General features: G+C 39.4%; 97 protein-coding genes (2 of these 97 cut by a window edge). 70 read left to right on the top strand and 27 right to left on the bottom strand.

Annotated features, from left to right (window positions below):
* Positions 1-775, bottom strand: partial view of a GumC family protein gene (locus ASU31_RS12605; protein ID WP_057932653.1) — the start only. 1,625 nt of this gene lie to the left of the window's left edge; only the first 775 of its 2,400 coding nucleotides appear in the window; the start codon lies at positions 773-775; the stop codon falls past the left edge of the window.
* Positions 775-1,587, bottom strand: a complete 813-nt coding sequence (locus ASU31_RS12600) for a polysaccharide biosynthesis/export family protein (protein ID WP_057932652.1) — start codon at positions 1,585-1,587, stop codon at positions 775-777. The genes ASU31_RS12605 and ASU31_RS12600 overlap by 1 nt, the downstream gene beginning before the upstream one ends.
* A gap of 1,780 nt (positions 1,588-3,367) precedes the next feature.
* Between ASU31_RS12600 and ASU31_RS12590 the strand changes: the two genes are divergently transcribed.
* The 4 genes from ASU31_RS12590 to gap (ASU31_RS12565) all read left to right on the top strand — a co-directional run bounded on the left by ASU31_RS12590 (position 3,368) and on the right by gap (ASU31_RS12565) (position 8,717).
* The gene (locus tag ASU31_RS12590) at positions 3,368-3,748 is read left to right on the top strand and encodes a hypothetical protein (RefSeq protein ID WP_167346182.1); all 381 of its coding nucleotides are present in this window, start codon (positions 3,368-3,370) and stop codon (positions 3,746-3,748) included.
* Between the two features lie 1,046 nt (positions 3,749-4,794).
* Positions 4,795-5,535: a glycosyltransferase family 2 protein gene (locus tag ASU31_RS12580; protein ID WP_083505354.1), complete on the top strand. Its 741-nt coding sequence runs from the start codon at positions 4,795-4,797 to the stop codon at positions 5,533-5,535.
* Positions 5,536-5,712: 177 nt separating this feature from the next.
* Positions 5,713-6,792, top strand: coding sequence for an MraY family glycosyltransferase (locus ASU31_RS12575; RefSeq protein ID WP_245224536.1), 1,080 nt, complete (start codon positions 5,713-5,715; stop codon positions 6,790-6,792).
* A 929-nt stretch (positions 6,793-7,721) separates the two neighbouring features.
* Positions 7,722-8,717 carry a type I glyceraldehyde-3-phosphate dehydrogenase gene (gene gap / locus ASU31_RS12565; RefSeq protein ID WP_209434987.1) on the top strand — a complete coding sequence of 332 codons (996 nt, stop codon included), beginning with the start codon at positions 7,722-7,724 and terminating at the stop codon, positions 8,715-8,717.
* Here gap (ASU31_RS12565) and ASU31_RS12560 read toward each other — a convergent pair.
* Positions 8,707-9,108, bottom strand: coding sequence for a DoxX family protein (locus ASU31_RS12560; protein WP_057932645.1), 402 nt, complete (start codon positions 9,106-9,108; stop codon positions 8,707-8,709). The genes gap (ASU31_RS12565) and ASU31_RS12560 overlap by 11 nt on opposite strands.
* 321 nt (positions 9,109-9,429) lie before the next feature.
* On the opposite strand from ASU31_RS12560, the gene ASU31_RS12555 reads away from it, so the two are divergent.
* From ASU31_RS12555 to ASU31_RS12525, 7 genes are all read left to right on the top strand, one after another.
* Entirely contained in the window at positions 9,430-10,755 is a 1,326-nt protein-coding gene (locus tag ASU31_RS12555) for a paraquat-inducible protein A (RefSeq protein WP_057932644.1), read from the top strand.
* A gap of 28 nt (positions 10,756-10,783) precedes the next feature.
* A complete protein-coding gene (locus ASU31_RS12550; RefSeq protein WP_057932643.1) occupies positions 10,784-12,121 on the top strand; it encodes a paraquat-inducible protein A in 1,338 nt (445 codons plus the stop codon).
* A 502-nt stretch (positions 12,122-12,623) separates the two neighbouring features.
* Positions 12,624-13,064, top strand: coding sequence for a GNAT family N-acetyltransferase (locus ASU31_RS12545; RefSeq protein WP_057932642.1), 441 nt, complete (start codon positions 12,624-12,626; stop codon positions 13,062-13,064).
* A 2-nt stretch (positions 13,065-13,066) separates the two neighbouring features.
* The gene (locus tag ASU31_RS12540) at positions 13,067-14,260 is read left to right on the top strand and encodes a phosphoglycerate kinase (RefSeq protein WP_057932641.1); all 1,194 of its coding nucleotides are present in this window, start codon (positions 13,067-13,069) and stop codon (positions 14,258-14,260) included.
* A 288-nt stretch (positions 14,261-14,548) separates the two neighbouring features.
* Positions 14,549-15,523 carry a 3-keto-disaccharide hydrolase gene (locus ASU31_RS12535; protein WP_057932640.1) on the top strand — a complete coding sequence of 325 codons (975 nt, stop codon included), beginning with the start codon at positions 14,549-14,551 and terminating at the stop codon, positions 15,521-15,523.
* Between the two features lie 805 nt (positions 15,524-16,328).
* Positions 16,329-18,620 carry a TonB-dependent receptor gene (locus ASU31_RS12530; RefSeq protein WP_057932639.1) on the top strand — a complete coding sequence of 764 codons (2,292 nt, stop codon included), beginning with the start codon at positions 16,329-16,331 and terminating at the stop codon, positions 18,618-18,620.
* A gap of 340 nt (positions 18,621-18,960) precedes the next feature.
* A complete protein-coding gene (locus ASU31_RS12525; RefSeq protein WP_057932638.1) occupies positions 18,961-19,413 on the top strand; it encodes a hypothetical protein in 453 nt (150 codons plus the stop codon).
* A gap of 73 nt (positions 19,414-19,486) precedes the next feature.
* Here ASU31_RS12525 and ASU31_RS12520 read toward each other — a convergent pair whose 3' ends face one another.
* Entirely contained in the window at positions 19,487-21,058 is a 1,572-nt protein-coding gene (locus tag ASU31_RS12520; protein WP_057932637.1) for a PepSY-associated TM helix domain-containing protein, read from the bottom strand.
* Positions 21,059-21,350: 292 nt separating this feature from the next.
* Here ASU31_RS12520 and ASU31_RS12515 point away from each other — a divergent pair, with 292 nt between their 5' ends.
* The 23 genes from ASU31_RS12515 to ASU31_RS12405 all read left to right on the top strand — a co-directional run bounded on the left by ASU31_RS12515 (position 21,351) and on the right by ASU31_RS12405 (position 53,419).
* The gene (locus ASU31_RS12515) at positions 21,351-21,956 is read left to right on the top strand and encodes an RNA polymerase sigma factor (RefSeq protein ID WP_157257988.1); all 606 of its coding nucleotides are present in this window, start codon (positions 21,351-21,353) and stop codon (positions 21,954-21,956) included.
* 115 nt (positions 21,957-22,071) lie between these two features.
* The gene (locus ASU31_RS12510; RefSeq protein ID WP_057932635.1) at positions 22,072-23,229 is read left to right on the top strand and encodes a FecR family protein; all 1,158 of its coding nucleotides are present in this window, start codon (positions 22,072-22,074) and stop codon (positions 23,227-23,229) included.
* A gap of 204 nt (positions 23,230-23,433) precedes the next feature.
* Positions 23,434-26,817 carry a TonB-dependent receptor gene (locus ASU31_RS12505; RefSeq protein ID WP_057932634.1) on the top strand — a complete coding sequence of 1,128 codons (3,384 nt, stop codon included), beginning with the start codon at positions 23,434-23,436 and terminating at the stop codon, positions 26,815-26,817.
* Between the two features lie 10 nt (positions 26,818-26,827).
* Positions 26,828-28,429 (top strand): RagB/SusD family nutrient uptake outer membrane protein, encoded by a 1,602-nt coding sequence (locus tag ASU31_RS12500; RefSeq protein ID WP_057932633.1) that lies wholly within the window; start codon positions 26,828-26,830, stop codon positions 28,427-28,429.
* A gap of 59 nt (positions 28,430-28,488) precedes the next feature.
* Positions 28,489-30,465 carry a golvesin C-terminal-like domain-containing protein gene (locus tag ASU31_RS12495; RefSeq protein ID WP_167346181.1) on the top strand — a complete coding sequence of 659 codons (1,977 nt, stop codon included), beginning with the start codon at positions 28,489-28,491 and terminating at the stop codon, positions 30,463-30,465.
* A gap of 2 nt (positions 30,466-30,467) precedes the next feature.
* Positions 30,468-32,486 carry an FAD-dependent oxidoreductase gene (locus tag ASU31_RS12490; protein ID WP_057932631.1) on the top strand — a complete coding sequence of 673 codons (2,019 nt, stop codon included), beginning with the start codon at positions 30,468-30,470 and terminating at the stop codon, positions 32,484-32,486.
* 408 nt (positions 32,487-32,894) lie between these two features.
* Complete coding sequence (gene mraZ / locus ASU31_RS12485) at positions 32,895-33,362, top strand: division/cell wall cluster transcriptional repressor MraZ (protein ID WP_057932630.1); 468 nt, start codon at positions 32,895-32,897, stop codon at positions 33,360-33,362.
* Positions 33,352-34,257: a 16S rRNA (cytosine(1402)-N(4))-methyltransferase RsmH gene (rsmH, locus tag ASU31_RS12480; RefSeq protein ID WP_057932629.1), complete on the top strand. Its 906-nt coding sequence runs from the start codon at positions 33,352-33,354 to the stop codon at positions 34,255-34,257. Before mraZ ends, rsmH begins: the two co-directional genes overlap by 11 nt.
* Positions 34,254-34,676 carry an FtsL-like putative cell division protein gene (locus tag ASU31_RS12475; RefSeq protein ID WP_057932628.1) on the top strand — a complete coding sequence of 141 codons (423 nt, stop codon included), beginning with the start codon at positions 34,254-34,256 and terminating at the stop codon, positions 34,674-34,676. Before rsmH ends, ASU31_RS12475 begins: the two co-directional genes overlap by 4 nt.
* Entirely contained in the window at positions 34,666-36,768 is a 2,103-nt protein-coding gene (locus ASU31_RS12470) for a penicillin-binding protein (RefSeq protein WP_057932627.1), read from the top strand. Before ASU31_RS12475 ends, ASU31_RS12470 begins: the two co-directional genes overlap by 11 nt.
* Before the next feature lie 69 nt (positions 36,769-36,837).
* Positions 36,838-38,295, top strand: coding sequence for a UDP-N-acetylmuramoyl-L-alanyl-D-glutamate--2,6-diaminopimelate ligase (locus tag ASU31_RS12465; RefSeq protein ID WP_057932626.1), 1,458 nt, complete (start codon positions 36,838-36,840; stop codon positions 38,293-38,295).
* Positions 38,295-39,542, top strand: coding sequence for a phospho-N-acetylmuramoyl-pentapeptide-transferase (gene mraY, locus ASU31_RS12460; RefSeq protein WP_057932625.1), 1,248 nt, complete (start codon positions 38,295-38,297; stop codon positions 39,540-39,542). The genes ASU31_RS12465 and mraY overlap by 1 nt, the downstream gene beginning before the upstream one ends.
* 150 nt (positions 39,543-39,692) lie before the next feature.
* The gene (gene murD, locus ASU31_RS12455; RefSeq protein ID WP_057932624.1) at positions 39,693-41,081 is read left to right on the top strand and encodes a UDP-N-acetylmuramoyl-L-alanine--D-glutamate ligase; all 1,389 of its coding nucleotides are present in this window, start codon (positions 39,693-39,695) and stop codon (positions 41,079-41,081) included.
* 15 nt (positions 41,082-41,096) lie between these two features.
* Positions 41,097-42,284, top strand: a complete 1,188-nt coding sequence (locus ASU31_RS12450) for an FtsW/RodA/SpoVE family cell cycle protein (protein ID WP_057932623.1) — start codon at positions 41,097-41,099, stop codon at positions 42,282-42,284.
* 411 nt (positions 42,285-42,695) lie between these two features.
* Positions 42,696-43,799: an undecaprenyldiphospho-muramoylpentapeptide beta-N-acetylglucosaminyltransferase gene (gene murG / locus ASU31_RS12445; protein ID WP_057932622.1), complete on the top strand. Its 1,104-nt coding sequence runs from the start codon at positions 42,696-42,698 to the stop codon at positions 43,797-43,799.
* Positions 43,800-43,879: 80 nt separating this feature from the next.
* On the top strand, positions 43,880-45,235 hold the full coding sequence (gene murC, locus ASU31_RS12440; RefSeq protein ID WP_057932621.1) for a UDP-N-acetylmuramate--L-alanine ligase: 1,356 nt from the start codon (positions 43,880-43,882) through the stop codon (positions 45,233-45,235).
* Positions 45,228-46,493: a hypothetical protein gene (locus tag ASU31_RS12435; protein ID WP_057932620.1), complete on the top strand. Its 1,266-nt coding sequence runs from the start codon at positions 45,228-45,230 to the stop codon at positions 46,491-46,493. Before murC ends, ASU31_RS12435 begins: the two co-directional genes overlap by 8 nt.
* A 5-nt stretch (positions 46,494-46,498) precedes the next feature.
* Positions 46,499-47,857 carry a cell division protein FtsA gene (gene ftsA, locus ASU31_RS12430; RefSeq protein ID WP_057932619.1) on the top strand — a complete coding sequence of 453 codons (1,359 nt, stop codon included), beginning with the start codon at positions 46,499-46,501 and terminating at the stop codon, positions 47,855-47,857.
* A 130-nt stretch (positions 47,858-47,987) separates the two neighbouring features.
* Positions 47,988-49,619: a cell division protein FtsZ gene (gene ftsZ / locus ASU31_RS12425; protein ID WP_057932732.1), complete on the top strand. Its 1,632-nt coding sequence runs from the start codon at positions 47,988-47,990 to the stop codon at positions 49,617-49,619.
* 165 nt (positions 49,620-49,784) lie between these two features.
* On the top strand, positions 49,785-51,026 hold the full coding sequence (locus ASU31_RS12420; RefSeq protein ID WP_057932618.1) for an aminotransferase class I/II-fold pyridoxal phosphate-dependent enzyme: 1,242 nt from the start codon (positions 49,785-49,787) through the stop codon (positions 51,024-51,026).
* Between the two features lie 262 nt (positions 51,027-51,288).
* On the top strand, positions 51,289-51,465 hold the full coding sequence (locus ASU31_RS12415; RefSeq protein ID WP_029278061.1) for a hypothetical protein: 177 nt from the start codon (positions 51,289-51,291) through the stop codon (positions 51,463-51,465).
* A 304-nt stretch (positions 51,466-51,769) separates the two neighbouring features.
* Positions 51,770-52,750, top strand: coding sequence for a helix-turn-helix domain-containing protein (locus tag ASU31_RS12410; protein ID WP_057932617.1), 981 nt, complete (start codon positions 51,770-51,772; stop codon positions 52,748-52,750).
* 186 nt (positions 52,751-52,936) lie between these two features.
* Positions 52,937-53,419: a GNAT family N-acetyltransferase gene (locus ASU31_RS12405; RefSeq protein WP_057932616.1), complete on the top strand. Its 483-nt coding sequence runs from the start codon at positions 52,937-52,939 to the stop codon at positions 53,417-53,419.
* A 307-nt stretch (positions 53,420-53,726) separates the two neighbouring features.
* Here the strand turns inward: ASU31_RS12405 and dapA are convergent, their stop codons facing one another.
* The 4 genes from dapA to ASU31_RS12385 all read right to left on the bottom strand — a co-directional run bounded on the left by dapA (position 53,727) and on the right by ASU31_RS12385 (position 57,993).
* Positions 53,727-54,614 carry a 4-hydroxy-tetrahydrodipicolinate synthase gene (dapA, locus tag ASU31_RS12400; RefSeq protein ID WP_057932615.1) on the bottom strand — a complete coding sequence of 296 codons (888 nt, stop codon included), beginning with the start codon at positions 54,612-54,614 and terminating at the stop codon, positions 53,727-53,729.
* Positions 54,615-54,679: 65 nt separating this feature from the next.
* Positions 54,680-55,060, bottom strand: a complete 381-nt coding sequence (locus ASU31_RS12395; protein WP_057932614.1) for a GxxExxY protein — start codon at positions 55,058-55,060, stop codon at positions 54,680-54,682.
* Between the two features lie 83 nt (positions 55,061-55,143).
* Positions 55,144-57,159 (bottom strand): NAD-dependent DNA ligase LigA, encoded by a 2,016-nt coding sequence (ligA, locus tag ASU31_RS12390; RefSeq protein ID WP_057932613.1) that lies wholly within the window; start codon positions 57,157-57,159, stop codon positions 55,144-55,146.
* A 156-nt stretch (positions 57,160-57,315) separates the two neighbouring features.
* On the bottom strand, positions 57,316-57,993 hold the full coding sequence (locus ASU31_RS12385; RefSeq protein ID WP_057932612.1) for an ACP phosphodiesterase: 678 nt from the start codon (positions 57,991-57,993) through the stop codon (positions 57,316-57,318).
* Positions 57,994-58,111: 118 nt separating this feature from the next.
* Between ASU31_RS12385 and ASU31_RS12380 the strand changes: the two genes are divergently transcribed.
* Positions 58,112-59,413: a patatin-like phospholipase family protein gene (locus ASU31_RS12380; RefSeq protein ID WP_057932611.1), complete on the top strand. Its 1,302-nt coding sequence runs from the start codon at positions 58,112-58,114 to the stop codon at positions 59,411-59,413.
* A gap of 50 nt (positions 59,414-59,463) precedes the next feature.
* A complete protein-coding gene (tyrS, locus tag ASU31_RS12375) occupies positions 59,464-60,750 on the top strand; it encodes a tyrosine--tRNA ligase (protein ID WP_057932610.1) in 1,287 nt (428 codons plus the stop codon).
* A gap of 222 nt (positions 60,751-60,972) precedes the next feature.
* Here the strand turns inward: tyrS and ASU31_RS12370 are convergent, their stop codons facing one another.
* On the bottom strand, positions 60,973-63,333 hold the full coding sequence (locus tag ASU31_RS12370) for a TonB-dependent receptor (protein ID WP_057932609.1): 2,361 nt from the start codon (positions 63,331-63,333) through the stop codon (positions 60,973-60,975).
* A 175-nt stretch (positions 63,334-63,508) separates the two neighbouring features.
* Between ASU31_RS12370 and ASU31_RS12365 the strand changes: the two genes are divergently transcribed.
* Together ASU31_RS12365 and ASU31_RS12360 are read left to right on the top strand one after the other, a co-directional pair.
* Positions 63,509-64,651 (top strand): sensor histidine kinase, encoded by a 1,143-nt coding sequence (locus tag ASU31_RS12365; protein WP_209434986.1) that lies wholly within the window; start codon positions 63,509-63,511, stop codon positions 64,649-64,651.
* Positions 64,626-65,342: a LytR/AlgR family response regulator transcription factor gene (locus ASU31_RS12360; protein WP_057932608.1), complete on the top strand. Its 717-nt coding sequence runs from the start codon at positions 64,626-64,628 to the stop codon at positions 65,340-65,342. Before ASU31_RS12365 ends, ASU31_RS12360 begins: the two co-directional genes overlap by 26 nt.
* Before the next feature lie 365 nt (positions 65,343-65,707).
* Here the strand turns inward: ASU31_RS12360 and ASU31_RS12355 are convergent, their stop codons facing one another.
* The gene (locus ASU31_RS12355) at positions 65,708-66,910 is read right to left on the bottom strand and encodes a GTP-binding protein (RefSeq protein ID WP_057932607.1); all 1,203 of its coding nucleotides are present in this window, start codon (positions 66,908-66,910) and stop codon (positions 65,708-65,710) included.
* A gap of 86 nt (positions 66,911-66,996) precedes the next feature.
* On the opposite strand from ASU31_RS12355, the gene ASU31_RS12350 reads away from it, so the two are divergent.
* The 8 genes from ASU31_RS12350 to ASU31_RS12320 are packed head-to-tail and all read left to right on the top strand — an operon-like array spanning position 66,997 to position 71,205.
* On the top strand, positions 66,997-67,392 hold the full coding sequence (locus tag ASU31_RS12350) for a MerC domain-containing protein (RefSeq protein ID WP_057932606.1): 396 nt from the start codon (positions 66,997-66,999) through the stop codon (positions 67,390-67,392).
* A gap of 28 nt (positions 67,393-67,420) precedes the next feature.
* Positions 67,421-67,579, top strand: a complete 159-nt coding sequence (locus ASU31_RS27470) for a hypothetical protein (RefSeq protein WP_157257987.1) — start codon at positions 67,421-67,423, stop codon at positions 67,577-67,579.
* Positions 67,572-68,198: an ABC transporter ATP-binding protein gene (locus ASU31_RS12345; protein WP_057932605.1), complete on the top strand. Its 627-nt coding sequence runs from the start codon at positions 67,572-67,574 to the stop codon at positions 68,196-68,198. Before ASU31_RS27470 ends, ASU31_RS12345 begins: the two co-directional genes overlap by 8 nt.
* Positions 68,198-69,412, top strand: a complete 1,215-nt coding sequence (locus ASU31_RS12340) for an ABC transporter permease (RefSeq protein ID WP_057932604.1) — start codon at positions 68,198-68,200, stop codon at positions 69,410-69,412. Before ASU31_RS12345 ends, ASU31_RS12340 begins: the two co-directional genes overlap by 1 nt.
* Positions 69,413-69,429: 17 nt before the next feature.
* Complete coding sequence (locus ASU31_RS12335; RefSeq protein ID WP_057932603.1) at positions 69,430-69,861, top strand: hypothetical protein; 432 nt, start codon at positions 69,430-69,432, stop codon at positions 69,859-69,861.
* Positions 69,862-69,863: 2 nt separating this feature from the next.
* Positions 69,864-70,301, top strand: a complete 438-nt coding sequence (locus tag ASU31_RS12330; RefSeq protein WP_057932602.1) for a hypothetical protein — start codon at positions 69,864-69,866, stop codon at positions 70,299-70,301.
* A complete protein-coding gene (locus ASU31_RS12325) occupies positions 70,298-70,747 on the top strand; it encodes a hypothetical protein (RefSeq protein WP_057932601.1) in 450 nt (149 codons plus the stop codon). Before ASU31_RS12330 ends, ASU31_RS12325 begins: the two co-directional genes overlap by 4 nt.
* Positions 70,748-70,767: 20 nt before the next feature.
* Positions 70,768-71,205 (top strand): Fur family transcriptional regulator, encoded by a 438-nt coding sequence (locus ASU31_RS12320; RefSeq protein WP_057932600.1) that lies wholly within the window; start codon positions 70,768-70,770, stop codon positions 71,203-71,205.
* 3 nt (positions 71,206-71,208) lie between these two features.
* Here the strand turns inward: ASU31_RS12320 and ASU31_RS12315 are convergent, their stop codons facing one another.
* From ASU31_RS12315 to ASU31_RS12305, 3 genes are read right to left on the bottom strand one after another with little or no spacing between them, the layout of a single operon-like run.
* Complete coding sequence (locus ASU31_RS12315; RefSeq protein WP_057932599.1) at positions 71,209-72,192, bottom strand: LuxE/PaaK family acyltransferase; 984 nt, start codon at positions 72,190-72,192, stop codon at positions 71,209-71,211.
* A 19-nt stretch (positions 72,193-72,211) separates the two neighbouring features.
* Entirely contained in the window at positions 72,212-72,571 is a 360-nt protein-coding gene (locus tag ASU31_RS12310; RefSeq protein ID WP_057932598.1) for a hypothetical protein, read from the bottom strand.
* A gap of 6 nt (positions 72,572-72,577) precedes the next feature.
* Positions 72,578-75,007 (bottom strand): penicillin acylase family protein, encoded by a 2,430-nt coding sequence (locus tag ASU31_RS12305; protein ID WP_057932597.1) that lies wholly within the window; start codon positions 75,005-75,007, stop codon positions 72,578-72,580.
* 196 nt (positions 75,008-75,203) lie between these two features.
* On the opposite strand from ASU31_RS12305, the gene ASU31_RS12300 reads away from it, so the two are divergent.
* From ASU31_RS12300 to ASU31_RS12260, 9 genes are all read left to right on the top strand, one after another.
* The gene (locus tag ASU31_RS12300) at positions 75,204-78,095 is read left to right on the top strand and encodes a TonB-dependent receptor (protein ID WP_057932596.1); all 2,892 of its coding nucleotides are present in this window, start codon (positions 75,204-75,206) and stop codon (positions 78,093-78,095) included.
* 275 nt (positions 78,096-78,370) lie between these two features.
* Positions 78,371-80,833 (top strand): glycoside hydrolase family 31 protein, encoded by a 2,463-nt coding sequence (locus tag ASU31_RS12295; protein ID WP_057932595.1) that lies wholly within the window; start codon positions 78,371-78,373, stop codon positions 80,831-80,833.
* 60 nt (positions 80,834-80,893) lie between these two features.
* Complete coding sequence (gene glgB, locus ASU31_RS12290) at positions 80,894-82,858, top strand: 1,4-alpha-glucan branching protein GlgB (protein ID WP_057932594.1); 1,965 nt, start codon at positions 80,894-80,896, stop codon at positions 82,856-82,858.
* A gap of 575 nt (positions 82,859-83,433) precedes the next feature.
* Positions 83,434-85,611: an Ig-like domain-containing protein gene (locus tag ASU31_RS12285; RefSeq protein ID WP_057932593.1), complete on the top strand. Its 2,178-nt coding sequence runs from the start codon at positions 83,434-83,436 to the stop codon at positions 85,609-85,611.
* 39 nt (positions 85,612-85,650) lie between these two features.
* Positions 85,651-86,370 carry a hypothetical protein gene (locus ASU31_RS12280; RefSeq protein ID WP_157257986.1) on the top strand — a complete coding sequence of 240 codons (720 nt, stop codon included), beginning with the start codon at positions 85,651-85,653 and terminating at the stop codon, positions 86,368-86,370.
* A gap of 29 nt (positions 86,371-86,399) precedes the next feature.
* Positions 86,400-87,338 carry a T9SS type B sorting domain-containing protein gene (locus tag ASU31_RS12275; RefSeq protein ID WP_057932591.1) on the top strand — a complete coding sequence of 313 codons (939 nt, stop codon included), beginning with the start codon at positions 86,400-86,402 and terminating at the stop codon, positions 87,336-87,338.
* A gap of 40 nt (positions 87,339-87,378) precedes the next feature.
* The gene (locus ASU31_RS12270; protein WP_057932590.1) at positions 87,379-88,350 is read left to right on the top strand and encodes a PorP/SprF family type IX secretion system membrane protein; all 972 of its coding nucleotides are present in this window, start codon (positions 87,379-87,381) and stop codon (positions 88,348-88,350) included.
* 366 nt (positions 88,351-88,716) lie between these two features.
* Positions 88,717-89,325, top strand: a complete 609-nt coding sequence (locus ASU31_RS12265) for a Crp/Fnr family transcriptional regulator (protein ID WP_057932589.1) — start codon at positions 88,717-88,719, stop codon at positions 89,323-89,325.
* Positions 89,326-89,745: 420 nt separating this feature from the next.
* A complete protein-coding gene (locus ASU31_RS12260; protein WP_057932588.1) occupies positions 89,746-91,101 on the top strand; it encodes a glycine-rich domain-containing protein in 1,356 nt (451 codons plus the stop codon).
* A gap of 187 nt (positions 91,102-91,288) precedes the next feature.
* Here the strand turns inward: ASU31_RS12260 and ASU31_RS12255 are convergent, their stop codons facing one another.
* Positions 91,289-91,840, bottom strand: a complete 552-nt coding sequence (locus tag ASU31_RS12255) for a 5' nucleotidase, NT5C type (protein WP_057932587.1) — start codon at positions 91,838-91,840, stop codon at positions 91,289-91,291.
* 96 nt (positions 91,841-91,936) lie between these two features.
* Between ASU31_RS12255 and ASU31_RS12250 the strand changes: the two genes are divergently transcribed.
* From ASU31_RS12250 to ASU31_RS12235, 4 genes are read left to right on the top strand one after another with little or no spacing between them, the layout of a single operon-like run.
* A complete protein-coding gene (locus tag ASU31_RS12250; RefSeq protein WP_057932586.1) occupies positions 91,937-92,686 on the top strand; it encodes a DeoR/GlpR family DNA-binding transcription regulator in 750 nt (249 codons plus the stop codon).
* A 23-nt stretch (positions 92,687-92,709) separates the two neighbouring features.
* The gene (locus ASU31_RS12245; RefSeq protein ID WP_057932585.1) at positions 92,710-92,952 is read left to right on the top strand and encodes a hypothetical protein; all 243 of its coding nucleotides are present in this window, start codon (positions 92,710-92,712) and stop codon (positions 92,950-92,952) included.
* 2 nt (positions 92,953-92,954) lie between these two features.
* Positions 92,955-93,146, top strand: coding sequence for a hypothetical protein (locus ASU31_RS12240; protein ID WP_057932584.1), 192 nt, complete (start codon positions 92,955-92,957; stop codon positions 93,144-93,146).
* 16 nt (positions 93,147-93,162) lie between these two features.
* Positions 93,163-93,909 carry a metallophosphoesterase gene (locus ASU31_RS12235; protein WP_083505352.1) on the top strand — a complete coding sequence of 249 codons (747 nt, stop codon included), beginning with the start codon at positions 93,163-93,165 and terminating at the stop codon, positions 93,907-93,909.
* Positions 93,910-94,551: 642 nt separating this feature from the next.
* Here ASU31_RS12235 and gap (ASU31_RS12230) read toward each other — a convergent pair.
* Genes gap (ASU31_RS12230) through pfkA form a run of 3 tightly spaced genes read right to left on the bottom strand, consistent with a single transcriptional unit; the run spans position 94,552 to position 97,388 of the window.
* Positions 94,552-95,550: a type I glyceraldehyde-3-phosphate dehydrogenase gene (gap, locus tag ASU31_RS12230; RefSeq protein ID WP_029280245.1), complete on the bottom strand. Its 999-nt coding sequence runs from the start codon at positions 95,548-95,550 to the stop codon at positions 94,552-94,554.
* 7 nt (positions 95,551-95,557) lie between these two features.
* A complete protein-coding gene (locus tag ASU31_RS12225; RefSeq protein WP_057932583.1) occupies positions 95,558-96,400 on the bottom strand; it encodes a hypothetical protein in 843 nt (280 codons plus the stop codon).
* 1 nt (position 96,401) lies between these two features.
* Positions 96,402-97,388, bottom strand: coding sequence for a 6-phosphofructokinase (pfkA, locus tag ASU31_RS12220; RefSeq protein ID WP_057932582.1), 987 nt, complete (start codon positions 97,386-97,388; stop codon positions 96,402-96,404).
* 111 nt (positions 97,389-97,499) lie between these two features.
* Between pfkA and ASU31_RS12215 the strand changes: the two genes are divergently transcribed.
* Positions 97,500-98,189, top strand: coding sequence for an NUDIX hydrolase (locus ASU31_RS12215; protein WP_051692040.1), 690 nt, complete (start codon positions 97,500-97,502; stop codon positions 98,187-98,189).
* A 153-nt stretch (positions 98,190-98,342) separates the two neighbouring features.
* Here ASU31_RS12215 and ASU31_RS12210 read toward each other — a convergent pair whose 3' ends face one another.
* Positions 98,343-99,203: a hypothetical protein gene (locus tag ASU31_RS12210; RefSeq protein WP_055915110.1), complete on the bottom strand. Its 861-nt coding sequence runs from the start codon at positions 99,201-99,203 to the stop codon at positions 98,343-98,345.
* A 220-nt stretch (positions 99,204-99,423) separates the two neighbouring features.
* Here ASU31_RS12210 and ASU31_RS12205 point away from each other — a divergent pair, with 220 nt between their 5' ends.
* The 5 genes from ASU31_RS12205 (at position 99,424) to ASU31_RS12185 (ending at position 106,208) form a co-directional block, all read left to right on the top strand.
* Complete coding sequence (locus ASU31_RS12205) at positions 99,424-100,446, top strand: threonine aldolase family protein (RefSeq protein ID WP_057932581.1); 1,023 nt, start codon at positions 99,424-99,426, stop codon at positions 100,444-100,446.
* 80 nt (positions 100,447-100,526) lie between these two features.
* Complete coding sequence (gene accC / locus ASU31_RS12200; RefSeq protein WP_057932580.1) at positions 100,527-102,038, top strand: acetyl-CoA carboxylase biotin carboxylase subunit; 1,512 nt, start codon at positions 100,527-100,529, stop codon at positions 102,036-102,038.
* Positions 102,039-102,172: 134 nt separating this feature from the next.
* Positions 102,173-102,757 (top strand): riboflavin synthase, encoded by a 585-nt coding sequence (locus ASU31_RS12195; protein ID WP_057932579.1) that lies wholly within the window; start codon positions 102,173-102,175, stop codon positions 102,755-102,757.
* A 168-nt stretch (positions 102,758-102,925) separates the two neighbouring features.
* Entirely contained in the window at positions 102,926-105,574 is a 2,649-nt protein-coding gene (locus ASU31_RS12190) for a glycoside hydrolase family 78 protein (protein ID WP_057932578.1), read from the top strand.
* 172 nt (positions 105,575-105,746) lie between these two features.
* The gene (locus ASU31_RS12185) at positions 105,747-106,208 is read left to right on the top strand and encodes a DUF4268 domain-containing protein (RefSeq protein ID WP_057932577.1); all 462 of its coding nucleotides are present in this window, start codon (positions 105,747-105,749) and stop codon (positions 106,206-106,208) included.
* On the opposite strand, the gene ASU31_RS12180 is transcribed toward ASU31_RS12185, so the two are convergent.
* Entirely contained in the window at positions 106,205-107,359 is a 1,155-nt protein-coding gene (locus ASU31_RS12180) for a tetratricopeptide repeat protein (RefSeq protein ID WP_057932576.1), read from the bottom strand. The two genes, ASU31_RS12185 and ASU31_RS12180, sit on opposite strands and share 4 nt — an antisense overlap.
* A gap of 133 nt (positions 107,360-107,492) precedes the next feature.
* Between ASU31_RS12180 and ASU31_RS12175 the strand changes: the two genes are divergently transcribed.
* The 4 genes from ASU31_RS12175 (at position 107,493) to ASU31_RS12160 (ending at position 109,551) form a co-directional block, all read left to right on the top strand.
* Complete coding sequence (locus ASU31_RS12175; protein ID WP_029277458.1) at positions 107,493-107,789, top strand: hypothetical protein; 297 nt, start codon at positions 107,493-107,495, stop codon at positions 107,787-107,789.
* A 12-nt stretch (positions 107,790-107,801) separates the two neighbouring features.
* The gene (locus ASU31_RS12170) at positions 107,802-108,392 is read left to right on the top strand and encodes a porin family protein (protein ID WP_057932575.1); all 591 of its coding nucleotides are present in this window, start codon (positions 107,802-107,804) and stop codon (positions 108,390-108,392) included.
* Positions 108,393-108,564: 172 nt separating this feature from the next.
* A complete protein-coding gene (locus tag ASU31_RS12165) occupies positions 108,565-108,984 on the top strand; it encodes an organic hydroperoxide resistance protein (RefSeq protein ID WP_057932574.1) in 420 nt (139 codons plus the stop codon).
* Positions 108,985-109,116: 132 nt separating this feature from the next.
* Positions 109,117-109,551 (top strand): MarR family winged helix-turn-helix transcriptional regulator, encoded by a 435-nt coding sequence (locus tag ASU31_RS12160; RefSeq protein WP_057932573.1) that lies wholly within the window; start codon positions 109,117-109,119, stop codon positions 109,549-109,551.
* Between the two features lie 32 nt (positions 109,552-109,583).
* On the opposite strand, the gene ASU31_RS12155 is transcribed toward ASU31_RS12160, so the two are convergent.
* The 6 genes from ASU31_RS12155 to ASU31_RS12130 all read right to left on the bottom strand — a co-directional run bounded on the left by ASU31_RS12155 (position 109,584) and on the right by ASU31_RS12130 (position 113,200).
* Complete coding sequence (locus tag ASU31_RS12155; protein ID WP_057932572.1) at positions 109,584-110,507, bottom strand: YihY/virulence factor BrkB family protein; 924 nt, start codon at positions 110,505-110,507, stop codon at positions 109,584-109,586.
* Between the two features lie 74 nt (positions 110,508-110,581).
* Positions 110,582-110,980: an META domain-containing protein gene (locus ASU31_RS12150; protein ID WP_057932571.1), complete on the bottom strand. Its 399-nt coding sequence runs from the start codon at positions 110,978-110,980 to the stop codon at positions 110,582-110,584.
* A gap of 76 nt (positions 110,981-111,056) precedes the next feature.
* Entirely contained in the window at positions 111,057-111,581 is a 525-nt protein-coding gene (locus ASU31_RS12145) for a GNAT family N-acetyltransferase (RefSeq protein WP_057932570.1), read from the bottom strand.
* Positions 111,581-111,925 carry a DHCW motif cupin fold protein gene (locus ASU31_RS12140; protein ID WP_057932569.1) on the bottom strand — a complete coding sequence of 115 codons (345 nt, stop codon included), beginning with the start codon at positions 111,923-111,925 and terminating at the stop codon, positions 111,581-111,583. The genes ASU31_RS12145 and ASU31_RS12140 overlap by 1 nt, the downstream gene beginning before the upstream one ends.
* A gap of 53 nt (positions 111,926-111,978) precedes the next feature.
* Entirely contained in the window at positions 111,979-112,521 is a 543-nt protein-coding gene (locus ASU31_RS12135) for a DUF4199 domain-containing protein (RefSeq protein ID WP_057932568.1), read from the bottom strand.
* A 205-nt stretch (positions 112,522-112,726) separates the two neighbouring features.
* On the bottom strand, positions 112,727-113,200 hold the full coding sequence (locus tag ASU31_RS12130; protein WP_057932567.1) for a response regulator transcription factor: 474 nt from the start codon (positions 113,198-113,200) through the stop codon (positions 112,727-112,729).
* A gap of 257 nt (positions 113,201-113,457) precedes the next feature.
* On the opposite strand from ASU31_RS12130, the gene ASU31_RS12125 reads away from it, so the two are divergent.
* Positions 113,458-114,246 (top strand): hypothetical protein, encoded by a 789-nt coding sequence (locus ASU31_RS12125; protein ID WP_057932566.1) that lies wholly within the window; start codon positions 113,458-113,460, stop codon positions 114,244-114,246.
* A gap of 316 nt (positions 114,247-114,562) precedes the next feature.
* On the opposite strand, the gene ASU31_RS12120 is transcribed toward ASU31_RS12125, so the two are convergent.
* Entirely contained in the window at positions 114,563-115,171 is a 609-nt protein-coding gene (locus ASU31_RS12120) for an alpha-ketoglutarate-dependent dioxygenase AlkB family protein (RefSeq protein WP_057932565.1), read from the bottom strand.
* Positions 115,147-115,343 carry the 3' portion of an Ada metal-binding domain-containing protein gene (locus ASU31_RS12115; protein WP_057932564.1) on the bottom strand. 52 nt of this gene lie beyond the right edge of the window, so the window shows 197 of its 249 coding nt (coding positions 53-249); its start codon lies off the right edge, out of view; it ends in the stop codon at positions 115,147-115,149. Before ASU31_RS12115 ends, ASU31_RS12120 begins: the two co-directional genes overlap by 25 nt.

The following is a 115,343-nucleotide window of genomic DNA, read 5'->3' as shown; positions in this document are numbered from 1 at the left end:
CTGAACGTTGCCTCTGGATCAGATCGTAGCGCACATACTCTTTCATAATGGCGTTGAGCATATCTGCAGCAAAAACAGGATTTCCATCCGTTAAACTTAAACTCATTACGTTGGTGAAACGCGCAGCCTCTGCTACACTTAAACCCATGGCCCGCCCGATAAAATCTTCTTTGGTATTAAATTTAAAACTATAATCACCTTTTGGAACAATAGATTTAATGCGGAATTGCATATTACCCATATTGAGTACCTCTCCATAACGGTGTACGGTCTGCTTGGCTTTTTCGTTATTGGGATCGCTAATGCTAAAGCTTTTATTATCTATAGCTTCGATATTATATAAACCCCGACTAAAATTAACTGAATCTTGTTGTATAATTTCGATCTGAAAAGGAATATTTGGATAGAGTTCGGTAGTACGGATACGGCCCTTCAAATAATAAGAGATTTTATAATCAAGATGAGCTATGGCATTGAGTACAACATCATTACTGCGGATCACAAAACTTTCTGCCTGGATTTTATCAGTGTAATTATACACCTGCGTTGGCATTTGGTTATTGGTGCTCACGCTCGGGTTACTATCCTGAAGTTTAAGAGAAGCTCCGGTTTGATAGATAGGTTGCGTATAAAGCACTTTTATCTTGGCAACAACTATTGCAATTGCGATACAGCCAGCTATCCAATACCACCTGCTCCAAAATACCCTGAATATTTTATAAAAATCAATTTGTTGACTAACAGCCTTAACTTCTAAATCTTCTGCTTTTTCCATTAGCGTGTTACGGTAAAAATTAATACGGCAAGGTTAACTACAACAAGTAAAGGCTGTACAATGTTATTAAAACTCTGAAGTTTTTCACTTAATGCAGAGCCTTTGGTGGGTTGCAGTACAATAATATCGTTATTCTGCAGAATTAGTTTTTTGCTCGCCAGACTATTAATGTCAGTTAAGTTTACATAGATAATTTCAGGGTGGCTGCGGTCGCCTCTAATAATTTTTAAAGTTTTAGGGTCTGCAGTTTTGGTGATACCACTTGCCTCACCTATGATTTCGATTAAACTGGTATTGTCTTTTTCCAATAAAAAATTACCCTGTTTGCCAAATTCGCCCAATAAAGTAACCTTTAAGTTAACAATGGTTAACTCAATAATCGGATCCTTGAGTAGCTTTTGTTTATAACTATCCTGAATCTTTATGGTGGCCTCTCTTCTAGTTAAACCCACAACTTCTACTTTTCCAATGGCAGGTAGATTAACCATGCCATCAGGCTCTACCGGATAAGAGAGAATATTTTGCGAAGTTCCTGACGTGGTATTCGATAGGGTACTGGAACTGCCAGATGCAGTAGCGCCAAATTCGGGGTTCTGCACGTTTCTTATTGCTAATTGATCGCTAATCTTGATTTTATAGTAAGCATCGCTTATGCCTTGATCGTTAACAACATAAACCTGTTTAATTGTATCTGTAACGATATCACTGGGTGCATTGAATAAGCTATGTTGCTTGCGGACTGAGCAGCTGAACAGTATGATCGACGTAAATAAAAAAAGATTGAATTTAAAAATGGGGTGTTTTTGAATCATAATTATTAGAAAGATATACTAGCTAAATGGGATGTGTAGGTAAATACAAAAATACTGTTTAAAGATGCTTAAAAAAAATAGTAATTAGAAAAGCATAGCCCTGCCATTAATTAAAAGCATTTACCAAAAACAGTTTTATTGGGTGATTGCAGTATAGATGGTCCTTTTCTTAAGTATTTTATAAGTGTATAATGTGCTGATTATTATGTTTTTATATGCTGTAGTGCTTCTTTTTGCTCAGAATATAGAAATACGATTTAACATGATTAAAGTCAACATAATAAATAATTTTGTATTATTAAGATTACGGATATTAACTATTTTTGTTGAAGTCGTTTTCTTATGAGCAAATTATATACATTTGGATTGATAGTCCTGTTTATGGGTATTTTTAGTAAAAGCTATGCCACTGATGGTTGCTATAGTACTTTTACCAGCCGATTTTATTATATTTCGATAGGAACGAACAACTATAGCGGATCTACATATGCGACCTCGGGTTCGGTGTTATCATGCACAACATTTACTACCGGATCATATAACCCAAACGCGCCATGCAGTATAGAAGGCTTAAATAGTTCATACTATAGGCAAGCAACAACGAATTTAATTTATCCTTGCCCAATTGATTCCTATATCGTTTTCTTCATGTTAATCACATCATGTTTTGGACTTGCAATGTTAAACAAACACATGTAGAGACGCTAAAATTTTAATGTAGATTATCTATAAATTTTGAATGAATTAGTTTCACTCTGCTGATTACTTTATGATGTTAACGGGCTTATATTTAGTGTCTTATGCATGTCTTTGCGATATGGATCCATTTTATGGCAGAGTTTTTTGATACTCATAAGTAGGTGCATAAAAGGTATTTTTTGTATAATTATACATCTTTATTAGTGTCTTTTGTTAGGGATTTGTACTTTTGTATAAGTCCTGTCCCTAGTTTTAATGAAGTATCGCATAATAATTTTTGTCTTGGTATTGCTATCGGCATCATATTCCTATGGTGCAATTGTTACAGGATGCCAAGCGACACTTGGGTCCAATACCATATATTATGTGCGTGATGGTTCAATTTTGTTTAATGGTGTCCCCCAGTATCGCAATGATAATTTTACGAATAGGTATACATTGTCTCAGGTCTATTGTTATGGTGGGCTTGGCAACGGACAGGGGTCATGTTATATCAAAGGGTATAGTGGTCCTGGTGACGATTTTGGTACACTGGTTTCTTTTTCCACCAGCCCTACCGATTGCCCAATAGATGACTATGCTCCCTTTGCATTGCTTGTTTTAGCCGGAATTGGCTCATTTTCTCTGACACGTTTCAAGTTTAAAAACATTAGATTATCCAGGTTTTATTAAAGTTGTTTTAGTTTCGTTCATTTTGTTCATGACAATTGTCAACACTAGTTGAACGCACTTTTCATGTAAAAAGCATCCGCCAAAATTGATTCAATTTATCAAATCTGCTTTTCGAGCCACTTAAGGCATTTTAAATTTTTAAAAGTTTGATTTTAATCAACAAAAATGCCTTTACGATACTCTTCAGCCTAGTCTACACGTTCGTCATAGAAAAAACAGAATCAACGAGCCATCTTAAATAGTACTGTTTATTTTACGATTTTTGCGAAAAATGTAGTTTTTGTACTACGTTTTTAAGTGAAAAAAGTTAAAAATTTAGATGAATGTAAATGTTGCTAGGGTGCTAATCCTATTCTGTTTTTCCTTATTTGTAAATACAGCATTTTGTGCGAATAAAAGAGGGTGTCTATTGAATGATAACATATATAATGTTCAGCTTGCTGATGTTGGAATATATAGAAATGAATATTACACTCAATATTATGAAAATTTTTCATCTAGTGTAGAGCCAGTAAAAGATTCAGAGGTTGCGTATTACCAAGATCCATCGAAATGTTATATGTGGGGCTACAAACAAGATTTAAGGATAACAGATGCACAAAAAAATGGGTGTATAATTAATGGGAATGAGAGTTTAGGCATTGGCCGGCCCCTAGAGTATGAATTAATTAATTATTGTAATCTCCCTTTGGATGACTATAATGGATTGATTATCGTTTTCTCCAGTATTATTGGCGTTTGTTTTCTACGCAAGAATTTATTTAATTCGACTGAATTAACTACTACTTAATTGTTTAAAAAAATCTGTGCCCCATTTAACTTTTAAATGATTAGTCTCTGTTGATATTGTTATGTTTAGTACTATGGGAATGGCTACTTACAATGGTGATGCTAGCCAACTTATAGGAGTTTAGAGATCCGGTTAGCGACTGAAGAATTACGGTAACCTAAGGTATTAAATATGCTATTACAGTTATATCCATATGCTTCTGCATATTTCGGATGCTAATCCAAATTATCCATGTGCAGACGAGCTAAGTAGTGTACCCGTTGAAGATTATATCCTTTTATCATATGTTCTGCTGGGGTTTTTGGTATCATCATAATTCGTAAAAAAACTCAATTCGTATATAGCCTATAAGCAATTACTCTGGTATTTCTTGTAGTGGTAAGTTTGTATCATTAAGGGCTATAGTGTTAATATCGCATTGAACAAAAGGAACAGGCCTTTTAAGGGCTTTCTAGGGTAAATTTGAATAAATCATCCCCGTGGTTTATGAAAATGTTGAAGCTTCTCATTGTTTGTTTGTTTGTTTGCATTCTTTTTGTAGAGAAAGTACGAGCAGCGGACGGCTGTAGGGTTTCAGGTGGTTCATTGATATATACTTCCTCCAATTCTTATTTATTAGGAGTGGACTTAGGGAGCGGACTTAGCCTTGCTTTGGGCGGAAAGATTTATAAATTGAGCCCTACAATAAATTCAACCGTATCATGTACAATTCCATGGGCTAAAATTGTAGACCCTCCAGTTATCAATGGGTGTATTTATGGTAATCCATCTATCAGTGTCCCAGGAGTATCCGCCGTTTGTTTAACATGCCAATATGGTGATTTAGTTAATTATACCTCTACAGTAGAATGCAACCTTGACGACCACACCTGGCTTTTAGGAGCAGTAGCTGGCTTATTTGGTCTGCTCGTCATCAGAAGAAGAAATAAACTATAGATCATCTTTGTCGGCTCGAATAGGAAACTATTCGGCATATGTAAAGCTATTCTTTATCTTTACCACAGTTTTCAGCTTAAAAAAAGCTGAAGAATCGCTGTTTGGTAACAATGAAGATATCCCTCATCACCGTCGTTTACAATGGAGAAACCTTTTTACAAGAGTGTTTTAATTCTGTAATGGCACAAACCTATCCTGATGTAGAGTACCTGGTGATTGACGGGGGATCGACAGACCGGACATTGAATATTATTCAGGAGAACCAATCTGCCATTGATTATTTTATTTCAGAAAAAGATAAAGGTTTATACGATGCCATTAATAAAGGGATCCAGAGGGCAACGGGAAAGGTGATCGGAATCTTAAATGCCGATGATTTATTTGCACACCCTGATGTATTGGCCTCAGTTGCCAAAACCTTTATCGATCAGCCTAAAATAGATGGACTTTATGGTGACCTTAATTACATCCATGCCACAACACATAAAACGATCAGGACCTGGAAATCACAGCAAAACACCTTTCAGGACCTTAAAAAAGGCTGGATGCCCGCACACCCTACACTGTATTTGAAAAGATCTTTGTTTGAAAAAAACGGAGATTATGCCTTAGATCTTGGCACCGCTGCCGATTACGAATTAATACTACGTTACTTTTATACCCATAAAATAGAAGCGGTTTACCTGCCTGTCTTAATGGTAAATATGCGCATGGGAGGGGTAAGTAATCAATCTGTAATGAGCAGGGTCTCTGCCTTTGTTAATGATTATAAAGCCTTAAAAAGGAATAAGATGCCCTTGCCTTTTTGGGTGTTGTTGCAGAAGAAGATAAGCAAACTCAGTCAGTTTTAGTGTTTTTAATCAGTTTTTAGCATCATTTATTGGTTGCTGGGCTTAATATCTGGAATATTTTTTGTCTGTTTAGAATGACGTAAGTCAATTATTTTGATAAATGTCATGTCAAACATTTTACATTACAATTTTGTTTATATTAGTATGATTATATTTGCTTGCAAGTCTCTATAAGTTTTGCTAAAAGATATTCTGAATACCAGCCCTGACTATTTCTGTATAGCCATATTTATTTTGGCTTTTTCAATCGTAATTATTAGTATTCCAAGTATAATCTATACTTCGTTAAAGTATGGGCTTTTTGATAAGAACGACCTGTACCGTAAAAACCATAAACGCAATATTTCACGTTTAGGTGGTTTGGCCATTGTGGGTAGTTTTACCGTATGTATCTTGCTTTTTTCGGCCATTATTAATTTTAAAGAAGCTAATTTTTTAATTGCATCGTGCATCATCCTTGCGGCACTTGGTTTAAAAGATGATGTTTATGGCACCAATACCAGTACAAAATTTGTTCTGCAGATCGTAGTAGCCTTTATCCTGGTTTTTTTTGGTGCCTTTCGCTTAACAAGTTTGTACGGTGTATTGGGTATAGGAGATATGGCGCCTTTATGGGGTAGCCTTTTTTCGATTGCACTGATTATTTTCCTGAACAATGCATTCAATTTAATAGATGGCATTGACGGATTGGCAGGTGGAATCGGCATTTTAACGAGCCTGGTTTTCGGTATTTTGTTTTCTTCGATGGGGCAGGTGCCTTATGCATTTATTGCATTTGCGTTAGCAGGTGCCATAGCGGGTTTTTTAAAATACAATTGGTTTCCTGCAAAAATATTTATGGGCGATACCGGTGCACTGATCATCGGGCTTATTTCTGCTGCACTAGCTATTAAGTTTATAGAGCTCAATAAGTTTACCGGAGGAAGCAGGCCAGCTTTTTATTCTGCACCAGCAATAGCGGTAGCCATACTGATCGTACCCATTTTCGACTCATTAAGGGTTTTTACCATCCGTATTTTAAAAGGAATTTCTCCGTTTAAGGGAGACCGGAACCACATCCACCACCGTTTAGAGCAGTTAGGGTTTAAGCCCAGCTGGATCGTAATTTCTACTGCTGGGTTTAATCTGGCTACAATAGCTGCCACCATTTTCCTTCAGCATTTTGGAAATTTTGTATTGATTTTGCTCATTATTGGTCTCTGCATTGCGTTTAATACCTTGCTTACCTTAGGTCTGCTTAAAAAGAAGAGCAGGTAAAATTAATTTAGCATATTTTCCTGCGCTTCAGAAAATTAATTTTACTATTTCGTAAAGCAGGTGTTTGCCTTTCGGTTACGGCAGTCCTTCTTTCCGCTCCTATCTTTTTGTGGTGGTTAGCAGGATTTTGTTGGTTGGTGCAACAAAAAGGATAGCCGCTACAATAAGGTTTATTTAACCAAGGTTTGTAGTACAAAACTTCGGTCAGCTTTGTATCTTTCCTTGCAGAATAGAAGTGCCTAGCCCCGGTCGCAGCGGCATCCCCGGAGCGCAGCGCAGGGATATAGCGAAGAACGGGAACAAACATTAATAGCTGCACATGCTCTGCGCTCCTAAATTAATTTCACTTTTTTTAGTAAAGCAGGTGTAGTGTCTATCGGTTTGAGCAGCCCTTCTTTGCGCTCCTATCTTTTTGTGAAGGTTAGCAGAATGTTGTTGGTTGCTGCAACAAAAAGGATAGCCGCTACAATAAGGTTTATTTAACCGAGGCTTGAAGGTCATAACTCAGCAAGGTTTTAATCGTAAAAATAATGGGCAGCTTTGTATCGGTTTCCTTGCAGAATAGAAGTGCATAGCCCCGGTCGCAGCGGCATCCCCAGAGCGCAGCGCAGGGATATAGCGAAGAACGGGAACAAACATTAATAGCTGTACAGGCTCTGCGCTCCTAAAAAAGAACCTTATTATATAAAAAAGTAGGAGGCTTTGCACTCTTAAAGTTAATTTTATGTTTTTAGTAAAGCATTGTAGTGCTTACGGTTGCTGCGATCTTTCTTTTCCCCTCTATCTTTGTGGTGCCCAAGTAGAATATTTTTGACCTTATATAAAAAAGTAGCCGTTGAATAAGCTTTCATCATCCCTTTTCCATCTTATATAATGAGGTCTTTGCTTTGATAAATAAATACTAATTTTGCGCTCTAATTTTTATAATAATGAGGCTGGCAATAAATGGTTTTGGTAGAATAGGAAGAACATTTTTACGCTTAGCATTAGCTGAGGGATTTGAAGTAGTAGCGATTAACGACCTGGCAGATGCCAAAACGATGGCTCATTTATTTAAGTACGATACTGTTCATGGTGTTTTCGCAGGTAATGTTTCTGCAAAACCTGATGCATTGGTAATCAATCAGCTCTCTATTCCGGTTTTCGCAATTAAAAATGCCGATGAATTACCTTGGTCGGCACTTAGAGTGGATCTGGTTATCGATTGTACGGGTAAAAATCTAACCAGATCATTGGCAGAAAAACACATTACATCAGGCGCAAAACAAGTGCTCATCTCAGCTCCGGCTGCTGATGATATTCCGATGGTCGTATTAGGTGTAAACGACCATCAGATTGATTTAAGTAGCCCTGTACTATCAAATGCCAGTTGTACAACAAATAATATTGCCCCGATGATTAAGATTTTGAACGATAACTGGGGTGTTGAAGAAGGTTATATTACAACCATCCACTCGATGACAGGCGATCAGAATCTGCACGATGCAAATCATAAAGATCTACGCAGGGCAAGAGCAGCTTCATCCTCCATCATTCCAACTACAACAGGGGCAGCAAAAGCCATTACCCATATTTTTCCTGAACTGGATGGCCGTTTAGGTGGAGCAGGAATCAGGGTTCCGGTTTTAAACGGATCGTTAACCGATTTTACCTGTCTGCTAAAGAAGAAAACAAGCATCGAAGAAATTAATGCAGCTTTTAAATACGCTGCACAAAACGAATTGAAAGGCCTCATTGAGTATACTGAAGATCCAATTGTATCAGTCGATATTATAGACAACCCACATTCCTGTATTTTCGATTCGCTATTAACCTCTATCGTTGGCGATCTGGTTAAAGTAGTGGGCTGGTACGATAACGAATTTGGTTACAGCAGCCGTTTGATCGATGTGGTGAAAAAAATAGACATGCTTGCTAAAGGCTGATTTTAGATTTTTGTGTAGATTTTAATGCCCAATAAACCAATACTGGTTGAAAAAATAAGCGTAAAAAACGTTTACTATCAGTATTAAGGCCAAAGGCGCTGCGTTTATGAGTGTACTGTGAAATATTCCCAGGGAATACGCTAACAAATAATCCTGCGGAAACCTTACCTACTAAATCTTGATATTTTTTGGGCGCTAGCACTAAGGCCGCGCCCAATGCAATTTCAACCAAACCAGAATATACCACGGTATCATCTTTTTTCAAGGGTATCCAATCGGGTACCTGGGCCTGAAAAGGCTTACGCGCAAAAGTTAAATGGCCAATTCCTGCAGTAATTAAACCTGCGCCCAACAATATCCTGGCGGCTTTTTTTATATTTTCCTCTTTCATAACATTGCGGATCAGATCAAAATGAGCTATATCATTCAACAAGCGATCAGTAAATCTGTTTGATTTAATTTAGCGCATGAAATTTACCTAACTGGGCGGATGGTTAAATACAGGTATTCTAATATTGAATGATTTAATACAGCGTTCAGACAACTGCAGGCTATATTTTCACCTTTCAAAAACTTTTTTTGTGTGTTGTTGGTTTTATCTGCCAATATTAGGCCCGATATTCCGATCGGTAAGCGCGTATTAAAGCACTTGCTGTTGGTTTGGGCAAGGGAAACAGATAGAAATTGATATAAACTGCGTAAACCGATAGGCTTGGAAACACATAAAAACAATACAGGGAGCCGGAAGTCCCTGCTTCCCAAATTTCTGCTCATCTTCTCCCTTTCCATGCTCCTGGGCACGGAGGCTTATTTCGGATTTAGGCTGCACGAGCTTTCTGATCAGCAGGAGCGCATTAAGGAAGATTATGCTGATATCAACAACATTACCTATGGGCTGTTTTCGGTGCAGCAATGGAAAGACAATGTATCCAGGATTGTGCATCACCAGGTCCGCAACCTGAAGATGACCAGAAAACAAAAAAAAATATTACAAACAGAGGTAGAGCAGGTGCTGCTTGCGCTTATTAATAAGGCAGAAGCCTTAGTGAATAAGCCAAAAAAGACTTTAAGCGGAAAGATCCAGAAATTTGCGATCCGCAATTTTGTGAACTCTGATAGCATACGGGCGCAGGTGCCTGGTTTTGCCAGGAAAATTATAGCCGAGGTAGATAATCCTAAGAACAAGCGGCAGTTAAGTAAAATGGCCATGGGTGAGTTTAACGAATTGGCCGATGAGGAAAAGTTCGATAGTGCCTTCGTTGCAAACGGCGCTTCTGTAAAGGCGATGTACCGTAAATATCAGGTATCCTCTACCGGGCTGCTCAATAAAAAGCTCAGTGCCTCACTCGCCGATATCCGTACAAAAACTTATGGCTATTCCTTTGGTATGCTCGCCTGCGTAGTGGTTGTTCTTGGTTTTTGGTGGGGGCTCCGCAAACGCAGGGATCTTCACGTTACACTTTTTGTAATGTCGCTGCTGTTTGCGTTCATTCTCCTTTTCGTAGGCCTTACCGCCTCGATGATCGAGGTGGATGCCAGGATCCGTTCGCTCGATTTTGTGCTGCTTGGCGAACATGTGGTGTTTAAAGATCAGGTGCTGTTTTTTCAGAGTAAAAGTATTATGGATGTAGTGAGGGTGCTTATTAGCCAGCCCGGAATTGATTCTATCCTGGTAGGGGTGCTGATATTGGTATTTAGCATCCTTTTTCCGGTAGTTAAACTGAGCTCAACAGGAGTGCATCTTTTGGGCAATAAACGTTTGGCTGAAAATGGGATTATTAAGTATTTCGCTTTCCAATCGGGTAAGTGGAGTATGGCCGATGTGATTGTAATCGCTATCCTAATGGCTTACATCGGACTAAACGGCCTGCTTGAAGGTCAGCTCCAGGCACTCAATATCAAAAATGATTCACTTACCATCTTAACCACTAATAATACAGCCCTGCAGCCGGGATACATCATATTCATCAGTTTTGTACTTTATGGCCTCATTCTTTCTACGATATTGAAGTTCATTACCCCACATGATGCCCACTAACCCGTTTATTAAAGCTGATTGATTTATTATGGCAACTACACCAAATACCCCTAAAAATATCCGCACAAAAAAGAACTGGTTTGCGCCACTTGCACTGATCGTTGGTCTCAGCATCCTTTTGCTGGGGGAGGCCTATTTTGGCTACCGCTTCCATTCACTTTCTTACGAACAGAAACGGATCAAAGAAGATTACAGCTTGTCGAACAATATTACTTTTGGGATATTCTCGGTTGACCGGTGGGGAGAAAAAATTTCGGCAGTTGTTGACAGAAGGGTAAAAGGCTTCAACTTAACTGCAAAGCAGAAAAAAGACATGCGCAAGGAGGTTGAAAAAGAACTGCATGGGTTGGTAAACAAAGCAGTGTCAGAGGTTACCAAGCCTCAGAAAACCCTTGGCGGTAAACTGAAAAAATTGGCCTTTAACAGTTTTGTTGATGTTGATGAACTTCACGCCCAGGTACCTTCCTTTGCGAAAACTATTGTGGCTAAAATTACCAGTCCAACAAGCCTGAAAAGGCTTAAGGGGGTAGCAACGAGTAAGCTAGATGAGCTGGAAAATCAGACCTACGACAGCACAGATACCACCATTACCACTATAGAGCAGAATATCTACCATAAGTATCATGTTACTAATGCAACCGCGTATGACCGTTTAGTAAACTCGAGGCTTGCACAGATCAAAATAGAAACTTTTCAATGTGGATTGGGGATGCTGGGCTGTATAGCTATTGCACTCATATTATGGCTTTTTTTAAGAAAATCGGTACAGTTACATGTACCATTATTTATTATGTCGCTGTTGTTTGCCGTGATTTTGCTTACTGTTGGCGTTACCTCGCCGATTATAGAGGTAGATGCGCGCATCCAGTCACTCGAATTTGGCCTTTTAGGCGATAAGATTGCTTTTAGTAATCAAGTGCTTTTTTTTCAGAGCAAAAGCATACTTGGTATTATAGGAACGCTTATTGAACAACCAAAGCCGGATGCGGTACTGGTTGGTGTACTGTTGCTTGTTTTTGTGGTCGTATTACCTTTGCTACGAATTATCGCCAGAGGGGTTCATGTGTCCTGCGGACATCTTTTTGGCAGCAGAAAAGTATTGCGCTTCCTCGCCTTCGACCTTGGTAAATGGGATATGGCAGATGTAATGGTGGTTGGCATTGCCATGACCTATATTGGCCTGAACGGTATATTGAAGAGCCAGCTTTCGGGATTGAATGTACAGAGTGGAACGCTTAAAACCGTAACAGCTAACAATTCAGCGCTTCAGCTTGGTTTTTTTGTATTTGTGGCCTATGTAGCTTATGCCATGGTACTATCTTTCATATTGAAGCGGATAGATGAAAGGAATGGACCTTGTGCGTAATTGGATAACTGGAACATTTTATATGAGGCTTTAATTTTTTGGAGCGCAAGGTCTGATCTACTATTAGCGTCTGTTCCCGTTCTCCGCTGTATCCTTGCGCTGCGCTTCAGGGATGCCGCTACGCCCAGGGCTAGGTACTTCTAATCTGCAAGGAAACAGATACAAAGCTGCCCGTGGTTTTGTTCTACAGGCCTTGTTTGAATAAACCTTATTGCAGCGGTTATCCTTTTTGTTACAGCGCCAATCATCATTTGCTTACGATCACAAAAAGATAGTAGCGGAAAGAAGGACTACAGTAACCTACATGCAGTGAGCCTTGCTTTGCAAAAAACAAAACATAATCTATTTGTTTTTAAGCCCTCTTGCGTCAGTATCTAAAATGTTAAAAATTCAGGTCGATATTATTATCGGGTTTCAATTGCTTTATTAACTTTGCAAACGTTTGCGGTGCATCCAATAGCAATGTCTTGACACTTGATGTAAGCTAGCTGATACTAAAAATATGGTCAAATTTATTCTTCCAGAAGAAGTACTGCCTTTAAGAAGCCTGGTTTTGCGCAATGGCAAACCATTCGAAGCATGCATTTTTGAAGGCGATCTTGCCTACGATACCTTTCATCTTGGTTTTTTAAAAGATGGAGAAATAAAATCGATAGCCACATTTATGCGGAACGATTTTTTTCCGGAAGAAGGAGAGGGCTATCAGCTTAGGGGCATGGCCACCCATCCCGATGCGGTTGGAAATGGTTATGGTGCTGCGCTGGTTACTTTTGCCATTGAGTACCTGAAAGAATATAAAACCGATTATTTATGGTGCAATGCCCGTTCAACGGCGGCAGCTTTTTACAAGAAAATCGGCTTCACTACCGAATCGCCAGAGTTCGATATCCCTGGCATCGGTTTCCATTACGAAATGAAATTAAACTTAAATCAAAATAATTAAACATGAATACAATTGACCAGTTTGACTTTAAAGATAAAAAAGCATTAATCAGGGTAGATTTTAATGTGCCTTTAGATGACGAATTTAAAATTACAGACGATAAAAGAATCAGGGCGGCTTTGCCAACCATTTCTAAAATCTTAAAAGATGGTGGTGCGGTTATTTTAATGTCTCACTTAGGCCGCCCGAAAGATGGCCCTACCGATAAATATTCTTTAAAACACATTTTATCTGATCTATCTGCTCTTGTTGGTGTTGAAGTTAAGTTTGCTGATGATTGTATTGGCGAAAGCGCAGTAAAACAGGCAGCTGATTTAAAACCGGGTGAAGTTTTATTATTAGAAAATCTTCGTTTTTACAAAGAAGAAGAAAAAGGTGATGTTGCCTTTGCAGAGAAATTATCAAAATTAGGCGATGTTTATGTAAACGATGCCTTTGGTACTGCTCACCGTGCACATGCTTCAACTTCAATTATTGCCCAGTTTTTTCCAGATGCAAAATACTTTGGTTATTTAATGGCCTCTGAAGTAGAAAATGCAGAGAAAATATTAAACCACGCAGAAAGACCTTTTACTGCAATTATGGGCGGTGCTAAAGTATCTGATAAAATTCTTTTGATCGAGAAATTGCTGGATAAGGTAGATAACCTGATTATTGGTGGTGGTATGGCTTACACTTTTGCTAAAGCACAGGGTGGAGAAATCGGTACCTCATTATTAGAAGCTGATAAACAAGCACTTTCTTTAGAACTGATCGAGAAAGCAAAAGCAAAAGGTGTAAATCTGATTTTACCTGTAGATACGGTAATTGCTGATAAATTTGCAAACGATGCCGATAAAAAGGATGTAGACTCTGGTCAGATCCCGGCAGATTGGATGGGACTGGATATCGGTCCAAAATCGGTTGCCTTGTTTCAGGATATAATTAAAAATTCTAAAACCTTGTTGTGGAACGGCCCGATGGGTGTTTTCGAAATGGAAAGTTTCCAGGTAGGTACTAAAGCTGTTGCAGAAGCAGTTGTAGCTGCAACCAAAGATAACGGCGCATTCTCTTTAATCGGTGGTGGCGATTCTGCTGCAGCGATAGCAAAATTCGGTATGGAAGATGAAGTAAGTTATGTTTCTACCGGTGGTGGTGCTTTGCTTGAATATATGGAAGGTAAAGAATTGCCAGGTGTTAAAGCCATTAATGGATAAAATACAAATCTTAACATAAACGAGGTCCTTGCAAATCAATTTGCAGGGGCCTTTATTTTTAGATGATTTCAACTCACACAGTTTGGCACTTGGTTTAGCACACATGTTTTTTTAAGACTTATCATTATAAGAGTATAGCATATCATGTAACGATACTGTGCAGGAGCTAAGCGCTACTTGTGCTTAAAACAAATAAGTCATACCTTACTGGCAATTTACCTTGGCCTGTAACTTAGTGGTGGTCTTGTGTTATAAAACATCAGTTATATAATAAATCAAATTACATCTATGAGAAAAAAAATCTTTTTATTCAGTATAAGCTATCTGCTCCTTGCAGGTCTGTTTCAAAAAACGTTTGCTGCATCACTAACGATACCGGATAACACTAAACTTGCTGTTGAGCCTGCAGCATTGATTGGCAGATGGGACATTACAGTTGATGTAAACGGAAAACCGGCGCCTGCCTGGTTGGAAGTAAAACTATCGGGTTTTAAAACTTTAGTGGGGTACTTTGTATCTACTGCCGGTAGTGCGCGTCCGGTATCGGAAGTAAAGTTTGATAATGGAAAGTTTAGGTTCGAAATCCCGCCGCAATGGGAAAGCGGTACCTCGAATCTGATTATTGATGGCATTGTAGCCGATGCCGGAATTCAAGGAACAATGACAGATTGCAATGGTAAACAATATAACTGGAAAGGTGTTAAGGCACCTTACCTGAAAAGAACGGCAGCACCAGTTTGGGGCAAACCTGTCAATTTGTTCAATGGCAAGGATCTGTCTGGCTGGAAAACCAATGGGCAAAACCAATGGATCGTGAAAAACGGTATTTTAACCAGTCCGAAAGCGGGTTCAAATCTGATCTCTGAACAGAAGTATAATGATTTTAAACTCCACGTAGAATTTAAATATGCCAAGGGAGGAAACAGTGGGGTATACTTAAGAGGCCGTTACGAGGTGCAGATTGAAGATAGCAAAAAAGATGCGCATCCTAATAGCGTACTATTCGGTGGTATTTATGGATTTTTAACTGCCAATGAAATGGTTACGCTTGGCCCCGATGAATGGCAGAGCTACGATATTACCCTTGTTGGCCGTTTGGTAACAGTAGTAGCCAATGGTAAAACCATCATCAGTAACCAGGAAATTCCGGGCATTACCGGAGGAGCATTGGATAGTAATGAGGGAGAGCCCGGGCCTATTTATCTTCAGGGAGATCACGAACCGATCGAATACCGGAAAATTGTAATTACACCGGCGAAATAATTATCTCTTATAGGAGAGGCTGTACAGAGGTGTTTTTGCAGTGATTATGCTTCGAAAAATCGTCATCCGATAGCTATCGGATGCGAGAAGGCTTTTTCAGCCGACGAAGCAATCTTACAACGATCGCTACCAGCGTGCGCATTAAGATTGCTTCGTTCCTCGCAATGACGACCTTTCTACATGAATCTGTCAATGATAGCCTGTCGAAGGGGCGTTTAAATGCCTCGCAATACGTTTGGAAAAGCTCTCCTTAGGAATCCTTTGGACAACGTGACAAGTTCTAATGTAATTGTCATCCTGAGCCTGTCGAAGGACCTGTTAACAAGTTCGAATGGATCACGACTTATGATACTGACTCCTTTTTGTGTCCAGTATACTACGTCGATACCTTTAGAAGTATTAATCGTCAGAAATGATTTTTACTGCTAATAGATTAAAAATGCGAAGGCAATTATGCCTGGCCGTTACATAACCGCCATTTCCGGAGAGAAACAGAATCCTTTTCCTCTACTATCAATTCCTAATACTATTGTAATAATTTTCCTTAGCGCACTGGTGTATAAATTACAATGACTTTTACGCTTTTAAAATACTAACTCAAAGCATTTCAATTCACTGGCGGAGGCTTCGCTGCAGGCTTTTACTTTACTCCTTCTACCTATATTTTGTTATTCTGCAACTAATACCAGCTATTTTATCAATTGATGAATCAGTGAAACATGTTTTTTGACTAGACTAATTATAGAATTAATTATTTTCTATATTTGCAACTATTTATATTAAGTCTAAATAAAATCAATTTCACATGTTTAAATTTCTAACTTTATTTTTAACGGTCTTATCGGTGCAGGCTTTTGCCCAAACAGGTACGATTAAGGGTACGGTTACTACTTCAGATGGTAAACCGGCAGAATTTGTAAATGTTGTTCTGGCAGGAACAAATAAGGCTGCAGTAGTAAACGAGGCAGGCCATTATACAATAAACAGAGTTGCTGCAGGATCTTATACCTTAACCGCAAGTTTCACAGGACTTCTTACACAAAAAAGTACAATAACGATAAAAGCAGGTGAAACCACCGTTATTAATTTTACGCTGGTTGAAGACAAGCAGCAATTGCAGGAGGTTGTTGTAAACAGCAATGGCCGGCAAACTAAAGAAACCGATTATGTTGCCCGCATGCCTTTAAAAAATCTCGAAAATCCACAAGTATATAATGTTGTGGGAAAGGCGTTAATTAAAGAGCAACTGATGACTGATGTTAAGGAGGTATTTAGGGCTGCGCCAGGAGTTGTGCCAACAGAATATGTGACAGGAAGTTTTGCGGTATTATTTAGGGGCTTTACCAATTTTGATTACGCCAGAAACGGAATGGCTACCTCTGTTTACCGGACGGGGACGGAAATAGCGAATCTTGAACGGGTAGAATTGATTAAAGGCCCATCAGGTACGCTTTTTGGCGCTCAGGTGGCTACTTTTGGTGGTGCTATAAATCTGGTAACCAAGAAACCTTATGCGGGTTTTGGTGGTGAGGTAGATTATAGCATGGGAAGCTTCGATTTAAGCCGTGCTACTATTGATCTCAATACACCGCTAAATAAAGAGAAAACAGTACTGTTAAGGTTCAATGCAGTAAAACACCAGCAGAACAGTTCAAGCGAATATGGTAAAAATAAAAGGTATGTGATTAGTCCCAGTCTTTCTTACCAGGCCAGCGAACGTCTTTCGTTCTTATTTGATTTTGAATATTTTAACAGTAACGCAAACCGTTTAGCTTACACCTTGCTTTTTGGGGATGAAGTGCCTTTTAAATCGGCCAGGGATATTCCAGTGGGCTTTAAGAAGTCTTTCTTTCAAAATGATCTGCTCAGCGACGCTGAAGCCACAAAATATTTTGGACAGGCCAAATATCAGATCAGTAAAAACTGGACATCAACAACTGGTGTATCCCACGTAAATGAATTTTTAAACCACAGCTATCAACCTTACGTGGAATGGATCAACGCTGACACGGCTTCAACAAGCATCAGGCATTTTGGCCCGAGAGAAAGAACTTATGCCAATATCCAGCAAAATTTCAATGGTAAGTTCAGTACTGGCAGGTTTCACCATAACCTGTTGATTGGCGCTAGTTTCGAATATAATGATGAAACACTTACCTACAAAGCCCTTCCGCTTGATAAAATAAACATTAACCAACCTTTTGAAAAATCAGGCTTGAGTAGGGTAACCAGCCTTTTGGCCGATAATTCAATACCTACATCAAATGATGCCTATGGAGGAAATGCTTTTGGTTTATATGCTTCTGATGTAATCAACTGGACTGACCGTTTGTCGACGATGTTAAGTTTGCGTTTTGATCGTTTTAAGCAAACCTATGAAGGAGGTTTTGTTCAGCCATCTCTTTCTCCTAAGTTCGGAGTTGTTTATCAACTGGTTAAAGACCAGGTATCTTTGTTTGGAAACTTCATGAATGGTTTTCAAAATCAGGGACCACTTGAACAGCCTGATGGGAGTCTTTTTAAACCAAAACCGGTATTTGCCAATCAATTGGAAGGAGGGGTAAAAGCTGAACTGCCTGAAGGTAAACTCGGCGGAAGCATCAGTTATTATTATATTGATATTGACAATGCTTTACGTACGGATAATGCCCTGTTTAGTTTTCAGGATGGCCAGCAGGTGAGCAAGGGTGTCGAAGTAGAACTTACTGCAAATCCTTTTACTGGTCTTAATATTGTGGCAGGGTATGGATTTAACGAAAATAAGTATGTTAAGGCCGATGTTTATGAAGGTAAATACGCCACACAGGCACCCAAACACATCGTTAATTATTGGTTAAGTTATCAGTTACCATTGCAGAATATTAAAGGCATCGGGCTGGGTTTTGGAGGAAACTACGTTGGCGATTCCTATTTGAATTCCAGCAATACTTATACCATTCCAGCCTATCATATTATTAATGCCGCTGTTTCTTACCAAAAAGAAAAATGGAAATTTGGCTTTAAACTAAACAACATCACCAATGTAGAATATTGGGATTTAGTAGGAAACCCGCAATTTACCAGAAACTTTGTGGCTAATTTTTCTTTCAGATTTTAAATTTGTTTCACCTATCATATTTTTTTTAAGTGAGAAAAGTATTTTAAATATTAAGGATTCCTGATAAGGGATTGAAAAAGAAATAATAGTTGTATCCGGGTCTGTATCATGGTGATTTTAATCCATAGTACAGGCCCTTTTCTGTTTGAAATATTTCTATGAAGACATTCTTTAAAAACTTTTCGTTCGTAATGCTAATTACTGAGCAAACAGTGCGTGCGGCTCTTTTTTTATTAGACTCTAATTCTTGGCGACTGATACCGGTACTGAAACCATAACTAATCTGTATCTTGGAGACCTCTTAATGATTTTAGCTTCACTGTTTTAAAAAGATTTATATATGAAAATCAAACTATTCTTAATCTGTTTATTTTTATTGAACTTATCGCTGGCAAAGGCGCAAAAAATATCTTTTGTTGTTGATAAGAATAGAGACGAGGTGATCAACCTGGTTAGTAAACTTCAAAGCGCTTTATCAAAAGATGGGCCTTTTGATGCCATAAAAGATGATCGGCTTTTTACGACCACTATTTCAATAAAAGATGAAGTATATCCCTCGGCTAATCAGAAAAATTACCTCATTGTAAAGTATAAAAACAAGCCGGTAAAAGCAATGATAACAAGTTTATGGCTGATCAATATAGAAAAAATGACTGCTGCCAAAACTAGGGTTTCATGTACTTTGGTTAATGTTACGCCTGGTAAAAGCAGTAAAAAAAGCATCAATAGCGACGAAACGTTCTCTAGCGGGAAGTTTGAAAAACAGCTAAAAGATTTTATACTGAAGAAATAACCGCTACCTGTTATCAAATGTACATGTTGTCAGATGTTACCATCTAACTGTAAGAGCGTGCCGAAGCTTCACACTAGAAAACCTCAAGCCCCGTATTAAGCAGCACCATATAAACCGCCAAATAACATATCAGAAAAGCCGTTGATAGTGCAAAATACCTGGTTACCCTATGACTTCCCCTTTTAAAAGGAAGTAGAAAAAGGATATTGAATATTTCTGACAACAATGCGCATATAAAATTCAAACAGACCATCACGCAGCTAAAGGCCACTACGAAAATGGCTGGCTGGATAATTATTCCTGAAGGGAGGCCATAGAGTGCACCCATAATAAAACTGATCAACAGAATAACAATGGCATATTTAAAGCCCGATCTAAACTGTAAAAGGAAATATCTGCCCAATTTTGGCAGCGGTGTTTTTATTTTCGCTGGTTTTAATTCTTTTTCAACTGTCGGAGTTCCCAATACCTCATCCAAAGCAGCTTCATTTGTCTTTGGTTTTTTACCTTTCTTTTGTTTCTTATAACGTGGCCACCAGATAATAAACCCCGTAATAAATAGGGCAAGCGGCATTAAGCCGGCAATAATGGCGATAATCTGTGTGGGCCTGCCACCAAAGCTTCCATAGTGGATTGGTGTTAACCAGCTGAGATAAGCATTACCAACATTAGGGAAATCCTTCCGGCTGTTCAATAACACTTTTCCAGTATATTGATCAACAATAAGCATTTCTCTTTTTCCAACTTTAGGCAGGTTTCCACTCACTACATCTAAACGGTAGGTGCCTGTTTTGTTGGCCGGAAAAGCAATCCCACCAATATAACCGTTGGGCATTTTTTCTTTCGCTGCGGCAACAATATCCTTAAGCGGAAGGGGTACAGCCTGTGCATGCCAGGCAGATTTTGCACCCAATAACGTGGCTACGCCCTGAGGAGATTTCCCGCTAAGCACAAATAACAGTGGAATAACAAGCGTAGAAAAAGTAATCGAAAAACCGGTAAGGCTCAATATCGCCACAATGGGAGAGGAGTAAAACCCGAGTGAATTGTGCCAATCGTAATTTTGCCGCTTAAATGAGCCGCTAAACCTTACTGTAAGTGCCGATTTTAGCTGCTTCCATTTTTTTGGGATCCATAAGCGCAAGCCCGAAATGGTTAAAATTAAAAGACAGAGTGAAGCCAGACCGCATATGTAACGGCCTGCTACAGGAATAAGCAATGTTCTGTGCAGTTCGGTAACCACATGGATAAAAGAACTGGTGTGTATTCTTTTACCAGTTGTTTTGCCAGTATATGGATTAATAAAGGCTTCTCCGCCACTTTTTAAATTCAGAACGCTATATGCTTCATTGGGATTTTTGAAGTTGTTAAGCATCAGGTAATCAATTTTTAAGCTGGGATAATTTTTTCTGATCAAAGGCACAATATCCTCAATTGGCATTTTTTGTTTCTGCGCAATTACTTCAAACAGATTAGGGTTCAGCGCTCGGTCTATCTCATCCTGAAAAACCAGGATACTGCCCGTAACGCCTACAAAGGCTACAATTGCTCCGGCAATAATGCCCAGGTAAAGATGCCATTTGCCGAACCACCTTTTTTGGTGTTTTGCCCAGTTTAATTTTTTGGAGGTATTTTCTGATTTCATTCTTGAGCGTAGTATCCTCGTTGTGTAATATTGTTTACGCCTACAAAGAAATCGTTTTAAATGCTTTCCTCCAAATTATTTTTAATGAGTCTAAATAAGTTGTTGGTTTTGATGTCGTATAATCATTATAAAAGTTATTGACGAGAAAATAATCCGCTCAAGTATTGGTCAAAGTTTAACAGGTAAATGATTTTAACATGTTTCCAGATGAAACATGTTAACTGCTTATGTTAATTCTTGTAAAATAATTCAGACGGTTTATAGTATAATGGGAAAAAATATCTAAAATTGATTGATACAATTTTATAACCAGGTATTAATGGCCGAAGCCCGCGATTTTAGTGATGCCGAGTTGACTGAACTGCTTAGAAAAGGAGACCGGAGCGCCTTTACCATTATTTATAACAACTACTGGAAATTACTTTTCCATACCGCATACCGCATCCTCAACAATACCATTGCTGCCGAAGACATTGTACAGGATATTTTTGTGAGTTTATGGAACCGGAAAAATGAGGCGGTTATCCTCAATCTTAAAGCCTACTTACAACAGGCTACGCGTTTCGCTGTGTATCAGGCCGTCCGAGAAAAGAAACACGATGATGCTTTTTACAACCGGCTGGCCTTAGTAACGGCCGATATTATTACCGATAACCCGCTATTGTTTAAAGAACAGCAGGAATTACTCTCGGAGATTATCAATGCTCTTCCTGAAGACTGCAAGGAGACCTTCCGCCTAAGCAGAGAAGAAGGCATGACCTACAAACAGATTGCAGCTTTCTTGAATATTTCAGAAAAAACAGTAGAAAAACGCATTACAAAGTCGCTAAAACATATCCGTAAAGGTTTATCACTGAGTGGATGTTTATCTGTGCTCAGCACAATATTTTTTTTATGATGCTTGGTCTGTATTAGTAAAATGGCCTGATTCATTATTTTCTGCCCTTAAGAAAAAAAATTCATTTAACCGTAGGGTATAGGTATCATTTTTACACTAGTAATAAAATGGTATCATGGAAAGACAGCGCTATTTAAATTTGTTGGAAAAATATCTTGCCGGTAAATCCACAAGGAAAGAAGAGGCATTATTGGATGAATACTACAAAAGACTGGAAGCAATGTCTGATGTAGACTTATCCGATGAGCAGGAACATGCCATGAAAGCCTCGATCCTGGAAAAGATTGAATCCAGGATCAGTACGCCCGAAGAGCAGTCCAAACAAACCCTAAAACATTCTTACCGGATATGGTATGCTGCAGCATCCATACTGATCATGATCGCTGTAGGCAGTTTTTTTATCCGGAAAGATAAAAAGGCCGAGATGGTAAGCAAGGTGCCGGTGGACATAAAACAGGATATCAGACCGGGATCGAACAAAGCAGTACTGACCTTAAGCAGCGGTGAACAGATTGTGCTAACACAGCCACATGCAGGGATTTTGGCCAGAGAGGGTGCTGCCCAGATTATCAAAAAAGAAAATGGCGAACTGGTTTACAACCTTGGGGATAAAACCTCCGAGCATAACACCAAGCCCGTTTACAATACCATAACTGTTCCCCGCGGCGGACAATATCAGCTTGTTTTATCAGATGGGAGTAAGGTGCTGTTAAATGCAGCCTCTTCACTTACCTATCCTGCCGAATTTAGCGGGAGGTACAGGAATGTAGAACTTAAGGGCGAGGGCTATTTTGAGGTTGCTAAAAATGCATCTATGCCATTCATAGTAAAGGCCGGCGATGTTGAGGTACGTGTTCTGGGTACCCACTTTAATATTTCAGCTTACTCGGACGATGCAAACATTACTACCACACTGATAGAGGGTGCCGTTAGCATGAACAAAGGAAAGCAAACCAAACGTCTTGCACCGGGCCAACAGGGAATCTCGGCTTATACCAACAGCGAAATTTCGGTGCAGCCTGCCAACATCGAACAGACGATGGGCTGGGTGAAGGGTAACTTTGTGTTTAAAGACCTGAACATCAAAGAAGTGATGAAAATTGCCGGCAGATGGTACGATATCGAGGTAGAATACAGAGGTAATGTACAATCCAAAAAGTTTGGTGGCACAACCTCCAGGTTCAGCAATATCACCGAACTGCTTGATTATATGAAAATTACAGGGGGTGTAAATTATAAAATAGAAGGAAGGAGGGTTATTCTGATGAACTAACATCTATAGTTTAAAGGAATAACGAAGCCGGAAGTCTACCACCACTCCCGGCTATACAGCCAATCAGACTGTAGTTAAGTATTCCGATATGATCACTTTCAATTAACCAAATATTCAAGAAAACCTAACAACCAAATGTATAAAAATTCTACTGCAATCATATGCGGGAGGCATTCCTATATTCACTCCAAAATATTGATGATTATGAGATTATCTTATTTTTTATGTCTGCTCTCTTTTATGCAGGTTAGTGCTGCTACCCTTGCACAAAAGATAAGCCTGGATAAAAAAAATGCTTCCATAAAGGAAACCCTCGAGGATATCCGCCGCCAAAGCGGATATAGTATTTTTTATGATGTAGACCTGCTTGCAAATGCCAGGGAAATAAACGTTCGCATAAAAGATGCTACCCTGACCGAAGCTTTGGACAGGTGTTTTTTAAATCAGCCATTTAGCTATAAGATAGATAAAAAAACAATTTTGGTTACGCCAAAAATCCTGCCCTATATTGCCTCAAGGTTAGTTTCGGTAACGGGCAAAATAAAAGGCGATGATAACCAGCCCTTGTACGGCGCAACAGTGCGGGTGAAAGATTCGCAGGTAATAGCACTTAGCGATAAGGATGGGAATTACAAAATAGCTGTTAATGGACCGAGCACTGTACTGATTTTTTCCATGATCGGATTCGAAACGCAGCAGGTTCCCATTGAATCAAAAACGGTAATCAATGTTACGCTAAAGGCTCAGAATACAGGACTGAACGATGTGGTTATTGTTGGCTATGGAGCGGTAAAAAGAACAGATCTTACCGGATCGGTAGCAGAAGTGAATATGGGCGATTTCAATAAGGCATCTGTTAAATCATTCGATGAAGCCCTGGCCGGAAGAGTCGCTGGCGTTAGCGTTTCGGGAAACGATGGGCAGCCCGGATCGGTCAATAATATTGTAATCAGGGGATATGGATCCATCACCCAGGACAATTCTCCCTTATATGTGGTAGATGGCTTTCCGATGGAAGATGGGATGAACAACTCGATAAATCCAGCCGATATCGAATCCATCAATGTGCTTAAAGATGCCTCCTCTACCGCCATATATGGTGCAAGGGGAGCAAATGGAGTGATTATCATCACTACAAAAAAAGGAAAGATCGGCCTGCCTGTAATTACCTTTAATTCTTATTATGGGGTGCAGAACGTTGCAAAAAAAATGGATCTTTTAAGCCCCTACGAATTTGTGAAATACCAGTTGGAGCTTAATCCCACCTTAGCACCAACAACCTACCTGAGTGGTGGGAAAACCTTGGAATCTTATCGGGATGTTCAGGGGATCGATCTGCAGGATTATATCTATCAAACTGCACCGATGCAGAACTATTCGCTTTCATTAAGGGGTGGGAGTGATAAAACGAGATATGCTGTCTCGGGGAATATATTTGATCAGAAAGGAATTGTAATCAATTCTGGCTTTACCCGTTATCAGGGGCGTATGAACCTGGACCAGACGATCAACAAGAACCTTAAAGCAAGCGTAAATATCAATTATAGTAATAGCCGCTCTTCGGGGGTAAGTCCTTCGGAGCCGGGATCAAACACTTCGTACAGCAACAACCTTTTTTATGCCGTTTGGGGATATCGCCCTGTTACTGGCGGTGACAACGATTCAGGGCTGTTGGATGAGTTTATAGATCCGGCACTCTCGGGCAATCTTTTTGGCGACTACCGGGTAAACCCGGTAATTTCTACACAAAACCAGATTCAGAACACCATTACCGATAACCTGATTGCAAATGCCTTTTTAGATTATACCATCCTGCCCGGTCTAAGTCTGCGCATATCGGGTGGTATTACACGCAACAGCATAAAACTGGAAGGCTTTTATAATTCGCAGACCAGCAGGGGAAGCATTTACAACACTTTTGGGGTTAACGGATCGATTTATACTGTTCCGACAAATTCATGGCTGAACGAAAATACATTGACCTATAAAAAATCATTTAAAGGCGGACATAACTTTAATGTGCTGGGGGGATATACTATGCAGGCACTCAATTCCAGCCGTTATGGTTTTAGCGCAACCCAGGTACCTAACGAATCTTTGGGACTGGACGGACTCGACCAGTCATCACTGCTCTCTTCAGTTTCTCAGAGCTCAAGATGGGGGCTGTCTTCATTTCTGGCCAGGATCAATTACGATTATAAATCGAAGTACCTATTAACCGCATCGATCCGTGCAGATGGATCTTCTAAATTTGCTCCAGGTCGTCGTTGGGGAACTTTTCCATCAGGCTCTTTTGCCTGGAACATGGCTAAGGAAAATTTCCTGTCAGACCTCCGTTTTATCTCGGAGGCAAAACTGCGGATCAGTTATGGCTTAACAGGCAATAACCGCATAGGTGATTTTAGTTACCTTTCGCAGATTCTCCTTGGCCCACTCCCGGCTTATTCCTACAACAATGGTGCGGCCTCAACAGGTGCTCAGCTATCATCTTTGGGCAACCCCGATCTAAAATGGGAAACCACCGCACAGACCAATATCGGTTACGATTTAAGCTTGTTCAATAACCGGATAAACTTTACCGTTGATGCCTATAGAAAAACAACCAGGGATCTTTTGTTGCTGGCCAACCTTCCTTATACGCTCGGAATCGGTTCAGCCTATAAAAATGTAGGAAAAGTGAAAAACGAAGGACTGGAACTCTCGCTTAATACGGTAAATATCAACACCAAAGACTTTACCTGGAAAACAGGCTTCAATATCAGTTTCAATAGAAACAAAGTGCTCGAACTGGCCGAGAACCAAAAAGAGATCCTGAGTCCGGTGTTCTTCGATTTTTCTTATAACTCACTGTTTGCCTATACTGCACAGGTAGGCCAGCCCATTGCCCAGATGAGGGGTTATGAATGGGATGGTGTTTATCAGTACAGCGATTTTGACCAGCCAACGGCAGGAACCTATGTACTGAAGAGCACAGTGCCGACCAATGGTACAGCAAGGGCAAACATCAAACCTGGCGATATTAAATACAAAGATCTGAACGGCGATCTGGTGGTCAATGCTGATGATATTACAACCATTGGTAGGGGGATTCCCATTCATACCGGAGGTTTTGTGAACGATTTCAGGTATAAAGGTTTTGATCTGAATGTTTTTTTTCAATGGTCTTACGGCAATGATCTGGTCAATGCCAACCGCCTGGTATTTGAGGGGAACGGAAAGAATACGCTCACCTTAAACCAGTTTGCTACCTGGAGAGACCGCTGGCAACCCGATAATCCCTCAAATACCCTTTTTAGAACGGGCGGACAGGGGCCTTTTGCATATTCGAGCAGGATTATCGAAGATGGATCTTACCTGAGGCTTAAAACGGTAACCTTGGGCTATAACCTGAGTGAGCAGCTTAGCAAACGGTTAAAAATAAAATCGCTCCGTGTATTTGCCTCCGCGCAGAACCTCATCACCTGGACAAACTATTCAGGCCCTGATCCGGAGGTTTCGATCCGCAATTCGGCTTTAACCCCAGGTTTTGATTATTCTGCCTACCCGCGCCCGAGAACATTAACTTTTGGATTAAACCTCATTTTTTAATTTATAGATCATGAAGAAGATATTTTTTATACTGGCCATGGTACTATTGGTAAACAGTTCTTGCCAAAAAATACTCGATACCAAACCAACAGATTTTATTACTCCAGAGTCATTTTATGCTACTGCAGCAGACCTGCAGATTGCCCTTAATGGTGTTTATTCTCAATTGATAGATGTCGATTGTTATGGCAACAATTACCTCTATATGTTCAATACCAATACAGATGAATCCTACGGGTTCACCGTCGATCTGGTAACTTCCTATCAATATGTGCCTACCGATGCTAAGGTAAACCTGCTTTGGAATAGCAGTTACATCGGGATAGAACGTGCCAACATGTTACTGGCCAATATCGGCAAACCTGCAATGGATGAGACCAAAAGAGGCATCATCAAAGGTGAAGCACTGTTTTTAAGGGCTTATTTTTATTTCCTGCTGGTAAGTAATTATGGAGATGTACCGCTAAAACTTACCCCAACCTCATCAGTAAAAGATGTGGATCTGGCCCGTACGCCTGCAAAGGATGTGTATGAGCAGATTGTTAAAGATATGACCACTGCAGAATCACTTCTTCAGACCCAAACGGCTACCTCTTTGGGCTATGGCGGTAAAGTAACAAAAACTGCAGTAGAAGGGATACTGGCCAGGGTATGCTTATATATGGCAGGTTATCCGCTCAATCAGACCGCTAAATATCAGGAAGCACTATACTGGGCAAAAAAGGTGGTCGATTCTAAAGAACATGCCCTTAATCCTGATTACAGCCAGATATTTTTAAATTATGCCACCAATAAATACGACGTAAAGGAAAGCATCTGGGAGCTGGAATTTTTCCGTGATAATAATGGTTTTGCAAATAAAGGAGGAACCTATGCAGGGCGGTTCTGTGGGATCCGCTGTAACGATACCTCTGTGGGTTATAGCACAGGTAGTATTGTAGCCACAAGGAAACTGTTCGACCTCTACCAGATTAATCCAGCCAGTACCACTACACCTAATAAAGCATCATTTGATCTTCGCAGGGACTGGAACTGTGCAAATTATACCTGGGGAACGGCGACTGTTGCGAAAAAAACGGCTGTTACCAGTACCTGGCTGATGTGTGCAGGGAAATGGAGAAGGGAATACGAAGAGGTTGTACCGAAAAACTCGAACTATACCCCTCAGAATTTTCCGATGCTCAGGTACAGCGATGTGCTGTTGATGCTGGCAGAGGCCGAAAATGAAGTGAACGGGCCAACAGCCCTGGCTTATGATGCGGTTAACCAGGTGAGAAGAAGGGCTTATGGCCTGTTGTTACCGGCTCCTCCGTTTCCTACGGTAAACGCAGCACTTACACCAGGGCTTAGTAAAATACAGTTTCTGGATGCCATTAAACAGGAGCGTTCAAGGGAGCTTTGTTATGAGGCATTAAGGCGGCCCGATCTGATCCGTTGGGGTAATTTTATCGGTGATATGAAAACCTTTTTGGCCTATGCTATCGCCAACGGCGGGAACAATACCACCATTACTACCGCTTCGAGGGTAATTACCGACAGGAATCTGCTGCTGCCGATCCCGAGTTATGACCTTTCTTTAAACAAACTTTTAACACAGAATCCTGGATATTAATGATCAAGATAAATTACACTAGGGGTAGAAAGATGGTTCTTTCCACCGCCTTTTTTCTTATGGCCTTTTTATTGGCTCCTGTCACGCTTTTTGCACAACAATCCTTCATTACCATCCAACAAAAGGTGGCCGGTAATATTTTTTACCAAAGCGATCAAAAGGAATTTGTAATCCATGTAGCCGCCGATTCTGTTGAATGGGCCTGTTATGATTTTTGGGAACAAAAAATACTTTCGGGAAAAAAGGCTGTAGCCGGAGATACAGCCCTGTTGAATATTGAACCCGGGAAACTTGGCTGGTTTAAACTTTTGATCAAATCTAAGCAGAATAGCGCGGTCACGGGTTCAAAGGAAACCTTTTTTGCCATTGTTTCCAATTTTGATCTGAGTACGGTCAGTCAATCTGCTTTTATCGGGCAAACACATGCCTGGCAATCAACCGATATCCTCATCCCGATTGCAAAGAAAATGGGGGTAAAATACGTGCGTGATGCCATACGATGGGATGTAGTAGAAAAACAGAAACAGGTATATACCTTTGGGACTAAAGAAGATGCTTTTATCGCCCAACTTGCCGCAAATAACCTTAAACCTTATTTGGTTTGCGCCCTGTACAACCCGCTTTACGATAACGGCAAAGCGCCGGTAAGTGCCGAAGGCAGGATGGCATTTGCCAAATATGTGAAACAATTGTTAACCCACTATCCGGGCATTGAAAATGTAGAAATCTGGAATGAACCTGATATCGGCACCTTTTCGCAGGGACTTACTACAGAAGATCAAAAAACTACCTTTTATTATAACCTGTTAAAAGCTTCTTATGATGAGGTTCACCCAACTTTTCCAAATGTGAAAATTGTGGGTATGGTAGTCAGCGATCTGGCTACCGAGAGTTTTTTGGGTAAGATCTTACAGAAAGGAGCACTCAGTTCGATGAATGAATATGCTTTCCATTCCTATATTCCGGTTTCTGAAGCTATCGTTACTGATATCAATAAGCATAAAAATGTTATAAAAGCGTATAACAACAATAACCTTATCCCGATTAACCTTTCAGAAACGGGTTTTACCACTTTTACCTTCACCGAAAAGGAGCAGGCCAATAATCTGCCAAGAAGGATTGTAACTGCTCTGGCAAACGGGGTGCAAAAAATTGGTATTTACAACCTGCAGAATAAATCAACACTCAACGATTCTGAAGGGGCATTCGGACTGATCAGGCATCCCGATGATACTTTGGGTGCCTATACCCCAAAACCTGGTTTTGCTACCTATGCCGCCCTGACCCGTCAGTTATCAGGGGCAATTTTTGTTGCAGAAGAACAGATTTCGCCAGGGCTGATCAATGCTTATAAATTTACAAAGGGCAGCGACGAGGTAAGGGTAATGTACTCGCTTTCGGGTACAGGTGTGCGCCTTTTTACCGATGCAGCATCGCTCGAAGTTGTAGATATCATGGGCAATAGCACCATCTATAATGCGGTGAACGATACGGTTTCTATCACCCTGGATGCCAACCCGGTGTATATTAAAGGGGTGTTAAAAGCGCCTTTTGCCCAGGAAAAAATCCTGCCTGCAACCGCGCCTTTCAGTTTAAAATACGGGTTTTATTTCGGGGGATACACCGAAATCACCCAGGACAGCATCGCGGCTGCCAAATGGATTTCTGCCATTGCCGAAATTGTAGGTCATGACGGAAAAAGAACCAGGGTGGTCGCCAAACCTGCCGTGCAGAGCAAAGCAACATGGAAGGCTGCCATCACCAAAGCGGGGCTGTATAACATTTCGGTTTATATACCCGGTAATGCTGCGCTAAATGCCTATTCTACCACAAAAGCAAAATACACCATTTTTGCCGGCGGAGCAGAAGTGGCTGCGGTAGTTGTTGATCAATTTAAAGACCAGGGAAAATGGGTTGATTTGGGCAGCTATCAATTACCGAGGGGAACCAATAATTATGTTGAACTAACTGATACACTTCCGGCCCACGACCGTCCTTTACGTGCCGATGCTTTAAAATTTACCTTAACACCTTAACTATGAAAAATATAATGCTTAAACGGCTTATGGTCGTTTCTATTTACTTCTTATTTAATACCCATTCTGCCATTGCTCAAACCGCAAGCACCCATCAGGTTGATGTGTGTATTTATGGCGGAAACTCTGCAGGGGTAATTGCGGCCTATAGTGCCAAAAAAATGGGGAAAACCGTCCTGCTGATCGAACCTGGTAAAAACCTTGGCGGCCTCTCTTCAGGCGGTCTAGGTTTTACCGATATCGGGAACAAATATGTGGTAACGGGCCTTTCGAAGGATTTTTACCGCAGGATAGGCACTCACTATGGTAAACTCGAGCAATGGGTGTTTGAACCTCATGTGGCCGAAGATCTCTTTAAAAGTTATATCGACCGTGCTAAGGTAGATGTGGTTTATGGATACAGGCTTTCTACAGTGGAAAAAGCAGGGAAATCCATTAAAACCATTACAATAGAACCGTCTGCTGGTCAAGCGAAAAATAAAACTGTCAGTGCTAGGGTATTTATAGATTGCAGTTATGAGGGAGACCTGATGGCAAAAGCCGGTGTTGCCTATACTGTGGGGCGCGAGGCCAATGCTAAATATAACGAAACCTATAATGGTGTTCAACTCTTAGAAGGGCACCAGTTTCCAGATCATATCGATCCATACCGGGTTAAAGGTGATCCGGCCAGTGGATTACTCTGGGGTATCAATAAAGGCAGCTTGATGCCACGCGGTTCGGGAGATCGTAAAGTGCAGTCTTATAATTACAGGGTCTGCTTGACAGATGATCCTCAGAACCGTATCGCCATTACCAGGCCCGAGGACTATGACAGTACGCGCTACGAACTGCTTTTGAGGTTGATGGAAAAGCAGAAAAACAGTTTAAGCCTCAACGATTATTTTATCTGGAGCGAAATGCCCAATCATAAAACCGATATCAACAACAGAAACGGTTTTTCTACAGATATGATCGGGACCAATCATGCTTATCCGGATGGGGATTATAAATCAAGAGGGAAATATATTGAGGATCTGACCTCATACACTAAAGGACTGTTTTATTTTTTCGGGCATGACCAGAGGGTGCCGCAGGCGCTTAGAAACCAGATGTTGCAATGGGGGTATCCGAAAGACGAATATAAAGGTAATAACAATTGGTCCCACCAGGCTTATATCAGGGAGGCACGAAGGATGATCAGTGATTATGTAATGACCGAACACAACTGTACCGGAAAGGCAGTAGTAACTGATGGAATTGCTTTAGCGGCGTACAACATGGATTCTCATAATACCGATCGTTTGGTTGTGGATGGTATGGTCAAAAATGAAGGGAATGTCGAAATTCCTGATATTTCGCCCTATCCGATCAGTTATAAGGCTATCGTGCCCAAAGAGCAGGAATGTGATAATCTGATCGTGCCGGTCTGTTTGTCAGCCAGTCACATCGCCTACGGTTCTATTCGCATGGAGCCTGTATTTATGGTGCTTTCGCAGGTTGCTGCGGTTGCAGCCAGCTTCTCGATAGACCAGGACATAGCTGTACAGCAGCTGGATTACAAAAAGATAAACGAAAAGCTGACCATTGATCCCCTGCTGGATGGAAGCATACCTGACCTGATTATCGATAACCTTTCGCCAATGGTTAAAATAGAGGGTAACTGGGATTTAAAACCCGGACATATCTATGGTCCCAATGCGCTTTTTTATAACAAATCCGATAAATCGCCAGCAAACATCACCTTTAATGCGGAAGGTTTAAAAGCCGGACAATATGAGGTGTTTAGTTATTATCCCCTAACAGATAAAGGTTCGGGTATTACCTCGATCGAGGTTTTTGATGGAGAAAAGAGCCATAGCCACAATATTTTGAAATCGGAGATCAAAGTGGTCGGACAAACATCGGGCGAATGGGTTTCTTTAGGTAGATACAATATTAAAAGTAATGCCGAACCTTATGTGCGGATCAGTAATCTTAAAGCCGATGGAATTGTGGTTGCTGATGCGGTATTATTTAAACCTTTGTCGGGTAAAAAATGATCGGACAAGCTAAAACGATACAGGGCAATAAAGTTGTTGCTGCTGTATTGGTTTCCGTTCAGGGTTATACAAGGTTTTTAGTAGTTGAATTTTTTCAAAAGAGATAAAATTTTGTTGGTAAAGTGGGAGATTCTCCCACATTTTTAAAGCTGTAAATGAGAGTGTTTGGAGAAAAACCCAATAAATGCGGGAAAAATTGGGCCAGCTTAACACTTTTTAATATTTTATTTTAATAGGCTTATTATCAGTTGTTAAGGCTTTTTGTTTTGTGCTGATATACTTATTCTAGGTATATTGCTACACCATAATTGTAACAAAAAGGATGTGGAAAACTTTTTTGTGGTAAAAAGTGGTAAAAAGTGGTAGAACTATTTACTTTTACACTAGATATAAAGTGTAGATACCACTATGACCCAACTTTTAGGAGAATTCGATTGTAAACTTGACGCAAAGGGCCGCCTTATGGTACCTGCTGCGCTTAAGAAACAATTGCCTAATGCCGAGAATGATGGGCTCATTATTAACCGTGGTTTTGAGAAAAACCTGGTGATCTATCCTAAGCAAGTTTGGGATGCCGTTGTTGCCGATCTTGCCAAGCTTAATATTTACGATCAGGAAAACAGGGCCTTTGTACGGGCTTTTACGCGTGGGGCAACCGAGCTTTCGCTTGATGCTGTAGGCCGAGTGCTTTTGCCTAAATCACTGGTAGAGTATGCAGGTATAGGTAGTGACCTTGTGCTGGCCTGTCAGTTAGATCGTATCGAGGTGTGGGACAAAAAAGCATACGAAGATATTTTTGATGATGTTCCGGCCAATTTCGCAAGCCTTGCCCAAAAAGTAATGGGTGATAAGAAAGGAGGGGCAGATGGCGAATAATTACCATGTTCCTGTAATGTTGCAACCTTGCATTGATGGTTTGAATATCAAGCCTGACGGTGTGTATGTAGACGTTACTTTTGGTGGTGGGGGGCATTCGAGAGAGATTTTGAAACATCTTGGACCGAAAGGAAGATTGATCGCGTTCGATCAGGATCCTGATGCTCAGGCGAATATTCCTGCTGACGATCGATTTGTTTTTATCGACCAGAATTTTGGTTTTTTGAAAAATAATCTCCGCTTAAAAGGTTTTAAGCAGGTTGACGGTATTCTGGCTGATCTTGGGGTTTCCTCGCATCAGTTCGATGTGCCACAGCGTGGTTTCTCTATCCGTCATAACGCTGATCTGGATATGCGTATGGATCAGCACCGCGATTTAACCGCTGCCGAAATATTGAATACCTATTCAGAGGATAAGCTACATAAGATATTTGGGATTTATGGAGAGGTGAAGAATGCTAAATCGCTGGCTCGCGCTATTGTGACCTCGCGTTTAGAGCAGCCTTTTGCCGATATCGACAGTTTGAAGTCGGCAATTGCTGGTTATATCCCGAAAGGAAAAGAGAATAAATATCTGGCGCAGGTGTTTCAGGCGCTACGCATAGAGGTGAATGCCGAAATCCAGGTGCTTGAAGATTTTTTGGTGCAGGCTGCTGATGTATTGAAGCCCGGTGGTCATTTAGTAGTGATGTCTTATCATTCTTTGGAAGACAGGCCGGTTAAAAATTTTATGGCGAAGGGTAAATTTCAGGGTGAGGTAGAAAAGGATTTTTTTGGAAATCAGCAAAAGCCATTTAATGTAATTACACGTAAAGCGATAATTGCCACTGATGAGGAGATTGCTCAGAACAATAGGGCCCGCAGTGCGAAACTAAGAATTGCAGAAAAGATATGAACAGGTTTAGGGAAGAGATAGAAGAGGAAGAGATTGGGCCTGAACCAGAGCTAAAAGCTGCGCCCAAAAGGCCAAAAACTGCTGAAGAAAAAATGGATAGCAATTCATTTATCAGCAAGCTTTTTAATGATGGATTAGTAAGTAAAGAGGCGGCAACTGATGCGCTGCCTTATTTGTGTTTTCTGGCCCTTTTGGGAATGATTTACATTGCTAATAGCCACTTTGCGGTAAACAATGTTCGCCGGATTGATAAATTAAATAAAGAAGTAAAAGAATTAAGATGGGAGTATAAATCCCTTAAGGCCGACCTGATGTTCAAGAGTAAACTGACAGAGGTTGCTAAAAAGGTAGATACCCTTGGTATAAAGGAACTGATTGAACCACCAAAAAAAATAATTGTTAAAAGCGATGAATATTAGAGCAAACATCTTGCTTCGTGTATATCTGGCATTTGGCTTAATTGTGCTTTTTGCTTTCGCGGTATTTTTACGCCTCGGTCAGGTACAGTATGTGCAGGGAAAAAAATGGAAAGCTATGGCAGATAGTCTTTCTACACGATATGTAAATGTGGAGGCTACCCGTGGGAATATCTATTCTAACGACGGCAGTTTGCTGGCTACTTCGATACCAGAATACGAACTGCGTATGGATATGTTTGCTGGCGGTATTGCCGATGATAAAGTATTTAACGAGAAGGTAGATTCGCTGGGTTATAAATTAGCTCAGCTCTTTCAGGATAAAACGGCTAAGGAATATGCTAGATATCTGCGTAAGGGCCGTCAAGACAGCTCGCGCTATTTACTGATCCACCGTAAAGTGGGTTATGCTGATCTTAAAACCATCAGGACTTTTCCTTTATATAACATCGGTAAGTTTAGTGGCGGTTTAATTGCTGTTCAGCAGAACAAACGGATTCTTCCTTTCCAGGCTTTGGCTGCCCGTACAATTGGGTATAAAAACGAAAATGTTAAAAACGGGGTGGGTTTAGAGGGCGCCTATAAAGAATATATCAACGGCGAAACGGGAAAAAGATTAATGCAGCGAATTGCCGGCGGGGTTTATATTCCTGTTAATGAAGAAGCTGAGGTGGCTCCGAAAGATGGTGCTGATATTATTTCAACCATCGATATCAATATGCAGGATCTGGCGCAAAGTGCTTTAGAAAAACAGTTGATCAAATCGCAAGCCGATCATGGTGCGGTGATTGTGATGGAAGTGGCCACGGGCGAAATCCGTGCAGTAGCCAATTTCTCTAAAGTAGAAGAAGGAGTGTATAAGGAAAAGTTTAACTATGCCATTGCAGGTAACCAGGATCCGGGTTCAACTTTTAAATTGGCCTCATATATGGCTTTGCTGGAAGATGAACTGGTTGATACCAATACCATGGTTGGAACGGGTACCTATAAAATCCCCGGTCATACAATTAAAGATTCTCACGGAAGTATAGGTGTGGTTACTGTTAAAAAAGCATTTGAACAATCATCAAATGCAGCTATTGCATATCTGATCAACAGTAAATATGGTGCTAACCCTAAAAAGTTTACCGATCATTTATATGATTGGCATTTAAATGAAAAAATGGGTTTGCAGATTCCTGGGGAAGCCATGCCGGCGGTAAAGAATCCAAAAACCAATAAAAGTTGGAACAAAAACATGACCTTACCGCAGATGGCTTATGGTTACGAGATGCAGTTAACGCCGCTTAAAATGTTGTCGTTGTATAATGCAGTGGCTAACAATGGTAAAATGGTAGCGCCAATTTTTGTAAAAGAGATCAGAAGGCTGGGTAATCCGATTGAGCAGTTTAAAGCAAGGGTAATCAACGATAAAATCTGTTCTGATATAACCCTGAGCAAAATCAAAAAAATGCTCGAAGGTGTAGTATTGGAAGGTAGCGGAAAGCAGATTGTTTATAATCCATTATATCCGATTGCAGGTAAAACAGGTACCGCTCAGGTTGCAGATGCAAATAAAGGTTATAAGGCAAATAAGCAGTATCAGGCTTCTTTTGTGGGTTATTTTCCTGCTAATAAGCCAAAATATTCGATGATCGTGGTAATCAACGATCCAAAGGGTGCTTATTACGGAGCATTGGTTTCAGGACCGGTTTTCAGGGAAATCGCCGACCGTATTTATGCCAGCGATATGCAGATGTATAACGATATGCCGACCCGCTTGGTAGGTAATACGGGTAATCCGCCAACAAAAGCAGGACAGAGTAAAGCGACTCAGAAAGTGTATAAGGCATTTGGTTTTAAACCACTTTTTGCTTCAAAATCTGAGTATTACAATATTATAGATACCAGTGCAGGAACAGTTTTTCAGGAAAATAACGAGCGTAAAGGTGTGATGCCAAATGTGGCGGGAATGGGACTGAAAGACGCATTGTATCTTTTGGGGAATGCGGGGCTGAAAACAAAGGTTTCGGGTTCTGGAAAAGTGGTCAGTCAATCCATCATCGCCGGAACAAAGGTGGGTAAAGGATTGGGTGTACAGATAGAGTTGAATTAAGGTAAAAGGTATAGGGTTTAGGTCTTGCTACTTGATACTCACTACTCGATACTAAAAAAATAAAAAAAAATGCAATTACAGGATTTACTTTATGGCGTAACGATTAAAGAATTGGTTGGTAGAACCGATAGGGAAATCAATGCGCTGAATTTCGATTCGCGTAAAGTAAGTAAAGATGATATCTTTTTTGCTGTAGTAGGCACTGTAGCTGATGGACACCAGTTTATTGAGCAGACCATTCAGCAGGGGGCAGGTGTAATTATCTGTGAAAATTTACCAGAGATCAATGATTTTACTGTTACCTACATCAAAGTAGAAAACACTGCTGTGGCTTTGGGGATTGTTGCCGGGAATTATTTTGGAAATCCATCGGCAGATCTGAAACTGATCGGAATTACCGGAACGAACGGAAAAACCACCATTGCTACCATTCTTTTTAAATTATTTAAAGATTTAGGTTACAAAACCGGGCTTTTATCAACGGTAGAGAATTATATCAATGATACGGTAGTGGCGGCAACGCATACCACACCAAATCCGATCGCATTAAATCAGCTCTTAAGAGAAATGGTCGATGCTGGTTGCGATTACTGTTTTATGGAAGTAAGCTCACATGCGGTTTCTCAGCACCGGATTGAAGGTTTAACTTTCTCAGGTGGTGTGTTTTCAAATTTAACGCATGATCATTTAGATTTTCATAAAACTTTTGACGCTTACCTGAAAGCAAAAAAAGCATTTTTTGATGTTCTGCCTAAATCGGCATTTGCACTCACTAATATCGACGATAAAAACGGTGTGGTAATGCTGCAGAATACAAAAGCACATAAAAAAACCTATGCGCTTAAACAATTGGCCGATTTTAAAGCAAAAATTATCGAGAATCAGTTTAGTGGTCTGCATTTAGATATCGATAACGAAGATGTTTACTTCAAGCTTGTAGGCTCTTTTAATGCGTATAACCTACTAGCGGTTTATGGAACTGCAATCTTGTTAGAGCAGGATAAATTAAAGGTACTGACTTTGTTGAGCCGTTTATCAGGCGCTGAAGGAAGATTTGATTACATCACCTCTGCAGATAAGATTATAGGTATTGTAGATTATGCACATACGCCAGATGCTGTTCAAAATGTGCTGAGCACCATCGCCAATATCCGGAAAGGAACCGAACAGGTAATAACGGTGCTGGGCTGTGGCGGGGATAGAGATAAAACCAAACGCCCAATTATGGCCCAGGTAGCATGCGATTGGAGTGATAAGGTGATTCTGACCTCCGACAATCCCAGAACGGAAGATCCGCAGACGATTATCAGCGAAATGGAAGCAGGTGTTTCACCGACCAATAAGCGTAAAACCTTATCCATTTTAGATAGAAAAGAAGCTATAAAAACAGCCTGCCATTTAGCGCAGCCAGGAGACATTATTCTTGTTGCTGGTAAAGGGCATGAGAAATACCAGGAAATTAATGGCGTAAGGAACCATTTTGATGATAAAGAGATTTTACTTGAACAATTAAAACCAATCAGCTAATGTTATATTTATTATTCGAATACCTGCATAAGCATTATGATATACCTGGGTTAAGGTTGTTTCAGTACATCACTTTCCGTGCATCTATCTCTATTATTTTATCATTGGTAATTACCACCGTTTACGGACGTAGGTTGATTGATTACCTGCATAAAAAACAGGTTGGAGAAACAGTGAGAAATTTAGGTTTAGAAGGACAGATGCAAAAACAAGGTACACCAACAATGGGTGGTATCATTATTTTGCTGGGCATTCTTATTCCGACCTTGTTATTTGCCAATATCTCCAATATCTACGTGATTTTAATGATAATCACCACGATCTGGATGGGTGCCGTAGGCTTTTTAGATGATTATATCAAAGTTTTCAAAAAGAATAAAGAAGGTTTGGCGGGTCGTTTTAAAGTCGTTGGCCAGGTTGGCTTAGGCTTAATTGTAGGTTGCACCATGTACTTTCATCCAAATATTGTGGTAAGGGAAACTGTACAGGACGATGTAAAAAGCACTTCTACGGTTCCGATGGTATTACGCCAAAAAGGAGAAACCTTTTATTATACACAAGATGTAAAATCGACTAAAACCAATATGCCTTTTTATAAGAACAATGAGTTCGATTATGCAAAGGTATTGAAGTTTTTGGGTGACGATTACCAGAAATATGCATTTTTTATCTTCCTGATTGTAACGGTATTTATCATTACCGCGGTTTCGAACGGGGCAAACATTACCGATGGGATTGATGGTTTAGCTACTGGAACTTCGGCAGTAATCGGGATCACGCTTGGTATTTTGGCTTATGTATCGGGTAATACCATTATGGCTGATTACCTCAATATTATGTATATCCCAAACTCTGCAGAGCTAATGATTTTTGCAGGAGCATTTGTGGGTTCCTGCGTAGGTTTCCTTTGGTACAACTCTTACCCGGCGCAGATTTTTATGGGCGATACCGGAAGTTTGGCCATTGGGGGAATCATTGCCTCATTTGCCATCATGATCCGCAAGGAGCTTTTGATTCCGATTTTATGTGGGGTATTCCTGGTAGAATTGGTGTCGGTAATTATGCAGGTGTCTTATTTTAAGTATACCAAAAGGAAATTTGGTGAAGGACGCAGGATTTTCCTGATGTCGCCCTTACACCACCATTACCAGAAAAAAGGATACCACGAAGCCAAAATTGTAACCCGCTTCTGGATTATCGGAATCATGCTTGCGATTATGACCATTGTAACATTGAAGTTAAGGTAGAGGGTTAGAAGGTTTAGGGCTTAGCGGTTTAAATGCCGAAAGACTAAAGCTGAAAAGTAAAAGAGAGAATAATAAATAAATTAAAAAATTAAAATGTGATGGTATTAATGTCTTGATACTTGATACTCACCACTTGATACTAAAATAAAAATGAGCACGAATAATAGCACATCAAGCAATACTACGTCAGCGATGACCGGGCATGGCCGTGTGGTTATTCTTGGTGCCGGCGAAAGTGGAGTTGGCGCTGCGAAATTGGCCCAGGCAAAAGGTTTCGATGTTTTTGTTTCCGATTACGGTGTAATTACCGATAAATATAAAGCTGCATTAGAAAAACTTTCCATTCCGTTCGAATCTGAAAAACATAGCGAAGAGTTGATCTTAAACGCTAATGAAGTAATTAAAAGTCCGGGTATTCCACCTACAGCACCAATTATTAAAAAATTGGTAGAAAAACGAATACCGGTGATTTCGGAAATTGAATTTGCAAAAAGATATACCAATGCAAAAACCATCTGCATTACGGGTTCAAACGGTAAGTCGACTACGAGTTTATTAACCTATCACATCCTGAAAAATGCGGGTTTAAACGTGGGCTTAGCTGGTAATATCGGGCAGAGTTTTGCAGCACAGGTGGCTACAGAAGATTACGAATATTACGTGCTGGAAATTTCAAGCTTCATGCTTGATGATATGTTCGCGTTTAAAGCAGATATCGCTGTTTTGCTTAACATCACGCCGGATCATTTAGACCGTTACGATTATAAACTGGAGAATTATGCTGCATCTAAAATGCGGATTGTTCAAAACCAGACAGCAGAAGATGTTTTCATTTATTGTGCAGATGACGAAGAGAGCCTAAAAGCAATCTCGTTGATTAAGCCTGTGGCAAAAGCCTTTCCCTTTTCAATTACTGAAAAAGTAGAATTGGGTGCTTATTTAGAAGAAACTACTATACATATCCTTACAGAACCAAATAACCAACTAACCATGTCTATTTCAGATTTAGCCTTACAGGGCAAGCACAACATTTACAATTCTATGGCCTCAGGCATTGTGTCTAAAGTTTTAGAATTAAGAAATGAGACCATCCGCGAAAGCATGGGCAATTTCAAAAATATTGAGCACAGGTTAGAGCATGTGGCCAAAATTTCGGGGATCGATTTTATCAACGACAGTAAAGCCACCAATGTGAACTCTACCTGGTATGCTTTGGAGAGTATGACCAGTGATGTAGTGCTGATTATGGGCGGTGTTGATAAAGGAAACGATTACAACATGCTTAAAGATCTGGTTAAGAGTAAGGTTAAGGCTATCGTTTGTTTGGGTAAAGACAATAAACGTATCCACGATGCTTTCGAGGATGATGTAGAAGTAATTGTAAATACTTTTTCGGCGGATGAAGCCGCGCAGATTGCTTTCCATTTGGCTAAACGTGGTGATACGGTGTTGTTATCGCCAGCCTGTGCAAGTTTCGATCTGTTCAAAAATTACGAAGACCGCGGTAACCAGTTTAAAGCGGCAGTTAGAGAATTATAATAGGAGGTACAATATATGTTCCAAGCACTACTTAATAAAACAAAAGGCGATAGGTGGATTTGGTTGATCATCATCCTGCTTTCGCTTATATCCGTAATGGCGGTGTATAGTGCAACAGGTACCTTGGCATATAAAAAAGGAGAAGCTGTAGAAAAGCTTTTGCTCACCAAACACTTAATTTTTGTGTTGATGGGCATCGGAATGATCTATATCGCCCACTTGCTCGATTATCGCTACTATGCGGGTATTTCGAAGGTATTGATGATCGTAACCATTCCTTTGTTGTTTTATACGCTAATATTCGGAACTGCTTTAAACGATGCATCTCGGTGGGTTAAAATACCGGTTATCGGATTAACCTTTCAAACTTCCGATTTGGCTAAACTGGCATTGATTACCTTTTTGGCCAGGATGCTAACCAAAAAGCAAGAGAATATTAAAAATGTTAAAGAGTCATTTATACCCATTATGGGCTCTGTTTGTGTGGTGTTTGTTTTAATCGCACTGGCCAACCTATCTACAGCATTAATGCTGTTTGGTGTAAGTATACTGCTGCTAATTATCGGTAGGATCAGTATTAAACAGATCGCGATTGTTTGTGCAGGTGGCTTTGTGCTCCTGCTATTTGTGTTCTTTTTGGGTCCAAGGAGAAAAACATACATGTCGCGTATCAATACGTTTATACATCCTGAAATGCAGCATTCAGATAAAACTTTCCAGGCAGATCAGGCAAAAATTGCCTTGGCTACTGGTGGTGTTTTTGGTAAAGGACCAGGTAATAGTACACAACGCAATTTCCTACCACATCCGTATTCCGATTTTATTTTCGCCATTATTATTGAGGAATGGGGAACTGTGGGAGGAATTGTAATTATGATACTATACCTGGTGCTTTTATACCGATGTATCAAGATCGTAACCCGGGCGCCCAAGGCCTTCGGTGCATTGCTCGCGGCCGGACTGAGTTTCAGCCTGACCATACAGGCCTTTGCAAATATGGCAGTAGCAGTAGGGCTGGGTCCGGTAACTGGGGTTCCGCTTCCATTGGTAAGTATGGGCGGTACATCAATGATCTTTACTAGTGTGGCCTTCGGGATTATACTCAGTGTAAGCCGTGATGTAGAAGAAAATGCAAAACTGACATCGAAAGAAGAAAAAATAAATAATAAAATAATTGTTGGAGAGATTCCAGCGATAGCGTAAGGATTGGTCGTCATTGCAAGGAAGTATGACGAAGCAATCTATTTAAAAAATAATAAAGTAAAAATTTAACCACAGAGGACACGGAGGTTGGCACAGAGATTACAAAGAAATTGTTTATTCAATTGCCCAACCCTAAGTGTGAAACCCGATAGAAAAACCTTGGTGGCCTTAGCGGCTTTGTGGTAAACAAAAAGGATAAATCAGTGCCCTCTGTGAAAACTTTGTGCACTCGGTGGTTAAAAAACAAAATGCTTAGCGTGCTTTGCGAAAAACTCAGCGCTCTTTGCGGTTAAAAATAATAAAAACTCAGTGCCCTCTGTGAAAACTTTGTGCACTCGGTGGTTAAAAAACAAAATGCTTAGTGTGCTTTGCGAAAAACTCAGCGCTCTTTGCGGTTAAATAACAATTAAAATGAATAATTCCCCAAAAATTATCATATCAGGTGGTGGCACCGGCGGGCATATTTTCCCCGCCGTGGCCATAGCCAATGCGCTAAAACGCATGGTGCCAACCTGTGAAATTTTGTTTGTGGGTGCTATAGGTCGCATGGAAATGGAAAAAGTTCCTGCAGCCGGATATAAAATTATAGGATTAAATATTAGTGGGATGCAACGTGGCTCGATTATTAAAAATCTTGCGCTGCCGTTCAAGGTAATCGGCAGTGTGCGCAAAGCCATGCAGATTATCAATGATTTTAAGCCCGATGCCGTAGTAGGTGTTGGAGGTTATGCCTCAGGCCCACTATTGTATGCAGCCTCTTTGAAAGGAATTCCTTACCTCATCCAGGAACAGAATTCTTATGCCGGAATAACCAATAAATGGTTAGGTAAAAAGGCTTCAAAAATCTGTGTTGCCTTTGATGATATGGATCAGTTTTTTCCAGCTGATAGGATTTTAAAAACAGGGAATCCTGTCCGCCAGGAAGTGGTTGATATTAAAGGAAAACATTTTCAGGGTGCCGAACTATTAAAACTCGATCCATTGAAAAAGACCATTATGGTTACTGGTGGAAGTTTAGGCGCAGGTACTTTGAATAAAGCAATTGAAAAACATTTACCCGATATCCTTGCACAAGATGTGCAGGTGATCTGGCAAACAGGTAAATATTACTATAAAGGGATTATTGAAAGGTTGGGTTTGGAATACCACCCCAATGTTCGGATCCTGGAATTTTTGAATAAAATGGACCTCGCTTATGCAGCAGCAGATGTGATTGTGAGCCGGGCAGGAGCTGGAACCATAGCAGAACTATGTTTGATTAAAAAACCTGTCATATTGGTGCCTTCGCCAAATGTAGCAGAAGACCATCAAACTAAAAACGCGATGGCGCTGGTTAAAAATGGAGCTGCAATATTAATTAACGACCGCTCTGCAGAAGATACATTGGTTAAAGAAGCACTGGCGTTATTAAATAACAAAGAACAGAGTGAAAAACTTTCAGAAAATATAGGTGAAATGGCATTGCCAGCAGCAGACGAAATTATAGCGAACGAAGTACTGAAATTGATTAAGTAAAGATATGAGAAACTAGATGTGAGAATGAGATTAGACTATTTGTCTAGTGTCTCAAATCTCCCATCTCAAATCTAATAAAAATGGAACTAAGTAAAATAAATAGGGTTTTCTTTGTAGGTATCGGTGGTATCGGCATGAGTGCGCTTGCCCGTTATTTTGCTAAACGCGGACAGGTAGTTTGTGGTTACGATAAAACCAGGACTAAGCTGACCGAAACCTTAGAGCAGGAAGGAATTCTCATTACCTATCTTGATGAAGCCTCTTCATTGCCTTGTGCATTTTTGGATAATCATGACGATACACTGGTGGTTTATACTCCTGCAATTCCGAAAGATTCGAAAATTTTAAACCATTTTATAAATAAAAGCTTTGCACTTAAAAAACGTTCTGAGGTTTTAGGGATCATCAGTAAAGGAATGTTCTGTATTGCGGTTGCAGGTACGCACGGCAAAACTACAACATCATCTATTGTTGCGCATATTTTAAAAGATACAGGCTACGATTGTACTGCTTTTTTAGGTGGGATAACCAGTAACTATAATAGTAATGTGCTTTTCGGTAAAAACAATGTTGTAGTGGTAGAGGCCGATGAATACGACCGTTCTTTCCTTACGCTGCATCCAGACGTAGCCGTGGTTACTTCGATGGATGCCGACCATTTGGATATTTATGGAGATAAAAGTCACCTCGAAGAATCTTTCCGTTTGTTTGCCGGCCAGCTGAAAGCCGAAGGAGTACTTTATGCACACGAAGGACTGCCGCTTGATAAAAGCATCAGTTATGCGGCAAGTTCAACAGCAACTGCAAAGGCAGAAAATTTAAGGGTAGAAGGATCGAAATTTGTTTTCGATTATACCGATGGCACACAAAGTATCAAAGATATTAGTTTAATGCTGCCCGGTAAGCACAATGTCGAAAATACAACGGTTGCCATTGCCATTGCACTGCAATTGGGTATCGATGCAAATAAGGTGAAACAGGCAGTTGCCAATTTTAAGGGTGTTAAGCGCCGTTTCGAATATATTGTGAACAATGGCAATCAGATCTATATTGATGATTATGCACATCACCCTGAAGAACTGAGGGCTTGTTTTGATGCGGTAAGACAGTTGTATCCAGATAAAAAGCTAACGGTGATTTTTCAGCCACACCTCTTCACACGGACAAGGGATTTTGCAGATGAATTTGCAAAAGTTTTAAGCACGGCTGATGAACTGATGTTGTTGGAGATTTATCCCGCAAGAGAATTGCCGCTTGAAGGGATAAATGCACAGTTTTTATTGGATAAAATCACTTTAGCAGATAAGAAAATATGTGGAAAAGATTTTGTGGTTCAGCATGTTAAGGACACAAAACCTGAATTAATTTTAACAGTAGGCGCGGGAGATATCGACACGATTATCGAACCCCTTAAAAATACTTTAAACAATGCTTAAACGGATAAACTGGAGCGCAATTTTTACTGGCTTTGCCTGGCTGATCGGCCTGGCAGGGGTGGTGGTGCTTTTGAGTTTTATCAATGTGAAGAAACAGACAGTTAAATGTACAGATGTTAAGATCCTGATTCCCGGAGCTGATAATTTTATCGAGCGCGAAGAAATCGATGCCATTTTAAAAGAAGATCAAGGTGTTCTTTTAGGTCGTAATCTCGAGAATATCAATATTCATAAGATCGAGAAAAAACTGCAGTCTAACCCTTACATCGGTTTTGCTAAAGTATATGTTGATATGGATGGGGTACTGCATATTGAAGTAAAACAGCGCCAGCCTATCCTTCGCATATTGAACGAGAACGGGCAGGATTTTTACATTGATAATGATGGACTGAAAATGCCTATTTCATCAAACTTCACTGCCAACGTGCTTGTAGCAACGGGGCATATTACAGAGGTTTTTGGGAGCAGAGTTGATACTTTGCATACACAATTGGCAAGAGATTTATATAAAACTGCGCAGTATATTAAGCAAGATACCCTTTGGGATTCGCAGATCGAACAGATTGTGGTGGATCAGAAAAACGACATCGAACTGATCCCAAGAGTAGGTAATCAACGTATTGTTTTGGGTAATGCCGATTCGCTTGAAAAGAAAATGAAAAACCTGTTGCTGTTCTATAAAAAAGCAATGCCGCAGGTAGGTTGGGATACTTATAAAACCATCAATATTAAATATACCAACCAGATTGTTTGCGAAAAAAGAGATTCGACAGAATTAGGAAAAAAAGCAAAAACAATTTCTGCAGCAGATAGTTTGAGGATACAGCGAAACGTAACCGATTCACTGATCAACAGCACAATTGTTGCGGCGATGGATGACCGGCCAGAGGCAGATGAAGCCGAAAAGGAGACGCCTAAAAGAGAAGCGCCGAAAAAGCCCGAAGCTAAAAAAGTTGAGCCTAAAAAGGTAGAAGTGCCGAAGGTTGAAGCCAAAAAGCCCGAGCCGAAAAAAGCGGAAGTGAAAAAGGAGACCCCTAAAAAAACAGCACCAGCTAAAACAGAAGTAAAAAAGCCAGCGGTTGCGCAGGCCACCAAACCGAAGGAAACAAAGCCAGCGGATAAAAAAGAAAAACCGAAGCAAACGGTAACAACACAGCCAAAGCCGGCAAAATCTGAGGCCCAACTGAAGAAAGAGAAAGAAGCAAGAGAGAAAGAAATCAGGGCCCTGGAAAAACAGTATAAAACTCAGCAAAATTAACGAATATGGACAAGGCAAAATTTACCAGTCAGTCGCCCATCGTAGTAGGATTGGATATCGGTACTACAAAAATTTGTGTTATCGTTGGTCGTAGAACACAACACGGTAAGATAGAAATCTTAGGAATAGGCAAGGCAGAATCGGCGGGTGTAACACGTGGAGTGGTTTCTAACATTCAAAAAACCGTGCAGGGTATTGCTCAAGCAGTTGAAGTAGCAAGCGGACAATCCAATGTAGAGATACAGGTGGTAAATGTGGGTATTGCTGGTCAGCACATCAAGAGCTTACAGCACAGAGGAATTTTAACAAGAAGAGAATTAAACAACGAAATCGGTAAAAAAGATATCGATAAGTTGATTGATGATATGTTTAAACTGGTAATGCCACCGGGTGAGGAGATCATCCATGTATTACCACAGGAATTTACCATAGATAACGAGCCGGGAATCAAAGATCCGATCGGTATGGCAGGGGTTCGCCTTGAAGCTAACTTCCATATCATTTCTGGTCAGGTTACGGCTGTAAAAAACATCATCAAATGTGTAAACAATGCAGGGCTGCAAACTCAGGATTTAATTCTTGAGCCATTGGCTTCTTCTGAATCGGTGTTGAGCGAGGAAGAAAAAGAAGCAGGTATTGCATTGGTTGATATTGGTGGTGGTACTACAGATATTGCCATTTTCCACGAAGGTATTATCCGTCACACAGCAGTTATCCCTTTTGGTGGCAATAGTGTTACCGAAGATATCAGAGAGGGCTGCTCTGTAATGCGTAACCAGGCTGAGTTATTAAAAACACGTTTTGGTTCTGCATTGGCAGAAGAGAATAAAGAAAACGAAATTATTTGTGTTCCGGGCTTACGCGGCCGCGAACCAAAAGAAATTTCGGTTAAAAACCTGGCTTACGTTATCCAGGCCCGTATGGAAGAAATTATTGAGCACGTATATTACGAGATCAAATCTTCCGGATATGAGAAAAAACTGATCGGTGGTATTGTAATTACCGGTGGTGGTGCTTTATTAAAACACTTATCTCAGTCAGTTGAATATGTAACCGGTTTAGATTGTCGTATTGGTTATCCGAACGAGCACTTATCTAAATATGAAGATATGCCTAAAACCATTTATGATGACCTGAAAAGCCCGATGTATGCAACCAGTGTAGGTTTGCTGATCAAAGGAATCCAAAAAGCAGAAGAGTTAATTGAAGAAATGAAACAGCCTGGTGTTTTTGTAGAAAAACCAAAAACAGCCAAAGAAAAAGAGAAACGAGGACCAGGTTTGTTTGATAAATTGCTGGCAAAAACGAGAACTTTCATTCAGGATGACATGAATGTAAGCGATGAAGATTACTTAAAAAGTTAATTATTTTTCCACAAAAGATGAGTTTTCCACATTATCAACAGTTGTGGAAAACGTCTGTTGAAAAAGTGTTAATATTACATTGAGTAATGAACAGAATTTAAAAATTTTTAAACAACTGATTCATAAAGATATGCAGTTCGAAATGTTAAAAGATAAGTCTTCAATCATCAAGGTAATTGGTGTTGGAGGCGGTGGCGGCAACGCAGTGAACCATATGTACCTGTCTGGTATTACTGGTGTGGATTTTATTATTTGTAACACAGATGCCCAGGCTTTGGAATCTAGCCCAATACCTAACAAGGTACAATTAGGTGCTAGCTTAACCGAAGGAATGGGCGCTGGTTCTATCCCTGAGGTTGGTAAAAACTCAGCTATAGAGAATATAGATGATATTAAGGCCATGTTAGGTAGTACAACCAAAATGCTTTTTATTACAGCAGGAATGGGCGGTGGTACCGGAACAGGAGCTTCTCCAATCATTGCGAAAGCAGCTAAAGAACTTGATATTTTAACTGTTGCCATCATTACTACACCATTTTCTTTCGAAGGAAAAAGACGTAGACTGCAGGCCGACGAGGGAATGGAAGAGTTGAAGAAATACGTAGATTCTTACCTGGTCATCTCAAACGATCGCCTGCGCGAAATTTTCGGGAACTTAACCTTAGGCTCCGCCTTTGGTCAGGCCGACGATATTTTAACAACGGCAGCAAAAGGTATCGCAGAGATTATTACAGTGCCAGGTTATATCAACGTGGATTTTAAGGATGTGCGTACTGTAATGAAAGATAGTGGTGTAGCCATTATGGGTAGTTTTGCCGCTGAAGGCGAAGACCGTGCGTTACAGGCTGTAGAAGGTGCTTTGGCTTCTCCATTGTTAAAAGATAATGAAATTGAAGGTGCCCGTTATATTTTATTGAATATTAGTTCTGGTCTGCGTGAAGTAACCATGGATGAGGTTTCGATCATTACCGATTACATTCAGGAGAAAGCTGGTTTATCGGCTGATTTGATCTGGGGTAACTGTACCGACGAATCTTTAAGCGATAAACTTTCAGTAACCATTATTGCTACAGGTTTCCAAACATCAGAAGAACGCGTAAACGAAGAAAAAAATAAAAAGAAAATATCACTTTTAACACCTGAAGAAGCGCCGCTAGTTCGTCCCGTTGAACCAGTAAACTCTTTCATTCAGCCTAAAACAACGCCATCTTACGAGCCAGTTTTAAAAACGAAGGAAGAAGTTTCGCAAGCAGATCTTTTTGGTGGTATGTTCAATAAATCAGAACCTCAAAAAGTTCAGGAGCCAGAAAATAATGTGGTTCGCCATACTTTGATGGAGGAAGAACCTCAGGTAGAAGAGGCACAGGAAACTGGTTTTGAGTTTGAAGTGAAATTAGCTGAAACTAATTTTGTGTTCGAAACACCGGCTGCCCAAATACCGCCAATGCCAGAGCCTGAACCAGAAATCGAAATGCCGGTTGTAGGTTTAGACGATGACAAAAGTGATGAATCGATGGAAGAGCAATTGAAAAAATCTAAAGAACGTATCTTACGTTTAAAAGATTTAAGCATGAAATTGCGCACCACCAATGGTTTACAGGAATTGGAAAACGAACCTGCTTATAAACGCAAACAAATGCAGTTGCAACAAGTTCAGCATTCTTCTGAATCGCAGGTGAGCAGGTTTACTTTAAGCAACGATCAGGATGGTGGTACTGAGATCAGACCTAACAATTCTTTCTTGCACGATAACGTTGATTAAAACAAACCAAATATAATTTTAAAGCCCCGATGTAAAATCGGGGCTTTTTTGGCATAAAATTGGAGTGTTAAAAATCTTAATTAACACCTAAAAGATCATTAGGTTGATTTTAAGACGAATAAAGCTTAAATTCGCAAAATTTTATTATAAAAAACATATAATACATTGGATATATTTGATAAGATAGCAAAGCACATGGGGCCACTTGGCCAACACCAGAAATGGTCTCATGGGTATTTCTCATTTCCAAAATTAGAGGGAGAAATTGCACCTCACATGCAGTTTCGTGGAAAAGAGCATTTGGTTTGGAGTTTAAACAACTACTTAGGCTTAGCCAATCACCCGGAAGTTAGAAAGGCAGATGAAGAAGCTGCTGCAAAATTTGGTATGGCTTACCCTATGGGTGCCCGTATGATGAGCGGTAACTCAAACTATCATGAACAGCTGGAGCAGGAACTTGCAGAATTTGTAGGCAAACCAGATGCATTTTTATTAAACTACGGTTATCAGGGTATGGTATCAATTATCGATACTTTGGTTGACAGGAATGATGTTGTGGTGTATGATGCAGAATCGCATGCTTGTATTGTAGATGGATTACGCTTGCACATGGGTAAACGATTTGTTTACAAACATAATGATATTGAAAGTGCCCGCAAGCAGTTAGAACGTGCTACCAAACTGGTTGAAGAAACGGGTGGTGGCATTCTTTTAATTACCGAAGGTGTTTTTGGAATGAGCGGTGCTCAGGGTAAATTGAAGGAAATTGTTGATCTTAAAAAAGATTTCAACTTCCGTATCCTGGTTGATGATGCGCATGGTTTCGGTACAATGGGTAAAACAGGTGCAGGTACACACGAAGCACAAGACTGTATTGATGGAATTGATGTTTATTTTGGAACCTTCGCCAAATCTATGGCTGGCATTGGTGCTTTTGTTGCTTCAACAGAGCAGATTACCAATTTCTTAAGGTATAATATGCGTTCTCAGACTTTTGCTAAGGCATTACCAATGCCAATGGTAATCGGCTTATTAAAACGCTTAGAATTGCTGAAAAGCAAGCCTGAGTTAAAAGATAAACTTTGGGAAATTGCAATGACCCTGCAAAAAGGATTACGCGAACGCGGATTCGATTTAGGTGTTACCGATTCGGTAGTTACGCCGGTTTTCTTAAAAGGTGAACTTTCTGATGCCACTGCAATTACTTACGATTTACGCGAGAACTATAGCATCTTTTGCTCAATAGTAGTTTATCCGGTAATTCCAAAAGGTATGATCGAACTCCGATTAATTCCTACAGCTGTTCATACACTAGAAGATGTACAACGTACTTTAGATGCTTTTAGCGAAGTTGCTGAAAAATTAGAAAACGGATATTATAAAGAGAATCTTTTCGCTACCGTTTAAGATCAATGAAAATTTTACAAAGCCCTTTAAATACGTTTAAAGGGCTTTTTTGTTAAAGTTGTTTTTGTAAAAATCTGTATTTCAGTTACTTGATGCAATTGTTTTGTGGAAAATATGTTTATAAAAGCATAGAATGTGGAAAAAAACGGCATAGAAGGCTGTTTTTTATTGTTCTAAAAATTTTTTTATTTCGTCAAACACTTTAAATTAGAGTAAGATAATTAAAAACTAAAACCTTAAAGAACCATAGGAGTAATTAAAAATGAAAAAATTCGAAGAAGTAAAAAGTTTAGTGGCAGCTTTAGAAGCTGATGCAGACAAATTTTATAACAAAGGTAACAGCGCAGCTGGAACCCGTATACGTAAAGGTATGCAGGATTTGAAAAATTTAGCCCAAGCCATCCGTTTAGAAGTTCAGGAAACTAAAAACAAAGCTTAAGCGACCAAAATATTATAATGAATTGCCTCAGAATATTTTCTGAGGCTTTTTTGTTTAATAACATCTCCTTATTTATCACTAAATATCATCTTTACTGTAAAATATATAAGACAAATTCGCCATCACTGCATAAGTTTTATTAGCTTTCTTTTCATTTGCTCCAAGTAGTCTTTTATAATACAGATATTAATCAGAATTTTTAATTTACGATATACTGGAAACTTTGTGTTAAGGCAAAGTAAATAGAATGCTTTAGGTGCGCCAATCATTTGGTATGAAGTAATAACATTATTAACAGTATAAGGTGTCAAAGCAATTGCAATACAATAAAGCAGAAAGCGAAGAAGTGGGTTATGTGCTGAATGTGCTCAGCAGGGTACATGCTGTAGATGCTAAATTGAAAGAAGAATTTGAGAACCACCTCTTAAGGCTAAGTATTAAAAAAGACCAAATACTGTTCAATGAGAACGAAGTATGCGAATACATCTATTTTATTGTTAAAGGGGCATTAATGGGCTGCACCACTCATAATAAACAAAAAATAACCACCTATATCTCAGTTGAAAATGATTTTGTTAGTTCCATATCTGGTTTACATGGATCTGGATATTCGCAAGAGTATGTAGTGGCCGTTGAAGATACCCATTTGCTAGCCATGCGTAATGATGAACTCAACCGCCTTTTTTCACATCATTTCGAATTGAATTATATTTTCAGGGTTGTTTTAGAAAAATATTATAAAGATGCGCAGCAAAGAGCACACATTATAAGGGTAGGAAACGCCAAGGAAAGGTATCTGTATTTTGCTAAAACCAATCCAGGTTATTTAGACCGCCTCCCCTTAGCGTTAGTAGCTTCTTTGCTGAATGTTAAGGCTTCAACACTTTTATCCATTAAGAAAAATTTTTCAGAGAAAGACAAAAACAAGGAATTGGAAGAGTGGGGACAAAAGTTAGAATTGCATATTAATAAACATCAATCATTCAGGCATAAAGATGTCAGGCTCCAATCTCTTGCTAAAGAGATTGGTTTAAGCAGTCATAAACTTTCTATTGTCTTGAACAGCTATTTCAATAAGAGCTTTATTGATTATATCAATCAATATCGTGTAAATTGGATTAAAGGAAGCATCCGTAACCCTGATATCATGCAGAACTTTACACTAGAGGCACTCGCCTACAGCGCAGGTTTCTCTTCACGGAGTGCTTTTTATAGCTCCTTTAAAAAACTGGTAGGAATGAGTCCTGTAGAATATTCGAAAACCCTAAATAAAGAAAAACTTTAGCTTAACGTTTTTGTTACAGAAAGGCACTTTTAAGGTGCTTTTTATTGTATAGTTGTGTCGATTTATAATACAGGACAAACTTGCTTCTGTATTATGTGCTATGAGGTGCATGTTTGGCTAATTTCGTGCAACAAACGTAAACTATTATATCTCATAGGCTGATATCGGCCAAAATTGATTAAAACTATGATAAGAATAATGCGTGCAGCAGACTGGGGTGAGGTTAGTGCCATTTATCAGGAAGGAATCGATACTGGTACTGCAAGTTTTAGGACCCCTGATATTTCCTGGGAAAATTGGGATTCGTCACACCTTAAGGCTTGTAGGTTTGTGGCCTGCAAAGGTAAAGAAATTATAGGTTGGAGCGCGCTTTTGCCAGTATCGGCGAATTATGATATTGGTAGGGTGGGCGAGACAGAAGTATATGTTAAACATGGTTATAAAGGCCAGGGAATAGGTTCTTTACTGTTAGATGCGCTTATTAAAGAGAGTGAAAATAAAGGCATTTGGATGCTTCAGGCCGGGATATTTTTGCAAAATTCGGCCATATTGAAAATCTATGAAAAAGCAGGGTTCAGGGTAGTGGGCTATCGCGAAAAAATAGGAAAAGCAAAAGGCGTTTGGCAGGATAACCTGCTGATGGAAAGAAGAAATAAATTGATTGCTTAGCATCTTAAAAAAGTGCTTGTATTATAAAGACAATTTCTCTTCAGATTCTGTCATGTTGAGCCCGTCGAAATACCATTAAACAAGTCCTTCGACAAGCTCAGGATGACAAATCTATATTGTATTCAATCTCTTTTTACCTAATGGATAAATTTATAGTCATCTAAACGGTCTGACTTCACAAAGCGTGTTGATTGTTAGTTGGTTTGTTTGCGTAATTTTTTATTTACACACAAAAAAACAGATTGTCTTCATTTGCCTTTTAGCAAAATCAAACAATCTGTTCTAAAAAATATTAATAGGATAGCGTTTAAGCCACCTCGCTTAGTTTTTCTATCTCTGCAGTAATCGATTTTTCTAACGATTCAGAAGCTTTAACCAATGGCAACCTTACCGTATCGCCACAAACACCTAAATGTTTTAAAGCCGCTTTTATTCCTGCCGGATTGCCCTCCGCAAAAGCCAAACGCGTAAATTCTATTAAGCTTAAATGAGCAGGCAAGGCCGCTTTATAATCGCCGGCTAAACAAAGTTTCACCATATCAGAAAATTGCTTAGGTAAAGCATTCCCGATTACTGAAATAATCCCTGCAGCACCTAAAGCGATCATCGGCAAAGTAACCGGATCATCACCAGAGATTAAAAGAAAGTCTGCAGGTTTATCTCTCATAATCTGGTTAAACTGATCAAAACTTCCTGAAGCTTCTTTGGTAGCGATGATGTTTTTAAAATCATACGCCAGTCTGCAGGTGGTTTCAGCACTCATGTTGCTTCCTGTACGGCCAGGTACGTTGTATAAAATCAAATCTAAAGGAGAAATTTCAGCTAAGTACTTATAGTGCTGATAAATCCCTTCTTGTGTAGGCTTGTTGTAATATGGGCTAACCGATAAAATGGCGCTGTATCCGTTAGTGTCAAAAGATTTAATATCTTCAGCAACAGCTAATGTATTATTGCCACCTATGCCGGCAACTAAAGGTAATCTATTGTTATTAATTTCAGCAGTATAGGCCCACACCTTCTTCTTCTCGTCCTTGGTCATTGTAGCGGTTTCGCCGGTTGTACCTAAAGAAACGAGGTAATCTATCCCTCCGTCTACCAAATGATTAATCAGGTTTTTTAAGCCATTATAATCAACTGATCCATCTGTGTTGAAAGGTGTAACCAATGCTACACCAGTACCCTGAAATTTGTTCATTATATAATTTACTTTTTTGTTTTTACCACGGAGCCACAAAGGACACCGAGGCTTTTATTTTTTGGTTATAAATAACCATTTATAACTCTTTTTATTCCGTCTTTTATTTTTGCCTCATTAAAATTAATAAGTAATCCTAACTTACAATTCGAAAGTTTTAAATAGGTTATTGTTTGTGCAAGATGAACTTCTTTAAGGATGTTCACCGCTTTCACTTCAATAATCACTTTTCTTTCAACCAAAATATCTATTCTGTAATTACAATTAAGCTTTACGTCTTTGTAATAAACAGGAAGATCTATTTGATTGGAAACCTGCAATCCAGCATTAACCAATTCATAAATTAGGCAAGCCTCATACGCCGACTCTAATAATCCTGGACCTGGTTCAACATGAACCTGATAGGCAGCATTAACAATTAATTTAGCAATTTCATTTTCATTCATCCCTTAATTTTTAAAATGTTTCTTAAAGCAATAGGGATGCTATTAATAAATTAACTTTGTGTTCTTAGTGTCTTTGTGGTCAACTAACCATTTATCATTTCTAAAAGTTCGGCATCGCTAATGATCGGAACGTTTAGTTTATTCGCTTTTTCCAGTTTCGATGGGCCCATATTGTCGCCTGCTACCAGGTAATTCAATTTACCCGAAATACCGCTCAGCATCTTTCCGCCATTGGCTTCAATCATGTCTTTTAGCTCATCGCGGCTAAAGTTTTCAAAAACGCCCGAAATTACGAATGTTTTTCCAATAAGCCTATCACTATCAAGTGTAATTGCTTTTTCTTCAATTTCAAACTGTAATCCGGCTAATTTTAATAATTCTACCTGCTGTAAATGCTCAGATTTTCCAAAATACTCAACAATACTCTCTGCAATCCGCTGCCCGATCTCATCAATGGCAATTAATTCCTCTACAGTAGCTTTAGAAAGGTTGTCGATATTCTTGACACCAGCGGCAGTTTTCTTTGCAACTGTTTCGCCAACATATCGGATACCCAAGCCAAAAAGTACTTTCTCGAAAGGCATTTCCTTCGACTTTTCAATTCCTGCAAGCATGTTCTCGATCGATCGTTCTCCGAAACGATCTAAAGTTTTCAGTTGATCTGATTTTTGATGCAGCGTATATAAATCGCTGATGTGCCTTACAAGGCCATGTTTATAAAAGGTTTCAATAGTTTCATCACCGAGCCCATCAATGTTCATGGCCTTGCGTGAGATGAAATGCTGAATTTTTCCAACAATCTGCGGCGGGCAACCTTCATCGTTAAGGCAATAATGAACTGCTTCTCCTTCTCTTCTGATTAATTCTGTTCCACATTCGGGGCAGTTGTGTAAATATTGAACCTTTGTAGCGCCAGGCAATCGCTTATCTAAATTTACCTTTATAATTTTTGGAATAATTTCACCACCTTTTTCTACATAAACGGTATCGCCTTCATGTAAATCTAAACGATCTATTTCGTTCGCATTGTGCAATGTAGCGCGTTTAACTGTGGTACCGGCCAATAAAACGGGTTTTAAATTGGCAACCGGAGTAACTGCACCTGTTCTGCCTACCTGATAAGTTACTTTTTCCAAAATAGTTTCAACCTCTGCCGCTTTGTATTTATATGAAATGGCCCAACGTGGAGATTTGGAGGTAAAACCCAATTCTTGTTGTTGTGCATAACTGTTCACTTTAATTACAATACCATCAATGTCATAACTTAGTTTAAAACGTTCGTTTTCCCAATGGTGGATAAATTCCAGAACTGCATCGATGTTAGAAACTAGTCGGTTATGTTCGCAAACATGGAAACCCCAATCTTTTATGGCATTTAAACTTTCCCAATGGGTTTTGAATTCATTTTTATCGGTGTACAAGAAATAAATAAAACCATCTAATGGCCGTTTGGCCACTTCTTTGCTGTCTTGCATTTTTATAGTCCCCGAAGCAAAATTTCTAGGATTTGCATAAGGGATCTCACCAAGTTCTTCACGGGCAGCATTTAAGCGTAAAAAGGCCGCTTTGTGCATGAAAATTTCCCCACGGATTTCGAAATGCTCAGGTGCTGTAGTCGATTTGATCTGGTGTGGGATGGTGTGAATAGTTTTTACGTTATTGGTTACATCATCACCTTTGGTACCATCACCACGGGTAACTGCCCTTAAAAGTTTGCCGTTTTCGTAAGTGAGGCTAATCGATAAACCGTCAAATTTCAATTCACAAACATATTCGAAATTATCGCCAATGGCTTTACGGATACGTTCATCAAAATCGCGGAGATCTTGTTCATTATAAGTATTCCCCAACGATAACATGGGGTATTTGTGGTTTACGGTAATGAAGTTTTTGGTGATATCACCACCAACACGCTGCGTAGGCGAATTTGGATCGGCAAAATCAGGATTTGCTTTTTCGAGCTCGGAGAGGTGCTTTAATTTTTTATCAAACTCATAATCGCCAATGGTAGGCATAGCCAGCACATAATAGTTATAATTGTGCTGGTTTAGTTCGGCCACCAGGGCATCCATCTCTTCTTTTATTGCAGTTTGCGACATGCACAAATATAAAAAAAGGATGAAAGGGTTTTGTGGTGTGGAAAACAAAAAACTGCTCTGTTTAATCTTTTTTATAACGTTTGGGAGAAATCGTCATTGCTGACGACTTTTTTAGATCTCTCCATTCCGCTGCGTTTCAGGATATAACGATTTCTCTTACAAGTCTAATTTCCCCTCAATCTCCTCAAAAATATCCATGTAATCTTTTTCTAAAACGGTTTTAAAAATCCCAAGTTCAAAAGTCAGCTGCTGCAACTGCTTTTCATTTAACGTTTCAGGCCACAAACGCATACAGATCCTGTTAAGGGCATAACTGATGTTTTCGAGTTTTTGGTAACTCAACAGGTATTTACTGCTGATAAACTTTTCTAGAAAGTTGAAAAATACTTCTGGATTTTTCAGGTTACAGTGCTCCAGAAAATCGCTTAACGATTCTTTTTTTACGGCCTCTAGTTTATCATAAAAATGATTCACCTGAACCAGGTTGTGCGCTACCAATAAATGATCCAATAAAAGTTCTAAGCCAATATGTGCGAGAAATGATGGGCGGACCGCAGTATTTTCGACAATGGGCTTAATGAGCTGTTTAAGTTCGGTGGTTTTCTCGAGGAAAAAATTAGAGGAATGAAAAAGCAGGTCGACAGCTAAATGTCTTTTCCAGCCAAAAAGCAGGTTTTCTTCATCAGGATTTCCCTTAAACAGGAATTCATTCTTCTGTGGGTATAAATTTGCCTCTTTTGCAGCATTTTTAATCAGATCTGGCAAAACCGTTCCCATTACCACATTGGCATCATTATTTGTCCGGTCGAAATAATAATGGGATAAAAAGTTCATCTTGCAAGGTAATGTTTTCTTACATGTTGTAAAACCTGAATTGAAAATATTGACCATAAATCTATATTGTTTTGCAGGCGAATTATGCATAGCTTTAATTGTTCTTAATCGATGCATCATGCCTAATGCTAAAACTTATAGAATACTATCTCTTGATGGCGGTGGTTCCTGGGCGCTTATCCAGGTAAAATGTTTACGTAAACTGTTCGCCGAAACTTTTAACAATCCGGATCCTACAGGGCACGAGGTTTTAGCCGAATTTGATCTGGTATCGGCCAATAGCGGGGGCAGTTTAGTTGCGGCAGCTATGGCCGAAAACCTGAAACTTTCTGAAATAGAAAAAATATTTGATAATGAAAAACTCCGCAGCAAAGTTTTTTCAAGGCTGAGTTTTTTTGAGAAAAGTTTACTGGCAAGTGTGGCAAGGATCTTTAAGATTGGAGCCAAATATGCAACCAAGCGAAAACACACCGCCTTAAAGGAAATTTTGCCCGGAATTGCAAAGATCGATATGACGGATATTCCAGCGCATGTTGCTGTAAACGGGGCAATTAAAACCCAGTTTTTGATTGTTGGATACGATTATTACCGCAATAGGGCCGAGCTGTTCAGGTCTGACTGCGATAGTATGGCCTCAACATCGGTTATTGAAAGGAAGTTAAAAAACTTACCTCCACAGGAGGCAACACCGTCGGATTGTATGGTGAGTCTGGTTGATGCCGTCCATGCCTCCAGTACCGCGCCGGTTAACTATTTTAATGAGCCAGCTACTTTTAAGGTGAATAATAAACCCAAATATTATTGGGATGGAGGGGTTACGGGTAATAATAATCCGGTTTTAGTTGCTGTTACCGAGGCCATTTGTAACAGGGCGCAGTACGGGATCGAGAACGTTCAGGTACTTTCAATCGGTACGGGAACAGTTTTGCAACTGCAATACGATGAGGAAATCCCGGTAAGATATGATGAGCTGAAGACCAAACAAGAAGCACCTGGTCTGATCAGGGATATCCAGAAAATGGGAACGAGTATTTTAAACGACCCGCCCGATACTGCTGCTTTTGTGGCTTATATGATCCTGAACCCCGATATGCCTGCCAAACCGATAGATTTTATCCGCATGAACCCGGCGTTGAGACCGATGTTGCTTGATGATGCCGCGGGCAAACACTGGGATCTGCCAGCAGGGATAAATAAAGAAGAGTATGTGAAGCTAAACACGATGGATATGGATGCGGTGGAAGACGAAGAAATTTTATTGATCAAAAAACTATGTGATAACTGGTTAAACGCAGGAGGTGTTCCAAATCAATCCATCCGAAGTAATTCTAGTCTCGACTGCCTTATCGGTCATGCAGATTTCGAGGCGGCAAAGACCGATTTTAAGAACTGGTTTACAAAACCAACTAATTTGCTTTAAACTAAGCTAAAATTTTATCTTTGCACGCACATTATTAAAGTGTTTGTACAATGACGAATTTTGTTGAAGAATTAAGATGGCGAGGCATGTTGCATACTATCATGCCGAATACTGAGGAAAAGTTAAACGAGGGTATGGCTTCTGGTTATATCGGTTTCGACCCTACTGCAGATTCGTTGCATGTTGGTCACTTAACCCAGATTATGACTTTAATTCATTTTCAAAGGGCAGGGCATAAGCCTGTAGCTTTGGTAGGTGGGGCAACGGGAATGGTCGGCGATCCATCGGGAAAATCTGCAGAGCGTAATTTACTAGATAATTCTGAGCTTAATTATAATTTAAAAAGGATTAAACTCCAACTTAGCAGATTTTTAGATTTTAAAAACGGGAATAATGCTGCTGTAATGGTTAATAATGCGGACTGGTTTAAGAAAATAAATTTTTTAGAATTTATTAGAGACGTTGGTAAGCATATAACCATTAATTACATGATGTCCAAGGATAGTGTAAAAAAACGGCTGAAAGGCAAAACTGGATTATCATTTACTGAATTTAGTTATCAATTAGTGCAGGGTTACGATTTTTACTATTTATGGAAAAATTTTAATTGTTCTATACAAATGGGCGGTTCTGATCAGTGGGGGAATATCGTGACGGGTACAGAATTAATAAAAAGGAAAGAATCTGGTACGGCATATGCTATAACTACCCAATTAATAAAGAAAACTGATGGGACAAAATTTGGTAAAACGGAAAGCGGTGCAATTTGGCTGGATCCAGATAAAACCTCTCCCTATAAATTTTATCAATTTTGGCTTAATTCATCTGATAAAGATGTTAAGAAGTGGATAAAAATTTTCACTCTAAAAAATAAAAAAGAAATAGAATCATTAATTAGATTACATCGTAAAGCCCCACACCTACGTACTTTACAAAAAGCATTGGCCGAAGATATCACAATAAGGACTCATTCAGAAAAAGCTTTAAGAACTGCGATTAAAAGTTCCGAGTTCTTATTTGGTAATGGATCTTTAAAATTTTTTAAAACGTTGAAAAGTAAGCAGGTTTTAGATATGTTTGAAGGTTTACCTCAACATGGAGTTCCAAGATCTTTACTTGAGCAAGGTGTTGATGGTCCTACTTTACTTGCAGATATTACCCCTATTTGTGTTTCAAAGGGAGATGCTAAAAAACTAATTGTTGGCGGAGGCATTGGTATAAATAGACAAAAACTTACAGACCCATTAGAAAAGATAAATTTAGATTATTTATTAAATAATGAATTTATTATTGTTCAAAGGGGTAAAAAGAATTACTATCTAATCTATGCATACTAATTTTTAAAGATAATAGAAGTTTTAATTCGGATGAAACTTCTATTATCTTTTACGTGTCAATTACTTTAGGAATTAATTATATTTTTTAATTTTAAAGATATTATAACATATTCTTAAGCTTTTGAGATAATGTTTTTGTTTAATAAATAGTAATGATTTGAGTGCTGTTTATAAAGTTAATGTACACTTGAGTAATTGGTTTTTGCTTTGCAAAAAAAAAAATTATTCCTGGTCTGGCAGGCGGTCCTTTTCATCCTTCTTGCGGTTAAAACGGTAAACCAATGTTGCGGTGGTTAATCTTCCGATACCCTTAAAATTCGATTCTAGATAATAGATATCTGTTGTGGTAATCTGCTTATCGATAAACGAATCGAAAATGTTGTTTACCGCTAGGGTAACTGAAACTTTATCTTTAAAGAGATCTTTACTGAGGGCAATATTAGCACGATACTGCGCTTTATTGACCGATTGAATATCAGTATTTTTAGCCCTGTAGTTAAAACTGTATTCTATAGAAAAACTCTTCGGAAACTTCATCCGCGAGTTGATACGGGTAAACCAGGTATGGTCTTCAGATCCATATGCTTTATTCTCAAAGGTACCCTGTTGCTTAAAAGCGTAATAGTTAAAATCCCAAGATAACCGCCACCAGGATAGGGGATTATATGTAGTCGAAATTTCCAGTCCGTAACGGTCTTCGTAATCGAGGTTAACAGGGGTGTTCACAAAACCATTAGCAGATTGTTTGAGTATAAATTCAAAATAATTGGTGGCATGTTTGTAGTAAACCGATGGATTGAAAGTGAGTTTCCCCCATCTTTGTAATATACCCAGTTCAAACGAGTTGGTGTACATGGGGTTTAAATCGGGGTTGCCCACTGTTAAGTTTCTGGTATCGGATAAGCCTGAAAACGGATTTAACTGCCAGAACTGTGGCCTGTTTATCCGTCTGCTATAGCTTAAACGGAGATCTGTACTCTTTTGGAGTTTATAGGTAATATTTGCGGTAGGGAATAGATCGATATAATCTTTTGAAGCCTGAAAAGAGCCCTGTCGGTCTGAAATGCCTATATCAGACAGTTCAGCCCTTAAACCCAGCAGGTAGTTAAACTTTTTGAATTTGTTCTCATACTGAAAATAAGCACCATAAATGTTCTCATTGTACTTGAGCTTATTGTCATAAGCTGGAAGCAGTACATCGTCCGCTTTGGCCCAATAATCACTTCTGATGGACCTGATATTCGCCCTTATCCCTGCCTCAAATTTCGAATCACCAGAAAAAGTGCCTACAAAGTCACTTTGAATAAATACCGCATCGCTGCTTTCAATATCTCTTGATGTTAAACGGCTGGTGTTTGTTAAGGCTGGGAAAGTTTTTTGCTGGGTGATGTCCTGGTTTTCATCATCATTCCAGAAAACATATTGTAAACTCGTATTCCATTTTTGATCCTTGTTATTAAAGGTTTTTACATAATTCAGTTCGAGCTGATTGTATTTCTGCGGCTCTCTGTAATTCTCGAAACGGTTAATTGTACTATCGGGTACATTGTTTTTGTTATAATAATTGTACCGGTAACTGGTGGTATCTTTATTCACCAGCAAATCATGATAAAAACTTCCGGTTAAGGTGTTTTTGGAATTGATGTAATAATCCATTCCGAGGTACACATTATAAAGATCATCATTTCTTCCTTGTTCGTTATTTTGTCTTAGTATGGTCTGTATCCCGTTGTTTAAAACGCTTTGGTATCGTTGCTCTGATCCATAGAGGTTCCGGTACCGATAACCGATGTTACTAAAAAGGTTGATTTTTTCGGTTTTATAGCTCAGGTTTAAATTGCCGTTGTAATTTGCCGGATCGCCTACACCTACCTGCACTGAGCCGTTAAAACCACTCAAAGTATTCTTTTTTAATACAATATTGATAATGCCACCACCACCCTGGGCCTCATACCTCGAAGATGGATTTGTAATTACTTCTACCTTTTCGATATTGCTGGCAGGTATCTGTTCTAAACCATTGTTATTGGTCAGCATAGATGGCTTTCCATTAATCAATACCTGTACGCTTCCATTTCCGCGCAGGCTTATCGCGCCATTGGCATCTACATTTACTGAAGGTACATTGTTTAAAATATCATTGGCAGAACCTCCCTTAGAGATCAGGTCTTTGCCTACATTAAATACTTTTTTATCAAGGCTCAGTTCTACGGTGGTCTTTTCTGCTGTTACATCGACCGATTTCAATAACTGAACATCTTCTTTCAGGATAATGTCTCCAAGTTTAAAGCCCTGGGTTATTTCTCTGTTTTCGAGCAGTTGTGTTTTATAGGCAACAAATTCGATTTTAATGTGAAACCTGCCAGACTGGGTGAGGAGCGTAAATTCGCCTTTGCTATCTGTAACTGTGCTTTTTAAAATTTTTTGATCAGTTACCGATAAAAGTTTAATACCCGCGTTTTCGAGCGGTTTTAAGGTTTTTTCATCTATAACCCTTCCGGTAAATTTAACTTCGGTTTGCGCAAAGCTTTTCAGGGCCGATAATAAAAGGAGTAGGAAGCACAATCGCTTGATCTGATTCATGGTTTGTTTTAAATTTCCTGCAATATGGGTATTAGCACAAAGTCAAAATCCGCTTGAAGCCGTATAGGTAAGCATGGCATCCAGAAAGAGATATTTTGGGCCTTAACCCATTTCATCACCCAATTGGATGTATCGGTATGCAATTTTGTCCTGTTCGTCTACTAAGTGGAATCGAATGGACAAGAATTGTATATTTGTGTTGATGCCATTAATTGAGAGGATAGCCAAGTTTAGTTCCGCGCACCGGTTTCTCAGCCATATTATTTTTTGGCTGGTTACCACGATTGTGTTTTTTAACCGGTACGATATAGGGGAATACAATGATTTTAATAATATCCTCGTCAGGCATACTTTTTATATCTTATTTACCATTATTGCTTCCTATTTTTTGGCCTATATTATCATTCCCAGATTGATTACGGCGAAAAACTATTACCCGATAGCAGCTTATTTTTTTGTAGGGAGTTATATTATCTGTGTATGTGCAAGAATTGTGGTGGTACATGTTTTGGAACCCATTATAAGAACACCGCCGTTTAGCCAGGAGTCTGTTCTCGAAATTATAATAGATGTGCCTACACTGATTACCCATTACTTTCCGTTAACTTTTTCTGCCGCATGGATTTTTGCTTTTATCAAATTGATCAAAGAACAGTATATTGTACAGCAGCATAAACTTTCTTTAGAAAAAGAAAGGGCAGAAACAGAATTAAAAACGCTAAAGGCGCAGCTGAACCCACATTTTCTTTTCAATACGCTGAACAATATTTACTCACTTTCGCTGGTTAACTCTCCGGTTACTTCAAAATCAATCGCAGGTTTATCCGAAATACTCGATCATGTATTGTACAGGTGCAACGGTATGTATGTGCCTTTATCGGCAGAAATTACACTGATTGAAAACTACATAGAGCTGGAGAAATTAAGATACGGTGGCCGCTTAGAAGTAAATTTTACCCATGTTATAGATCATGATACCAATATTGCTCCTTTAATTTTACTATCCCTGGTTGAAAATGCTTTTAAGCATGGAGCCGGGGAGGATATTGGAGATCCTATAATTAATATAGATTTAAAATTAAATGATAACCGCTTCCGTTTTATGGTTTCCAATAGTTTTATGCCTGGAAAGGATAAAGAAGAAAATAGGATCGGGATAAATAACATAACCAAGCAGCTTCAGTTGCTTTACCCTAAGCAGTACGATTTAAGTATTACTACTCACAATCATATATTTGTAGTTTTGCTGCACATTAACCTAAAAAACAACATCAGTAAAGAACAGAATAGCTATGAAAGTAAAATGTCTTTTAGTTGATGATGAGCCCCTGGCTATCCAGCTGATCCAAAACCATATTGATCAGTTAGATACTTTTGAGGTTGTGGGCACCTGCTCAAATGCGATAAAAGCATTGGAAATGCTCAGAACTGTACCGGTAGATCTTTTATTTCTGGATATTAAAATGCCGCAGATTACGGGGATTGATTTTCTTAAAACCTTAAAAAATCCACCTGCTGTAATTATTACGACGGCTTACCGGGAATATGCAATAGAAGGCTACGACCTTGATCTGATCGATTATCTGTTAAAACCCATTACTTTTGACCGTTTTTTTAAAGCTGTAGACCGTTATTTAAGGTTAAGAAGCCCTATTGTTAAAGCTGCGACATTATCACCCCTTACCGCGCAGCAATTTATTTATATAAAAGCGGGAGGTAAGTTCCATAATCTGAATAAGGAAGAGGTATTGTACGTAGAGAGTTTAAAAGATTACATCGTAATTCATTGTATAGATAAAAAAATTACAGCGAAATATAAAATCGGCGATTTGGAAACTGAACTTCAGGACAAGGCTTTTTTACGCATACACCGCTCCTTTATAGTTAACCTGAAAAAAATAACTGCTTTTACCGCCTATGATATTGAAATCGGTACGAAAGAATTGCCCATTGGTGCAAGTTATAAGGAATATGTGTTTAAAAAACTGCAGCATGTTGCGCTTAAATAATGCGAATTGCTTTAGCGAAACATTTCACTCTAAAACGAAAAAAGCCACTAAAGTGGCTTAAATGAGATGTTAACTTATAGATGTTAATTAAATACGTAAAACTTATTAAAACACTTATAACATTTGTATCTCTTAACTGAAATCCATGGCATAAGCGTTTTAAAGAGAAAACCCCTTGGCACCCTGTAGGTTTCGAAATTTTTACATTTCGGGCAAGATAAGCGGGTTTTAACTAAAGTTAATTCTTCTGAGGGTTCCATAATACGCGTAAGTTTGGTTGGGCAAATCAAATTTACACAAAATAAAACCTAAGAATATCATCGAAAAACTACCATTTTGTTCATTTCATCGACTATTATTTCATTTTAAGGTAAAATATTTTCAAAAGGGTTCTTAAAGGTGTTTTTTGTTTTATAATTTTTTACTTCTGTATCAGTTAACAGACAATATTCGAGCGATTTTTTTAGCTCATCGTTATTCATTTCCTGCCCAATAAAAACAAGTTCATTTTTACGGTCTCCAAAATCATTATCCCAATCTGCGTCAATTTCAGTTCTGTTTTCAAGGTAGTCCACGTATTGTTCACGTTCTTGCTGCTGCATACTTGCCCACCAAACGCCAGCCAGATCGATGCGTAAGGAACCGCCCGCCTGCGAGAAATTAATGGCCTGCTCTGGCATGGCGGCTAAATAGAAGATACCTTTTGAACGGATAATGTTCTGTGGAAATTCCTTATTGATGTAATGCCATAATCTTTCAGGGTGAAAAGGTTTTTTGGAGCGGAATACGGTAGAACTTATCCCATATTCTTCGGTTTCGGGCTGATGGATTTCTTCGAGCTCCTTTTTCCATCCTGCTCCTTCAGATGCAGATTCAAAATCGAACAGTCTTGTGTTTAAAATTAAGGCCGGATCTATTTCTCCAAAAAGTGTCTGATAAATTTTGGCATTTGGGTTCAGTTTGGAAATCAGCGCCCTAAGTACCTTAATATCGGTATCACTTACCAGATCGGTCTTGTTCAGTAAAATCACATTGGCAAATTCGATCTGGTCGGTAAGTAGGTTTACAATAGTGCGTTTATCAGCCACATTATCAACCATGTTGCGGTCGGCAAGTTTATCTGCCGAACCAAAATCCCTGTAAAAATTATAAGCATCTACAACAGTTACCATGGTATCTAACCGGCTAAATCTACTCAGGTCAATACCTGAAGCTTCATCAACAAAAGAAAATGTTTGTGCAACAGGAATGGGTTCAGATATCCCTGTGCTTTCGATCAAAAGGTAATCAAAGCGTTTTTCTTTTGCCAGTTTTTCCACTTCGATCATCAGGTCTTCGCGCAGGGTACAGCAGATGCAGCCATTGCTCATCTCTACCAGCTTTTCATCGGTTTTAGATAAGGTGTGCTGATCTTTAACCATAGCCGCATCGATATTTACCTCACTCATATCGTTCACGATAACGGCCACTTTTAAATCTTGCTTATTCCTCAATATAGCATTGAGCAGTGTCGTTTTACCACTGCCCAAGAAACCGCTCAATACGGTTACTGGTAATTTCTTTATCATTTTAATGCAATTATGTTGCAAATATAAGTTTGATTATTTTAAATGCAACTATATTGCTTTTATATTTGTGGACTAAATTTATTTTAATGAAACTAAGGAGCTATAAAATTAACCTCGACCGGATCGGCATCACCGCCTCAACACTTTGTGCCATACATTGCGCAGCATTACCATTCCTGATTACTGTTTTACCGATGTGGGGAATGGGTTTCCTGGCCAATGAAGCGGTTGAAATCACGATGATTGCAGTTTCATTGATTATTGGTATCTGGAGCTTAAGTGCTGCCTACCGGAAACAACATCACCGTATTATGCCAATCCTGGTACTTATTTCAGGCTTCGCCTGCATCGCTTTCGGGCATTTTTCGGGAATTGAGCTGCTGGAGCCGATTTTGATCCCGCTTGGTGGATTTACCATTGCGACTGCCCATTATATCAATTTAAGAATGCTTAAATCTTGCCCCATAGATCATCAATACTAAAAATTTATCCTTATTAACCAATATGTCAATGAATTATAAAATATTATTTATCCCTGCATTGTTATTTATTACCATGTTAAACCCTGCCTGCAAGCACGGTACAAATAATGGAATAGAACTGTACAGGCGTTATGCCATCAAAAATCTGGTAGTTAAAAAAGTGCAAAAGGTGTTACATCATGATTAAGATCAGTTCACTGGCACATGTTTATGAGAAGGGGAGAAGATTAAAATTTCCATACTGGGAAATCGCCGATATGGAGCATTGGCTTTTACTAGGTGCATCTGGTAGTGGAAAGAGCACATTGCTCAATATTATTTCTGGCCTTTTGGAGCCAAGCCAGGGTGAAGTTTTAATTAACGGAACTGATTTATATACTTTGCCTGCAAGAGGGCGGGATAGGTTTAGGGGAAGACATATCGGTATCATTTTTCAAAGGCCGCATCTTATTCGTTCACTTGATGTGTTCGATAACTTAGCACTTTCTGCGGTAATGGCGGGGCTACCTGTAGATCATGAAAGGAATCTTTCACTTTTGCACGATCTGGGTATTGGTGAGCTGGCTAAAAATTATCCTGACCAATTAAGTCAGGGGCAGTTGCAAAGGGTTTCGGTGGCGCGTGCATTGGTAAACAAACCCGATCTGTTGATTGCTGATGAGCCTACATCTAGCTTAGATGATGAAAATGCCAATCAGGTAATCCAGATGTTGACTACCCAGGCTAAAGATAATGGAGCTGCACTGATTATTGCCACACACGACCGAAGAGTTCGGGACCACATTACTAAAACCTATCTACTCTAATGAACATCTTTAAAATCAGTAGCAAAAACCTCGTCAGGAATAAGCTAACAACAATTTTGAATATTATTTTAGTTGCCTTTGGTGTGGGCATCCTGTCTATTCTTTTTTTGGCTTCTACACAGATTAGCAACAAACTGGAGAAAAATGCCAAGGATATTGATCTGGTTGTGGGGGCAAAAGGAAGCCCCTTACAATTGATATTAAGCAGCGTTTACCATATCGATTACCCAACGGGAAATATTCCGGCTAAAGATGCCTACAAATTAATGCAGAACCCTATGGTTAAAAGGGCTGTTCCATTGGCATTGGGCGATAATTATAACGGCTACCGGATTGTTGGCACTGATAGTACTTTCTCCAATCTTTACGGTTTATCTATCCAAAAGGGCAGTTTTTGGCATAAAGACTTAGAAGTAACCCTTGGTAGCACTGTTGCCTTAACATCGGGGCTCAAGATTGGCGATTCTTTTTTCGGGGCACATGGTTTAACCGGGAATGGAGATGTTCATAAACAACATGCTTACGAGGTAAAAGGGATCTTAAAACCACAAGGAAATATAACCGATAATCTGATCCTCACAAATATTGGTAGTGTGTATAAAATGCATGAAGAGAAGCATGCTGAGGGCCATAGCCACGTTTCTGCAGCAGAAGCCAAAGAGATTAACGATAAAGAGATTACAGCTTTGCTGATCCAGTATAAATCGCCAATGTCGGTGATTCTTTTTCCGCGGATGGTTAACCAGAGTACAAACATGCAGGCAGCCTCTCCGGCGATGGAAAGTGCAAGGTTGTTTTCGCTGATCGGTGTTGGGATTGATACGTTACAATGGTTCGCCATATTTATTATGGGGATTGCTGCCCTGAGTATTTTTATCAGTCTTTATAACGCCATGAAAGAACGGAAATACGACCTGGCCATTATGCGCTGTCTTGGTGCATCAAAATCGAAACTCTTTTTTCTGGTCATGTTTGAAGGGGTTTTGGTTACGTTTATCGGTGCCTGTTTGGGTTTGTTGATCGGCCATGTTGCGCTTGAGGTAATTGGAGCCTACCAGGAATCTTCGCAGGCAAAACTAACAGGGCTTACTGCAATTCCACAGGAAGTATATTTAATCTGGATCGGACTGTTTATCGGCGCTTTAGCCTCGCTTATTCCTGCTATGCAGATTTACAAGGTTGATATAGCCGAAACTTTAACCAAAAACAGATAACCCGTGAGGTTAATACGATGAAAAAAATGGTTTTATTGGTTGTTTCATGTTTAGTTATCCACGTAGTAGCGGCGCAGGTTAAGGTACATACCGACATGCGCACGCCTACCTGGAACCTGATCGGTTTAAGGTATGATGCCGAAATTGCTCCAAAGAAATGGGGAAGCGTTTTTCCACCTGCATTAAAGGCATTACACAATAAGGTTATCGAGCTGCCCGGTTACATCATTCCCACAAAGGTAGGGTCGAAATTTAGCGAATTTATGTTCTCCATTGTGCCTATTGCTTCCTGTCCGTACTGTGGCTCGGGCGATATTCCATCAATGGTGCAGGTGAAAATGTTAACAGCTATTCCCATTACCGAAAAACCGATCAAACTGAACGGGATATTCATTATTAACGATTCGGGTGATGACAGGAGCGAATTTTTTCTTTTAAACGCAAAATAGTTATGATGAAAAAATATATAACGGTTTTATTAATATTGATCTCTTTTACGGCTGGTGCACAGGTAAATGTACATACCGATATGCGCACACCCACCTGGAACCTGATCGGCTTAAAATACGATAAGCAGGTAAAACCATTGGTTTGGCAGGCTGTTTTTCCACCTGCATTAAAGGCAATCCATAATAAGATAATCGAACTTCCCGGGTATATTATCCCTACTAAAGTTGGCAATAGCTTCAGCGAGTTTATGTTTTCTATTGTGTCCATTGCCTCCTGCCCGTATTGTGGCACTGGGGATATCCCTTCGATGATAGAAGTGAAGACTTTAAAACCGATTACCTGGACCGATGAGCCCATTACCCTAAAAGGCAAATTTATAATCAACGATTCTGGTGATAGCCGATCTACTTTTTTTCTTTTAGATGCTATAAAACGATGAGACATTTGCATTTTATTTTCTTTCTGTTTTCAGTTTGCTCAGTTACCGCACAAACGCAAAAGCACAGCCCAAAAGATCAGTTACGGTCTTTAAACTGGGATGTAATTGGCTCGGTGAAATTTGAACTTACCGAAAAGAATGAACTTTTGCCCCTGTTTACTGAATCGATCAGACGTTTTGAGAATAGGGAGTTCGATTTAACAGGTTACCTGATCCCTATAAAAAGCGGACAAAAACAACAGAAATTTCTTTTGGCTACCCTGCCCATTAACCAATGTTATTTTTGTGGGCAGAATGGTATTCCGGTAATGATTATGGTAGAGATGGAAAATGCCGTACTGTATAGTGAAAAACCTATCCGGGTTAGAGGGATTTTGAAATTGGAGCAAAAGGATGCGAGCTATGCGCCGCCAATAAGCATCAAGAATGCCAAACTGATTAATTAATTCCTTATTTTTGTATTGCTATGGAAAACAAAACAGCGCGTTTCGAAAAACTTTTAGTTAAAAATGGACTAAAAAGAACTGCCCCACGTTTGCAGGTGCTGGAGATTTTGAGCGGAAGAGATTCTGCAACATCTCAGCCTTATCTGGAGCAGGTGATGGGCAAGAATGCTGACCGAGTTACTTTATACCGTGTTTTGCAGGCTTTTGAAGAAAAAGGGATTATACATAAGGTTTTAGATCAGCAGGGCACTGCCAATTATGCCATTTGTTCTGATGGCTGCAGTGCACACGAGCATCATGATGAACATGTGCATTTTAACTGCGATAACTGTCATAAAATTTACTGTTTGGATACCGTTAAAATTCCGGCATTAAAAGTTCCGGCAGGGTTTAAAGTAGAACACCTTAACCTAATTGCTACCGGTTTATGCGCAAGCTGTTCGGATAAGGTAAATTAGCGTTTACTGCACTAAAAGATTACATCCCCTTACATCGGCATTATCAAACCGGCCCAACACTTCAAAACTTTGATCAGGATTTATTCTGCCCAGATCCTGTGTGGCAATAAATGAGCAAGAATTGAGATTGGCCAGGTCGATTACATTGATGCCGCCAGTCCTGCCATTCGCTATCAAACTTAAAGGATCGTTGGTGTCGCGGATTAAAACCTGCATCCAGCTGGGGCAATTAAAGATACCTTCACCCAAAGAATAAGCCTGAGAAAGTAGTTCAGTCATTCCATATTCGCTATGGATAGCTTTTACACCAAATCCTTTGGTTAACTGTTCGTGTAGCTCCTCGCGTACCATTTCTTTACGTTTCCCTTTCATTCCTCCCGTTTCCATTACAATGAGCTCGGGGAAATCGATTTCAAATTGTTCTATAAAATCGAGCAGGGCATAAGTAACACCAATTAAAACGGTTTTCTGTTTTTTTGATTTAAGATCGAGGAGGGTTTTCAGCAATTCATCACGGTTGTATAAAAAGTAACCACTTTGTGGATGCCTGCTTTTTTCGATCAGATCGTTGACCATGTAAATCAGCGATGAACCAGCTCGCTGTTGATAGGATGGGAGTAGGGCCAAAAAGCAATATTCAGTAATGTCTCCATAAAATTGGGCAAAAGCCTGCAAATAGCTCTGTTCATATAATTTCACATCGGTTACATGATGGCTGCTCTGTACCATGCCTGTAGTGCCAGAACTGCTAAAAGTAATTTCGACAGGATTGGTACTGCTGAGGATGGAATGGCTTTTAAAAAAACTGATGGGTAAAAAAGGTATCTGTGCAATTTCCTTTACTTCATCAGCATCAACACCTAAATGAAAGATATATTCTCGGTAAACATTGCAGTTTTGAGCCTGTAACTTAAAAATGCTTAAGGCAAGGGCGTTAAACGCATCGGTACTTTTTACAGAAAATATATCGTTAGCTGTTAAATTCACAGGGCAAAAGTACGAAGCATTATGCTATTTTCTCGTCAGTTTTTTTTGCCAGCATCGCCATGCGGAACTGATAGCCACAATAACCGCTAATTCCGGCAACCAGGCCACTTAAAATCCCGGTAACTAACAGTAGTGCCCACCACAATTTTATGCCAGTCATTACGGCCACACGGCCAGCGAGTACATTATCGTTAGGCAAGCTTTTAAATAAAGCATACCCGATCCAAAGTAAGAAAATAGCAAGGAAAGATTGCCAGAAGGCTATTTTTCCTGTTTTGCCGATAATGCCACAGGTGGCAAAAGAAATCACAATAATGATCCACCAGGGGGCAATCATTTGTAAAAGGAAACAGATTATTAATATAACAATGAAAACCATTTTAGCCTATTTAGAAATTTTTAAACGAGAAATAACCGTACCCGATTTATCATCAGGACTTTGCATATAAAACAGATCGTACAATTTGCCATTTGCCCAGGTATCGATCATATTATCATAAAATTTGCTTCCAGGATTACCCGATTGACCGCCTGGATAAACCCCGTGTCCTTTTGGCGTTTTACCCAGTTCAATAACCATCCGCCATGAAGGCCCATTGGCTTCGCTCAAAGCATTAATCGCTGTTTTCGCGCCACCAATCTGTAAAACCTTAGAACCGAATCCGGGTATTTTGGCCAGGTGTGGTACATTGGTCTGTTTTACATTTGCCCAGTCCCAATCTTTGTTTATCGGCCCAAAACGTCTTTCCAAACTATCGCAGCTATATTTAAAAGCTTCGTTAACCAGGTCAGATAATGTTTCTTTTTTGCTGGTATTGATATTATCATACCAGGTTGCATTGGGTTCTTTCAAAATCATCTCAACCGTGCGGTCTCTCGAAGGGTAACGCATAGGGATTCCTTTAACCTCGAATTCGTCCGCCCAGATATCATGTGATAAGCGTTTGGTCCATATTTCAAATACACTGGCTGCAATTTCGTGGGCATCATAACGTTTGTTCCACTTGTTCAGGTAAGCCAATGCTTCTTTTTGTGTTGCGTTTAATTGCTCATTATTCAATAAGGGCAATAAAGCAGGAACCAGGTTTTGTGCCATAATGCTATAATTATCGGTCTGCATCAAACGGATGCTATCCAATGTAGCCTTGTTCATGGCCGATAAGCGATCGTTGATCCTTTTTCCACGCTCGTAAGGTGCAAATTCCCAGTTAATGTAGTATGGATAAGTAGTATCGGTAGAAGACTGGTTGGCTGAGCTTACAAAACCACGCGGAGGATTCTTAACTGTTGGATTCTGTGCATTTGGGATCCAGCCATGCCAATCGTAGGCTGGGTCGGTACCATCGAGGATAAACTTGCCCTGATCCTTCCATTTCAAAGGGAATTTACCATTTGGTGTAATGGCAATATCGTTATCCACACTAGCGAAAACAAAGTTTTGTGCAGGTGCGGTATAAAAAGTTAGGGCCTTACGGTAGTCGTTATAATTTTTCCCACGGTTCAGGTAATAGAAAGTCATGAGTTCGTTCGATTCATCATGCGCAATCCATCTCAAAGCATCGCCAACAGGTACATTATCGGCCCTGCCATACTTTGGTTTTTGGAAATATACCACCGGCCCGTGATGGGTGTAGTAAACGGTATCTATTTCATCTTTTCCACCACGGATTTTAATTGTTTCCAATCTCTTCGTTGTGGCTTTCCATTTATTGTTGTACCAATATTCGTTGTGGGTAGAATCTTTAAACTTAATCTGATAAAAATCAAGTACATCGGCCGCAACATTAGTCACACCCCAGGCTATTTTCTGGTTAAAGCCAATAATTACGCCAGGAGCACCAGGTAAAGAAACGCCATAAGTATTTACGCCCGGTGCATGTAGCTGAATCTGGTACCAGATGGAAGGAAGTGTCAAGTCCAAATGTGGGTCGTTTGCCAAAATTGGGTATCCTGATGCAGTTTTGGTACCAGATAAAGCCCAGTTATTACTGCCAATGCCTTCTATTTTTTCGGTTGTTTTTACCTCGCCGGTTTGCGCCTGGGTGAAGCTTTCTGGCGTTTTAGGTGTTGGTAAGGGAGAGAAATCCCATTTTGTGCCAACTGGGATGATCGGGTCTTCGCGGAACGGATAATCCGGGAAAAGATTTTTGGTCACCTCGGGCCCGAATTTTTTCAAGATGTTTGTCATGTAGAATTCGTCGGAACCCATAGCTAATACTGCCGACATCTGTTTTAGGAGCAGCGCACATTTTACAGGTGTCCAGTTTTCAGGCTTAAAATCGAGTATCTTGTATTCTAAAGGGTAATTGGCTTTAGAAAGCGTTTTGATATAGGCATTGATTCCTTCGGTATAAGCTAAGATCATTTCTTTTGCTTTAGGATCGGCCATCATACCTTTTAACGAGTTTTCTGCGCCGTAAACCATGCCCATCCGGCGCTGATAGCGGTCTACCTCTATTGCTTTATCGCCAACTACCTCACTAATTCTTCCCGCGGCAAAACGGGTCTGGAAATCCATTTGCCAAAGGCGGTGCATGGCGGTTACATAACCTTGTGCCAGGTACAGATCGTGATCATTCTGTGCGAAAATATGTGGAATCATGCGGTCGTCAAAAACGATTTCGATTTTATCTATCGCTCCTTTAATCTTCGCTTTATGGTTAAACATAAAATGATTGTTCTCTGCATTTTGCCAGAAACCCATAAAAGGATTTAGGAATTTCAGCAGAGGAGGTGTACTACCTAATTTGGTATTAAATAAAAAAGCTAATGCTATCGGAATAATGATGCAGAATACGGCTTTAATTTTATTCATAATGGTTAGCTAACAAGTCTTCTGCTAAGATAGGGCAAAATGACGGTTTATGTTTAATGCAAAATACAACAAACTGTATATCAATCAAAATTATAATTCGAATTGAAATTATTATGCTAACATAATTTGTTTAATTCAAAAAAAGAATTTAAGTTTATATAACTAATAATACAAACAACCAAATTAACAATCGTTTATGAGCAGAATTTTTACACAGATCTTCTATGTGTTATTATTTGTGTACGCAGGCAACATTGCGGCACAGGCACAGAGTATTACGGTTAGCGGTACCGTAAAAGACAAGCAATCGAAAGAAGGCCTAGCAGGCGTGAGTTTAACCATCAAAGGCCATTCTGGCGGTACGGCATCCACAAGCAACGGTAGTTTTACATTTACAACATCAGCTAAAGTTCCCTTTACGTTGGTAGTGTCTTACGTGGGTTATGGTACAGTTGAACAGCAAATTACCGGGAATACTACGGGAATTAACCTGGAACTCGAAACGGCAGTTGTTTTGGGAGGGGATGTGGTTGTTTCGGCATCGCGTACTCCTGAGCGTATATTAGAATCACCGGTTTCTATCGAGCGGATGAGTGCTGCTTCTATCAGGGAGATTGCGGCGCCATCATTTTACGATGCACTGAACAACATGAAAGGTGTAGAAAGCAGTATGCAGAGTTTAACTTTCAAGTCGATTAATACACGTGGTTTCAATTCAAATGGTAATACGCGTTTTAACCAGTATATAGATGGAATGGATAACCAGGCCCCTGGATTAAACTTCTCAGTGGGTAATATTGTGGGTATAACCGAGCTCGATGTAGATAATGTTGAACTCCTGCCAGGTGCTTCATCTGCCCTTTACGGAGCAGGTGGTATTAACGGTACCTTATTGATGACCTCAAAAGATCCTTTTAAATATCCAGGCGCAAGCTTTCAGTATAAAACAGGAGTAAACCATGTTAATGATGATAATAGCAGTGTGCAGCCTTTCAATCAGTTGGATGTGCGTATGGCAAAATCATGGAACAATAAATTTGGGGTAAAAGCTGCATTTTCATTCCTTCAGGCCAAAGATTGGTTTGGTAATAACTATTCTAATTTTGATAGGACTGCAAATTCAGTTAAATCAGGAGACAGAAGTTCTGATCCAAATTATGATGGAGTAAATGTTTATGGCGATGAGGTTAATGCAAACCTTCGTTTTGTAGCCGCCGGGATATCCGCTAATCCTCAGCTTGCGGCTGCATTTGCTGGCTTTAACGGGATTATGACAGCCGCACCTACTGCAAGTTATGGTAATCTTGTTACCTTAATTAACGCAAACCCAGCTTATGCAGCATTACGCCCTGCTTTGCCCTATCTTGGTGTGGCTTATGGACTTCGAAATGGTTTGATTTCTAACCAGTCTGTTTCACGTACAGGTTATAACGAGTCTGATCTTGTTGACTACGGTACAAAATCATTAAAATTCTCAGGTGGTTTATATTACAATATTACGCCAACAATTCAGTTAATAGGTCAGGCAAACTGGGGAACGGGAACTTCTGTTTATACAGGTTCAGACCGCTATTCGCTCCGAAACTTTAATATCGGACAATATAAAATTGAATTAAAAGGCCAGGACTTTTTTGTTAAAGCGTACACAACACAGGAACGTTCAGGAGATTCTTATATTTCTTCAATCTTAGGAAGTTATATAAATGAAAAAACCAGTCCTTCCAGAACCTCCTGGTTTCCCACATATACTGCTGCCTATGCCACTGCAAAAGCACAAGGTGCAACCGATGCTATCGCAAATGCGGCTGCGAGATCCGCTGCCGATGCAAACAGGGCTTTACCTGGCTCAGCAGCTTTTATCAACAATAAAAATGCTATAATGAATACCAATATCAGTGCAACAAACTTTGCAACTGGGGTATATGGTGCTAAATTTGATGATAAAACCAATCTTTATCATTACGAAGGCCAATACAATTTTACCAATCTATTTAATAATGTAATAGAGTTTCAGGTTGGTGCATCATCAAGGTTATATCAATTAAGATCTGGGGGGACAATTTTTGACGATTTGAATCGTGAAATTAATATAAACGAATATGGTGCATTTGCACAAGCTGGTAAAAAATTTGGGGAGTTCTTTAAATTAACTGTTGCAGGCCGTTATGATAAAAGCACAAATTTTGAAGGCCGCTTTACGCCACGTATCACAGGGGTTTTTACCGTAGCAAAAAATAATAACATTCGTTTATCTTATCAAACAGGATACCGTAACCCAACAACACAAAATCAATACATCGATCTTTCTGTTGGTGGTGGATCGCAAAGGTTAATTGGTGGTTTACCGGTAAGCCTAGCGAAATATGGTTTGTCTACCGAAGCAACTAAAGGTTATACAGAAGCTAGTTATAGAGCTTACAATGCAGCACTTGTGTCGGGTACATCGCCAGCTGGCATTTTACAAAAATATACCTTCGATCCGCGTGGTGTACGGCCAGAAAGCGTTCAGGCTTATGAAATTGGTTATAAGGGCTTGTTAAGTCCGAGATTATTGATTGACGCTTATGGTTACTATAACCGTTATAAAGATTTTATTACTGCAGTTAATGTTTATCAACAAGTTGGTACAAGTACTGATTATGTAAAATATGGTGTACCTGTTAATGCAGAAGGTACAGTTACTTCTTATGGTGGTGCGTTAGGCCTGGATTATTTGATGGGTAAATGGAATGTGAGTGGTAACGTTTCTTATAACCAGATTGGAGATTTGCCAGCTAATTATATCAATGATTTCAATACCCCTAAAATCCGTTACAACCTGGGCTTAGGAAATAAAGAGATTGTTAAAAACTTTGGTTTCAATGTTTCTTATCGCTGGCAAGATCAGTTTTACTGGAACTCTTCTTTCTCAGCTGGCCAGGTGCCCGCATACAGCACTTTGGATGCTCAGGTGAGTTTAAGGATTCCATCAGTAAACTCGGTTGTTAAACTGGGTGGCTCAAATATACTGAACAAATACTATTTCACTTCCTATGGTAATCCTGAGGCAGGAGCAATCTACTATATTGGATTGACTTTTAACCCATAACAAAATATTGAGTTTTGAGCGGCCTTCTATGCTAAAAGTATAGAGGGCTTTTTTGTGCGCTGATTATCAGTTTATCTTTTATGGTTTTACCATGCAGTAGGTTAATTTAATGTCAATATAGCCTAAAAATAAATAGCTTAGTGTAAAAATCACACTATTAAAACAATCTTTTCATAAAAAAGCTACAGCCCTTTTGTAAAATATTTGTATTATAGTACTTTCTTAAGCACATCCCGGTTTAAGAACCATGAATTTAAAATTTTGAATAAATAAGGATGGAAGCGCAAAACGACAAACCTAATGAGGCAAGTGATCTGATCGAAAAGGAGCAAGAAATACAGCATTTAAACAATCCAGTTGATATATCGGTAAAGCCAATTGTTAAACAATACCTTGGTGCAGTTAAAAAAGTAAAAAAAGAGGGCAACCGTTTTTATTTTTCTGATGGCGATGCAAGAGTAGAAGTTCGGGTGGTAAGCGACGATATTATCCGCGTTCGCCTGGCTCCTCATGGCGTTTTCTTAGATGATTTTTCTTATGCCGTACCCGAAGTAGATCAAAAAGTTTCTGTTTTTAAAATGCAGGAGCACGACGATCATTTCACAATCTCTACCCATGCGGTAACCTGTAAAATAGAAAAAGCAAACTTCCATATTTCTTTTTCTGATAATATCACCAATGTAGTAATGGTTGATGAAGCCAATTCTATGCACTGGGAAGAAAATGTAGATTTTGGTGGGTATTATATCTACGCAACCAAAAAATGCCACCCTGAAGAAAATTTCTTCGGTTTGGGTGATAAATCTGGTAATTTTAACCTGCGGGGGCGCCGTTTCGAAAACTGGAATACCGATGCTTACTCCTTCGGTTGGAACCAGGACCCGCTTTACCGTACTATACCTTTTTATATCGGTCTGCACAATCAGGCTGCCTATGGTATCTTTTTCGATAATACCTTTAAATCGTATTTCGATTTCGGGTCGGAGGATGTAAATAAAACCAGTTTCTGGGCCGATGGCGGAGAACTGCAATACTATTATATCCATGGCCCGCATATTATGGATGTGGTTAAACGTTATGCAACTTTAACGGGAACACACCCCATGCCACCAAAATGGACTTTAGGCTATCAGCAGTGCCGCTGGAGTTATTACCCCGAAACAAAAGTTAAAGAAATAGCCAAACAGTTCAGGGAACGTAAAATCCCTTGCGACGCCATTTATCTGGATATCGATTACATGGATGGCTACCGTTGTTTCACCTGGAACAAAAAATACTTTCCGGATCCGCGGAGAATGATTAAAGAACTATCTGACGATGGTTTCAAAACCGTGGTGATGATCGATCCTGGAATTAAGGTAGATGACGATTACTGGGTTTTTAAAGAAGGTAAAGAGAAAAGATTTTTCTGTCGCCGTAGCGACGATTATTATATGGAAGGGCATGTTTGGCCAGGGCGCTGTCAGTTTCCCGATTTTACCAATCCAAAAGTACGGAGCTGGTGGGGTAATTTATACAAGGAGCTGGTAGATATGGGCGTTGCTGGTTTCTGGAACGATATGAACGAACCAGCTGTGTTTGGTTCAGGAACTTTTCCTAACGATGTCCGCCATAATTATGATGGTTATCGCGGCTCGCACCGTAAGGCACACAATGTTTATGGCATGCAGATGGTGCGTTCTACCTATGAGGGGTTAAAAAAACTGATGCGCAACAAACGTCCGTTTACGATCACAAGGGCTGGTTATTCGGGCATGCAGCGTTATGCAAGTGTTTGGACCGGCGATAATATTGCTACATGGGAGCATTTAAAGATTGGGAATATCCAGTGCCAGCGTTTATCGGTGTCAGGCGTACCTTTCTGTGGAACAGATATCGGTGGATTTAGCGGTGAGCCAGATGGCGAATTGTTTACCCGTTGGATTCAGCTAGGTACATTTTCTCCTTTTATGCGCGCGCACTCTGCCGGCGATACTGCTGAACGTGAACCTTGGAGTTTTGGCCAATTTTTCGAAGATATCAACCGTAAGTTTATCGAATTAAGGTACCGCTTAATGCCTTACCTGTATTCAGTTTTCTGGGAGCATCACCGTTACGGTTTTCCTATTTTAAGGCCTTTGGTGATGCTTGAGCAAGAAAATATCAGCAATAGTTTCCGTCAGGATGAATTTTGCTATGGTGATAAACTATTGATATGCCCGGTTTTAGAGCAGGGTGCGATATCTAGAAAAGTTTACCTTCCAAAAGGAACCTGGTATAATTTCTGGACCAATGAAATCCTGGATGGCGGTAACGAATATACTGTTGATGCTAAAATAGACAGTATGCCGATGTTTGTCCGTGCTGGTACAGTTTTGCCAGAATATCCGGTAATGCAATATGTTGATGAAAAGTCGATTACTGAAGTCGTATTGAATATTTATCATAGCGATTACGAGGTAAATTCGTACATGTACGAAGATCATGGTGATACGTTTGCCTATGAGCAGGATATTTATCTGGAAAAGAAATTCACTGTAAAAGGCGATACCCAAACCATTAAAGTAAACCAGCGTAACGAAGGATTGTATACGCCTAATTATGAGTTTTATGTCTGCAATGTTATCGGCGTAAAATTTCAGGTGAAAAAGATCATTATCGATAATAAAGAGGTGAAAGATTTTTATACCGATGATCAGAATATCCTGCATTTTAAATGCAATAAAAACTTTACCGATATACAGATTTTAAGTCTGTAAATCTTTTAGCCCCAAATACTGTTTAGTATTTGGGGCTTCATTTATCTAGCCAAAATACCTATGCCAGCAGCAAAAAAAGTTCCTGTAAAAAAATCATCCCAACCAAAAACTGATCAGCAGAAATCCGTTTGGATACATAGTTTATTTACCGATTACGATATCGATCTTTTTCTTGTAGGAAAGCATTTTAGGCTTTACGAGAAAATGGGCTCACATTTAATTACTGTTGATGGAACCGCTGGAACTTATTTTTCGGTTTGGGCTCCAAATGCCATCCGTGTAAGTGTAGTGGGTAATTTTAACGATTGGAACAACGCTTCACACCCGCTGAGCGTACGGTGGGATAAATCGGGTATCTGGGAAGGTTTTATCCCTGGTATTGCAAAGGGCGAAGTTTATAAATATTTTGTTAAAGGTTTTGATGAATCTGAGCATTTAAAAGGCGATCCTTATGCCAGAAGATGGGAACATCCTCCGCAAACGGCTTGTATTGTTTGGGACACCGATTACACCTGGAAAGATAAAGCCTGGCTCAAAAAAAGAGCAAAAATAAATGCTCTGGATCAACCCATCTCGGTATATGAAATACATTTAGGCTCTTGGGAGCGAGATCCGGATAATCCAGAACGTGTTTTAACCTGCAGGGAAGTTGCCGGGAGGCTAGTGCCTTATGTAAAGGAAATGGGTTTTACGCATGTAGAACTGATGCCAGTAATGGAGTTTCCATATTTCCCGAGCTGGGGTTATCAGATTACAGGTTATTTTGGCGCAAGTTCGCGTTATGGTTCTCCGCAGGATTTAATGTATCTGATCGATGAGCTCCATAAAGCAGATATTGCAGTGATATTGGACTGGGTCCCTTCTCATTTTCCTGGTGATAGGCATGGTTTATATGAGTTTGATGGAACACACCTGTACGAACACGCCGATATGCGGAAAGGCTTTCATCCCGACTGGAAATCATATATTTTTAATTATGATCGAAATGAGGTACGCTCTTTTCTGATTAGTAATGCCTTGTTTTGGATTGACCAATACCACGCAGATGGCCTAAGGGTAGATGCCGTAGCATCGATGTTATATTTCAATTTCTCCAGAGAAGATGGAGATGCTGCAACAAACGAATATGGTGGAAGTGAAAACTTTGGGGCCATACAGTTTCTGCAGGACCTGAATGTTGCCGTTTATGGAAATTTTGAGGGCATACAGACCATTGCCGAAGAAAGCAGCACTTATCCTGGCGTAACTCATCCGGTACATGCTGGCGGATTAGGTTTTGGTATGAAATGGATGATGGGCTGGATGAACGATACGTTAAAGTATTTTAAAGTAGAAACCCTTGGACGGAAACACCACCACCATCAGTTGAGTTTTAGCATGACTTATGCCTTTACCGAAAATTTTATGCTGCCTTTCTCTCATGACGAAGTAGTACACGGTAAGTCGCCAATGTTGTATAAAATGCCTGGAGATGACTGGCAGAAATTTGCGAATTTAAGGGCGCTTTATGGTTATATGTTCACCCATCCGGGAGCAAAACTGCTGTTTATGGGAAATGAGTTTGGCGAAACCAACGAATGGAACTTTACGCAGTCACTGGATTGGCATTTGCTTCAATATGCGCCGCACAAGGGCATGCAGGAAACGGTTAAGGCTTTAAACTTCCTGTACCGCAAAGAGCCAGCATTGTATCATTTCAATTTTAGTTATGAAGGCTTTCAATGGCTCGATGCCGATAATGCAAACGAATCTGTCTTCACATTTATGCGCAAAGGACCAAAAGCAAAAGATACTTTGGTTATTGCGATAAACTTAACGCCTGTGGTGCGTGAGAATTATAGAATCGGTGTTCCTTTTAAAACCAAATGGACAGAAATTTTTAATACCGACGATATTGTATATTACGGAGGTGGTATTAATAACAGAGGGGATATTATCCCTGATCTGGAAAATTGTAATGGACAGGAATATTCAATAATTGTCGATTTGCCTCCATTGGCGGTAATAATTTTTAAGAGTAAGTAAAAGATTATTTGCTGTTATACTACGCCAAAACCATATATAAAAACATTGTTTTGGCGTAATATGTATTTTTATTTTGCGCCAAAACTCAATTTTTTCTAAAATGCCTTAAAATAAGAAAAGCCTCCCATTGCTGGAAGGCTTTCTTAAACCCTGGAGTGGAAGCTTCCAGAGAGGGTGCAAAGATACAATAACCATTGTTTCTTGCAAGTATTATTTGTTAAAAAATATGGCAGTCTCTTAGCCGTCAATTATTCCTACCGATTGGTATTTCAAGTTCTTTTCATTACCAGAAAAAAAATATCGGTTATTCTAAGTCGTTAGAATATTTTCAACATTAATCATCTACCCGGATGTCTGTAATTTTTTAGTTCTTTAGTTTTGTTGATAAATATCAATAAAACAGGCTTTTGTAGTGCTTTGAGAGGGGTAATGAATGAAGTGAACGGATAATTTGCCTCTGCGCTGCCGTATTTTTGTATCAACGAGCAAACAAACAAACTATTTATTTTTCCCTTTACTTTAAGCAATTGAAAAGACGCTCTTGTCTATCTTTCTTGGTGCTTGTGCTTTTTCTTATGCCCACGTATTTGCGTGCGCAGGTTGTGGCACAGTGTGAAAATACAAAGCGTACTTACGCAGATTTTCAAGGATCAATCCAATATGGATTTAAGGTATTGGGTGGGTCTTTAATTATGGGTACCATTTCAGATGCAGGAAACGCTGTTAATGGACAGGTTAAAGATGCATCAACATTAGGCGTTGGACTTGGCCTGGCAGGATTGGCATCTTCGACCCAATTCTTACAATTTAATGCTGCTGGTGGTTCACCCAGATCAATTCCTGCCAATACTCCTGTTACTATAAAAATTTCACTCCCTACTGAAGTGTTAAGCGTTTTAAGCGGTGTAGAGATAGGAACATTTACAGGTTTGCATACCGTTGCTGCTGATTGGCCACTATTGGGATTGCTTGGTCCGGGTCATGATGCGGGATATGAAGCAACGACTGTTCCGATTTATAACGCTACCAATATAGCCGGTGTAATTAGCGGTTCGGGAGAGGTTGAGATTACACTCACGCCCAACCAGATATATAACGGAATTTATGTAAAGGTATCGGGAAATTTACTCTCGGTAGCGTTGTCTACAAAGCTTTTCCATGCCTACATTATGGAAACGACTACGGATAAGATTGATTGTGATGAAGTAATTGATGTTTTATCCGGAGTACAGCCTACTGTTATTGGCGGGGTGTTAAATGCAACGGGAAAGGTAACTGACCCTTTCAATTCAATAGATAACGATAAAGATAGTTATGCACTGATGGACGTTGGGGTCTCGGTATTAAACAAAATATACCTTACGGCAATATTTAATAAACCTTCTCAGCCGAAAGATTCTGTGAGCATTATAATAGGTAAGCCAGGGGGCGGATTACTTAATCTGAGTTTACTTACGGGATTTATCATTCAACCTTATTTAAATGGGGTCAAAGCGGGGAATGCTTTCGATAATACGGGGACTTTTCTAAACCTTAGGCTTTTCCCGGGTTCAACAGATAAATATGTGTTAACTTTTCCGATTACCGATGTTTACGATCGTTTAGAAATCACTACCGGTGGATTGGCCGGTGTGCTGGGCTCACTTCAGATTTATGATATTAAAAGGAAATTGGCCAAACCACGCACATTGATTGATCCTATCGCTGAGGATGCCAGGGCCATCTGCCAAGGAGAAACCACTACCTTTTCCGTTAACAATCCACAGGCCTGTACAGAATATAAATGGTATGATGCTGAAACAGGAGGCAATTTGTTGCATACCGGAGAAAATTATACTCCTCCATCCTCACTACTTGCCGGAGATTATAGTTACTATGTACAAGGTAGCAGAACCTACTGCGTAACAGGAGTTTCTGAAAGACTTCGTGTAAAACTTAAGGTTAATCCATTACCTCCGCTCGATGTTCCGGGTACAACAATCTGCAGTGGAACTACTGCTATCTTAACGATCAGCAATTCCGATATCACCCAATATACCTACAATTGGTATGCTGCTTCCAATGGAGTTACACCCTTTAATACAGGAGCAACCTATACAACACCAGCCCTTACTGCAAACACTACCTACTATGTAGAAGCCATTAATACATTAACAGGCTGTAAGAATATTGGGGGCCGTAAAGCAGTATTGGTAAATGTTAAACCTATTGCTGTTGTAAATCCGATTATTGGTGTAAATACCATGTGTGCAGGAACTACCACAACTTTAACCAATGATAATCCTTCTGGCATTTGGAGCAGTAGCAATGCAACTATTGCAACAATAGATGCCACGGGCAATGTCACGGCCGTTGCAGCTGGTAGTGTTGTAATTAGCTACACCGTTGCCGATGATGCTACCTATTGTGGAAAGAAAGTGGATTTTAATTTAACCGTAAATCCACAGCCAAATTTGACTTTAGGGCCAGATCTGGGAATTTGCGAAGGACTTGCCACAACCAAAATTCCTTACGCTAATCCGGTTTTCAATCCCATTAGCTACAGCATCACCTGGATATCTGGACCAATTTCGAATGTTTTAAACCAAACCTTGCCAGCAAATGAAATTACGATCAATGTTCCATCAAATACACCGGTAGCAGTATATCAAGGGGTATTGACCATTAAAAATGCAAACGGCTGCGAACGGGCTATTCCTTTTAGTTTTAGGGTAAAACTTGTGCCACATAAACCTATAGTATCTATTAATTAAAAAAGAAAATAAATTATTCATCCCTAACAAATTAACATCATGACAAAAAAATCTACAAAACGAAATCTAAGAATCTTTGTATTCTTAATGTTCTTATTGCCACTGGGTGCCTTTGCGCAAACGCCAAATGTATACCTGTGCGGAACAGGTACAGTAAAATTGAATCCAACTTTCACTGGTTATACCCCTGTTAATGGCGATAAAATTGTATGGACCGTTGATGGAACTGCGCAAGCTCCAGTTGTATTTGATGGAACAAATGCATTTTATCAGGTTCCTACAGGATTAGCAGTGGGGAACCATACCTATTCAGTTCAGGTTCAGCCAGCAGATGCGAATCTCTGCCCTAGTGATGCCTCTGATAACACCGTTGTAGAAAAATTACCTACACCTATTATCGCTGTTGCAGCTCCAGGAAGTGTTTATTGTACCGATCAAACAGCGACCACGGTAATTACGGCGAGTAAGGATGCTTCAATAACATTACCAACTGGTGTAACCATGACTTATGTTTGGTCTGCAACTCTCGGTGGTACCGCAGTGGCTGATATTACAACTTTAGGTGCAGCCTCTGCTTCTGGAGATACTTTTACACTTAAAGCAGGTGTAGCTCCAGGTGCGTATGTTTTCACTGCTATTGGAAGTTATGCTACAGGTGGTGTTCAGATTGTACCTGCAACAACTTGTACTGCAACTGCATTTAAAGCAATCACTGTTACTGTTAAACCAGGTAAAGCAACTATCGCTGTAGCACCATAAGGTGTTATTGTTCGTAAGGTTTAACCATCATGATGTTTAACAGGTTAGGGATAATTGTGTTCGGTGTGCTGCTGCTTTCTGCAGTGGCATGCTTTGCGCAATCGTCTAATCCGAACACGCTAAATCTTAAACCAGGCGTTACTGTTAAATTGAGGGCCAACGGTACAGGTGCTACCTCTTATCAATGGTTCAGAAATGGAAACGCCATTTTGGGTGCTACTGAACAAGATTATGTGGTGAATACTGCAGGGAAATATACCGTTATTACTTTTAGCTTGGGTGGCTGTAGCTCCGATCTGTCTGAAGAAATGGAAGTGGTGATGGAGACAGCCATATCAGCAGATGTTTCCATAGTTAAAAGATCTGAAACCAGACAGGTAATCAATACTGAGGTATTTAAATACAATTTATTGGTGCGCAATAACGGACTTGGTGAAGCTACCAACATACAGGTAAAGGATGACCTTCCAGAAAATCTAACCTTTGTAAGCGTCGATCCTACAATTGTTGGTACCGCAAGTTATAACGATCAAACCAAGACAGTTTCCTGGGCGATCCCGTCACTTGCTAATGGCAGTTTTGTTGAGCTGATCATTAATGTGAGGGCAATGAAACCTGGTAATGTTGTTAATAGTGCCAGGGTTACCATCAACGAAATTGATCCCGATCCGTCTAACAATATATCGGTTGATACCAAAGAAATCACAGGGCTTAAAATACCTAATGTGTTTACGCCAAACGGCGATGGAAAAAATGAAACCTTTTTTATTGAACGCTTAGACCGCTATAGCGAAAACCAGCTTACAATTATTAACCGCTGGGGAAGTACTGTTTATGAAAAAGATAGCTACTTAAACGATTGGACAGCTAATGGTCTGGTAGATGGAACGTATTTCTATGTGCTTAAAGTAAAAACTGCAAGTGCTCAATGGCAGGAATTTAAAGGTTATGTTACCGTGATCAGGTAAGTGGATTTAAAATATGAGGGTATGAAACTAAATTATACAGATGAAAAAGATTGTTGTAACGGCATTATTTAATTTAATCTGCCTTTGTCTGTTCGCTCAGCAGAATGCCCAGTTTGGACAATATATGTTCAATGGTTTATATATCAACCCGGCTTATGCAGGCTACAAAGAAGAGCTATATATGCAGGCTTTTGTTAGGGCCCAATGGACGGGTGTTCAGGGCGCTCCTCAAACGCTTTCCATATCGGTAGACGAAGCGGTTAAGGAAGAAAGTTTAGGCTTGGGTTTGTTGGTGTCGAAAGATAAAATTGGCGCACAGAACTCATTAAACCTATCAGGAAATTTTGCTTACCGTATTAAACTAGACCGTACCGAAACCAATGTACTTGCTTTTGGCATTGGAGTGGGCGTAATGCAGATGGGTCTTAACGGAAGTTTGTTAGATCCAAATGAAACTGGCGACAACAAGATTCCGACAGGATATGAAAGCCGTATTGTACCTGATATTAGGGCTGGTGTACATTATTCGAACGAAAAATTCTTTATCGGTTTCTCTGCCAATAACCTGCTTACTCAATACCTTCCTGTTTTTAGGGATAATAATCTCTTAAGTATTACTTCTAAGCCGCATTTTTATTTAACGGCGGGAATGGTATTTCCGGTGAACAATGATTTTATGTTCAAACCTACTTTTTTGATCAAAGATGATTTGAACGGGCCAACCTCATTGGATCTTAATGCTTTTTTAATGATCAAAGAAAAGCTTTGGTTGGGTGTTGCGTATAGAACCTCCGTAAAGTTTTATCCTAAGCCAGCATTACAAAGCGATTTAAGGGCAAGGAGTGCCATCGGATTGATTACCGAGTTCTTTGTCCGCGAAAACCTCCGGATTGGCTATGGTTACGATTATAGTCTAAATAAATTAGGTAGCTATGATTATGGCTCACACGAAATATCTATTGGTTATTATCTGCAAACTGCAAAAAGCAGAAGGCCAAAATGTTATTTCTAATAATCGGGAGCCTTCTACCAAAACTTTCTTTATTTCTTTCTTTTTACTGAGTGTCTATTATCTCTGCATGCATTTGCTTTTTTTGTAAAAAAAAATGAACGAAATGAATGTTGTAAAAACATTTCGCCTTATTTGTTGCGTTCTTTTTTAAGATTGTCTGCCTCTGCTATGCATATTCTATTCGGTTGTTTTATAAGACTAAACTCAGAATTTTTACCTTAATAAATCAGTTTGTGCTTCAAAATATTAATAAATCCTCATTATAAAGGTGTTTAAACATCATAATTGTCTCAATAATCTACTTTATTTTTATATTCCGTTAAAAATGGCTATAATTAAGGGTCTAAAGTCTATCCCTATTTGTGTATGCTCGAATCCCGAAAGGTATTTTTAGTGAACGCTGTATTAAATTATTTCAGCAGTTTATGCCCCATAACCTCTGGATTTATCCAGGAAATAGAAAAAAATGTAGATACTCTTCTAATCAAGAAAAATAAATACATTTTATCTCCTATTGATAATAATGATTATGTTTTTTTTGTAGTATCAGGCTTGGTAAGAGGTTTTATTAAAGATGGTAATAAAGAGATTACCACTTGGATCAGTTTAGGGAACGAATTTATTGGAGCGATTCAACATCCCGATGCAAATATCCAGCCCTCAATTGAATATTTGCAGGCATTGGAAAATTCAGAATTGGTTGCCATCCCACACCTATTGATTGATAAGCTTTATGCCAGCTATCCAGAAACGAATGTTATTGGCAGAAAGATTTTAGCGCTCCAGTATCATGCCGCCTCAGAGCGGGCCATAATAGCTCGGATCCCTTCGGCAGAAAGGCGATATGAAAAATTCTTGGAACTAAATTCTTTTGATATATCTAGAGTGCCATTAAGGTGTATAGCCAGTTATTTGGGTATGCGCCTGGAAACACTTAGCCGCATACGTAGTAAGTTGGTAAGGGAGCTGGTGTAGTTCTAATCAAATACTTATTCTCCTACCTGATCTTCATCGTTATATCCGATTTTATATTGATACCACTCATTTTAAACACTATGTTTACATAACATTATACACATTTTACAAATTGATGTACAACCTTAAATTGCATATACTAAACATCATATTTGTGTTTAAATTTGGGTAAGTAAAAATTAAATCAACGGGACGATTTAGATTACACTCGTAAGCCTCTCTTTTAAGGGAGGCTTATTTTGTTTCAGCCTGTCAGTGTTTATATAGGCGGTTAAGCCTTCATTCAATATTGTTAATGTTTCTGATTAGTAGTATATTTATATATGGAAGTAGTAGTTGGATTATTAATTATGTTACTTGGCATTCCCTGGAAAAAGATAGGGAAGTGGCTGGAATTTGAGAAGTAAGTGGCATTTGGATATGAATGAGACCCTCTGGAAAAGCATACAGCAATTTGATTTCGATCATCCACCGGGCGAATATAGTTTTTCGATCAGATTGGCTAGTGAAAACCAATGGACGAAAGATTTTACCGAAAAAGCCATATTAGAATATAAAAAATTTATGTATCTGGCTGCCATTTCTGATGTAATGGTTTCCCCTTCCGCCATTGTCGATACGGTTTGGCATCAGCATCTCATTTTTACACAATCTTATCAGGATTTTTGTGTGCTGGTTGGTAAGCAGATCCAGCATGTGCCCTCTACACACCAAAAAGAGCAGGCGGAGCAATTTAGGCTGGCAAAAGAACAGACGAAGCGCATTTACCTTGACCATTTTGGAGCACAGCCCAAAGAGATTTGGGAATATGATACCATGTTGGCCGGCTTGAAGCTCGAACCTGCCAAACTTAAGACAGGTTTTTTTATCTTATACGGTGTACTGGTTTTCATCTTGCTTACTGTTCCTTTTTATTATTTGCTTAAACCTGTTTATATCCATATTGATAACCCTTATTTTATTTTGGGTTTTCTCGGGTTGGCGCTTCCCGCCTATGTAATACTCAGTTTATATACCAAAAACAGATTTAAACAGATTGCGCGCGATTTCGATCGGCAGTCATTCGTTTACCACCTTAAACCATTTGAACTGATTTATCTTAAAAGACAGAAACTTGCCGAGGTAATAAACGGGGCCATAAGCGAACTTATTCATGCAGGTGTACTAAATGTAAATGCCCATCGCCGTATTTATATTTCAAAAGAAGTAGATAGCCTTTCAGGAGAGCAGCTCCAGGTTGTTTCGGTATTAAAAGATAGAGGCGAAGTCTTCTACCCCGAACTGCTAGGGCAATTGCAGACAAGAGCGATTTTCAGAAATACTGCCAAAAGTATGGACATGTTTAAATGGCATTTCAGCCAGTCGAAACAGTTTGCTCGACTGTTTTACTTAAATTTTACAGTTTTTGCAACACTCACTATGTTTTCGCTCATTCGCCTAACAACAGGTATTATAAGAGATAAACCCGTTTTTGAGATTGCACTTCTGACAGGATTTTTGGTGATTTTTATGGTTAAACACCTTTATATACTCAATCAGCAGTTTTGCATCCGTACCATCCCTGATTTGTATAAATCGGCAATTTTGCCTGCGATAAAAGATGAACAGGATTGGCGATGGAGTTACTTTTTATATGGGTCGGCTGTGTTAACTGCAACTCTTGTTCCATTGGTAAGTTACGAAAGGAGTAGAGGGGGAGACGGTGGCGGAGCCAGTTCTTGTGGTTCATCCTGCGGAAGTTCTTGCGGTAGCTGCGGTGGTTGTGGAGGCGACTAATAATTTTTTTGCTTTAAACTAAAATCTTCATCAAATCTTAATCTTTCTGCCGTAATATTGTAGGCATAAGGGGTGAGAGCCTTATATCAACTTCTAGTTGAGAGCGTTAATTTAGATAGAGGGTGTAGCCAGTGGCTACACCCTTTTTTTATTCCTTGCATGAGGATATGAATGGGCTAAATGTTAACTAGACGATCGCAAGATTTGTCTCTTCAAGTTTCTTCAATAATGATGATACCTCGTTCCAGTGATTTATCCTTTGGTGATGATCTTTTTCTACATTGTGAAATGCTGTAAACATTAAGGCTTTTCCCTTACAGAAATCAAGGTTTTTACAATGGTCGTCAATTAAATAATCGGTATCTATTATGCTCTTATCGCCGCAAAAGATGATATTCTTCCAGCTGATAAAAGGGAAGTGCTCTGCAAGCCACTCGCGCTTTTCGAAGAGCGATAAGGGGAATTCCATGGCAGCTGAAACGATAAAGATCTCGTAGTCTTCCATTAGTTTTTTTACCGCTTCAACAGCACCTTCCATAACAGGCAGATGCCTGAAAAAGCCTGTTCTATTGCAGATCTTCATTACCATTGCCCTATCCGGAAAAAGTTCTTCTTCCGATTTGCCTTTTATATCATTGCGGGTAAGCGAAATGCCTGTTTCTGCCTGGTAGGTCTGAAGTATATGGTCTTCTATGTCGGCGAGAACGCCATCCATATCAATGCCTATTGTTTTTCTCATGATTTGCTATATTATGCAACAAAAATATTTAATACTGCAATATATTGCAAATAATAATCTTTTTTAATTTATATATTTGCAATATATTGCATTAGTATGGTAAAAGAAGAGCGTCTACAGATCATTATAAATACCCTGGAAAAAGACACTAAGGTACGGTTGAACGAATTGAGCACATTGTTAAATGTATCAGAAGATACTGTACGCCGTGATATTAAGGAGCTCGATATGCAAGGGCTGCTCAGGGCGGTTAGGGGTGGTGCAATTTCCCACTCACCCATTCCACAGCATTACCGGGATAGGGAAAAGTACAATCAGCAGCACAAACAGGTTATTGCAAACAAAGCCTTAGGGTTTTTGAAAGATGGTCAGGTGGTATTTTTCGATGGCGGTACCTCGGTAGTGGCGCTGGCTGCCGCATTGCCTAAAGATTTAAAAATCACCATTATTACCAACAGCTTTCCTGTTGCCAATATTTTGGAAGACCACCCCAATGCCGAAGTGATATTTGCCGGCGGAAGATTGCATAAAACAGCATTTACCACCATGGGGCAAGAAACCATCGATACTTTTAGAAAGGTCAGGGCTGATGTCTGCATGCTTGGTATCTGTAGTTTGCACTATAGCATGGGCATTACCTCTATAATATATGAAGATGCCCAGCTGAACAATGTCATGATCAATCAGGCGCAGAAAATCATTGCGCTATCCGCACTCGAGAAAATAAATACTGTGGAGTCTTACTATGTTTGCCCGGTTACCGATGTAGATGTAATTATCACTGAAACAGATCCTGATAATACGATCCTGGAGCCTTATAGACATTTGGGGATTGAGGTAGTTTAGCAGATTTTTTTTATCTTCATAAGATGAAACGCGCTCGTCTTATTCTTTTGGTTTTAATTGTTGCAGGCTTTTATGAGGGGCATACGCAGATCAAAACCAGCACATCTAAAAAAGTTGTTTCCCGGCCCCAATATGAAAATACTTTACCAACTTATACAAAAGGCGGGATAGGTGGGTTTTATAGGTATTTAAGTAATGAGGTAATGCCCTTAATGAATAAGGAGGATTTTAAGAACAGTGGGTATCCTCCAACTCAACTAAATTAAAGATGATCTTGTATGTTAACGAAAAGGGAGATATAACAGATGTTGGTTTTCCTGATGAAAGCCTCACCAAAGACTGTGAGGCTAAAATGAGGGCAAAGCTTTTAGTGCTAAAGGGCTGGAAAGCGCCTGTGGTAAATGGCAAGCCTATTAAAAGTACTTTTCTTTGTAGCATCAATTGTATTTTGTGGCAGTAATAATTGAAATAAACGATTGAAAATACAGATCATAAGTGATTTACATCAAGAATTTGGTATTTCTGAATTGTTTTTCGGAAATGCTGATCTGGTTATTCTGGCAGGCGACATCAATTTAGGTACAAAAGGTCTTGAATGGATTAAAGAAAATATTCCAGACAAACCTGTAATTTATGTTTTGGGCAACCACGAATATTATAAAGGAACATATCCCAACACGCTCAATAAAATAATAGAAGCGTCAAGAGGTTCTAATGTTAGCGTGCTGGAGAACGATAGTATTGAGCTCGAAGGGATAAGATTTCATGGAGCAACTTTATGGACAGATTTTTCGCTATTTGGAAATCCCATAGAATATGGTATTATCTGTCAGAGCAAAATGAATGATTACCGGATGATCAGGAGGAATCCTTCATATTCAAAATTAAGGACAATCGACACCTATAAAATCCACCAGATTTCTAAAAACTGGCTGCAGAACAGTTTAGCGGGATCAAAATCTGATAAAAATGTAGTGATTACCCATCATGCCCCTAGCATCAGATCTATTCCTCTGGATTATAAAAAGGATCCTGTTGCAGCTGCTTATGCATCAGATCTTGAAGATGTCATCATCAAATACAAACCTGTTTATTGGATTCATGGTCATGTCCATATCCCGGTAAGGTATAATCTTGGTGAAACTGAGATTATTTGTAATCCTCATGGATATATTAGTGAAAAGTATAACGGTTATGATAAAGAATTGATAATTGAAATTTAAAAGACTTTCCGTACCCGAAGAATTTTAATGCTATTGTATTTCAAATAGCCCTTAAATAAGAAAAGAGACAATCTATCCAGACTTGTCTCTTTTTTCTAACCAAATATAAACCTGTTATGAGCCAGGCTTTGTCTTTAATCTTCCATCTAAACCGCGGTTTTTCAAGAAAATGATTTATCTTTTTTAGTGGTGATAAACATCGTTTCGTTTATTACTCTACAAATATAGTAAAAAATTTGATAGTGTAAAAAATACACTAAGAAAAATTTAAGTATTTTTTTTGTCATTTTTTATTTACTGATCCTTTTATAGAAGATTTCGGTGTTTAAAACGACTGTGTTGCAAATATAATGGAAAAATATGTTAAGTAATTGTTAAATATTGTCAATTTATGATATGATATAGTCAAATTCAATTTGTTTTTGGCTTTAAATTGATTTTTATCAGTTTTTTATTGCGTTTTTTGAGTTTTTTGTGGTGTTAAAGGTGATTTTTGATATGATAATTAGTGATAAAATATTTTATCGGTCAAAATTAAAATATATTTTACTGGTGAAAAACATGTTTAAAACAAAAAGGCAACATTAAATGAATAATGTTGCCTTTTATATAGCTTTGAAAAGCGCTTAAAGCACTTTTTTGTTACAAACTTGCGTAATATTCTACAAATTTAGCTAATGCAGAAGAATATCCCCACTCGTTATCGTACCAAGATACCACTTTAACGAAATTATCGTTCAATGAGATGCCTGCTTTTGCATCGAAAATAGACGCGTGGTCGTCACCAATAAAGTCAGAAGAAACAACTTCGTCTTCAGTATAAGCTAACACACCTTTTAATTCACCTTCAGAAGCTGCTTTCATAGCTGCTTTGATTTGCTCGTAAGTAGCAGGTTTTTCTAAACGTGCAGTCAAATCTACTACCGAAACGTCAGCAACAGGAACACGGAAAGACATACCGGTTAATTTACCTTTTAATTCAGGTAAAACCATACCTACTGCTTTAGCAGCACCGGTAGAAGAAGGGATGATGTTAGAGAAACCACCACGGCCACCTCTCCAATCTTTAGCAGAAGGACCATCAACTGTTTTTTGAGTTGCAGTTACAGCATGGATTGTGCTCATTAAACCTTCAACAATACCGAAGTTATCGTTTAAAACTTTAGCAATTGGTGCTAAACAGTTTGTAGTACAAGATGCATTAGAAACAATAGTTTGATCTGCAGTTAATTTATGGTGGTTTACGCCCATTACATAAGTAGGGATATCGCCATCTTTAGCAGGAGCAGAGAAAACTACTTTTTTAGCACCGGCAGCGATGTGTTTTTCTGCATCAGCACGGGTTAAGAATAAACCTGTTGATTCGATTACTACTTCAACACCTACAGCATCCCATTTTAAATCAGCTGGATTTCTTTCTGCAGTTACGCGGATTGTTTTACCATTAACCACTAAATTACCATCAACAACTTCAATAGTGCCATCAAATTTGCCATGCGTAGTATCATATTTTAACATGTATGCCATATAATCTGGCTCGATCAAATCGTTGATCGCTACAATATCTAATCCTCTTTTTAATGCGGCTCTGAAAACCAGTCGGCCAATACGGCCAAAGCCGTTTATTCCAATTTTGCTCATTGTTCTGTTAATTAATGTAATGTTTTAATAAATTTTGTATTGGTTCTTTAATAATGCTTTTAATTTTTATGTCGTATCTGTCAGCTACCAACCTTAACCGGTCTTCGAGCTCGGCACCTACCTTACCTACAATATGTATCTCCCGGTCGTTGTATTTTTCTGCCATCGGCAAAACATAAGTTTCGATATATTTTTCAAATCCTCCATCAATCAGTTTACGGATATATTCGTGTTTACTGTTTTGGGTAAAGAAATCGAAAAATGAGGTTAAAAATATATTCGCCTGTGGCTTATTGTAAATACGTTCTAATATTTGAGGGCGGTCTAGATTGTAGGTTAATGTGAATTTGGTTTCAATGTCTTTAGGCATTTTAAGGCTCAGGAATTCTCTAAGGAGTATTTTTCCAAAGTAATTTGAAGAACCTTCGTCGCCTAAGATATAACCTAATCCAAAGTTATTGTTTACTGGCTTTTTCCCATCAAAGTAAGCGCAATGTGCGCCGCTGCCCAACATACCAACAATACCAGGCCGATCATAACAGGCAGCTTTAGCGGCACCGAATAAATCATTCTCTACCACAATTTTGCTGTATTTGAAAAATGATGCAAGGGTTTTGGCCAATTCCTCTTTTCTGTCTGCAGATGATGCTCCGGCTGCAAAGAAATAAATTTTCTTTATATTTTCTGCGTTGTTAACCAAGGCAACTTTTTTGTTTAAAATCTGTAAGATCGTTTTTGGATCAACAAAGCAAGGGTTTAAGCCTGTAGTATTGCAATGTGCCACTACCTGTCCATTTTGTGTTATTTTCCAAAATGCTGTTTTCGATCCGCTATAAACAACTGCTACCATATTATATTGAAAGTACCTCTGTCATTTCCATTAAATCGGGCTCGAGTTTAAAAGAATGAGCGGTTAAAGCCTCTCTTATGCTGGTTAATTTTATTTCGTTTCCTTTTAAACCTACCATTTGCTCCGTTTCGCCTGCAATTAACGCATTTACTGCGGCAAAACCTAAACGACTGCCCAAAATTCTGTCAAAACTGCTTGGGCTGCCACCACGTTGAAGGTGGCCAAGTATGGTTACTTTGGTATCGTAATGATCAAAAGTTTCCTTTACCTTTTTAGCAATATCGTAAGCGCCACCTTGTTTATGGCCTTCGGCCACGATAACAATACTCGATGATTTTTTTGTAGCAGCTCCTAAGGCTAGTTTATTAATCAATTCGTTAACGCTGGTTTCCTTTTCAGGTAACAAAACAGCTTCGGCACCACTGGCAATCGAACTTCTTAGTGCAATACAGCCCGAATCGCGACCCATTACTTCTATAAAGAATAAACGGTCGTGGGCATCGGCAGTATCCCTGATTTTATCAATCGCTTCGATTACTGTATTAATAGCTGTATCGTAACCCAAGGTAAAATCAGATCCAACCAAGTCGTTATCAATTGTACCCGGTATACCGATTACCTTAACTCCAAAAGTTTCTGAAAAGCGTTTCGCTCCGGTAAATGTTCCGTCACCTCCGATTACCACTAGTCCATCAATATCGTTTTTCTTTAAGTTATTGTAGGCAATCTGTTGACCTTCGTCTGTTTTAAACTCTAAACAGCGTGCAGTTTTTAATATGGTACCACCCAAGTGTAAAATATTACTTACAGAACGGGCGTCCATTGGTTTTATGTTGTCGGTAATTAAACCCTGGTAACCTTGCATTACACCAAACATGTTAATGCCATGGTAAATTCCGGTACGTACAACAGCTCTGATTGCAGCATTCATTCCTGGGGCATCGCCTCCAGAAGTTAATACGGCTATATTTTTTATATTTGGCTCCATCTTTATAACACGAATATAGTGTGTATTTTTTACACTAAGTAATTTATTTTATTTTTTTTACTTAATATTGAAAGTCATACCTTTATCTGCTTAAAATAACTAAATTTTACTTTGGAACAAATTTTACCTCATTTAGATTCTGTATTCTCGATAGATTGCGTTTTGTTTGGATTTGATGGTAAGGAATTAAAAATCCTACTGATCGAAAGGAATGAAGAACCGTTTAAAGATTGGTGGGCACTGCCCGGTAACATTGTTGGCCCTGATGAAAGTTTAGATCAATCAGCCTCCCGTATTTTGTACGAACTTACTGGTTTGCGTGGTATTTATATGGAGCAGTATTATGCTTTTGGCGATCCGCACAGGCACCCGCAAGGAAGGGTAATTACTTTAGCTTATTATGCTTTGATCCGTTTGGGCGGAGATAAAGAGCTACGCCCGATCAGTACCTATGCAAAACGCGCCAACTGGTTGCCGATTACCGATCTGCCTAAACTGGCTTTCGATCACCAGAAAATTTATGATAAAGGATTAGAAAAAATAAAACGCCGGATTAAACACCAGCCAATTGCTTTCGAACTCTTGCCAGAGAAATTTACCTTAACGCAATTGCAGCATGTTTATGAACTGGTTTTGGGCAAAAAACTCGATAAAAGGAACTTTAGAAAGAAGATTGTGAGTTTTGGTGTGCTAAAAGAGCTTGATGAAAAACAAAAAGGTGTTTCTTATCGTGCGGCTACTTTGTACCGTTTTGATAAACGTAAGTACGCGAAGCTTTTTGGTAAGGAGATTTCTTTTTAGATGTGAGACATTAGATCTGAGACATGAGATACAAGACGAAGAGCTGGAAAGATACTTCTATATAGATACAAAAAATCCCCGATTTGAATTTCAAATCGGGGATTTTTTGTATGGTTGTAATCCGACTCCGGACTGAAGACTCCGGACTTAGGACTAAGCCTTCGGAGCTAACTCCAGGTGATAATGTACCAGATCATCTATAGGTGAGCGGATAATCTTGCCCACGCCCATTTCGTAGCGATCGGCTACAATACTTAAAATATCACGGAAACTATAACCTACAGAACCCACACAGTTCAATTTGTGGTCTTTGTAGTTAGGGTAGTGGATTACCAAAGCTTCGAAAAATGCAGTAAAAGCATAATCAATGGTAGCAAAGGCATAATCTTCGTAGTTATCTTTAAAATCGTACAGAAATTTACTAAAGCTTGCGCAGAAACGGTTTGGCAGTGGCTTATTATAAATGTTATCGAAAATATCTTCGTTGGTTAAAGCGTAGTTGTCGTAAAAAGCTTCACGTAATCCTTTCGGCATGTAACCTTTCATGTAATCGCTTAAAATGCGTTTACCGATGTACGAACCGCTACCTTCATCACCCAGGAAATAACCCAATGAATCGATGTTCATGGTGATTTCAGATCCATCATAAAGGCATGAATTTGTACCTGTGCCTAAAATAGCAGCAAATCCTGGCTCGTTTCCAAGGAGTGCTCTAGATGAAGCAAGTAAATCATGGCCTACAAAAATGGTTGCATTGGTAAAGATCTGTTGCATGGCATCGGCCACAATCTTAACATTTGCAGGTGTAGAACAGCCGGCACCGTAGTAATAAACTGCTGTTAATTTCTCTCTTTCCAAGTGGTCTGGAAGAGTCTCATTCAAAGACTTTACAATGTACTCTCCTTTTGAAAAATATGGATTGTAACCTTCGGTGTTAAAGTAAATTTTTCTGCCGGCCTCGTTAATCAAACACCAATTTGTTTTGGTAGATCCGCCGTCTGCAATTACTATCATTTTATTTATTTTTGGTTTTAGCACGATAAAAGTATAAAAAGTCTTATATTTTGTATCCTTTTTTTTAATAATTTTTTAACAATTTGTTGTTGTCGAAAATTAAGTGTGTAAAAAATACACTATATAGGGCGTTTAATCGCCGAAAAACCTTAAAATTATACCAGAAAGGGCATTGGTCTTTTTTTTAAACATCAACAATATTTTACAACCAGATAGCGAAATGAACAACAGATTTTTAGATTTCAGGAGTGATACGGTAACCAAGCCTACTGCCGGAATGTTAGATGCCATGATGAATGCAAAAGTGGGCGACGACGTTTTTGGTGAAGATGAAACGGTGCATGCATTGGAGACAAAACTGGCTTCGACTTTTAACATGGAGGCCGGATTATTCTGTCCTTCGGGAACGATGACCAACCAGATTGCGATCAAGTGTTTTACCCAGCCCATGGATGAGGTGATCTGCGATCAGACCGCACATGTTTACCGCTACGAAATTGGAGGCATTGCCTATCACTCAGGTGCATCGGTAAGGTTGTTGCATGGCGAACGCGGAATTTTGACGCCAGAGCTGATTGAGCCTGAAATCAACGAAGATAATATTCACTACCCCAACTCCAGTTTGGTTGTTTTAGAAAATACGGTAAATAAAGGCGGCGGAAGCTGTTATACTTTATCGCAGATTGCCCCAATCCATCACCTCTGTAATATAAAAGGATTGAAATTGCATTTAGACGGTGCGCGTATCTTTAATGCACTTGTGGCTACTGGCGACGAGGCGGGCGAGTACGGCAAATATTTTGATGGGATTTCGATTTGCCTGTCTAAAGGACTTGGTGCACCAGTTGGCTCTGTGCTATTGGGCAGCAAACAAATGATCCATAAAGCCCGAAAAATTAGAAAAGCTTTCGGAGGAGGCATGCGCCAGGCAGGGTTTTTGGCTGCCGCTGGCATTTATGCACTCGATCATCATGTAACACGCTTAAAAGATGATCATGCCCATGCACAGGCTTTGGCAAATGCTTTAGCAACCGCAAGATATGTAAAGTCTGTAATGCCTGTTGAGACCAATATTGTTATTTTTGAAGTAGAAAAGGGATCGGCAGAGAAAATTGTGCATCAATTGAAAGAAAAAGGACTCCATTGCAATACCACCAGTGCAAGTACGATCCGTTTGGTTACACATCTGGATCTGAGTGCAGAAATGATCGATCAGGCTATCGAAATAATATTACATTTGTAGGTATAGTCGGAGGTCCGGAGACGGGAGTCCGAAGTTTTTAGTCAATAGTCCGGTTTAATAAGATTATAAAGTCTAGCCAAATGCCTTACAACTCCAAACCCCTAACTCCAATCGCTAAACTGCTCATCGCTAACCGTGGCGAAATTGCTTTGCGTATCATGCGTTCTGCAAAGGAAATGGGCATCAAAACAGTAGCTGTTTTTTCAGAAGCAGACCGTAATGCGCTGCATGTACGTTATGCCGATGAGGCGGTTTGTATTGGGCCGGCTCCATCCAACCAAAGTTACCTGGTAGGAGAGAAGATTATCGAAGCCTGTAAATTAACCGGTGCAGAGGCCATTCACCCAGGTTATGGGTTTTTATCAGAAAATGCAGGTTTTGCACAGAAAGTTGCCGATGCTGGGCTCATCCTGGTTGGTCCTTCGCCGCAGGCCATGGAAACCATGGGTAACAAATTATCTGCAAAGGCAGCAGCATTAAAATATAATATCCCTATGGTTCCTGGGACTGAAGAGGCCATTCAGGATGTAAGCGAGGCAAAACACCGCGCAATCGAAGTTGGTTTCCCCATCTTGATCAAAGCAGCTGCAGGGGGCGGAGGTAAGGGGATGCGCATTGTAGAGCGGGCTGAAGATTTTGAAGAACAGATGCAGCTTGCGGTAAGTGAGGCTACCTCGGCCTTTGGCGATGGCGCTGTTTTTATAGAACGTTATGTTACCTCACCAAGGCACATCGAAATACAGGTTTTGGGCGATACCCATGGTAATATTGTTCATCTTTTTGAACGGGAATGCTCTGTACAACGCCGTCACCAGAAAGTGATAGAAGAGGCGCCTTCATCGGTTTTAACTGAAGAAATCAGGCAGCGGATGGGTAAATGTGCTGTAGATGTGGCCCGTTCGGTTAATTATACCGGCGCAGGTACGGTAGAATTTATCCTGGATGAAAACCTCGATTTCTTTTTCCTGGAAATGAATACCCGCTTACAGGTAGAACATCCGGTAACCGAACTAATTACAGGGATAGATCTGGTAAAAGAGCAGCTAAAAATTGCTTCCGGCGAAAAGCTGAGTTTTAATCAGGAGGACTTAAAAATCAGTGGGCATGCGATAGAACTTCGCGTTTATGCTGAGGACCCGGCGAATAATTTCCTGCCCGATATTGGCACTTTGCAGACTTACAGTACGCCCAAAGGCAATGGGGTAAGGGTTGATGATGGCTTTGAACAGGGCATGGAAATACCGATTTATTATGATCCGATGATTGCCAAACTGATCACTTATGGGAAAGATAGGGAAGAAGCGATTGAGCGGATGGTGAGGGCTATTGAAGAATATGATATTACGGGGATAGAAACTACTTTGGGTTTTGGTAAATTTGTGATGCAGCACGAGGCTTTTAAAACGGGTAATTTCGATACACATTTTGTAGGTAAATACTTTAAGCCAGAAAACTTAAAGGTACAGGATGAAACAGAAGCCTTAATTGCCGCGGTAATTGCTGCAAAGCTGTTTGATAAAAAGGAGGTGAAGTTGGGGGATGCAGTGGTTAAAAATAGCTCTGATTGGAGAAAAAACAGATTGAAATATTAGAATAAATGAATCGTCATTGTGTGGGATCGTCATTTCAACCGTAGTGGAGAAATCTATAAGTTAAAATAATATAGATTTCTCCATTTCGCTGCACTCCAGTCGAAATGACGACCTTATTGTAAATAAATAAAAAAATGTTCACAGGAATTATAGAAACACTTGGCGAAGTTACTGCCATTAAAAACGACCATACCAATATCCACTTTACCATCTCTTCTGCAATTAGCCATGAGCTGAAAATCGACCAGAGTGTAGCCCATAATGGGGTGTGCCTGACAGTTGTAGCTTTAAATGATGGAACACATACCGTTACCGCTATAGATGAAACGCTAAACAAAACCAATCTCGATGGTTTAAAAGTAGGCAGTAAAGTTAACCTTGAGCGCTGCATGCAGATGAATGCCCGTTTAGATGGTCATATTGTGCAGGGCCATGTAGACCAGACTGCTGTTTGCGTGAAACGTGAAGCACTGGACGGTAGCTGGGAGTACCGCTTTAAATACGATGCTTCGGCCGGAAATGTAACCGTAGAAAAAGGTTCTGCCTGTGTAAACGGTATTAGCTTAACTGTTGTAAATTCTGAGCCAGGCGAGTTTTCGGTATTTATCATCCCTTATACTTTCGAACATACCAATTTACAGGAAGTTGAAGTTGGCGATACAGTAAATTTAGAATTCGATATTATTGGCAAATATGTTGCCCGGTTAATGAATCGATAATCCGTATTTTTGCTGTTCGCTTGTTGTTTTTAGTGTTTGATAAGCGGTGCTTTATTAAATTATTGTCGTTGTGTTAACGCTTAATTTTTCATAACAGTACAGGATGGTTGGTTAAATAATATTTCTGATTATCGTGTAGTTAAGACTAAAAAATTAACGCTAACCAATATGAACAAGAATTTCCGTACCTCAGGCACAATAACTACCCTTGCCTTATTGCTTTTATTTTCAACGAATGTTTTGGCGCAGAAAATTTCGGTAAAAGATTTAACCGTTGAGCATTTAGTAAATCCTTTTAGTATTGATAATCCAAAACCCAGATTTAGCTGGAAAATCATTTCGGATTTAAAAAACACCAAACAGGGCAGTTACGAAATCAGACTCGGTACAACAGTAAATATTGATAAAGTTTTATGGAAGGCAAGTGTAAACAGCGATCAATCGGTACTTGTTTCATATGATGGCCCTGGTTTATCCTCAAAAACTAAATACTACTGGCAGGTTAGGGTAAAAGACAACCACGGAAATGCATCTGCATGGTCGCCGGTTCAGTTTTTTCAAACAGGTTTAAAAGCGGAGGACTGGAGTGCAAAATGGATTTCGGTAGCAGGAAAAGATACTTCCCTAGCTAGTCCATTATTTAGAAAAGAATTTAACCTGAAAAAAGAAGTAAAATCTGCCATGGCTTACATTACTGCTAAGGGTTTGTATGAGGCCAATATTAATGGCGGGCGCGTTAGTGATGCTTATTTTGCACCAGGGTGGACAAGTTATAAAGATCATATTCAATATCAGGTTTACGATGTTAAACAGTCGCTAAAGAAAGGGGCCAACGTAATTGGTGTTGCGCTAGGCGATGGCTGGTACAAGGGACGCATCGGATTTAGTAATCAAAAACAATTTTATGGCGATACCAGGGCTTTACTGCTGCAACTGGAAGTGGAATATACTGATGGAACCACAGAAACCATTATAAGCGATAACAGCTGGAAAACAGGTTATGGACCAATACTAGCCTCCAATATTTATGACGGAGAAACCTACGATGCCCGTTTAGAACCCCAAGGCTGGAACAATATTGGCTTTAAAGAAAACACTTCCTGGAAACCTGTGCAGGAGCTCGCCAATAGCCCTGAAAGACTGGTTGGGATGAGCGGACCGCAGGTAAGCAAACATGAAACGTTTAAAGCCTTAAAAATATTTAAAACCCCAAAAGGTGAAACTGTGGTTGATTTTGGGCAGAATTTAGTGGGCTGGGTAATATTAAAAGCCAAAGGTGCAGCAGGCACCAAAATTACCATTAGCCATGCTGAGGTATTAACCAAGGAAGGAAATTTTTATACCACTAACCTCCGGTCGGCCAAGCAACAGAATAATTATATTTTAAAAGGCGGAACCGAACAGGTATTTGAACCTCATTTTTCTTTTCAGGGGTTTAGGTACGTCAAAATAGATGGATACCCCGGCGAACTGAAACTGGAAAACCTTACCGCCGTAGCTGTTTATTCGGATATGAAAACCAGCGGAAAATTCACGACTTCAAATCCTTTGCTAAATCAATTGCAGCATAACATTTCATGGGGACAGAAAGGGAATTTTGTTGATGTGCCAACAGATTGTCCGCAAAGAGACGAACGTTTGGGCTGGACAGGCGATGCACAGGCATTTGCTACAACAGCTGCATATAACATGGATGTATCGGGCTTTTTTACCAAATGGCTAAAAGATGTTTCAGCAGATCAGCTTCCTAACGGGAGTGTTCCTTTTGTTGTTCCGAATGTGCTCAACCAAAATGACGCAGGTTCTGCCGGTTGGGCCGATGTTGCCACTATTATCCCCTGGGATATGTATGTATCCTATGGAGATAAAGGTATATTGGAAGCCCAGTATGGCAGTATGAAAAAGTGGGTCGATTATATTTCTTCAGTGGCAAAGAACAATCTTTGGAACACGGGTTTCCACTTTGGCGATTGGTTGTTTTACCGTCCTAATGATGATAATGATGGCCGTGCCGCGGTGACTGATAAGTACATGATTGCTCAAACATTTTATGCGCATTCTACACAGTTGCTTATAAATGCTGCAAAGGTATTGGGCAAAACAGATGATGCAACCAAATACACTGCACTATTGGAGCAGATTAAAGCAGCATATATTAAAGAAAATATGACGCCGAATGGAAAGCTGATCTCTAACACCCAAACTGCGTATGTACTGGCCTTACAGTTTGATATGTTGCCTGAAAACTTACGTGCACAGGCTGCACAAAGACTGGTAGATAATGTAAAAGATTACGGAAACCACCTGACGACAGGTTTTTTGGGTACACCATACCTTTGCCATGTATTAAGTCGCTTTGGACACGAAGATGTAGCTTACAATCTATTACTGCAGGAAAGTTACCCTTCGTGGTTATATCCGGTTAAAATGGGGGCAACCACCATTTGGGAGCGTTGGGACGGTATTAAACAGGATGGTTCTTTCCAAACGGCGGATATGAATTCTTTTAACCATTATGCCTATGGAGCTATCGGCGATTGGATGTATAAAAATATTGCCGGCATTAATCCGGTATCAGCACAGCCAGGCTACAAAACCATTTTAATTGCACCAAGGCCAGGAGGAAAATTAACCAGCGCATCCGCAGAACTGGAAACGGTGTATGGTACTGTTAAGTCATCATGGACAATTGCAGATGGTGTTTTCAAACTTGATGTAACCGTTCCGGCCAATGCAACCGCTACAGTGATATTGCCAAAAAACGATAAAAAGGAAGAAATAGGATCAGGTAGCTATCATTTTGAATATAAATATTAATCGCTTATAATTGCAGCTTCGTTAAAAGAGATTATATCAATATTATAGATTTGTCATCCTGAGCCTGTCGAAGGACCAGCATAATGTATGGTAGGCGTTTCGACAGGCTCAACGTGACAATTCGAATTGAAATTAACTTTATGATATAGCTCTTATCGATTTTAAATATTAAATGTACAGTAAAGAAGAAGCAGCACGCTTGCGCCAACAGTTTTGGATCAGTTTCGGGCAATACATAAAACCCGTCCCTTCGGTGAGTGGTTCTACCGTAAACTGGACGAACTACAAAACGGGTGTGAAGAATATCTTCTTTAAAATGGATGTTGATGGTAAAAAAGCCTTTATCAGCATTCAGTTATCACATCCTGATACTGATATCAGACACCTTATTTTCGAACAGTTTGAAGAATTTAAACTCTTATTTACCAATACCGTAAACGAAGAATGGGAGTGGATTAAAGATACAACCGATGATTTCGGTAAAACGGTATCACAGATTTCGATCAGCATTTCCGGAGTGAGCATTTTTAATCAACAACACTGGCCTACATTAATCTCCTTTTTTAAACCCAGAATAATTGCCTTAGATGAATTTTGGGATAATGTAAAACCTGTTTTCGAAGATCTGGTTTAATCAGTAAGATTTAGCTGTGCAATCCTATCCTTTGAAAATTTAATTTCTTCTTTATCATCGGTTAAGCTGGGCTTGCTTTTTAAATAAAGGTTATAATATTTAAGTGCATTTTTTTCCTGTTTTAAACGCGTATCATAAAATACGGCCAAACGATAATATAAAGTTGCTGTTGCTTTAAATTGTAAACCTTTTTTGTAGGCTGCGCTTGCCAAAGCCAGTTGATTATTTTCTTCATAAACCAGTCCCAACAAAGAATAATAACTGGAAGTATTGGGCGAAATGGCCTCATCGATGGTTTTCCTGGTATAAATAGCCGCCTGCGGATAATTTTTTAAAGCCCGGTAACTAAGTGATGTATAATATAAGGTAGCCTCATTTTCCATTGCTGCGACCTCTAATTGTTTAAAAAGGTCGATTGCTTTTTGATACTTTTTGGTATAATAATAAGCTTTTGCAACGTCTTTTATTACCCCTGCATCTGCAGCATCTTTCAATAATTTCTCTCCTGATGCAATCACTTCGCTGTATTTTTTAAGCTGATTGGCAATGGGAAGTTTCGCTCTTTGCAGCACGAGGTTATCACTATCTCCCTTAATGGCAATATTAAGCACATCATAAGCTTTTTCATATCGCTGATAAGCAGCATGTACCTCAGCCAGATCGGCAGCAACATCACCCTCTATCGGATTGATCAGATTAGCCTTTGAGAGGTAAATGAGTTTAAGCGAATCATCTTTTGGAGAACTGTACAAATTGGCTAACAGTTTATACACATTAAAATTATTGCTGTCTATTTTTACAATTTCACTGTAATACAATTTAGCCTTTTCGGTATTACCCCTTTTTGTATTAATACTGCCGAGGCTGAAAAGAATAGGCAGGTTTTGCGGTTGTAATGAATAGGCCTTGGTGTAAAATTTTTCGGCTTCTACATTATTACCAGCCATTAAAAAACAATAACCAATCTGGCTGAGGGTTTTGAAATCATTCACTTCTTCGCCGTAAATACTTTTGAGGTATTGAGCGGCATCGCCGTAACGCTGGGTCTGATAAAAATCGAAAAGTTTCTCCTTATCTACTGTATTTACATTTTGTGCGTAACTGGCTAAACTTAAAACCAATAAGGCCAATATTGGAAGGAGATTTTTCATAACTAATAATTTTAAACTAATTTATTAGTTGTTTTCGGTATTTCCAAATCTGTTTTGTTAAAAGATTGGCTAAATAAAACAAAACCAGCACTAAGGGGTTTATAAGGAATAGTTTAACTAAAAATAAGAACCTATGAATACTTTAAAGAAGTTTGAATTAATGGAAAAGATCGTGCGTGAATTGGAAGATTTGCAAAACTCTCAGCAGGCACTTATTCAAAAAATTGGTAAAATTGAAGTAGATAACATCGAATTGGGCGATAACCGCCTGGAAAAAGATTTACCGGATATTCATCAAAATTTAGCTGATAACTTAGATACTATTTCGGGAATTTTAGATTACTTTGCAGGTAAAACACAAAACTTTGGTGATAAAAACAATGTTGATGCTTTAAAAGAACAGGAAGCCATTAACAATGCCACCAGCTAAAATTAATCGCATATGAAATTTTTATCTTTAACCGTTGCCTTTTTGCTTGTTGGCTTATTCGCCAGCGCACAGGTACTGCCATCTTTCCAGCTGGGCATTAAAGCTGGTGCAAATTTTTCGAAATTTGATAGTGAAAACACTTTTAACAGTAACAACCGCGCTGGTTTTTACGGTGGTCTTTGGGCCAGGGTAGGTGCGGCTGGCGTTTACTTCCAACCTGAACTTTATGTGTCGGGAAAGAAAGCAGATTTGGTAAGTGAGTCAACGGGAGAGGTAAATAAAGTACGTTTTACAAGTTTAGATGTGCCATTATTGGTTGGTACTAAGTTTGGTGCCGCTGGTATTGGACTCCGTTTAAACACCGGACCAATGTTTTCGTTGATATTAGATGAAAATCAAAGTTTTGGTCAGGCTGCAGGGAGCGTTTTCAGGGCCGACTTTAAAAATCAGGCTTTGGCATGGCAGTTTGGAGCAGGTTTAGACCTTAAAAAATTAAGCTTTGATGCGCGTTACGAACTTGGCTTATCAAAAATCAATAAAGCAGGTTATCCTGGTACTAAGTTAAACTTATTTACAGTTGGCTTAGGTTACCGGATTTTGTAAGCCTACTTATTAAAAATTTAAAAGGTGTTCATTAACTAGTGGACACCTTTTTTTGTGCCCAATATTTTAAAGAAATAAGTTTTAGCAATAAAGTTTGTTTTTAATAAATAGATATTTATATTTGTATCGCAAACGATATAATCGTTTGCGATTTAAAAAAAATAAATATAATATGAAAACGTTGTATGAAACTAGTGCTACCGTAACTGGTGGCCGTAATGGAAAAATAACAAGTGAAAATGGTGCATTGGAATTAGAAGTTAGAATGCCAAAAGAATTGGGTGGAAGCGAACAAGGTTATACCAACCCCGAACAACTTTTTGCTGCAGGCTATGCAGCTTGCTTTGATAGTGCACTTAATTTAGTTATGGGCCAGGCAAAAGTTAAACCTGAAGAACCTTCTACAGTTAAAGCAAATGTTGCTCTTCATTCGAATGGGCAGGGAGGTTTTGTACTTGGTGTATCGCTACAGGTACATATACCAGGAGTTGAGGCGGCGCAAGCTCAGCAACTGGTAGAAAAAGCCCATACAATTTGTCCATACTCTAACGCCACCCGCGGAAACATCGATGTTAAGCTGGAAGTAATTTAATAGAATCAAAATGAAATCGTTATTGGGCATCCTGCAATAACGATTTCAATGATTAGGCTCGTGATAGAAAATTTCAGTTAAAAATTATTTACTTAGCTGAATATTTTGTTATTATTAGTAAAGAAAGTTGTGATGGAAATAAATGATGCTATTAAACTCGAAAATCAATTGTGCTTCCCGCTTTATGCTGCTTCCAGGTTGGTAACTAAATGCTATCAGCCAGTACTCGATAGTTTGGGAATTACTTATCCGCAGTATCTTGTGCTAATGGTGCTTTGGGAAACTGATTCGGTTAGTTTAACGGTGCTTTCACAAAAACTGATGTTACAATCAAATACTTTGACCCCGTTGCTTAAGCGGATGCAGGAAACCGGACTGGTTGAACGGGTTAGGTCTTTAAAAGATGAAAGGAGTATTGTAATATCCCTGACAGAAAAAGGCAGTGCTTTAAAAGAAAAGGCCCCTGTATTGCGTGCTCAGCTGAGCGATAATCTCGGTGTGAGCCTTGAAGAAATTAACCAGTTAAAAAGCCTTCTTGATAAGTTAATTTTCAACCTGAACAAATAAGTAATTTTGATAAACGCTCGTTCCAAGCTTAATTAATTCTCTTTTTCCGGTTCAACCTCGGTAAGTTCGTAAGCAAACGATCCGTTTTTTGGTACAATGGGTGTGGCCCGACCGACGCTTAACGCTTTAATAAAAGATGCGCCAAAATAAAATATCAACGAAGAGTAGAATACGAAAAGCATAATGACGATAATCGAACCTGCTGATCCATAGATGTTACTGATGTTACTCAAAGGCAATAAAATCCTTAAAATATACTTTCCTGCCGTAAAAAGGCATCCGGTTAACAAGCCTCCAGAAATTGCGGCACGCCAGGTAGGGCGTCCGTTTGTTAAATACCTGAAAAGTATGGTAAACCAGGTGGTTACGATGATCACAAAAACCAATTGGTTGATGATCGAAGTTAAGACCAATCCGAAAGAAGGAGAACCGTTTTTTAGATAGGCACCAATATAAGCCTGCACACTATCGGCCAGCAAGCCTATAAAAAATAATATGCCTGCAAATAAGATAATCGTAACGGATATAGCCCTCGATTTAAGGGTGTTAACAATCCCTTTTTTATCTTTTTGGCCGATATTCCAAATCTGCTCTAAAGAGTTTTTAATCACATTGAACAGGGTGGTAGCTACAAAAAGGAAAAATATAAAACTAAAGAAAGTAACATACCAGGCCTGATCGATACCACGGATATTCCTGAGGGTTGTTCTGATCTGTAAAATACTCTCATTGTCGAGAATACTGGCCAGGCGTTCGAAAAGGTGTGTAGCCAATAGGCGTCTATCGGTAAACATACCAAACAGCCTGATGAGGATAATTAATATTGGGGGTAGGGCGAAATTGGTGAAAAAAGCAGTAGCGCCAGCCAGGCGTAAGGGATCATTCTGCTGAAATAAATTAAATGCTTTCCTTATGGTTGAGAAAAAAAACTTCAGATCTTCTGTTATCGATGGCATCACTCCTGCGTTAAACTCAAAAGGCCGAAAATAGTAAAAATACTTTATTCAGCCTTTTTATGCATGTAAAGATTCTAGTTTGTTTTGTTGAAAACCAACAAGGTTTTATCACCATTCAACAGATGTAGCTTATTGTCAGTTATTTTAGCACCATTAACCTGATTAAGGGCATGTAAGTAAGCACGTTCGGCTGCATCAGTTTCCTGACAGAACATTTTTGTGCCAAAAACATTTTTAACGGTTATTTTATTATCTGCAATTTCTCCCTGGCCGCCGTAATTGTTACAAAACGATTTTCCACTGATTTTAAGGCTGTCGGCAAAGTTTAGCGTTGCTTTTGCTGTTGTGGGTAAGGTTAAACCTGGCAGCGATGTTAACTCCCATTTGGTATTGGTAAAGCTCGCCGGATCTAATTTTTCTTTACAAGAACTCAATAATAAGAGCAGCATTCCACAGAAGATTAGGTGTTTCATAATGTAAGGTTTAAATGATTTTCCTTTTTAGCATCAAAAACTAAACCATAAAAGACAAGATTGCTTTTTGAAAGCGCTAAATTGGTTTTTCAATCTTCATCCAGTGGTGTTTTATGCCGCGGTAATCGAAAGTAGAGATCCGTTTTAAGCCCACTTTTTCCAGAACATGAATAGACCCCAGGTTATCGATATCTGCTATGCCAATAATTTCATGCAGATTGAGTTCATTAAAACCATAGTCTCGTACCGCCATTGCAGTTTCTGTAGCATAGCCCTTTCCCCAAAACCGTTTACTGAACCGATACCCCAGATCGTAATAATTAATATGGTTATTGGTAGATTCTTTAATTAGTTTTAAGCCCGACCAACCTACAAAATTACCTGTCGATTTTTCAATAACAGCCCATCTGCCAATACCATTTTCGATATATTGTTTTCTGATAAATTCGATTTCTGCGATACTTTGCTCGATTGATTTTACAGGATTATTGCCAAGATAAAGATGCACTTCAGGATCACCATCCATTTCAAACATGCCATCGGCGTCTGTAGGTAATAACTCGCGTAAGATTAAACGGTCTGTTTCGATAAATATTTTCATTAACTTGGTTTTAAGAAACTGCCATCAATGATTAAAAGTTTCACACTTTCCTGTGATACAGATCGGTGTGAACTTAAATCGTCAGAAACCACATATGTCATCCCCGTGCTAAGTGCGAATGTTGATCCATCCTCCATTTCACTTACAAAGCTACCTGCCAAACAATGTACAATGTGACCTTTCCGGCACCAATGACCGGCAAGGTAGCCCGCAGAGTAGGCTACAATCCTGATCCTTAAGCCGTCAAGGTTTAAGGTTTGCCATGTTGCTGTGCCTGTTTCGCCAGGGTATTCTACTTTTTCTATCTGGCTCCAATCTATATTGGTAAAGGGTATCGTATACATAGCTGTTTTTAATGGCTTAAAATTAATAAAAGGAGATCAGATTAACAGGTATCCTAAGCGGTTTTTACACTTAACGGAGTGTCCGGTTTTCTTTTCAGAATGAGTGCTGCTACCAATGAGATCAATATCCCTACAGGCAGTATTTCCATATAGGTAAATAAAACTACCATGATCGGGTTTTTGTACATTTCCTGACTGGAAGCCAGTTCTTTTGTTTTTGTTGCCAGCTCAGCTGCGGATGCGCCATCTGCTTTGGCTTCTCTAAGTGCCTGGGCAACATATTTATCCATAAAATCAGGCATAAATACGTAATAATCAATCAACCAGACAATAACATATATGGTAGAAGCCACCAAGCTGATCAATGCACCGATTTTAAGTGCTTTGCCGAAAGTGATTAATCCATTGTTATACTTATCGCGGTAGTTTTTTATGCCAACAAAAATAAAGGAAAAAGCCAATACCATTGAGGCATAGCCGATAAGCATACTATGCTCAAGGTTCGGGTCGTTATAACATCTCGCTATAGAGAGCACCATCAAGGTTGATACAATTAAGCCGGCGATTAATCCAAATACCATTACGTTCTTTTTCATCAGTATATAGTTTGTTTTTTAATTGTGATGAAGCTATCATGAGCAATATTCATCTCTGTCTGTGAGCGTTTGCTCATGATGGTTTCATCTGTTTATAATTTTAAGAGGTTTACACCACAAAATTGCTTCGATTATTTTTTCTAACCCTCATACTTTAGGGTGATTTTTCAGATTGGTAGCCTTTTAATACTAATGTGTTAATCCATTAAGGGATAATACTAAGTCTTTTTGCTGTTTCTATAGCCTGTGTTCTGCGTTTAACCTCCAGTTTTTCGAAAAGCCTGGCGTTGTGTGTTTTTATGGTGTTTAAAGAAACAAATAACTTTAACGCAATTTCCTGGTTGCTTAAACCTGCAGACATGAGCTGCAAAACTTCAAGCTCTCTTTTGCTGATGTTGAGTTTGGTCAGTTCTTTTTCATTGAGGATAAATGTTTCAGGCTTTCCGGTAAAAACTTCTTTTTCGATCAGTATGGTTTTGGGCCTGGTTAATTTAAGCGCGAGCCAAATGCCTAAAGCGGTAAAAATAACGGCTATCGAACCCGCATAAATTTCGAAGGCATGGTCGATGATAATAAAACGAAGTTCAAGCCACTTCAGCAAAAACAGTAGTGCAGCCAGGAAAACCCCATATAAGATTACGCTTTTGTTTTTAGCGAGAAAATTCGGTGTGTTTGCCATTGGTTATCTGTTAATCAAAAATAAGGAATTTAGTCTGAAGTAGTCAAATTCTACCGCCGAAACACAGAAGGTAAGGCGTTTGAATCTGAAGGAGATGCAAATGCCCAGAGGCTGTGGTCTTTATAATTAAAATAGTGGAATACTGTTATAAACACAATCTGTTGCGTTTTTTAAGCAGATGTGGTAATTTTCTGGTGACTTTGATAAAATAAGCGCAATAAAGATTATAAATTAGCAAAAAATAAATAGCTATACCTATGAAAATTACGCTTTACTCACTCTTACTTTCCGTTGTTTTATTTGGCTGCGGTAAATCTGAAAAAGCCTACAAGGCAAAACCGTTTACTGCCAGTGACGATTTTAATGTTTTCCCGAAATCGAAGAAAAATGTACTTACTATCGTAAAAACAGATTCTGGTGCTGTGGCAGCAGCCGATCGCTTTGCCATTCAATATAAAGATACCACTATTATTGTTGACGATGCCCCAAATGCCGCTGCGCAGAAATTTATTGTTGCATCATTCATCAATACACAAAAAACTGCTGTATTGGTACAGGTAGCTAATGAAACGGGTAAAATGGCTCCGTTTTATATCATTTCTGTTAATGATGGGAAAACCGAAGTGGTGAGCCTGAATAAACCATCAAAAGGTGCTGAAGATAAAAAATATACAAACGGTTTAGAAGAATTAACACGTAGTAATATTTTGGTGAATAACGATTTTTTTATCACGACTATAAATTCAAGGGTTTATCCTATTAAGAGACAAAATCCTGACGAGCGTATCCAGGGGAAATTTTTCATGTACTCTAGCGATAAAACCACGTTAGCCTTTTTAACCGCCAATTCCTTGTACCAGGTAAATACGGCAACGGGCGAAACTTTTAACCTGCCATTGCCAGCAGCATTAATAAATGAACCTGAAACCCTTGTTGGAAATATTCAAAGAGATTATACCTGGGTAGTGAATGCAAATGGAACATCTTTCTTAAAGAAAAATGCTGATGATGACCGTATTGTAGATATTAAGGAGTTTAAGCACTAAGATTTTTTGAAGTTATATTGGTTGGGATTATATTATACCTTAACTCAATTAAAATTGTTGTCAATCTGAGCTTGTCGAAGACTTTTTATTGATCGGAGACAAAATATTTGTCTTCGACAGGTTACCATTGACACATTCCAATAGAATGGTCGTCTTTCCCGCGCAGGCGGGAATCTTAAAGCGCTTGCATTACGATTCCCAATCGAGTTGGGAATGACGATCCTTATAATCTAACATTCGCAAAAAAAATCAGTCATTTACATTGATTTTTATACGATAATTTATCCCTTAGGATGATAAATAAGTCTGGTTTAAACTAAACCTCCATTGTTCTAAAGGTTAGGTTTATTCTTGGCTTACTTACTTTTTTAGTTGGTGGAAGGCGGTGCAGCCAATTGGTTTGTGTTTCATCTTTCATCACCAATAAACTTCCATTTTCTAAAAATAAAGTTACCGTTTCTTTAGTTTTTTTGTGTTTGAAAAGAAACCTTCGTTCTGCACCGAAACTTAATGATGCAATGGCAGAATCTTTAGCTAAGGCCTTCTCGTCGTCACTGTGGTAGGCCATGCCTTCATCACCGTTGTGGTATAAATTAAGCAAACAAGAGTTAAATGCGGTACCCGTTTGCTCTTCTGATATTTTTTTTAGCTCCAGTAACTCCTTTGTCCATGGTAAGGCCATTTTCGATTTATTGGAGTAGGTATAAGAATAGGCTTCATCTCCATACCAGGCTACTTTTCTTTTGGTGATGATGTGTTTACCCATAATAAAAGCTTCATCATTCTTCCATTCAACAGTATTCATCAGTACATCGAAATAATGATCGGCTTCCGGTAGCTGGAATAATTTTCCATAATAATTTACCGTTCCACCGTATGGGAGCAGATTTTGGTTAACATCTATTTTGGTATTGAATAAATCCATTGTTTATATGCTGTTTTTAAGCAATGCCCGCACGGGCGGTAGCCATGTTGAAGCGCTTCATCTACAGAACGGAAAAATACACGGTTTTCTTTCTTCATCCGCTTTCCCGATGTACATTTAAGTAGTCCGTAAATTTTCAACCGGGCATTTCCGCCAAGGCAAATATCTTTGT

Source organism: Pedobacter ginsenosidimutans, from assembly GCF_001442625.1.
Taxonomy (GTDB): domain Bacteria; phylum Bacteroidota; class Bacteroidia; order Sphingobacteriales; family Sphingobacteriaceae; genus Pedobacter; species Pedobacter ginsenosidimutans.
Note: the sequence above shows the minus strand (reverse complement) of the source record. Positions and strands in the feature narration are given on the sequence as shown.

Bases quoted from the DNA above. Each gene is read 5' to 3' on its own strand.
- ASU31_RS12600 (WP_057932652.1), bottom strand. From the start codon at position 1,587: ATGATTCAAAAACACCCCATTTTTAAATTCAATCTTTTTTTATTTACG.
- ASU31_RS12580 (WP_083505354.1), top strand. From the start codon at position 4,795: ATGAAGATATCCCTCATCACCGTCGTTTACAATGGAGAAACCTTTTTA.
- gap (WP_209434987.1), top strand. From the start codon at position 7,722: ATGAGGCTGGCAATAAATGGTTTTGGTAGAATAGGAAGAACATTTTTA.
- ASU31_RS12560 (WP_057932645.1), bottom strand. From the start codon at position 9,108: ATGAAAGAGGAAAATATAAAAAAAGCCGCCAGGATATTGTTGGGCGCA.
- ASU31_RS12550 (WP_057932643.1), top strand. From the start codon at position 10,784: ATGGCAACTACACCAAATACCCCTAAAAATATCCGCACAAAAAAGAAC.
- ASU31_RS12545 (WP_057932642.1), top strand. From the start codon at position 12,624: ATGGTCAAATTTATTCTTCCAGAAGAAGTACTGCCTTTAAGAAGCCTG.
- ASU31_RS12540 (WP_057932641.1), top strand. From the start codon at position 13,067: ATGAATACAATTGACCAGTTTGACTTTAAAGATAAAAAAGCATTAATC.
- ASU31_RS12535 (WP_057932640.1), top strand. From the start codon at position 14,549: ATGAGAAAAAAAATCTTTTTATTCAGTATAAGCTATCTGCTCCTTGCA.
- ASU31_RS12530 (WP_057932639.1), top strand. From the start codon at position 16,329: ATGTTTAAATTTCTAACTTTATTTTTAACGGTCTTATCGGTGCAGGCT.
- ASU31_RS12525 (WP_057932638.1), top strand. From the start codon at position 18,961: ATGAAAATCAAACTATTCTTAATCTGTTTATTTTTATTGAACTTATCG.
- ASU31_RS12520 (WP_057932637.1), bottom strand. From the start codon at position 21,058: ATGAAATCAGAAAATACCTCCAAAAAATTAAACTGGGCAAAACACCAA.
- ASU31_RS12510 (WP_057932635.1), top strand. From the start codon at position 22,072: ATGGAAAGACAGCGCTATTTAAATTTGTTGGAAAAATATCTTGCCGGT.
- ASU31_RS12505 (WP_057932634.1), top strand. From the start codon at position 23,434: ATGAGATTATCTTATTTTTTATGTCTGCTCTCTTTTATGCAGGTTAGT.
- ASU31_RS12500 (WP_057932633.1), top strand. From the start codon at position 26,828: ATGAAGAAGATATTTTTTATACTGGCCATGGTACTATTGGTAAACAGT.
- ASU31_RS12495 (WP_167346181.1), top strand. From the start codon at position 28,489: ATGGCCTTTTTATTGGCTCCTGTCACGCTTTTTGCACAACAATCCTTC.
- ASU31_RS12490 (WP_057932631.1), top strand. From the start codon at position 30,468: ATGAAAAATATAATGCTTAAACGGCTTATGGTCGTTTCTATTTACTTC.
- mraZ (WP_057932630.1), top strand. From the start codon at position 32,895: ATGACCCAACTTTTAGGAGAATTCGATTGTAAACTTGACGCAAAGGGC.
- rsmH (WP_057932629.1), top strand. From the start codon at position 33,352: ATGGCGAATAATTACCATGTTCCTGTAATGTTGCAACCTTGCATTGAT.
- ASU31_RS12475 (WP_057932628.1), top strand. From the start codon at position 34,254: ATGAACAGGTTTAGGGAAGAGATAGAAGAGGAAGAGATTGGGCCTGAA.
- ASU31_RS12470 (WP_057932627.1), top strand. From the start codon at position 34,666: ATGAATATTAGAGCAAACATCTTGCTTCGTGTATATCTGGCATTTGGC.
- ASU31_RS12465 (WP_057932626.1), top strand. From the start codon at position 36,838: ATGCAATTACAGGATTTACTTTATGGCGTAACGATTAAAGAATTGGTT.
- mraY (WP_057932625.1), top strand. From the start codon at position 38,295: ATGTTATATTTATTATTCGAATACCTGCATAAGCATTATGATATACCT.
- murD (WP_057932624.1), top strand. From the start codon at position 39,693: ATGAGCACGAATAATAGCACATCAAGCAATACTACGTCAGCGATGACC.
- ASU31_RS12450 (WP_057932623.1), top strand. From the start codon at position 41,097: ATGTTCCAAGCACTACTTAATAAAACAAAAGGCGATAGGTGGATTTGG.
- murG (WP_057932622.1), top strand. From the start codon at position 42,696: ATGAATAATTCCCCAAAAATTATCATATCAGGTGGTGGCACCGGCGGG.
- murC (WP_057932621.1), top strand. From the start codon at position 43,880: ATGGAACTAAGTAAAATAAATAGGGTTTTCTTTGTAGGTATCGGTGGT.
- ASU31_RS12435 (WP_057932620.1), top strand. From the start codon at position 45,228: ATGCTTAAACGGATAAACTGGAGCGCAATTTTTACTGGCTTTGCCTGG.
- ftsA (WP_057932619.1), top strand. From the start codon at position 46,499: ATGGACAAGGCAAAATTTACCAGTCAGTCGCCCATCGTAGTAGGATTG.
- ftsZ (WP_057932732.1), top strand. From the start codon at position 47,988: ATGCAGTTCGAAATGTTAAAAGATAAGTCTTCAATCATCAAGGTAATT.
- ASU31_RS12415 (WP_029278061.1), top strand. From the start codon at position 51,289: ATGAAAAAATTCGAAGAAGTAAAAAGTTTAGTGGCAGCTTTAGAAGCT.
- ASU31_RS12405 (WP_057932616.1), top strand. From the start codon at position 52,937: ATGATAAGAATAATGCGTGCAGCAGACTGGGGTGAGGTTAGTGCCATT.
- dapA (WP_057932615.1), bottom strand. From the start codon at position 54,614: ATGAACAAATTTCAGGGTACTGGTGTAGCATTGGTTACACCTTTCAAC.
- ASU31_RS12395 (WP_057932614.1), bottom strand. From the start codon at position 55,060: ATGAATGAAAATGAAATTGCTAAATTAATTGTTAATGCTGCCTATCAG.
- ligA (WP_057932613.1), bottom strand. From the start codon at position 57,159: ATGTCGCAAACTGCAATAAAAGAAGAGATGGATGCCCTGGTGGCCGAA.
- ASU31_RS12385 (WP_057932612.1), bottom strand. From the start codon at position 57,993: ATGAACTTTTTATCCCATTATTATTTCGACCGGACAAATAATGATGCC.
- ASU31_RS12380 (WP_057932611.1), top strand. From the start codon at position 58,112: ATGCCTAATGCTAAAACTTATAGAATACTATCTCTTGATGGCGGTGGT.
- tyrS (WP_057932610.1), top strand. From the start codon at position 59,464: ATGACGAATTTTGTTGAAGAATTAAGATGGCGAGGCATGTTGCATACT.
- ASU31_RS12370 (WP_057932609.1), bottom strand. From the start codon at position 63,333: ATGAATCAGATCAAGCGATTGTGCTTCCTACTCCTTTTATTATCGGCC.
- ASU31_RS12365 (WP_209434986.1), top strand. From the start codon at position 63,509: ATGGACAAGAATTGTATATTTGTGTTGATGCCATTAATTGAGAGGATA.
- ASU31_RS12360 (WP_057932608.1), top strand. From the start codon at position 64,626: ATGAAAGTAAAATGTCTTTTAGTTGATGATGAGCCCCTGGCTATCCAG.
- ASU31_RS12355 (WP_057932607.1), bottom strand. From the start codon at position 66,910: ATGATAAAGAAATTACCAGTAACCGTATTGAGCGGTTTCTTGGGCAGT.
- ASU31_RS12350 (WP_057932606.1), top strand. From the start codon at position 66,997: ATGAAACTAAGGAGCTATAAAATTAACCTCGACCGGATCGGCATCACC.
- ASU31_RS27470 (WP_157257987.1), top strand. From the start codon at position 67,421: ATGAATTATAAAATATTATTTATCCCTGCATTGTTATTTATTACCATG.
- ASU31_RS12345 (WP_057932605.1), top strand. From the start codon at position 67,572: ATGATTAAGATCAGTTCACTGGCACATGTTTATGAGAAGGGGAGAAGA.
- ASU31_RS12340 (WP_057932604.1), top strand. From the start codon at position 68,198: ATGAACATCTTTAAAATCAGTAGCAAAAACCTCGTCAGGAATAAGCTA.
- ASU31_RS12335 (WP_057932603.1), top strand. From the start codon at position 69,430: ATGAAAAAAATGGTTTTATTGGTTGTTTCATGTTTAGTTATCCACGTA.
- ASU31_RS12330 (WP_057932602.1), top strand. From the start codon at position 69,864: ATGATGAAAAAATATATAACGGTTTTATTAATATTGATCTCTTTTACG.
- ASU31_RS12325 (WP_057932601.1), top strand. From the start codon at position 70,298: ATGAGACATTTGCATTTTATTTTCTTTCTGTTTTCAGTTTGCTCAGTT.
- ASU31_RS12320 (WP_057932600.1), top strand. From the start codon at position 70,768: ATGGAAAACAAAACAGCGCGTTTCGAAAAACTTTTAGTTAAAAATGGA.
- ASU31_RS12310 (WP_057932598.1), bottom strand. From the start codon at position 72,571: ATGGTTTTCATTGTTATATTAATAATCTGTTTCCTTTTACAAATGATT.
- ASU31_RS12305 (WP_057932597.1), bottom strand. From the start codon at position 75,007: ATGAATAAAATTAAAGCCGTATTCTGCATCATTATTCCGATAGCATTA.
- ASU31_RS12300 (WP_057932596.1), top strand. From the start codon at position 75,204: ATGAGCAGAATTTTTACACAGATCTTCTATGTGTTATTATTTGTGTAC.
- ASU31_RS12295 (WP_057932595.1), top strand. From the start codon at position 78,371: ATGGAAGCGCAAAACGACAAACCTAATGAGGCAAGTGATCTGATCGAA.
- glgB (WP_057932594.1), top strand. From the start codon at position 80,894: ATGCCAGCAGCAAAAAAAGTTCCTGTAAAAAAATCATCCCAACCAAAA.
- ASU31_RS12285 (WP_057932593.1), top strand. From the start codon at position 83,434: ATGCCCACGTATTTGCGTGCGCAGGTTGTGGCACAGTGTGAAAATACA.
- ASU31_RS12280 (WP_157257986.1), top strand. From the start codon at position 85,651: ATGACAAAAAAATCTACAAAACGAAATCTAAGAATCTTTGTATTCTTA.
- ASU31_RS12275 (WP_057932591.1), top strand. From the start codon at position 86,400: ATGATGTTTAACAGGTTAGGGATAATTGTGTTCGGTGTGCTGCTGCTT.
- ASU31_RS12270 (WP_057932590.1), top strand. From the start codon at position 87,379: ATGAAAAAGATTGTTGTAACGGCATTATTTAATTTAATCTGCCTTTGT.
- ASU31_RS12265 (WP_057932589.1), top strand. From the start codon at position 88,717: ATGCTCGAATCCCGAAAGGTATTTTTAGTGAACGCTGTATTAAATTAT.
- ASU31_RS12260 (WP_057932588.1), top strand. From the start codon at position 89,746: ATGAATGAGACCCTCTGGAAAAGCATACAGCAATTTGATTTCGATCAT.
- ASU31_RS12255 (WP_057932587.1), bottom strand. From the start codon at position 91,840: ATGAGAAAAACAATAGGCATTGATATGGATGGCGTTCTCGCCGACATA.
- ASU31_RS12250 (WP_057932586.1), top strand. From the start codon at position 91,937: ATGGTAAAAGAAGAGCGTCTACAGATCATTATAAATACCCTGGAAAAA.
- ASU31_RS12245 (WP_057932585.1), top strand. From the start codon at position 92,710: ATGAAACGCGCTCGTCTTATTCTTTTGGTTTTAATTGTTGCAGGCTTT.
- ASU31_RS12240 (WP_057932584.1), top strand. From the start codon at position 92,955: ATGATCTTGTATGTTAACGAAAAGGGAGATATAACAGATGTTGGTTTT.
- gap (WP_029280245.1), bottom strand. From the start codon at position 95,550: ATGAGCAAAATTGGAATAAACGGCTTTGGCCGTATTGGCCGACTGGTT.
- ASU31_RS12225 (WP_057932583.1), bottom strand. From the start codon at position 96,400: ATGGTAGCAGTTGTTTATAGCGGATCGAAAACAGCATTTTGGAAAATA.
- pfkA (WP_057932582.1), bottom strand. From the start codon at position 97,388: ATGGAGCCAAATATAAAAAATATAGCCGTATTAACTTCTGGAGGCGAT.
- ASU31_RS12210 (WP_055915110.1), bottom strand. From the start codon at position 99,203: ATGATAGTAATTGCAGACGGCGGATCTACCAAAACAAATTGGTGTTTG.
- ASU31_RS12205 (WP_057932581.1), top strand. From the start codon at position 99,424: ATGAACAACAGATTTTTAGATTTCAGGAGTGATACGGTAACCAAGCCT.
- accC (WP_057932580.1), top strand. From the start codon at position 100,527: ATGCCTTACAACTCCAAACCCCTAACTCCAATCGCTAAACTGCTCATC.
- ASU31_RS12195 (WP_057932579.1), top strand. From the start codon at position 102,173: ATGTTCACAGGAATTATAGAAACACTTGGCGAAGTTACTGCCATTAAA.
- ASU31_RS12190 (WP_057932578.1), top strand. From the start codon at position 102,926: ATGAACAAGAATTTCCGTACCTCAGGCACAATAACTACCCTTGCCTTA.
- ASU31_RS12185 (WP_057932577.1), top strand. From the start codon at position 105,747: ATGTACAGTAAAGAAGAAGCAGCACGCTTGCGCCAACAGTTTTGGATC.
- ASU31_RS12180 (WP_057932576.1), bottom strand. From the start codon at position 107,359: ATGAAAAATCTCCTTCCAATATTGGCCTTATTGGTTTTAAGTTTAGCC.
- ASU31_RS12175 (WP_029277458.1), top strand. From the start codon at position 107,493: ATGAATACTTTAAAGAAGTTTGAATTAATGGAAAAGATCGTGCGTGAA.
- ASU31_RS12170 (WP_057932575.1), top strand. From the start codon at position 107,802: ATGAAATTTTTATCTTTAACCGTTGCCTTTTTGCTTGTTGGCTTATTC.
- ASU31_RS12165 (WP_057932574.1), top strand. From the start codon at position 108,565: ATGAAAACGTTGTATGAAACTAGTGCTACCGTAACTGGTGGCCGTAAT.
- ASU31_RS12160 (WP_057932573.1), top strand. From the start codon at position 109,117: ATGGAAATAAATGATGCTATTAAACTCGAAAATCAATTGTGCTTCCCG.
- ASU31_RS12155 (WP_057932572.1), bottom strand. From the start codon at position 110,507: ATGCCATCGATAACAGAAGATCTGAAGTTTTTTTTCTCAACCATAAGG.
- ASU31_RS12150 (WP_057932571.1), bottom strand. From the start codon at position 110,980: ATGAAACACCTAATCTTCTGTGGAATGCTGCTCTTATTATTGAGTTCT.
- ASU31_RS12145 (WP_057932570.1), bottom strand. From the start codon at position 111,581: ATGAAAATATTTATCGAAACAGACCGTTTAATCTTACGCGAGTTATTA.
- ASU31_RS12140 (WP_057932569.1), bottom strand. From the start codon at position 111,925: ATGTATACGATACCCTTTACCAATATAGATTGGAGCCAGATAGAAAAA.
- ASU31_RS12135 (WP_057932568.1), bottom strand. From the start codon at position 112,521: ATGAAAAAGAACGTAATGGTATTTGGATTAATCGCCGGCTTAATTGTA.
- ASU31_RS12130 (WP_057932567.1), bottom strand. From the start codon at position 113,200: ATGGCAAACACACCGAATTTTCTCGCTAAAAACAAAAGCGTAATCTTA.
- ASU31_RS12125 (WP_057932566.1), top strand. From the start codon at position 113,458: ATGAAAATTACGCTTTACTCACTCTTACTTTCCGTTGTTTTATTTGGC.
- ASU31_RS12120 (WP_057932565.1), bottom strand. From the start codon at position 115,171: ATGGATTTATTCAATACCAAAATAGATGTTAACCAAAATCTGCTCCCA.